At 62.3% G+C, this 111,797-nt stretch carries 110 protein-coding genes (2 of these 110 cut by a window edge); 49 read left to right on the forward strand and 61 right to left on the reverse strand.

The features are described from left to right. Positions 1–303, reverse strand: the beginning of a protein-coding gene (gene map / locus LQ232_RS13180) for a type I methionyl aminopeptidase (RefSeq protein WP_230180809.1). 507 nt of this gene lie to the left of the window's left edge; 303 of the gene's 810 nt are visible here — the first part of the coding sequence; its start codon is at positions 301–303; its stop codon lies off the left edge, out of view. A gap of 163 nt (positions 304–466) precedes the next feature. Between map and purL the strand changes: the two genes are divergently transcribed. After that, positions 467–4,486 (forward strand): phosphoribosylformylglycinamidine synthase, encoded by a 4,020-nt coding sequence (gene purL / locus LQ232_RS13185; protein ID WP_230181593.1) that lies wholly within the window; start codon positions 467–469, stop codon positions 4,484–4,486. A 14-nt stretch (positions 4,487–4,500) separates the two neighbouring features. Here the strand turns inward: purL and LQ232_RS13190 are convergent, their stop codons facing one another. Next, positions 4,501–4,815, reverse strand: a complete 315-nt coding sequence (locus LQ232_RS13190; protein WP_230180810.1) for a DUF2322 family protein — start codon at positions 4,813–4,815, stop codon at positions 4,501–4,503. A gap of 156 nt (positions 4,816–4,971) precedes the next feature. Here LQ232_RS13190 and LQ232_RS13195 point away from each other — a divergent pair, with 156 nt between their 5' ends. From LQ232_RS13195 to LQ232_RS13225, 7 genes are all read left to right on the forward strand, one after another. Next, a complete protein-coding gene (locus LQ232_RS13195; RefSeq protein WP_230180811.1) occupies positions 4,972–6,630 on the forward strand; it encodes a CTP synthase in 1,659 nt (552 codons plus the stop codon). After that, entirely contained in the window at positions 6,627–7,481 is an 855-nt protein-coding gene (gene kdsA, locus LQ232_RS13200) for a 3-deoxy-8-phosphooctulonate synthase (RefSeq protein ID WP_230180812.1), read from the forward strand. Before LQ232_RS13195 ends, kdsA begins: the two co-directional genes overlap by 4 nt. A 51-nt stretch (positions 7,482–7,532) precedes the next feature. Continuing rightward, entirely contained in the window at positions 7,533–8,816 is a 1,284-nt protein-coding gene (gene eno / locus LQ232_RS13205; protein ID WP_230180813.1) for a phosphopyruvate hydratase, read from the forward strand. Positions 8,817–8,975: 159 nt separating this feature from the next. Beyond that, positions 8,976–10,103 carry an acyltransferase gene (locus LQ232_RS13210; RefSeq protein ID WP_230180814.1) on the forward strand — a complete coding sequence of 376 codons (1,128 nt, stop codon included), beginning with the start codon at positions 8,976–8,978 and terminating at the stop codon, positions 10,101–10,103. 34 nt (positions 10,104–10,137) lie between these two features. Then, positions 10,138–10,467: a cell division protein FtsB gene (gene ftsB, locus LQ232_RS13215; protein WP_230180815.1), complete on the forward strand. Its 330-nt coding sequence runs from the start codon at positions 10,138–10,140 to the stop codon at positions 10,465–10,467. Beyond that, a complete protein-coding gene (gene pnuC / locus LQ232_RS13220) occupies positions 10,467–11,126 on the forward strand; it encodes a nicotinamide riboside transporter PnuC (RefSeq protein WP_230180816.1) in 660 nt (219 codons plus the stop codon). The genes ftsB and pnuC overlap by 1 nt, the downstream gene beginning before the upstream one ends. Continuing rightward, positions 11,119–11,760: an AAA family ATPase gene (locus LQ232_RS13225; protein ID WP_230180817.1), complete on the forward strand. Its 642-nt coding sequence runs from the start codon at positions 11,119–11,121 to the stop codon at positions 11,758–11,760. The genes pnuC and LQ232_RS13225 overlap by 8 nt, the downstream gene beginning before the upstream one ends. A 9-nt stretch (positions 11,761–11,769) precedes the next feature. On the opposite strand, the gene LQ232_RS13230 is transcribed toward LQ232_RS13225, so the two are convergent. Further along, a complete protein-coding gene (locus tag LQ232_RS13230) occupies positions 11,770–12,759 on the reverse strand; it encodes an Hsp33 family molecular chaperone HslO (RefSeq protein ID WP_230180818.1) in 990 nt (329 codons plus the stop codon). Positions 12,760–12,764: 5 nt separating this feature from the next. Next, positions 12,765–13,304: a gamma carbonic anhydrase family protein gene (locus LQ232_RS13235; RefSeq protein ID WP_230180819.1), complete on the reverse strand. Its 540-nt coding sequence runs from the start codon at positions 13,302–13,304 to the stop codon at positions 12,765–12,767. A gap of 104 nt (positions 13,305–13,408) precedes the next feature. On the opposite strand from LQ232_RS13235, the gene yaaA reads away from it, so the two are divergent. From yaaA to LQ232_RS13250, 3 genes are all read left to right on the forward strand, one after another. Next, positions 13,409–14,185 (forward strand): peroxide stress protein YaaA, encoded by a 777-nt coding sequence (gene yaaA / locus LQ232_RS13240; RefSeq protein WP_230181594.1) that lies wholly within the window; start codon positions 13,409–13,411, stop codon positions 14,183–14,185. Positions 14,186–14,208: 23 nt separating this feature from the next. Further along, complete coding sequence (locus LQ232_RS13245) at positions 14,209–15,045, forward strand: 2OG-Fe(II) oxygenase (protein WP_230180820.1); 837 nt, start codon at positions 14,209–14,211, stop codon at positions 15,043–15,045. A 135-nt stretch (positions 15,046–15,180) separates the two neighbouring features. Further along, a complete protein-coding gene (locus tag LQ232_RS13250; protein WP_230180821.1) occupies positions 15,181–15,378 on the forward strand; it encodes a hypothetical protein in 198 nt (65 codons plus the stop codon). A gap of 68 nt (positions 15,379–15,446) precedes the next feature. Here the strand turns inward: LQ232_RS13250 and LQ232_RS13255 are convergent, their stop codons facing one another. After that, positions 15,447–16,820 carry a DEAD/DEAH box helicase gene (locus tag LQ232_RS13255; protein WP_230180822.1) on the reverse strand — a complete coding sequence of 458 codons (1,374 nt, stop codon included), beginning with the start codon at positions 16,818–16,820 and terminating at the stop codon, positions 15,447–15,449. 285 nt (positions 16,821–17,105) lie between these two features. Here LQ232_RS13255 and dnaX point away from each other — a divergent pair, with 285 nt between their 5' ends. The 4 genes from dnaX to LQ232_RS13275 all read left to right on the forward strand — a co-directional run bounded on the left by dnaX (position 17,106) and on the right by LQ232_RS13275 (position 20,323). Beyond that, positions 17,106–18,881, forward strand: coding sequence for a DNA polymerase III subunit gamma/tau (dnaX, locus tag LQ232_RS13260; protein ID WP_230180823.1), 1,776 nt, complete (start codon positions 17,106–17,108; stop codon positions 18,879–18,881). 61 nt (positions 18,882–18,942) lie between these two features. Further along, on the forward strand, positions 18,943–19,269 hold the full coding sequence (locus tag LQ232_RS13265) for a YbaB/EbfC family nucleoid-associated protein (protein ID WP_230180824.1): 327 nt from the start codon (positions 18,943–18,945) through the stop codon (positions 19,267–19,269). Between the two features lie 10 nt (positions 19,270–19,279). After that, positions 19,280–19,867: a recombination mediator RecR gene (gene recR, locus LQ232_RS13270; RefSeq protein WP_230180825.1), complete on the forward strand. Its 588-nt coding sequence runs from the start codon at positions 19,280–19,282 to the stop codon at positions 19,865–19,867. A gap of 60 nt (positions 19,868–19,927) precedes the next feature. Beyond that, entirely contained in the window at positions 19,928–20,323 is a 396-nt protein-coding gene (locus LQ232_RS13275; RefSeq protein ID WP_230180826.1) for an MAPEG family protein, read from the forward strand. Positions 20,324–20,347: 24 nt separating this feature from the next. Here the strand turns inward: LQ232_RS13275 and LQ232_RS13280 are convergent, their stop codons facing one another. Genes LQ232_RS13280 through gloB form a run of 3 tightly spaced genes read right to left on the reverse strand, consistent with a single transcriptional unit; the run spans position 20,348 to position 22,785 of the window. Continuing rightward, a complete protein-coding gene (locus tag LQ232_RS13280) occupies positions 20,348–21,586 on the reverse strand; it encodes a transglycosylase SLT domain-containing protein (RefSeq protein ID WP_371820237.1) in 1,239 nt (412 codons plus the stop codon). Positions 21,587–21,616: 30 nt separating this feature from the next. Then, a complete protein-coding gene (locus tag LQ232_RS23650; RefSeq protein WP_371820238.1) occupies positions 21,617–22,003 on the reverse strand; it encodes a hypothetical protein in 387 nt (128 codons plus the stop codon). Then, positions 22,000–22,785 carry a hydroxyacylglutathione hydrolase gene (gloB, locus tag LQ232_RS13285; protein ID WP_230180827.1) on the reverse strand — a complete coding sequence of 262 codons (786 nt, stop codon included), beginning with the start codon at positions 22,783–22,785 and terminating at the stop codon, positions 22,000–22,002. The genes LQ232_RS23650 and gloB overlap by 4 nt, the downstream gene beginning before the upstream one ends. Here gloB and LQ232_RS13290 point away from each other — a divergent pair. Next, complete coding sequence (locus LQ232_RS13290; RefSeq protein ID WP_230180828.1) at positions 22,784–23,608, forward strand: class I SAM-dependent methyltransferase; 825 nt, start codon at positions 22,784–22,786, stop codon at positions 23,606–23,608. The genes gloB and LQ232_RS13290 overlap by 2 nt on opposite strands. Then, a complete protein-coding gene (rnhA, locus tag LQ232_RS13295; RefSeq protein WP_230180829.1) occupies positions 23,601–24,050 on the forward strand; it encodes a ribonuclease HI in 450 nt (149 codons plus the stop codon). Before LQ232_RS13290 ends, rnhA begins: the two co-directional genes overlap by 8 nt. A gap of 7 nt (positions 24,051–24,057) precedes the next feature. Here the strand turns inward: rnhA and LQ232_RS13300 are convergent, their stop codons facing one another. The 6 genes from LQ232_RS13300 to LQ232_RS13325 form a co-directional block, all read right to left on the reverse strand. Then, entirely contained in the window at positions 24,058–24,606 is a 549-nt protein-coding gene (locus tag LQ232_RS13300) for a GNAT family N-acetyltransferase (protein ID WP_230180830.1), read from the reverse strand. Next, entirely contained in the window at positions 24,593–25,219 is a 627-nt protein-coding gene (mobA, locus tag LQ232_RS13305; RefSeq protein ID WP_230180831.1) for a molybdenum cofactor guanylyltransferase MobA, read from the reverse strand. The genes LQ232_RS13300 and mobA overlap by 14 nt, the downstream gene beginning before the upstream one ends. Next, complete coding sequence (gene moaA, locus LQ232_RS13310; protein WP_230180832.1) at positions 25,212–26,339, reverse strand: GTP 3',8-cyclase MoaA; 1,128 nt, start codon at positions 26,337–26,339, stop codon at positions 25,212–25,214. The genes mobA and moaA overlap by 8 nt, the downstream gene beginning before the upstream one ends. 82 nt (positions 26,340–26,421) lie before the next feature. Further along, positions 26,422–27,141, reverse strand: a complete 720-nt coding sequence (locus tag LQ232_RS13315) for a C40 family peptidase (protein WP_371820239.1) — start codon at positions 27,139–27,141, stop codon at positions 26,422–26,424. Positions 27,142–27,262: 121 nt separating this feature from the next. Further along, positions 27,263–27,685: an organic hydroperoxide resistance protein gene (locus LQ232_RS13320; RefSeq protein WP_230180833.1), complete on the reverse strand. Its 423-nt coding sequence runs from the start codon at positions 27,683–27,685 to the stop codon at positions 27,263–27,265. A 107-nt stretch (positions 27,686–27,792) separates the two neighbouring features. Beyond that, positions 27,793–28,581 (reverse strand): tetratricopeptide repeat protein, encoded by a 789-nt coding sequence (locus tag LQ232_RS13325; protein WP_371820240.1) that lies wholly within the window; start codon positions 28,579–28,581, stop codon positions 27,793–27,795. Positions 28,582–28,685: 104 nt separating this feature from the next. Between LQ232_RS13325 and LQ232_RS13330 the strand changes: the two genes are divergently transcribed. Then, the gene (locus tag LQ232_RS13330) at positions 28,686–29,000 is read left to right on the forward strand and encodes a hypothetical protein (protein WP_230180834.1); all 315 of its coding nucleotides are present in this window, start codon (positions 28,686–28,688) and stop codon (positions 28,998–29,000) included. On the opposite strand, the gene LQ232_RS13335 is transcribed toward LQ232_RS13330, so the two are convergent. From LQ232_RS13335 to LQ232_RS13355, 5 genes are all read right to left on the reverse strand, one after another. Further along, entirely contained in the window at positions 28,997–29,863 is an 867-nt protein-coding gene (locus LQ232_RS13335; protein ID WP_230180835.1) for a metal-dependent hydrolase, read from the reverse strand. The two genes, LQ232_RS13330 and LQ232_RS13335, sit on opposite strands and share 4 nt — an antisense overlap. A gap of 105 nt (positions 29,864–29,968) precedes the next feature. Further along, entirely contained in the window at positions 29,969–31,036 is a 1,068-nt protein-coding gene (locus LQ232_RS13340; protein ID WP_230180836.1) for an AraC family transcriptional regulator, read from the reverse strand. 46 nt (positions 31,037–31,082) lie between these two features. Further along, positions 31,083–31,904, reverse strand: coding sequence for a crotonase/enoyl-CoA hydratase family protein (locus LQ232_RS13345; protein ID WP_230180837.1), 822 nt, complete (start codon positions 31,902–31,904; stop codon positions 31,083–31,085). After that, positions 31,901–32,344 (reverse strand): nuclear transport factor 2 family protein, encoded by a 444-nt coding sequence (locus tag LQ232_RS13350; RefSeq protein ID WP_230180838.1) that lies wholly within the window; start codon positions 32,342–32,344, stop codon positions 31,901–31,903. Before LQ232_RS13350 ends, LQ232_RS13345 begins: the two co-directional genes overlap by 4 nt. A 31-nt stretch (positions 32,345–32,375) precedes the next feature. Next, a complete protein-coding gene (locus tag LQ232_RS13355; RefSeq protein ID WP_230180839.1) occupies positions 32,376–34,400 on the reverse strand; it encodes an FAD-dependent oxidoreductase in 2,025 nt (674 codons plus the stop codon). 812 nt (positions 34,401–35,212) lie between these two features. Here LQ232_RS13355 and LQ232_RS13360 point away from each other — a divergent pair. The 4 genes from LQ232_RS13360 (at position 35,213) to LQ232_RS13375 (ending at position 38,574) form a co-directional block, all read left to right on the forward strand. Next, entirely contained in the window at positions 35,213–36,025 is an 813-nt protein-coding gene (locus LQ232_RS13360) for a hypothetical protein (protein WP_230180840.1), read from the forward strand. A 165-nt stretch (positions 36,026–36,190) separates the two neighbouring features. Next, a complete protein-coding gene (locus LQ232_RS13365) occupies positions 36,191–37,255 on the forward strand; it encodes an AAA family ATPase (RefSeq protein WP_230180841.1) in 1,065 nt (354 codons plus the stop codon). A 1-nt stretch (position 37,256) separates the two neighbouring features. Then, positions 37,257–37,970, forward strand: coding sequence for a hypothetical protein (locus LQ232_RS13370; protein ID WP_230180842.1), 714 nt, complete (start codon positions 37,257–37,259; stop codon positions 37,968–37,970). 58 nt (positions 37,971–38,028) lie between these two features. Beyond that, complete coding sequence (locus LQ232_RS13375) at positions 38,029–38,574, forward strand: DUF4256 domain-containing protein (RefSeq protein WP_230180843.1); 546 nt, start codon at positions 38,029–38,031, stop codon at positions 38,572–38,574. Positions 38,575–38,593: 19 nt separating this feature from the next. Here the strand turns inward: LQ232_RS13375 and LQ232_RS13380 are convergent, their stop codons facing one another. Next, positions 38,594–39,868 carry a hypothetical protein gene (locus LQ232_RS13380; protein ID WP_230180844.1) on the reverse strand — a complete coding sequence of 425 codons (1,275 nt, stop codon included), beginning with the start codon at positions 39,866–39,868 and terminating at the stop codon, positions 38,594–38,596. Positions 39,869–40,047: 179 nt separating this feature from the next. Here LQ232_RS13380 and LQ232_RS13385 point away from each other — a divergent pair, with 179 nt between their 5' ends. Beyond that, on the forward strand, positions 40,048–40,986 hold the full coding sequence (locus tag LQ232_RS13385) for an MBL fold metallo-hydrolase (protein WP_230180845.1): 939 nt from the start codon (positions 40,048–40,050) through the stop codon (positions 40,984–40,986). Positions 40,987–41,013: 27 nt separating this feature from the next. On the opposite strand, the gene LQ232_RS13390 is transcribed toward LQ232_RS13385, so the two are convergent. After that, the gene (locus LQ232_RS13390) at positions 41,014–41,487 is read right to left on the reverse strand and encodes a YbaK/EbsC family protein (RefSeq protein ID WP_230180846.1); all 474 of its coding nucleotides are present in this window, start codon (positions 41,485–41,487) and stop codon (positions 41,014–41,016) included. 117 nt (positions 41,488–41,604) lie between these two features. On the opposite strand from LQ232_RS13390, the gene LQ232_RS13395 reads away from it, so the two are divergent. Further along, positions 41,605–42,402, forward strand: a complete 798-nt coding sequence (locus LQ232_RS13395; RefSeq protein ID WP_230180847.1) for a hypothetical protein — start codon at positions 41,605–41,607, stop codon at positions 42,400–42,402. A 13-nt stretch (positions 42,403–42,415) separates the two neighbouring features. Continuing rightward, positions 42,416–43,357, forward strand: coding sequence for a PEP-CTERM sorting domain-containing protein (locus LQ232_RS13400; RefSeq protein WP_230180848.1), 942 nt, complete (start codon positions 42,416–42,418; stop codon positions 43,355–43,357). Here LQ232_RS13400 and LQ232_RS13405 read toward each other — a convergent pair. Continuing rightward, on the reverse strand, positions 43,302–43,730 hold the full coding sequence (locus LQ232_RS13405) for a PACE efflux transporter (protein WP_230180849.1): 429 nt from the start codon (positions 43,728–43,730) through the stop codon (positions 43,302–43,304). The genes LQ232_RS13400 and LQ232_RS13405 overlap by 56 nt on opposite strands. Positions 43,731–43,803: 73 nt before the next feature. Between LQ232_RS13405 and LQ232_RS13410 the strand changes: the two genes are divergently transcribed. Then, positions 43,804–44,703 carry a LysR family transcriptional regulator gene (locus LQ232_RS13410; protein ID WP_230180850.1) on the forward strand — a complete coding sequence of 300 codons (900 nt, stop codon included), beginning with the start codon at positions 43,804–43,806 and terminating at the stop codon, positions 44,701–44,703. A 16-nt stretch (positions 44,704–44,719) separates the two neighbouring features. On the opposite strand, the gene LQ232_RS13415 is transcribed toward LQ232_RS13410, so the two are convergent. Next, a complete protein-coding gene (locus LQ232_RS13415; RefSeq protein ID WP_230180851.1) occupies positions 44,720–45,100 on the reverse strand; it encodes a YbaN family protein in 381 nt (126 codons plus the stop codon). Positions 45,101–45,240: 140 nt separating this feature from the next. On the opposite strand from LQ232_RS13415, the gene LQ232_RS13420 reads away from it, so the two are divergent. From LQ232_RS13420 to LQ232_RS13430, 3 genes are all read left to right on the forward strand, one after another. Then, entirely contained in the window at positions 45,241–45,780 is a 540-nt protein-coding gene (locus tag LQ232_RS13420; RefSeq protein WP_230180852.1) for a PadR family transcriptional regulator, read from the forward strand. Between the two features lie 121 nt (positions 45,781–45,901). Continuing rightward, a complete protein-coding gene (locus LQ232_RS13425; protein ID WP_230180853.1) occupies positions 45,902–47,365 on the forward strand; it encodes an NAD(P)/FAD-dependent oxidoreductase in 1,464 nt (487 codons plus the stop codon). Beyond that, positions 47,362–48,000, forward strand: a complete 639-nt coding sequence (locus LQ232_RS13430) for a sugar transferase (protein ID WP_230180854.1) — start codon at positions 47,362–47,364, stop codon at positions 47,998–48,000. The genes LQ232_RS13425 and LQ232_RS13430 overlap by 4 nt, the downstream gene beginning before the upstream one ends. Here LQ232_RS13430 and LQ232_RS13435 read toward each other — a convergent pair. From LQ232_RS13435 to LQ232_RS13455, 5 genes are all read right to left on the reverse strand, one after another. Beyond that, on the reverse strand, positions 47,991–49,217 hold the full coding sequence (locus LQ232_RS13435; protein ID WP_230180855.1) for a glycosyltransferase: 1,227 nt from the start codon (positions 49,215–49,217) through the stop codon (positions 47,991–47,993). The two genes, LQ232_RS13430 and LQ232_RS13435, sit on opposite strands and share 10 nt — an antisense overlap. 4 nt (positions 49,218–49,221) lie before the next feature. Further along, complete coding sequence (locus LQ232_RS13440; protein WP_230180856.1) at positions 49,222–49,863, reverse strand: PIG-L deacetylase family protein; 642 nt, start codon at positions 49,861–49,863, stop codon at positions 49,222–49,224. After that, a complete protein-coding gene (locus LQ232_RS13445; protein ID WP_230180857.1) occupies positions 49,860–50,807 on the reverse strand; it encodes an NAD(P)-dependent oxidoreductase in 948 nt (315 codons plus the stop codon). The genes LQ232_RS13440 and LQ232_RS13445 overlap by 4 nt, the downstream gene beginning before the upstream one ends. Before the next feature lie 161 nt (positions 50,808–50,968). Then, entirely contained in the window at positions 50,969–52,219 is a 1,251-nt protein-coding gene (locus tag LQ232_RS13450) for an MFS transporter (protein WP_230180858.1), read from the reverse strand. Between the two features lie 80 nt (positions 52,220–52,299). Continuing rightward, positions 52,300–52,920 (reverse strand): EF-hand domain-containing protein, encoded by a 621-nt coding sequence (locus LQ232_RS13455; protein WP_230180859.1) that lies wholly within the window; start codon positions 52,918–52,920, stop codon positions 52,300–52,302. Positions 52,921–53,110: 190 nt separating this feature from the next. Between LQ232_RS13455 and LQ232_RS13460 the strand changes: the two genes are divergently transcribed. The 6 genes from LQ232_RS13460 (at position 53,111) to LQ232_RS13485 (ending at position 58,387) form a co-directional block, all read left to right on the forward strand. Then, positions 53,111–53,854, forward strand: a complete 744-nt coding sequence (locus tag LQ232_RS13460) for a response regulator (protein WP_230180860.1) — start codon at positions 53,111–53,113, stop codon at positions 53,852–53,854. After that, positions 53,839–54,879: an ATP-binding protein gene (locus tag LQ232_RS13465; protein WP_230180861.1), complete on the forward strand. Its 1,041-nt coding sequence runs from the start codon at positions 53,839–53,841 to the stop codon at positions 54,877–54,879. The genes LQ232_RS13460 and LQ232_RS13465 overlap by 16 nt, the downstream gene beginning before the upstream one ends. A gap of 79 nt (positions 54,880–54,958) precedes the next feature. Next, positions 54,959–55,699, forward strand: coding sequence for a 1-acyl-sn-glycerol-3-phosphate acyltransferase (locus LQ232_RS13470; RefSeq protein WP_230180862.1), 741 nt, complete (start codon positions 54,959–54,961; stop codon positions 55,697–55,699). A gap of 42 nt (positions 55,700–55,741) precedes the next feature. After that, positions 55,742–56,785 carry a bifunctional DNA-binding transcriptional regulator/O6-methylguanine-DNA methyltransferase Ada gene (gene ada / locus LQ232_RS13475; RefSeq protein ID WP_230180863.1) on the forward strand — a complete coding sequence of 348 codons (1,044 nt, stop codon included), beginning with the start codon at positions 55,742–55,744 and terminating at the stop codon, positions 56,783–56,785. Further along, on the forward strand, positions 56,785–57,498 hold the full coding sequence (locus LQ232_RS13480) for a 2OG-Fe(II) oxygenase (protein ID WP_230180864.1): 714 nt from the start codon (positions 56,785–56,787) through the stop codon (positions 57,496–57,498). The genes ada and LQ232_RS13480 overlap by 1 nt, the downstream gene beginning before the upstream one ends. Before the next feature lie 4 nt (positions 57,499–57,502). Next, positions 57,503–58,387 carry a DNA-3-methyladenine glycosylase gene (locus LQ232_RS13485; protein WP_230180865.1) on the forward strand — a complete coding sequence of 295 codons (885 nt, stop codon included), beginning with the start codon at positions 57,503–57,505 and terminating at the stop codon, positions 58,385–58,387. On the opposite strand, the gene alkB is transcribed toward LQ232_RS13485, so the two are convergent. The 8 genes from alkB to LQ232_RS13525 form a co-directional block, all read right to left on the reverse strand. After that, complete coding sequence (gene alkB / locus LQ232_RS13490) at positions 58,364–59,002, reverse strand: DNA oxidative demethylase AlkB (protein ID WP_230180866.1); 639 nt, start codon at positions 59,000–59,002, stop codon at positions 58,364–58,366. The genes LQ232_RS13485 and alkB overlap by 24 nt on opposite strands. A 30-nt stretch (positions 59,003–59,032) precedes the next feature. Further along, positions 59,033–59,305 carry a hypothetical protein gene (locus LQ232_RS13495; protein WP_230180867.1) on the reverse strand — a complete coding sequence of 91 codons (273 nt, stop codon included), beginning with the start codon at positions 59,303–59,305 and terminating at the stop codon, positions 59,033–59,035. A 116-nt stretch (positions 59,306–59,421) separates the two neighbouring features. Beyond that, a complete protein-coding gene (locus tag LQ232_RS13500) occupies positions 59,422–59,886 on the reverse strand; it encodes a MarR family winged helix-turn-helix transcriptional regulator (RefSeq protein WP_230180868.1) in 465 nt (154 codons plus the stop codon). A gap of 22 nt (positions 59,887–59,908) precedes the next feature. After that, positions 59,909–61,888, reverse strand: coding sequence for an ATP-binding cassette domain-containing protein (locus LQ232_RS13505; RefSeq protein ID WP_230180869.1), 1,980 nt, complete (start codon positions 61,886–61,888; stop codon positions 59,909–59,911). 616 nt (positions 61,889–62,504) lie between these two features. After that, the gene (locus tag LQ232_RS13510) at positions 62,505–63,977 is read right to left on the reverse strand and encodes an efflux transporter outer membrane subunit (RefSeq protein ID WP_230180870.1); all 1,473 of its coding nucleotides are present in this window, start codon (positions 63,975–63,977) and stop codon (positions 62,505–62,507) included. Between the two features lie 26 nt (positions 63,978–64,003). After that, positions 64,004–67,180: an efflux RND transporter permease subunit gene (locus tag LQ232_RS13515; protein ID WP_230180871.1), complete on the reverse strand. Its 3,177-nt coding sequence runs from the start codon at positions 67,178–67,180 to the stop codon at positions 64,004–64,006. Positions 67,181–67,192: 12 nt separating this feature from the next. After that, positions 67,193–68,398: an efflux RND transporter periplasmic adaptor subunit gene (locus LQ232_RS13520; RefSeq protein ID WP_230180872.1), complete on the reverse strand. Its 1,206-nt coding sequence runs from the start codon at positions 68,396–68,398 to the stop codon at positions 67,193–67,195. After that, positions 68,395–69,267, reverse strand: coding sequence for an alpha/beta hydrolase (locus LQ232_RS13525; RefSeq protein WP_230180873.1), 873 nt, complete (start codon positions 69,265–69,267; stop codon positions 68,395–68,397). Before LQ232_RS13525 ends, LQ232_RS13520 begins: the two co-directional genes overlap by 4 nt. 100 nt (positions 69,268–69,367) lie before the next feature. Between LQ232_RS13525 and LQ232_RS13530 the strand changes: the two genes are divergently transcribed. After that, on the forward strand, positions 69,368–70,285 hold the full coding sequence (locus LQ232_RS13530; protein WP_230180874.1) for a LysR family transcriptional regulator: 918 nt from the start codon (positions 69,368–69,370) through the stop codon (positions 70,283–70,285). Positions 70,286–70,307: 22 nt separating this feature from the next. On the opposite strand, the gene ahpF is transcribed toward LQ232_RS13530, so the two are convergent. The 14 genes from ahpF to queF form a co-directional block, all read right to left on the reverse strand. Continuing rightward, on the reverse strand, positions 70,308–71,870 hold the full coding sequence (ahpF, locus tag LQ232_RS13535) for an alkyl hydroperoxide reductase subunit F (RefSeq protein WP_230180875.1): 1,563 nt from the start codon (positions 71,868–71,870) through the stop codon (positions 70,308–70,310). Between the two features lie 85 nt (positions 71,871–71,955). Beyond that, positions 71,956–72,531 (reverse strand): alkyl hydroperoxide reductase subunit C, encoded by a 576-nt coding sequence (gene ahpC / locus LQ232_RS13540; protein ID WP_230180876.1) that lies wholly within the window; start codon positions 72,529–72,531, stop codon positions 71,956–71,958. A gap of 123 nt (positions 72,532–72,654) precedes the next feature. Further along, positions 72,655–73,014, reverse strand: a complete 360-nt coding sequence (locus LQ232_RS13545; RefSeq protein ID WP_230180877.1) for a DUF2784 domain-containing protein — start codon at positions 73,012–73,014, stop codon at positions 72,655–72,657. Then, entirely contained in the window at positions 73,015–74,151 is a 1,137-nt protein-coding gene (locus tag LQ232_RS13550) for an MFS transporter (protein WP_230180878.1), read from the reverse strand. It abuts the gene before it with no gap. Beyond that, entirely contained in the window at positions 74,141–74,782 is a 642-nt protein-coding gene (locus LQ232_RS13555) for a DUF2238 domain-containing protein (protein ID WP_230180879.1), read from the reverse strand. Before LQ232_RS13555 ends, LQ232_RS13550 begins: the two co-directional genes overlap by 11 nt. A gap of 85 nt (positions 74,783–74,867) precedes the next feature. After that, a complete protein-coding gene (locus tag LQ232_RS13560; RefSeq protein WP_230180880.1) occupies positions 74,868–75,431 on the reverse strand; it encodes a PEP-CTERM sorting domain-containing protein in 564 nt (187 codons plus the stop codon). 65 nt (positions 75,432–75,496) lie between these two features. Then, complete coding sequence (gene prmB / locus LQ232_RS13565; protein WP_230180881.1) at positions 75,497–76,378, reverse strand: 50S ribosomal protein L3 N(5)-glutamine methyltransferase; 882 nt, start codon at positions 76,376–76,378, stop codon at positions 75,497–75,499. Continuing rightward, the gene (gene dapE, locus LQ232_RS13570; protein ID WP_230180882.1) at positions 76,375–77,529 is read right to left on the reverse strand and encodes a succinyl-diaminopimelate desuccinylase; all 1,155 of its coding nucleotides are present in this window, start codon (positions 77,527–77,529) and stop codon (positions 76,375–76,377) included. Before dapE ends, prmB begins: the two co-directional genes overlap by 4 nt. A 25-nt stretch (positions 77,530–77,554) precedes the next feature. Further along, positions 77,555–78,742, reverse strand: coding sequence for a PilT/PilU family type 4a pilus ATPase (locus LQ232_RS13575; protein ID WP_230180883.1), 1,188 nt, complete (start codon positions 78,740–78,742; stop codon positions 77,555–77,557). A 29-nt stretch (positions 78,743–78,771) separates the two neighbouring features. After that, complete coding sequence (dapD, locus tag LQ232_RS13580; protein WP_230180884.1) at positions 78,772–79,596, reverse strand: 2,3,4,5-tetrahydropyridine-2,6-dicarboxylate N-succinyltransferase; 825 nt, start codon at positions 79,594–79,596, stop codon at positions 78,772–78,774. Positions 79,597–79,622: 26 nt separating this feature from the next. Next, the gene (gene dapC / locus LQ232_RS13585; protein ID WP_230180885.1) at positions 79,623–80,846 is read right to left on the reverse strand and encodes a succinyldiaminopimelate transaminase; all 1,224 of its coding nucleotides are present in this window, start codon (positions 80,844–80,846) and stop codon (positions 79,623–79,625) included. A 58-nt stretch (positions 80,847–80,904) separates the two neighbouring features. Continuing rightward, a complete protein-coding gene (locus tag LQ232_RS13590) occupies positions 80,905–82,071 on the reverse strand; it encodes a GGDEF domain-containing protein (RefSeq protein WP_230180886.1) in 1,167 nt (388 codons plus the stop codon). Further along, positions 82,068–83,222, reverse strand: coding sequence for a diguanylate cyclase (locus tag LQ232_RS13595; protein ID WP_230180887.1), 1,155 nt, complete (start codon positions 83,220–83,222; stop codon positions 82,068–82,070). The genes LQ232_RS13590 and LQ232_RS13595 overlap by 4 nt, the downstream gene beginning before the upstream one ends. Before the next feature lie 99 nt (positions 83,223–83,321). Next, positions 83,322–83,828: a preQ(1) synthase gene (queF, locus tag LQ232_RS13600; RefSeq protein WP_230180888.1), complete on the reverse strand. Its 507-nt coding sequence runs from the start codon at positions 83,826–83,828 to the stop codon at positions 83,322–83,324. Between the two features lie 120 nt (positions 83,829–83,948). Between queF and smc the strand changes: the two genes are divergently transcribed. The 6 genes from smc (at position 83,949) to LQ232_RS13630 (ending at position 93,949) form a co-directional block, all read left to right on the forward strand. Beyond that, positions 83,949–87,464, forward strand: a complete 3,516-nt coding sequence (gene smc / locus LQ232_RS13605; RefSeq protein WP_230180889.1) for a chromosome segregation protein SMC — start codon at positions 83,949–83,951, stop codon at positions 87,462–87,464. Positions 87,465–87,495: 31 nt separating this feature from the next. Then, positions 87,496–88,581 carry a cell division protein FtsZ gene (locus tag LQ232_RS13610; RefSeq protein ID WP_230180890.1) on the forward strand — a complete coding sequence of 362 codons (1,086 nt, stop codon included), beginning with the start codon at positions 87,496–87,498 and terminating at the stop codon, positions 88,579–88,581. 24 nt (positions 88,582–88,605) lie between these two features. Next, a complete protein-coding gene (gene ligA, locus LQ232_RS13615; protein ID WP_230180891.1) occupies positions 88,606–90,684 on the forward strand; it encodes an NAD-dependent DNA ligase LigA in 2,079 nt (692 codons plus the stop codon). Continuing rightward, on the forward strand, positions 90,671–91,207 hold the full coding sequence (def, locus tag LQ232_RS13620; RefSeq protein WP_230180892.1) for a peptide deformylase: 537 nt from the start codon (positions 90,671–90,673) through the stop codon (positions 91,205–91,207). The genes ligA and def overlap by 14 nt, the downstream gene beginning before the upstream one ends. Positions 91,208–91,227: 20 nt before the next feature. After that, complete coding sequence (locus LQ232_RS13625) at positions 91,228–91,845, forward strand: MarC family protein (RefSeq protein ID WP_230180893.1); 618 nt, start codon at positions 91,228–91,230, stop codon at positions 91,843–91,845. A gap of 82 nt (positions 91,846–91,927) precedes the next feature. After that, positions 91,928–93,949 (forward strand): diguanylate cyclase, encoded by a 2,022-nt coding sequence (locus LQ232_RS13630; RefSeq protein ID WP_230180894.1) that lies wholly within the window; start codon positions 91,928–91,930, stop codon positions 93,947–93,949. A 16-nt stretch (positions 93,950–93,965) separates the two neighbouring features. On the opposite strand, the gene LQ232_RS13635 is transcribed toward LQ232_RS13630, so the two are convergent. The 3 genes from LQ232_RS13635 to LQ232_RS13645 are packed head-to-tail and all read right to left on the reverse strand — an operon-like array spanning position 93,966 to position 95,732. After that, the gene (locus LQ232_RS13635) at positions 93,966–94,364 is read right to left on the reverse strand and encodes a DUF2237 family protein (RefSeq protein WP_230180895.1); all 399 of its coding nucleotides are present in this window, start codon (positions 94,362–94,364) and stop codon (positions 93,966–93,968) included. A gap of 9 nt (positions 94,365–94,373) precedes the next feature. Further along, positions 94,374–95,279, reverse strand: coding sequence for an SPFH domain-containing protein (locus LQ232_RS13640; RefSeq protein ID WP_230180896.1), 906 nt, complete (start codon positions 95,277–95,279; stop codon positions 94,374–94,376). A 21-nt stretch (positions 95,280–95,300) separates the two neighbouring features. Continuing rightward, positions 95,301–95,732: an NfeD family protein gene (locus LQ232_RS13645; RefSeq protein ID WP_230180897.1), complete on the reverse strand. Its 432-nt coding sequence runs from the start codon at positions 95,730–95,732 to the stop codon at positions 95,301–95,303. Positions 95,733–95,861: 129 nt separating this feature from the next. Here LQ232_RS13645 and LQ232_RS13650 point away from each other — a divergent pair, with 129 nt between their 5' ends. After that, positions 95,862–98,132 carry an arginine/lysine/ornithine decarboxylase gene (locus tag LQ232_RS13650; RefSeq protein WP_230180898.1) on the forward strand — a complete coding sequence of 757 codons (2,271 nt, stop codon included), beginning with the start codon at positions 95,862–95,864 and terminating at the stop codon, positions 98,130–98,132. A gap of 3 nt (positions 98,133–98,135) precedes the next feature. Here the strand turns inward: LQ232_RS13650 and LQ232_RS13655 are convergent, their stop codons facing one another. Continuing rightward, positions 98,136–98,756: a sensor histidine kinase KdpD gene (locus tag LQ232_RS13655; protein ID WP_230180899.1), complete on the reverse strand. Its 621-nt coding sequence runs from the start codon at positions 98,754–98,756 to the stop codon at positions 98,136–98,138. A gap of 17 nt (positions 98,757–98,773) precedes the next feature. Then, complete coding sequence (locus LQ232_RS13660; protein WP_230180900.1) at positions 98,774–100,414, reverse strand: tetratricopeptide repeat protein; 1,641 nt, start codon at positions 100,412–100,414, stop codon at positions 98,774–98,776. Positions 100,415–100,559: 145 nt separating this feature from the next. On the opposite strand from LQ232_RS13660, the gene LQ232_RS13665 reads away from it, so the two are divergent. The 3 genes from LQ232_RS13665 to LQ232_RS13675 are packed head-to-tail and all read left to right on the forward strand — an operon-like array spanning position 100,560 to position 103,206. Continuing rightward, on the forward strand, positions 100,560–101,585 hold the full coding sequence (locus LQ232_RS13665) for an ABC transporter substrate-binding protein (RefSeq protein WP_230180901.1): 1,026 nt from the start codon (positions 100,560–100,562) through the stop codon (positions 101,583–101,585). 14 nt (positions 101,586–101,599) lie between these two features. Further along, positions 101,600–102,427 (forward strand): ABC transporter ATP-binding protein, encoded by an 828-nt coding sequence (locus LQ232_RS13670; protein WP_230180902.1) that lies wholly within the window; start codon positions 101,600–101,602, stop codon positions 102,425–102,427. A 5-nt stretch (positions 102,428–102,432) separates the two neighbouring features. Next, complete coding sequence (locus LQ232_RS13675) at positions 102,433–103,206, forward strand: ABC transporter permease (RefSeq protein ID WP_230181597.1); 774 nt, start codon at positions 102,433–102,435, stop codon at positions 103,204–103,206. 48 nt (positions 103,207–103,254) lie between these two features. On the opposite strand, the gene dnaJ is transcribed toward LQ232_RS13675, so the two are convergent. The 4 genes from dnaJ to LQ232_RS13695 all read right to left on the reverse strand — a co-directional run bounded on the left by dnaJ (position 103,255) and on the right by LQ232_RS13695 (position 107,610). Beyond that, the gene (gene dnaJ, locus LQ232_RS13680; protein ID WP_230180903.1) at positions 103,255–104,406 is read right to left on the reverse strand and encodes a molecular chaperone DnaJ; all 1,152 of its coding nucleotides are present in this window, start codon (positions 104,404–104,406) and stop codon (positions 103,255–103,257) included. 93 nt (positions 104,407–104,499) lie between these two features. Continuing rightward, positions 104,500–106,443, reverse strand: a complete 1,944-nt coding sequence (gene dnaK / locus LQ232_RS13685) for a molecular chaperone DnaK (protein WP_230180904.1) — start codon at positions 106,441–106,443, stop codon at positions 104,500–104,502. A 129-nt stretch (positions 106,444–106,572) separates the two neighbouring features. Continuing rightward, positions 106,573–107,118, reverse strand: a complete 546-nt coding sequence (grpE, locus tag LQ232_RS13690; protein WP_230180905.1) for a nucleotide exchange factor GrpE — start codon at positions 107,116–107,118, stop codon at positions 106,573–106,575. A gap of 90 nt (positions 107,119–107,208) precedes the next feature. Further along, on the reverse strand, positions 107,209–107,610 hold the full coding sequence (locus LQ232_RS13695; protein ID WP_230180906.1) for an RNA-binding S4 domain-containing protein: 402 nt from the start codon (positions 107,608–107,610) through the stop codon (positions 107,209–107,211). A gap of 106 nt (positions 107,611–107,716) precedes the next feature. Here LQ232_RS13695 and LQ232_RS13700 point away from each other — a divergent pair, with 106 nt between their 5' ends. After that, the gene (locus tag LQ232_RS13700; protein ID WP_230180907.1) at positions 107,717–107,929 is read left to right on the forward strand and encodes a hypothetical protein; all 213 of its coding nucleotides are present in this window, start codon (positions 107,717–107,719) and stop codon (positions 107,927–107,929) included. Here LQ232_RS13700 and mnmC read toward each other — a convergent pair. Both mnmC and LQ232_RS13710 read right to left on the reverse strand, forming a co-directional pair. Further along, positions 107,921–109,816 carry an FAD-dependent 5-carboxymethylaminomethyl-2-thiouridine(34) oxidoreductase MnmC gene (mnmC, locus tag LQ232_RS13705; protein WP_230180908.1) on the reverse strand — a complete coding sequence of 632 codons (1,896 nt, stop codon included), beginning with the start codon at positions 109,814–109,816 and terminating at the stop codon, positions 107,921–107,923. The two genes, LQ232_RS13700 and mnmC, sit on opposite strands and share 9 nt — an antisense overlap. A gap of 5 nt (positions 109,817–109,821) precedes the next feature. After that, entirely contained in the window at positions 109,822–110,604 is a 783-nt protein-coding gene (locus LQ232_RS13710; protein WP_230180909.1) for a 3-hydroxybutyrate dehydrogenase, read from the reverse strand. A 67-nt stretch (positions 110,605–110,671) separates the two neighbouring features. Between LQ232_RS13710 and LQ232_RS13715 the strand changes: the two genes are divergently transcribed. After that, positions 110,672–111,610 carry an alpha/beta fold hydrolase gene (locus LQ232_RS13715; protein ID WP_230180910.1) on the forward strand — a complete coding sequence of 313 codons (939 nt, stop codon included), beginning with the start codon at positions 110,672–110,674 and terminating at the stop codon, positions 111,608–111,610. After that, positions 111,607–111,797: the 5' portion of a bifunctional (p)ppGpp synthetase/guanosine-3',5'-bis(diphosphate) 3'-pyrophosphohydrolase gene (locus LQ232_RS13720; RefSeq protein WP_230180911.1), read on the forward strand. The gene runs 2,068 nt beyond the window's last position; 191 of the gene's 2,259 nt are visible here — the first part of the coding sequence; its start codon is at positions 111,607–111,609; the stop codon falls past the right edge of the window. The genes LQ232_RS13715 and LQ232_RS13720 overlap by 4 nt, the downstream gene beginning before the upstream one ends.

Here is a 111,797-nt window from a genome sequence, read left to right on the forward strand (position 1 = left end):
GTCGAGGTTGACGATGTCGCCATTCTTCAGCGCTCGGTCGTTGGGGATGCCGTGGCAGATCGTGTGGTTGACCGAGGTGCAGATCGACTTGGGGTAGGGCGAGTGGCCGCCGGGCGCGTAGTTCAGGGGCGCCGGGATGGTGCCTTGCACCTCGACCATGTAGTCATGCGCCAGTTTGTCCAACTGGTCCGTGGTCACGCCCGGTTTGACGAAGGGGGTGAGGTAGTCCAGCACCTCGGAGGCGAGGCGGCCAGCGAGGCGCATGGCGTCAATCTCGGCGCCTGTTTTGATGGTGATGCTCATGGGCCGGATTATCCCGATTTCAGGGCTCACTAGAAACGACAAGGGCATCAGAAAGCGGTTGCACATGCTCATAGCCGCTTAAAATGCCGGGTTTCCTCGCACGCCTGCCCAACGAAAGCCCTGAAAGGGGCCCCACGCCGTGACCGATCGCACCCACCACCTGATGCATTTCGAGGGCGGAAACGCCCTGGCCCCTCACCAAGTTCAGGCTTTGCTGCCCAAACTGCAGGCCATCAACCCCAAGATCATCGGCGTGCATGCCCGCCATGTGCATTGGGTGTCGGCCGATCACGGCCTGTCATCGAACGAGTCGGACACGCTGATTGGCCTGCTGACCTACGGCGATCCTTACCAAGGCTCGACCGAGGGCGACCTGATCGTGGTCATGCCCCGCCTGGGCACGGTCTCGCCTTGGGCGTCCAAGGCCACGGACATCGCGCACAACTGTGGCTTGAAGATCCGCCGGGTCGAGCGTGTCACCGAGTACCGCCTGACCTTGAAGTCTGGGTTGCTGGGAGCCATCACCGGGGGCGGCAAGCCCCTGACGCCGACCGAGTTGAGCACCGCCGCGGCGCTGCTGCACGACCGCATGACCGAAAGCGTGGCCCTGTCGCGCGACGAGGCACGACACCTGTTCGACGAAAAGCCTGGCCAGCCCATGGAGCACGTGGACGTGCTGGGCCAAGGCCGCAGCGCGCTGGAATCTGCCAACAAGACCTTCGGCCTGGCTTTGTCGGATGATGAAATCGACTACCTGGTCAACGCCTTTACCGGATTGAAGCGCAACCCGACCGACGTTGAGCTGATGATGTTCGCGCAGGCCAACAGCGAGCACTGCCGCCACAAGATTTTCAACGCCCAGTTCACCATCGATGGCCAAGCGCAAGACCTGTCGATGTTCGGCATGATCCGCAACACCGAAAAGCTCAACCCGCAACACACGGTGGTGGCCTATTCCGACAACGCCTCGGTGATGGAGGGCCACGAGATCGAGCGCTGGATGCCGGCGGGCTACACCAACGCGCCCCAGTACCAGGCCAGGCCTGAATTGGCCCACGTGCTGATGAAGGTCGAGACGCACAACCACCCCACGGCGATTTCGCCTTATCCCGGTGCATCAACGGGCGCGGGTGGCGAGATCCGTGATGAAGGCGCTACGGGCCGCGGTTCGCGTCCCAAGGCTGGCCTGACAGGCTTCTCGGTGTCCAACCTGCACCTGCCCGGCACCAACGAGCCTTGGGAGCAGAACCCGGTCGGCAAGCCCGAGCACATCGCCAGTCCGCTGCAGATCATGATCGACGGCCCCCTGGGGGGCGCCGCCTTCAACAACGAATTCGGCCGGCCCAACCTGGCGGGCTATTTCCGCGTGTACGAGCAAACCGTGGGCGAGGGTGCCGACGCCATCCGCCGTGGTTACCACAAGCCCATCATGATCGCGGGCGGCCTGGGCACGATCGCGTCCACGCAGACGCACAAAGTCCAGTTCCCGGCCGGCACCTTGCTGATCCAGCTGAGCGGCCCCGGCATGCGCATTGGCATGGGCGGCAGCGCGGCCAGTTCCATGGCCGCTGGCACCAACGCGGCCGATCTGGACTTTGACTCCGTGCAGCGTGGCAACCCCGAGATCCAGCGCCGTGCGCAAGAGGTCATCAACCACTGCTGGAACCTCGGCGCCAGCAACCCCATCCTGGCCATCCACGACGTGGGCGCGGGCGGCATCTCCAATGCCTTCCCTGAACTGGTTGATGGCGCGGGCAAGGGCGCCCGTTTCGACCTGAGCAAAGTGCCGCTGGAAGAGTCCGGCCTGGCCCCGAAAGAAATCTGGTGCAACGAAAGCCAGGAGCGTTACGTCCTGGCGATCGCGCCTGAAAGCCTGCCCATCTTCACCGCCATGTGCGAGCGCGAGCGCTGCCCCTTCGGCGTCGTGGGCGTGACCACCGAAGAATGCCAACTGGTGCTGGAAGACACGGCCCTGGCCAACCCCGATGCCGACCGCCCGATCGACATGCCGATGGACGTGCTGCTGGGCAAGCCGCCCAAGATGCACCGCGACGTCAAAAGTGTTCAACGTGACGGCGGTAAGATCGAGCTGACCAGCGTCTCGCTCGACAAGGTGGCGCTCGACGTGCTGCGCCACCCCACTGTGGCCAGCAAGCGCTTTTTGATCACCATCGGCGACCGCACCGTGGGTGGCCTGAACCACCGTGACCAGATGGTCGGCCCATGGCAAGTGCCCGTGGCCGATTGCGCCGTCACCTTGGCCGACTTCAAAGGCTTCGCAGGCGAAGCCATGAGCATGGGCGAGCGCACGCCGCTGGCCGCCGTCAACGCACCCGCGTCGGGCCGCATGGCCGTGGCTGAGGCCATCACCAACCTGCTGGCTGCGCCCATCGAACTGAACCGCGTCAAGCTGTCCGCCAACTGGATGGCCGCTTGCGGTGAGGCGGGTGAAGACGCCGCCTTGTACGAAACCGTGCGCGCGGTGGGCATGGCGCTGTGCCCGGCTTTGGGCGTCTCCATCCCGGTTGGCAAGGATTCGCTGTCGATGCGCACGCGCTGGTCTTCTGAACAAGGCGAAACGAAGCAGGTGACCGCACCTGTGTCCTTGATCGTGACCGCTTTCGCGTCCATCCCTGATGTGCGCCCCACGCTCACGCCGCAATTGATCGTTCAAGAGGCTGGCCAGTCGCTGGACACGACCCTGATCCTGGTCGACCTGGGCCAAGGGCAGGGCCGTTTAGGCGGCTCGATCCTGTCGCAAGTGTTGAACCAGTTCGGCAACGCCGTGCCCGATCTGGACAACCCAGAGTTGCTCAAGCAACTGGTGAGCGCCGTCAACGCTCTGCGCTCGCAAGGCAAGCTGCTGGCCTACCACGATCGTGCCGACGGCGGCCTGTGGGCCACGGCCTGCGAGATGGCTTTTGCCGGCCACACCGGCATCAGCCTGAACGTGGACATGCTCGTCACCGAAGGCGATGGCATCAGCGACAGCCGAGCCGACATGGGCGATTCGAAGAACTGGGCCGGCCAGGTGGGCGAACGCCGCAACGAGCTGACCTTGAAAGCGCTGTTCAACGAAGAACTGGGCGTGGTGCTGCAAGTGCGCACCGCTGAGCGCGATGCCGTGTTGCAGACCCTGCGCGAGCATGGCCTGTCCAAGCACAGCCACGTCATCGGCAAGCCCAACGCCAAGGGCATGGTCGAAGTCTGGCGCGATGCCAAGGCCGTGTTCAGCGCACCGCTGGAGCAATTGCACAAGACGTGGGACGAAGTCAGCTGGCGCATCGCGCAACTGCGCGACAACCCCGCCTGCGCCGACAGCGAGCACGCCGCCGTGGGCCTGGCCAGCGACCCTGGCCTGCACGTGCAGCTGAGCTTTGACCCCTCGGACAACGTGGCCGCGCCCTTCATCAACCAGTCGCGACCCAAGGTCGCGATCCTGCGTGAGCAGGGCGTCAACAGCCACCTGGAAATGGCCTACGCCATGCACCTGGGCGGCTTCGACACCTTCGACGTGCACATGAGCGACCTGCAGGCCGGCCGCGCCCGCCTGGACCAGTTCAAGGGCTTCATTGCCTGCGGTGGTTTCAGCTACGGCGATACCTTGGGTGCTGGCGAAGGCTGGGCCCGCTCGATCATGTTCAACGCCTTGCTGGCCGAGCAGTTCGCCGCCTTCTTTGGCCGCACGGACACCTTCGCATTGGGCATCTGCAATGGTTGCCAGATGCTGGCGGCACTCAGCCCCATCATCCCTGGCGCGCAAGACTGGCCCAAGTTCACGCACAACCAGAGCACGCGCTTCGAGGCTCGCCTGAGCCAGGTCGAGGTGTTGGAAAGCCCCTCGTTGTTCTTCGCCGGCATGGCCGGTAGCCGGATGCCCATCGCCGTGGCCCATGGCGAAGGCTTCGCCGATTTCTCGCAGCGCGGCAATGCCCAGCAGGTCAAGCAGGCGCTGCGCTTCGTGGATCACACCGGCGCGGCCACCGAGGCCTATCCCTTCAACCCGAACGGAAGCCCCGGTGGCCTGACTGCCGTGACCACGGCCGATGGCCGCTTCACGGCCATGATGCCGCACCCCGAGCGCGTGTTCCGCAATGTGCAGTTGAGCTGGACCAGTGGTGACAAAGCCGCGCACAGCCCCTGGCTGCGCCTCTTCCAGAACGCCCGCCGCTGGGTGGGCTGAGCGTTCTGATCAGGTCAGGCTGGCAACAGCTTGACCTGCCATTGACCACCCTCGGCGATCAAGTTGATCAGGCGGTCGATGTTGGGGTGTTTGCCAGGGTTGGCGCGGGCGTCCACCGTGTGTTCGGCGTAGAGGTCCAGACCGCGTGAGGCGGCTTCGGCGTTGATGATGCCAGCCGCATCAGCCAAGGCCGCGTAGACGGCCAGCGAACCAGCCTGCCCCGGCTTGTTTTCAATCGTGGCCACCACGGCGCCCGAGGCGTCGGTCAATTGCAGACCTGCCAGGTGTGAAACGGCCGGGAGTTGTTGGAGGTTGTCGCTGAAAGCCATGTTGCTCGTGGGTTAAAAGTCAGGGCGCCATTGTCTTCGACGCGGCCCGCATTCTGGTGGGCAAGGGGGGTTTTGTCGCAGGCGGCATACCGCATGCGCCTATAATGCCGCTTTACCACCGCAGCGTTTGGCGTAATGAGCCAACGCTAACGCGCAATGACCAAGTTCGTCTTCGTCACGGGCGGTGTGGTGTCCTCGCTTGGCAAGGGCATCTCAGCCGCTTCTTTGGCCGCCATTCTCGAATCGCGTGGCCTGTCCGTGACCCTCATCAAGCTCGACCCGTACATCAACGTGGACCCGGGCACCATGTCGCCGTTCCAGCATGGCGAGGTGTTCGTGACCGACGACGGGGCCGAGACCGACCTCGACCTCGGGCACTACGAGCGTTTCATCACCACCCGGATGAAGCGCAGCAACAACTTCACGACCGGCCAGATCTACAAGAGCGTCCTTGAAAAAGAACGCCGTGGCGATTACCTGGGCAAGACCGTCCAGGTCATCCCCCACATCACCAACGAGATCCAGGATTTCATCCGCCGTGGCGCCGGCTTCGGCCTGCCTGACGCGGTCGACGTGGCCATCGTTGAAATCGGTGGCACCGTGGGTGACATCGAATCGTTGCCCTTCCTGGAAGCCGTGCGCCAGATGAGCCTGAAGATGGGCCCCGGCAACACCGCTTTCGTGCACCTGACCTACGTGCCCTTCATCGCCGCTGCCGGCGAGTTGAAGACCAAGCCCACGCAGCACACCGTGCAGAAGATGCGAGAAATCGGCATCCAGCCCGATGCGCTGCTGTGCCGCGCTGACCGCGCCATCCCGCACGACGAAGCCGAGAAAATCTCGCTCTTCACCAACGTGCCCGAGTCCGGCGTGATATCGGTCTGGGATGCCGACAGCATCTACAAGGTGCCGCGCATGCTGCACGAGCAGGGTCTGGACGACCTGATCTGCGCCAAGCTGCAACTGACCACCAAGCCCGCCGACCTGTCGCGCTGGGACACACTGGTCAACGAAGTCGAGCACCCCAAGAGCGACGTCACCATCGCCATGTGCGGCAAGTACACCGACCTGTCGGACTCGTACAAGTCGCTCAACGAGGCGCTGCGCCACGCCGGCATCCACAACCATGCCCGCGTCAACATCGAATACGTTGATTCCGAAACGCTCACGCCTGAAACCGCTGGCACCCTGGCCAAATACGACGCCATACTCGTGCCTGGCGGCTTCGGCAAACGCGGCGTCGAGGGCAAGATCATCGCGGCGCAGTACGCCCGTGAGCACGGCATCCCCTACCTGGGCATCTGCCTGGGCATGCAAGTGGCCACGATCGAATACGCACGCCACAAGGCCGGCCTGGCCAACGCCAACAGCACCGAGTTCGACCCAGAAACGGCCAACCCCGTCATCGCCCTGATTGACGAGTGGCTGGACGCCGATGGCAGCATTCAAAAGCGCGACGTCAACTCCAACCTGGGCGGCACCATGCGCCTGGGCGCGCAAAGCTCGGACGTCAAGCCCGGCACCATCGCGCATGAGATCTATGGCCCTGTGGTGACCGAGCGCCACCGCCACCGCTACGAGGCCAACGAGCGTTACCTTGATCGCTTGCGCGAGGCCGGTCTGGTCATTTCTGCCATCACCCAGCGCGAGAAGCTGACCGAGATGGTCGAGCTGCCCAAGTCGGTCCACCCCTGGTACGTCGGCGTGCAGTTCCACCCCGAGTTCAAGTCGACGCCTTGGGATGGCCACCCGCTGTTCATCAGCTACATCAAAGCTGCCTTGGACCACCATCAAGCCCAGAAAGGCACAGCATGAAGCTTTGCGGATTCGACGTTGGCCTTGACAAGCCCTTCTTCCTGATTGCCGGCCCGTGCGTGGTCGAGTCCGAGCAGCTCCAGATGGACACCGCCGGCACGCTGAAAGAAGTGTGCGCCGAGTTGGGCATCCCCTTCATCTTCAAATCCAGCTACGACAAGGCCAACCGTTCATCGGGCACCTCTTTCCGTGGCCCGGGCATGGAAAAGGGCCTTGAGATCCTGGCCAAGGTCAAGCGCGAGTTGAACGTGCCCATCCTGACCGATGTGCACACCGAGGCCGAAGTGCCTTTGGTCGCTTCTGTCGTCGATGTGCTGCAGACGCCTGCGTTTTTGAGCCGCCAGACGGACTTCATCCGCGCCGTGGCCCAGAGCGGCAAGCCCGCCAACATCAAGAAGGGCCAGTTTCTGGCTCCGGGTGACATGAAGAACGTCATCGACAAAGCCCGTGCCGCTGCGCGCGAAAAAGGCTTGCCCGACGACGTCTTCATGGCCTGCGAGCGCGGTGTCAGCTTTGGCTACAACAACCTCGTGTCCGACATGCGTTCGCTGGCCATCATGCGCGAGACGAATGCACCCGTCGTGTTCGACGCGACCCACTCGGTGCAGTTGCCGGGCGGGCAGGGCACCAGCTCTGGCGGCCAACGCGAATTCGTCCCCGTGCTGGCGCGCGCGGCCGTGGCGGTGGGCATCTCCGGCCTGTTCATGGAGACCCACCCCGATCCAGCCTGTGCCCTGAGCGATGGCCCCAACGCCGTGCCGCTCAAGCACATGAAGGCGCTGCTCGCCACCCTGGTCGAGCTGGACCGCATCACCAAGAAAAACGGCTTCCTGGAAACCAATTTCAATTGACCGGGTCAGTCTCTTAAATTTTCAACATCAAACCGCTTTGAGGATCACTGGATGAGTGCCATCGTTGACATCATCGGCCGCGAAATCATCGACAGCCGAGGAAACCCCACCGTCGAATGCGACGTGCTGCTGGAAAGCGGCGTCATGGGCCGCGCCGCCGTGCCTTCGGGCGCCTCCACCGGCTCGCGCGAAGCCATCGAGCTGCGCGATGGGGACAAGTCCCGCTACCTGGGCAAGGGCGTGCTCAAGGCCGTTGAGCACATCAACACCGAGATCGCCGAAGCCGTGCTGGGCCTTGATGCCTCCGAACAAGCCTTCCTGGACCAGACCCTGATCGAGCTCGACGGCACCGACAACAAGGGCCGCCTGGGCGCCAACGCCATGCTGGCCGTCTCGATGGCCGTGGCCCGTGCCGCGGCTGAAGAATCCGGCCTGCCCCTGTACCGCTACTTCGGCGGCATGGGCGCCGTGCAACTGCCCGTGCCGATGATGAACGTCATCAACGGCGGCGCGCACGCCAACAACAACCTGGACATCCAGGAATTCATGATCCTGCCGGTGGGTGCGCCCACCTTCAAGGAAGCCATCCGCTATGGCGCTGAAGTCTTCCACGCGCTGAAGAAGATCATCCACGACAAGGGCATGAGCACGGCCGTGGGCGACGAGGGTGGTTTCGCCCCCAACGTGGCCAGCCATGAAGCCGCCATCCAGTTGATCCTGGAAGCCATCGACAAGGCCGGTTTCATCGCTGGTGAACAGATCGCCCTGGGCCTGGATTGCGCCGGCAGCGAGTTCTACAAGGACGGCAAGTACCACCTCGAAGGCGAAGGTCTGAGCCTGACCGCCGAAGAGTGGACCAGCATCCTGGCCACCTGGTGCGACAAGTACCCCATCATCAGCATTGAAGATGCCATGGCCGAAGGTGACTGGGCCGGCTGGAAGCACCTGACCGAAGTGCTGGGCAAGAAGGTGCAGCTGGTGGGCGACGACCTGTTCGTCACCAACACCAAGATCCTGAAAGAAGGCATCGACAAGCACATCGCCAACTCGATCCTGATCAAGATCAACCAGATCGGCACGCTGACCGAAACGTTCGCCGCCATCGAGATGGCCAAGCGCGCCGGCTACACCGCCGTCATCAGCCACCGCTCGGGCGAAACCGAAGACAACACCATCGCCGACATCGCCGTGGGTTTGAACGCGGGCCAGATCAAGACCGGCTCAATGAGCCGCTCCGACCGCATCAGCAAGTACAACCAGTTGCTGCGCATCGAAGAAGACCTGGGTGGCGTGGCCGTGTATCCCGGCCGCAGCGCGTTCTACAACTTGCGCTGATCGCGTCCGCCAAGTTGGCGTGATTCCAAACAAAGGGGGCTCAGGCCCCCTTTCTCATGGGCGGTCGCCATTGGCGCTCATTCGCGGGGGGCCCGGGGATTCATCTTTGGACGAGAATTCTGGCCAAACCTGTTAAATAAAACGAATTGGGGAGGCCGAGTGAAATCGTCTTCAGGGCAGTACTACATTGGGCTGGATCACTTGCGGGCATTGGCTGTGCTCATGGTCTTTTCATGGCATTTCATCCACTCGCACGACATCCTTCCTCTGGATGGTTCGGCCGCCCCCTGGTTCGCACCCCTGTCCTTGTTGACGCAGGGTTACACGGGCGTCTCCCTGTTCATGGTCTTGAGCGGCTATATTTTTGCGCGGCTGACAGATGGGCAGCAACTCCTGTACGGGCGTTTTCTGGTCAATCGGGCCCTGAGACTGCTGCCACTGTTGACGGTGGTGATGGCCTTGGCCTATGTGAAGAGCGTCGTCACGCACGACGGGCTTGACGTGCCTCATCGACTGTTATGGGGTTGGTTGGCCCCGGTATTGCCGCAGGGCGGTTGGTCGGTCACGATTGAGGTGCATTTTTATGTGATGCTTCCCGTCATCTTGTGGATTGCCGCCAAAAGCCGCGCGGGGCTTTTGACCGTTGTGTTGGCGGCCATGGCGTTTCGCTCCGTGGTGTATGCACTAGATGGCCCCTTGGAGTACTTGTCGTACTACACAATGGTTGGCCGGCTTGACCAGTTCTTGTTAGGGTGCCTGGCTTACCAGTGGCGTCACTGGATTCAAGGGCGCCACGCTTGGTGGTCATTGGCTGCCATCGTTTTTTGCGGTTTGATGTCCTATGTGGACCACCAAGGCAGCATGCTTTCCAACAACCGTGGCATGTCTTCTTGGTGGATATTCTTCAGCACCATCGAGGGCGTTTTTTATGGCCTCAGCGTGGCCTGGTACGACACCTCGTTCAAGCATTCAAAGCCCGGCCGAGCCTCTAAAATGGTGGCGATGGTGGGGCGCTATTCCTATTCGATCTACCTGCTCCATGCCTTTGTGGTTTTCAAATTGGCAGACATCATCAATCGCAAGTTGATTGACATTGAAAACACGTATCTGGCCTTGATGGCATCTGCAGTTTGCTTGGTGTTGTTTTTGCCCGTGGCCGCGCTCAGTTACCGCCTCATCGAGGCACCGTTTCTGAAATTGCGGGTCATCTACACCAAGTCCAATCCGGCAGCGCCCGCGTCCCCGGTTGCTGCGCCCGAAGATCTGCAGGTTCGCCAGGCGGCTTGATCCTGGCCATGGCCAGTCTGGTAAAGTTGAAACAATGCGCATCGCCACCATCGTCCTCCTGGCCCTTTTGGCCGTGGTGCATGCCGAGCTCTGGTTCGGCAAAGGCGGTGTGCCGCGCGTCATGTCTTTGCGCGCCCAGTTGCAGCACCAGCAAAAGCTCAACGACCAGGCCCAGGCCGTCAATGAGCAACTGGTGGCCGAGGTCCGCGACCTGCAGGAAGGCCTCGAAATGGTCGAGGAAAAAGCCCGCACTGAACTGGGCATGATCAAGCCCGATGAGATCTACGTGCAACTGACCACCACCAAGCAGCCGCCAGCATCCGCATCGGCCAATGCTGGCGAGGCCTCCGCTGCCGCGCCTTGATGCTCAACAACAAGCCCTTGTCCGATCTGTTTTCCTGGGCTGACCCGTGGCTGGCGCCGCTGTTCACCGCTTGGGGCGTGCCTGTGTCGCAGTTGGAGGTCTGGGCTTTTGCGCTGTCCGTGGCCATGGTTTTGTTCAACCTGCGCATCAATCCCTGGGGCTGGCCCCTGGCCATCATCAGCTCGCTGCTTTATGGCGTGCTGTTCGCGCGCAGCAAGCTGTATGGCGAGGCCACCTTGCAGCTGGTTTTTGTGGCCTTGTCATGCTGGGGCTGGTGGCAATGGCTGTGGGGCCGTGATGAATCCAACGCGTCCCTGAAGCCCCAAGCCTTGGGCCGCCGTGGTCGCCAATGGGCCTTGTGCGCCACCTTGTTGATGTGGCCCCTGTTGGGTTTGCTGCTGGACCACACCACCGATTCCGATGTGCCCTACCTGGACGCCTTGCCCACGGCTGCCAGCCTGTTGGGGCAGTGGTTGCTGGGCCGCAAGTACATTGAAAACTGGTCAACCTGGCTGGTCGTCAATCTGGTGAGCATGGTCCTGTTCGGCCAAAAGGGCTTGTGGCTCACGGTCATTCTCTATGGCCTGTTCGCGTTGCTGTCGGTGGCCGGATGGCAGCAATGGCGGCGCCAAGTCACGCCCCTGCCTCACCGTGGCTGATCGAGGCACGGTCATTGCCATCGTGGGCGCCGAAAGCACGGGCAAAACCACCCTGGCGGCTGGCTTGACCCAAACCTTGCTGGCCGAGGGCGTCAGCGCGGTCATGGTGCCAGAGTTCTTGCGCGAGTTTTGTGATGAGCATGGCCGCACGCCGTCCCCTCGCGAGCAGGCGGGCATAGCCCAGGAACAGACTCGGCGCATTGTTCAGTCAGCACAGGAGCACGCAGTGGTGGTAGCCGACACCACCGCCTTGATGACGGCGGTCTACAGCGACCACTTGTTCGATGATGTCAGTCTGTATGCCCAAGCCTTGAGCGACCATGCCCTGACCCAGCTGACCTTGCTGACCGCCCTGGATCTGCCTTGGCAAGCCGATGGGTTGCAGCGCGACGGTGCCCATGTCCGTGAACCCGTTGACAGCCTGATCCGCCAGCATCTGGCGAGCGCCCGGCTGCCTTTCTCGGTGGTGGCAGGGCAGGGCGCTCACCGTCTGGATCAGGCCTTGCTGACGGTCAGGCAGGCTTTGAGCGCCACGCAGCGGGCCCAAGACAACGCCTGCCGTCCTCGGTGGCGCTGGGTCTGTGAGAAATGCGATGACGGCGAGTGCGAGCAGCACTGGCTGCCCCGCGCCTGACCCTTCCCCTCATTGCAGGCTTTTGGAGCCCGGTGGGTGGTCGGTGGTTTCGGTGAACAACTCGGCGGCGTCCACAGCATCGAATCGGTAGTGCTCTCCGCAGAACTCGCAGCCCACGTCGATCTGGGCTTGCTCGGTCAGGATGCTTTCAACCTCTTCGCGGCCCAGGTTGCGCAACATGGTCCCCACGCGTTCGCGTGAGCAAGTGCAGGCAAAGTGCGGTCCTTCCAGGCCCTTCATTGGGTCGAAGCGGATGATGTCCTCTTCCCAGAACAGCCGGCGCAAGATGGTGTCGGCGTCCAGCGTCAAAAGTTCTTCGCGCGTCAAGGTGGCGGCCAGGTAGGCGATGCGGTTGTAGGCCTCGTTCAGGCCGATTTCGTCTTCGTCCGAGCGTTGTCCTCCGGCCAGATTGCCGGTGCCCTCCATGGGCAGACGTTGGATCAGCAGGCCGGCCGCGATGCTGTCATTCGCGGCAAGAATCAGCTTGGTGTCCAGTTGCTCGGATTGCAGCATGTAGTGCTCCAGCACCTCGCTCAGCTGCAGCAAAGGTTCGCGCTTGTCGCCATGCAGAGGCACCACACCCTGGTAGGGTTGTTGGCCTGGCATGCGGTTCTGCGGGTCCAGCGTGATGGCGCAGCGGCCTTCGCCGCCCACGTTGACCATCACATCCAAAGGCAGGTGCCCTGAATCGGTGGAGGGCAGCTCGCCCACCACCTTGGCCGTGGCGCGAAAGCCCAGGTCGGGCTGCACTTCGGCCACGGCCACCTTCACAGGGCCATCACCAAAGATCTGCAAGACCACCGCCCCATTGAACTGGATGTTGGATTGCATGAGCACGCCTGCTGCAGCCATTTCGCCGAGCAACTGACGCACGGGCTCTTCAAAAGTCTCGCTGGCATCGCGGCGGCGCAGCACTTCCTGCCAGGAGTCGGTCAAGCGAACCAGCATCCCTCGCACAGGCAAGCCATCGAATAAAAATTTATGCAATTCCGTCGTCATCTCATTCATTCTTTGGGGGCGTCAATGCGCACCAGATCTGTTTTGAACTCGCCCGCTTTTTGCGCATACATGGCGGTGCCGATGCTCATGCGGGCCAGTTCCACCTCAGTCAGGGGGCGCACAACCTTGGCGGGGCTGCCCAGGATGAGCATGCCTTCCGCGTCAAAAACCTTGCCTTCGGTGACCAGGGCGCCCGCGCCCACCAGGCAGTTCTTGCCAATGACCGCGCCATTGAGCACCACCGCCTGGATGCCGATCAGGGCGCCGTCGCCAATGGTGCAGCCGTGCAGCATCACCTGATGCCCAATCGTCACGTCGGTGCCAACGGTCAGCGCAAAACCGATGTCGGTGTGCAGCACCGAGGATTCCTGAACGTTCGAGCGAGCACCGATGCGGATGGGCTCATTGTCGCCCCGCAATGTGGCTTGGGACCAAACGCTGCTGCCTTCGGCCAGGTGCACCTCTCCGATCACGTCGGCTGATTCGGCCACATAAGCGGATGGGTGGGTTTGCGGACGCTTGTCCTTGATGCTGTAAAGGGCCATGGACTCAATGTGGGGACGGGGTGCCCTTATTCTAGGGCGCCCGTGCCAGCAGTCGCTTTATCATGCCCTGAGTCATGGGTTTCACGCCCGCCAACCACACCGCCATGCTGATTCTGCTGTCTCCCGCCAAAAGCCTCGATTTCGAGAGTGCACCCACCACCGACCAACACACCTTGCCGGTGTTCGCCAAAGAGGCCTCGCAGTTGATTGATGTGCTGCGCCCCTACACGCCCGCCCAAATCGCCTCCTTGATGGATTTGAGCGATGCCCTGGCCACGCTCAATGTGGCGCGCTATGGCGCCTGGCGCCCCAAATTCACCGCCAAGAACAGCAAGCAGGCGATGTTGGCATTCAACGGCGACGTCTATGGCGGGTTGGATGCTGCCAGCCTTAAGCAGGCGGACCTGGACTGGGCCCAAGAACACGTGGCCATGCTCAGTGGCCTCTACGGCGTGCTGCGGCCCCTGGATTGGATGCAGCCTTACCGCCTGGAAATGGGCACCAAACTGGCCAACCCCAGGGGCAAGGATCTGTACGCTTGGTGGGGCGACACCCTGGCCCTGCATTTGAATGAGCGCTTGGCACAGCAGCCGGACAAGCTCATCATCAACTTGGCATCGCAAGAGTATTTCAAGGCCGTCAAACGCAAGGCGCTCACGGGCCGCGTGGTGGAGTGCGTGTTCGAGGACTGGAAGTCTGGCCACTGGAAGGTCATCAGCTTTCACGCCAAGCGCGCCCGAGGGCTGATGGCCCGCCATGCCATTGTTCGGAGGGCCAAAACCCTGAAGGATTTGCGCGGTTTTGCCTCTGAAGGCTACGCTTACGCCGAAGACGCCTCCGAGCCTGACCGCCTGGTTTTCAGGCGTCGCCTGGAGTCTTGATTGGATTGATCAGAGAGGACGACATGCCAGAGCAGGTCATCACCCCCGAGTTGCAGAAATGGATCATTGACCAGGCGGCGGCCGGGCACAGCGCGGAGTCCGTGCTTGATGCCATGAAGGCCAGTGGCTGGAGCGAAGACACCGCATTAGCTGCCCTGGAAAACACGCTCAAGAACCAGGCCTTGCCCTTGATCGAGGCCAGCCGGCCCTTGCCCGAGGTGGTGGCGAGTGAGGGTGGGGCGACTGTTTGGGCGCATGACCGCGAGGTGAGCGTGTTGGCGAGCATGGCGCGCCCGCGTGTGGTGGTGCTGGGTGGCCTGCTGTCGGCCCACGAGTGCCAGGAAATGATCGAGCTGGCGCAACCAAGGCTGGCCCGCTCAGAAACCGTGATCAACGCCACCGGGGGGAGTGAGGTCAATGTGGCACGGACCAGCCAGGGCATGTTTTTCGCCAGGGCAGAGAGCGAGTTGTGCCAGCGCATTGAAGCGCGCATCGCGGCTTTGTTGAACTGGCCTGTCGAGCGCGGTGAGGGCTTGCAGATCTTGCGTTACGGCCCCGGCGCCGAGTACAAGCCGCACTATGACTACTTCGACCCTACCCAACCCGGGACCCCGGCTGTTTTGCGCCGTGGAGGGCAGCGTGTGGCCACCTTGGTGACCTACCTGAATACCCCGGCCTCGGGCGGTGCCACCATATTCCCGGATGTGGGTTTTCAGGTCAACGCGGTGGCAGGCAACGCGGTGTTTTTCAGTTACGCCTTGCCTCACCCGATGACGCAAACCCTGCATGGCGGTGCCCCGGTGCTGGCCGGCGAGAAATGGGTGGCCACCAAATGGCTGCGAGAACAGCGTTTTGAATGAGGCCCTTTCAGAAACTTTTTTAAAAATTGATGAAGCGGTTGTCAACCGGGGTATTTCAGCCCGCGTTGAGCACATACAGATTCGGGCCTCTTGAATCTGAAGACCAACCTTATTCAAATCCTTTTGGAGTTTTTCATGAAGAAACTGATCGCCGCTTTGATCGCTTCGATGTTCGCTATGGGCGCTTTCGCCGCTGATGCTGCTCCTGCTGCTTCGGCCGCTGCTCCAGAAGCTTCGGCTGCTGCTTCCAAGCCTGCCAAGAAGGTCAAGCACCACGCCAAGAAGAAGGCTGCTCACAAGGCTGAAGCCGCTTCCGCTGCTGCCTCGAAGTAAATCGCGTCGAGCCCAACAAAAAACCCGGCATTGCCGGGTTTTTTGTCGTTCAAGCCTGTGCGTTGGAGTCAGCGTGTGCGATCGCGCGCCACCGGAGCAGCGCCACGATTGCCGCCACCACCACCGCGTTTGTCGCCATTGCCGCGCGTGTCACCGCCACGTGATGCGCCGTTGCGAGGTGTCGCAGCACGGCCACCCCCGCCACCACCAGGACGGCCTCCGCCGCTGGAGCCACCACGGCCACCACCGGGTGCACCATGCAAGGTGCGACGACCCAGCTGAATGGGCTCGGCCTTGGCGGTGGGGTCGGGTTCAAAACCGGCGACCACTTCGCGCTGGATCGGCCGTTTGATCAGCTTCTCGATGTCGGCCAGGAAGCCTTCTTCATCCACACACACCAGCGAGATCGCCTCGCCTTCGGCGCCAGCACGACCGGTGCGGCCAATGCGGTGCACATAGTCTTCGGCGACGTTGGGCAGTTCGTAATTGATGACGTGGGGCAACTGGTCGATGTCGATGCCACGGGCTGCGATGTCCGTGGCCACCAGCACCTGCAAATCGCCGGATTTGAACTCGGCCAAGGCGCGTGTGCGGGCGCTCTGGCTCTTGTTGCCATGGATGGCCATGGCGGTGATGCCCTGCTTTTCCAGGTATTCAACCAGACGGTTGGCGCCGTGTTTCATGCGCGTGAACACCAGCACCTGGTGCCAGTTCTGCGACTTGATCAAGTGCGTCAGCAGCTCTTTCTTTTGATCGCGGTCGACCGGGTGGATCTTTTGCGAGATGGTCTCGGCGGTGGCATTGCGGCGCGCCACCTCAATCACCTGCGGGGCGTTGAGCAGCTTGTCCGCCAGGGTCTTGATTTCGTCAGAGAAGGTAGCCGAGAACAGCAGGCTTTGCTTCTTGGCTGGCACAATGGCCAGCACGCGGCGGATGTCATGGATGAAACCCATGTCCAGCATGCGGTCAGCCTCGTCCAGCACGAAGTATTCAACGTGGCTGAGGTCCAGCGTGCCTTGCTGATGGTGGTCGAGCAAGCGGCCAGGGGTGGCCACCAGCACGTCGATGCCACGGCGCAAGGCGTCGATCTGTGGATTCATGCCGACCCCGCCAAACATGACCATGGAGCGCAGCGGCAGATATTTGCCATAAACGCGCACGCTTTCTTCAACCTGGGCCGCCAGTTCGCGGGTGGGGGTCAGGATCAGTGCACGGATATGGCGGCGGGCGCCGGGAGGTGCCGGGTTGGCAGCCAACTTGTGCAGCAAGGGCAAAGTGAAACCGGCGGTTTTGCCCGTTCCTGTTTGCGCGCCTGCCAGCAAGTCACCACCACTGAGCACGGCGGGGATGGCCTGTGCCTGGATGGGTGTGGGGACGGTGTAACCGGCCTCGGCGATTGCTTTCAGCAACGGCTCAGCCAACCCCAATGATTCAAACAACATAAAACAGGCCCATGAAAGGTTATACGGCGACTGCACTCGCTTTTTCCGGGCCTGGAATAGACGAGTCAACCGGTGGTGCGTGGGCAACCTGACATGATGACATGTAACTAAAGGTTGCTCGAATTCACCAACGTTAAATTGTAGGGCGAAGCGTGAATATTGCATAGCCTGTCCCAAATCTTAGGGGTGCCGTCATGAGCTATTGGCATCAATTTGTATCGGGGTGGCTGCAAACTGAGTGAGTCACTTGGGAATAAGCCGGCCACCGCCCGGTAAAATCGGGCGATGAGTTCAATGGTTCTTGCCCGCAAATACCGTCCCCACAGTTTCGAGGCCATGGTTGGCCAGGGGCATGTGGTCCAGGCTTTGAGCAACGCGCTCACGCAGCAGCGCTTGCACCATGCTTATTTGTTCACCGGAACGCGGGGCGTGGGTAAGACCACGGTCTCGCGCATTTTGGCCAAATCGCTCAATTGCGTGGGCTTGGATGGCACAGGCGGCATCACGGCGCACCCTTGTGGGCAGTGCCAGCCTTGTCGCGACATCGACTCAGGCCGCTTCGTGGACTACGTCGAGCTGGACGCTGCCTCAAACCGCGGGGTGGAAGAGATCTCGCAACTGCTGGACCAGTCGGTGTACAAGCCGGTGGTCGGGCGCTTCAAGGTCTACATGATCGACGAAGTGCACATGCTGACCAACCACGCCTTCAACGCCATGTTGAAAACGCTGGAGGAGCCGCCTGACTACCTGAAGTTCGTGTTGGCCACGACCGATCCGCAAAAGGTGCCGGTGACCGTGCTGTCCCGTTGTCTGCAATTCAATTTGCGCCCGATGGCCATGCAGACCGTGCAAGACCACTTGCAGCAGGTGATGGCCTCTGAGGCGATCAGCGCTGAACCCGGTGCCTTGAGCCTGCTGGCCCGGGCTGCCCGTGGATCGATGCGTGATGCCTTGTCCCTGACCGACCAGGCCATCGCCTTTGGCGGTGGAAGCCTGCTGGAAGCCAACGTTCGGCAAATGCTGGGCGCGGTGGACCGGCAGCACATCCAGAAGATCATTGAATCGGTGTCCGCCGCAGATGGAGCTGGCCTGGTGGCGACGGTTGATGCCTTGCGCGAGCTGGGTCTGTCAGCCTCGGGCACGTTGGAAGAGCTGGCCACAGCCCTGCAGCGCATGGCCGTGATCCAGGCGGTACCGCAAGCGGCCGATGCCTCGGATCCCGACGCGGCTTTGTGGCAGTCCCTGGCGGGCATGTTGGCGCCGGATGAAACCCAGTTGTTTTACAGCCTGGCTTTGCAAGGGCGGGCGGAATTGGCCTTGGCACCCGACGAGTACAGCGGCCTGTTGATGCTGCTGTTGCGCTTGCTGGCTTTCAAACCCGCGCAGGCCGGACAACACACAGGAGACCGGGCCGCTCCCAGCCCAAAAGCTGAAAGCTCGGGTGCCGCCAGGCCGGCCCCCGAGCCAGTGCAGAGGGGGCCGGCCAAGCCAGCGCCCGAGGTGCCCCAGGGCGTTCCCCCGTGGGAGGTCTTGCCCGACCAGGCTTACGAGGCGGGCAATGCCGAGCCAGACTCGCCACCCGTTGAAGCGCCGGCCTTGGTTGGTGAATCGCCTGCGCCAGCACCTGCACCACAGCCAGTGGCTGCTGCCCTGCCAGACGATCCCTTGTCGGATCGTTGGGCGCAGCTGGTTGCCCAAATGGCGGCCCGCAACAGCATCACCGCACTGGTCCGCGAACTGGCCATGCAGGCCCAGTGCGTGGCCAGCATGGAAGAGGGCGGTGGCAGCCGTTGGCGCCTGCGCGTCGAGCGTGAAAGCCTGCGGGGCGACATGCACCGCGAGCGCCTGGCCCAGGCTTTGTCGCAGTTGTTGGAACACACAGCCGTGATCGAACTGGAAGGCGGTGCGGCGGTCAACACCCCGGCACAGCGCGACCAGGCCGCCCGGGAGCGCCGGCAGCGCGCCGCCGAAGATTTGATCCAGCGAGACCCGCTGGTGGTCTCCGCCTTGGCCCAGTATCCTGGTGCCCGCATCGTCGCGGGTTCGATCCGCCCGGTGTGAGGGCAAGCCCGTGTTCCGGGCGACAATCATGGTTTGCATTAGCGTTAGATAAGGAATCGTCATGCTCAAAGGACAACTCGCCGGCTTGATGAAGCAAGCCCAGCAAATGCAGGACAACCTGAAGAAGGCCCAGGACGAACTGGGCTTGATCGAGGTGGAAGGCCAGTCTGGCGCTGGCCTGGTCAAGGTGCTGATGACCTGCAAGAACGACGTCAAGCGCGTCACCATTGACCCCAGCCTGCTGGCCGACGACAAGGACATGCTGGAAGACCTGGTCGCTGCCGCCTTCAACGACGCGGTCCGCCGCGCTGAAGCCACGTCGCAGGAAAAGATGGGCAAGTTGACGGCCGGTATGCCCATGCCTCCTGGCATGAAGCTGCCGTTCTGATCGAACCGACATGGCCGATCCGGCTTTAGAGGTCTTGATCGACGCTCTGCGCTGCCTGCCTGGCGTTGGGCAGAAGTCGGCGCAGCGCATGGCGTTTCACCTTTTGCAGCATGACCGTGTCGGGGCCATGAAGCTGTCGCAGGCGCTGGCCGCGTCCATCGATGAGATCGGGCATTGCGAGCGTTGCCACACCTTCAGCCGCGCCCCCGTGTGCGATGTCTGCCAGGACGAGTCGCGCGACCAGAGCCTGCTGTGCGTGGTCGAAAGCCCGGCCGATCAGGCCGCTTTCGAGCGCACGGGCAGCTACCACGGCCTGTACTTCGTGCTGCTGGGGCGGCTCAGCCCGCTGGATGGCATCGGGGTGCACGACATCGGCCTGACGGCTTTGCTGCAGCGGGCGGTCGATGGGCTGGTCGCAGAGGTGATCCTGGCCACGAATTTCAATGCCGAAGGCGAGGCCACCGCCCACGTCATTGGCGAGGCACTGCGCCAGCGTGGTATGAAAGTAACGCGCCTGGCGCGAGGTGTGCCCGTTGGCAGTGAGTTGGAGTACGTGGACCTGGGTACCATTGCGCACGCGTTCATGGATCGTCGCTGATTGATCCCTGCGCGTTCGTTCTAAAACAGACATGGGTCCGAGAGACCGAGGAGATTTTTGATGACGATTGCCAAATGGACCGTCCTGGCCGCTTTCATGCTGCCTGTCCTGACCGTGGGCATGGCCAAGGCCGCCACGATCAAGCTGGGCCGCCGCAACGGTGGCTATGACAACAACAACCCGCGCGAATGGGCCGGCAAGCTGACGGGGTGGCACCAACGTGCCCATGCCGCGCAGATCAACGGCTTCGAGGCGCTGCCCTTGTTCGCCGCAGCGGTGATCTTTGCGCAAATGGCGCAGGCCGATCAGGCCCGCATCGACATGCTGGCCCTGGCCTTCATCGGCATCCGCGTGGTCTACGTGGCCATGTACCTGGCCAACCTGGGCACGCTGCGTACCTTGGTCTGGACGGCCGGCCTGGCCACCAATATCGCGCTGCTGGCGATGGCTGCCTGAACCAGGCCCTGAGGTGCGGGGAGGTCAGCGAGCGCTGGCCACCCGCACTCGGCTGGCACGACCAGGAGTTGCTCGGCCTTTGACGGCACGGTTGCCAGTGCGGGATGCGCTGGCCACCTTGATCGTGGCCTTGCTGGGCGAGCGCGCGGCGGTGCGGGTGTTTGTCTGCACGGCCTTTTTGCCTGCCGGCACATAGACCACCACGCTTTGCCCACGCTTGAACTTGGCCGAGGCCGACACGCGATTCCATTGCGCAACCTGGGCGGCTGACACGCGGTAGCGGCGTGCCAGACTGGCCACCGAGTCGTTCTTGCCTGCGCGCAAGTTCATGCGGCGCAGCGGGGGCAAATCAGGGGCCAGGGCCATCATGGCGTTGTCGGCCACGCTTTCAGACACGTCTTGCTCGCGGTGCTGGCTGCGAGGCACCAACAGGGTCGAGCCGGCCTTGACCAGCATCTTGGGCGGAATTCGGTTGATCTCGCGCAGCGTGGCTTCGCTCATGCCCACCTGCTTGGCGGCGTCTGCCGGGCGCATGGTGCGTGGCACGGTCCAGGCTGTCCAGGTGGCCAACAGGCCTTTGTGCTGGCTGAGGTTGTGCACAAACTGGCTGGCGTTGTCGTAGGGCAAGAGCACCTGGGGCGTGCCGGCCGCCAGGATCACCGGTTTGTTCATCGAGGGGTTGAGGTCTTTGAACTCATCGGTGGACAAGCCCGCCAGCTTGGCGGCCAGAGACACGTCCATGTCGCGCTGGATGGGCACGCTCACAAAGTAGGGGTGGTTCTCGATGGGCGTCAGGATCAGGCCGAAGCTGTCCGGGCGCAGCACGATGTTGCGCACGGCGTGCAGCTTGGGCACGTAGTTGCGCGTCTCGACGGGCATGTTCAGGCTGAGATAGTCGGTCGGCAGGCCGGCCTTGATGTTGCGGTTGATGGCCTTCTGCACATTGCCTTCGCCCCAGTTGTAGGCGGCCAGGGCCAGGTGCCAGTCGCCGAACTGGCGCTGCAGGCGTTGAAGGTAATCGAGTGCGGCCCGGGTGGAGGCCAGCACATCGCGGCGGTCGTCGCGGAACACGTTTTGCTTGAGCGCGAAGTCCTTGCCCGTGGCCGGCATGAACTGCCAGATCCCCGAGGCGCGGGCTGATGACATGGCCGTCGGGTTGAATGCGCTTTCGATGAAAGGCAGCAGGGCCAGTTCCGTGGGCATCTGGCGGCGCTCGATCTCTTCCAGGACGTGGAAGAGGTAACGGCTGGAGCGCTCGGTCATGCGCTGCACATAGTCGGGGCGGCTGCTGTACTAACGCTCGTGGTCACCGACCAGGGGGATGTCCAGTTCAGGCAGGCCAAAGCCACGGCGCACGCGCACCCACAGATCTTGGTTGGCGCTCACGTCGTCCAGGTTCAGGGTGGTGTCGGGGCGCAGGGGGTCGGTGGGGATGCCAACGGCTTCGCGGGTGTCGTCTTCCTGCTGGGCATCCGCGGGCGCTTGCAGGGGCTTGGCGGTGGGCGCAGCCACGGTGGCCATGGCGGAGGCCGTGGTGGCCTTGGCCAGTTTGCTGGCGCCGTCTTGATCGGCTTGGCCACCTGTGGCTTGGGTGTCCAGGCTGGAGCAGCCGGTGAACAGCAAGGCGCTGAGCAAGGCTGCGCACAGGGCGATGGGACGAAGGGTGGGCTTGGTGCTCATGCTTTGAAATTGTTCTTCCATTGGCGCAGGGCGGTGAAAACCGCCGAGCCGGAGCTGTCCTGCGCGCCATGTTGCTGGGCGCTGGCGATCACCTGAGGCTGGGCGCAGCGCATGAATGGGTTGATCGCCATCTCGGTGGCAATCGTGGTCGGCAAAGTCGGCTTGCCAAGCTGTCTCAGGTGCAGGCAGTCGAGTTCGTAGGCCACAGTGTCGGTGTTTTGCGGTTCCACAGCGCGGGCAAAACGCAGGTTATCCAGGGTGTATTCGTGGGTGCAGCACACGGTGGTGTTGCCGGGAAGGGTGCTGAATCGACTCAAGGCCTGGAACAGTTGTTCGGCCGTGCCGTCGTAAAGACGGCCGCATCCAGCGCTGAAAAGGGTGTCGCCGCAAAACAGCAAGGGCGGCTGGCCGGGTTGAGAAAGGTCGAAACGCACCACATAGGTGATGTGGTCCGCAGTGTGGCCGGGGGTGTCCCACACGTCAACCCTTGTGCCCAGAAAATCTATGTAAACGCCTTCGCCTACCTTGATGTCAACCCCAATGATGTCCGAGTTGGCGGGTCCGTAGACAGGGCCCTCCAAGTGAGGCCGCAGGGCCGCCAGGCCGCCGACATGGTCCGGGTGCCGATGGGTCACTAGAATGAGCGCCAGTTCAAGGCCCAGGCTTTGCAAGGCCTGCAGCACGGGCGCGGAGTCTCCCGGATCCACGACGAGCGCTTTTTGGCCATCGTGAAGCATCCAGATGTAGTTGTCAGTGAAGGCGGGTAGGGCAAGCAGATTCATGACTAAAGTCGCGCCAATTATAGAGTTGCACCCTTGGCTGGCCCTGCCGCCAGGCCAGGCTTTGCTGGAGTGGGAGCAATGCCAGATCGACCGTCTGGTGGCCGATGTGTTTGGTTTTCATGCCATGCAATTGGGCTTGCCCGAACTGGATGGTTTGCGCACGAACCGCATGCCTCACCGCTGGCTGGCACTGGACACAGCCTACCAGGGCTGGACGCCACCGACCGAGAAGGGGCCTGTGTCCCTGGACCAGGGTGCGCCTTTGAGTTTGCGTTGCGATTTCGAGGCCCTGCCGTTTCCAAGCAATAGCCTGGACCTGGTGGTGTTGCCGCACGCGCTGGAGCTGGCACGCGACCCGCACCACACGCTGCGCGAGGTCGAGCGTGTGCTGGTGCCCGAGGGCCGCGTGGTGATCGCCGGGTTCAATCCCGCCAGCTTCTGGGGTTTGCGGCAACGAATGGGCAGTTGGGGTGTTGACCAAGCCACTGTTCTGCCGCAAGGCGAGTTCATCGCCTACTGGCGTTTGCGGGATTGGTTGCGCCTGCTGGATCTGGAAGTGGAGGCCGGCAGTTTTGGCTGCTACCGCCCCATGATCAGCAGCGAAACATGGTGGAATCGGCTGGAGTGGATGGACCGTGCGGGCGACCGTTGGTGGCCGGTGTTGGGCGCTGTTTATTTCGTGGTGGCCGTCAAGAGGGCCAGGGGCATGCGCTTGGTGGGCAAGGTGCGCAAGGCGCGCATGCCTCACCCGGCCGCTGCGCCGGCCGCCGTGACCAGTCGGCAACAGCGACAAGCAGTTTTCAAGAAGGACAGGAATGAGTGAGACGGAACAGCCCGTGGTGGTCTACACCGATGGTGCTTGCAAGGGCAACCCGGGGCCGGGCGGTTGGGGCGTTTGGATGGTGAGCGGGCCCCATCAAAAGGAAATGTGGGGCGGCGAAAGCCTGACGACCAACAACCGCATGGAACTCATGGCCGTGATCCAGGCGCTGACGGCGCTCAAGCGGCGCTGCTCGGTCATCATCTACACCGACAGCCAATACGTGCGCAAAGGCATCACCGAGTGGATCACCGGTTGGAAGCGCAAGGGCTGGAAAACGGCCGACAACAAGCCTGTCAAGAACGCCGACCTGTGGCAACGCCTGGAACAGGCTGCGGCCGAGCACAATGTGGATTGGCGCTGGGTGAAGGGTCACGCGGGCGACCCGGGTAATGAACGCGCTGATGGCCTGGCCAACCGGGGCGCGGCTGAGGCCGTGATGTGAGCTTGGCTTACAGGATCATGACCATGGTCAGCTTGTCGAAATAGCGAACCTGTCCCGGGCCATCAATCAGCTTGATCACGTGGGGCACGACGCCGCAGGCCTGGAAGCCGGCACGTTCGTAAAGCCGGATGGCGGCTGTGCTGGAGGTGCTGACACGCAAGGTGATCTGCTCCAGGCCGATGGCCTTGCGGGCCTCGGCCAGGCAGGCGGTCATGAGCAGGTCGCCCAGGCCTTCACCCATGTGCGACGGGCTGACCATCATGCTGTTCAGTTCGGCGCTGTGCCGCAGCTTCTGCAGGGATTGGCGCTCCAGCCCAATCGTGCCCACCAGCTTGGGTCCAACCCAGGCGCCCAGCAAGAACGTACCACCCAGGGTGTCGTTCAGGCCCAGCCTGCCGATGTAGCTCTCAGGAGGGCGTGCATGTTCGCTTTCGATGTCGTTGTCGAAGGCGTCGATGTGCAGTCTCAAGCCTTCGTCCCGCAAGGATTTGTAGGCGCTCAGATCAGCCGGGCCAATGCGGGCTATTCGGACGCTGGATGGTTCAGGCTGGTCCATGCAGTGTCTCCGGGGTGTTGATGTTGATGAAAGCTGCAGGATCGTTGAAGGATACGCCGATCCAGGTGCAAGACTTGATCCATTGGCCAACACGGCGCTCGCCCTGGGCCAGCGCGGATTCCAGCGATGGACGGGTGCGGGCGTGGATCAAGGCGCAAGTCCAATGGTGGCGGGTTTCGCCGTCGGCGTCCTGGGTCACGGGCACGGCGATGTCAGCATGGTGGCTCAAGGCCTGTTGATGCAATTGGGTGACCAGCGTAGACGGCAAGGCCGGCGTGTCGCAAGCGGCCACCATCAACCATGGTGTCGCAGCTTGGCGCAGGCCGGTGAGGATGCCGGCCAGGGGCCCCAGCGATGCGTTGATGTCCACCGCATCAGGCCAGACCTGGCCCTGGGCCGAGGCCGCTTGCAGCAACTGGCCATAGCGCTCCAGGTCACGGTTGGCGTTGATGTGCAAGGTGCCGACCTGGGCTTGCAAGGCGCGGATCACCCAGCTGGCCAAAGCCTGGCCTTGGTAGAGCTGCAAGCCCTTGTTGACGCCGCCCACGCGCCGGCCTTCACCGCCTGCCAGCAGCCACCCGGTGATCTCGGACTGCGGCAGATGGTCAGCCACCGATGTAGCTCATCTCGATGCGCTGCTCGGGCGCCACGCCCTGGGCACGCAGTTGCGAATATTGGTCTTCGCGCTGGGCCCACAGCTGGCGCAGGCCAGCGGCGATGTCGCTGTCTGAATGGGCCCGGTCGGCGCGCAGCAGGGTGCGCAGATCGTGGCCGCGGCTGGCGAACAGGCAAGTGAACAGCTGGCCATCGGTGGACAGGCGCAGGCGGTTGCAATCGCCGCAAAAAGCCTGCGTGACGCTGGAGATGAAGCCCACCGAGCCTTGGCCATCGGCATAAGACCAGCGCTGGGCGGTTTCGCCCGGGCGTGGGCTGGTGGCGGGCTGCAGCGGAAACTCCGCCTGGATGCGCTGGCGCACCTGGCTTGACGGCAGCACCTGGTCCATCTGCCAGGCATTGGTGTTGCCCACGTCCATGAACTCGATGAAGCGCAACTCGATGCCGGTGCCCCGGAAGTGACGGGCCATGGGCAGGATCTGATCGTCGTTGACGCCGCGCTGAACCACCATGTTGACCTTGATGGGCCCCAGTCCGGCTGCCTGCGCAGCCTCAATGCCGCTCAGCACATCGCCCACAGGGAAGTCGGCATCGTTCATGCGCTTGAACACCGCGTCGTCCAGGGCGTCCAGGCTCACGGTGATGCGGTGCAGCCCCGCGTTTTTCAGCGCCTGTGCCTTGCGGGCCAGGATCGAGCCGTTGGTGGTCAGGGTCAGCTCGGGGGGCTGGCCATCCAGCGTGCGCAACTGCGCCAGTTGTTCCACCAGGCGCTCAAGGTGACGGCGCAACAAAGGTTCGCCGCCAGTCAGGCGCAGCTTGCGAACACCCAGACCCAGGAAGATGCGCGCCGTTCGCGTGATTTCTTCAAAGGACAGCAACTGTGGCTGCGGCAGGAACGGGTGGTCGCTGCCAAACACATCGCGCGGCATGCAATAGCCGCAGCGGAAGTTGCAGCGATCGGTCACGGAGATGCGCAGGTCGCGCAAGGGGCGGCCCAGCCTGTCGATCGGCTCGCCGTGGGCCGCGCGGGGCCCTGTCAGGGGAAGGATGGGGCTGGTTCGGGGCGACCGCAGTTGCTCGCGCAAACGTTGCAGGGGGACCAGCGTTGACTCACTCATGGCCGCCATTGTGCGGCAGCGAGGACGCCGTGCGTGCGGCCTTCACCACGTATCCCGGGGGGATGTCGGGCTTATCGGGCGGTCAAGGTGTGGCCGGGGCCGCAGCCTCGACCTTGGGCGCGCGGCGGGCGCCGTCAAAGCGCTTTTGCCAGTAGGACAAGCGCATGTCTTCTACGCGCACCTCGCCGCCAGCGCGGGGTGAGTGGATGAACTTGTTGTCGCCGATGTAGATGCCAACGTGCGAGAAGGTGTGGCGCAAGGTGTTGAAGAACACCAGGTCGCCGGGCTTGAGCTCTGCCTGCTTGACCGACACCAGATCGGGCGAATTGGCTTGTTCCGAGGCGCGGCGCGGCAGGATCAGGCCCACGCTGTTTTCAAACACATGGCGGGTGAAGCCGCTGCAGTCAAAACCGCTTTCAGACGATTGGCCGCCCCGCTTGTAGGGCACGCCCAAAAAATTCATGGCCGACAGCACCAGTTCAGACGCCACATTGGTGGCTTTGTCGCGAACCTGTTGCGCGAGGTCGGTGACCGGCTTGGTGTTGATCAGTTTTTTGTCCAGCAAAAAACGGCTGATCGGGTCGCCGCTGGTTTCGGCGGCAACAGGGGGCGTGGCGTTGGTGGTGGCCGCAGGGGCTTGGCCGGTCAGCGCCGTGATGGCGGCTACCGCATCAGGGCTGAGGGCTTGTGCCTGGTTGGCCGTTTGGGCGCTGGCCACCGAAGCCGACAAGGCCAGGCCAATGGCCCAAGCGCTGGCGGCTTTGGAAAAAGCAGAACTGCTACGGCAAAACGCAAAAGGCATGGGGCGCAAGCTTAAGTTGACTTCGCGATCGACGTCAACCCGAAAAACACGGTCAAAACATCACGTTATCACCGATTCCTCAAGAAACTTGCGCCCTTTGGTTGCCGGGTGTACCCGTTGGTTACAGCACGTTCAACGTCACGGTGATGTTGTTGCGTGTGGCGTTGGAGTAGGGGCAGACGATGTGGGCGGCGTCCACCAAAGCCTTGGCTTCGTCAGCGGGCATGCCGGGCAAGGTGATGTTCAGGGTGGCCTGGATGCCGAAACCGGTGGGGATGGGACCGATGGACACATCGCCTTGCACGGTGGTGCCGGCAGGCAGGGGCTTCTTCTGCTGGCTGGCCACGAAACCCATGGCGCCCAGGAAGCAAGCCGAATAGCCCGCGGCAAACAACTGCTCGGGGTTGGTGCCCTTGCCGTTGCCGCCCATTTCTTTGGGTAAGGCCAGCGAGACGTCAAGCAGGTTGTCGGACGACACGGCGCGGCCTTCGCGGCCCCCGGTGGCGGTGGCGTGGGCGGTGTAGACGATTTTTTCAAGCGACATGGTGAGCTCCAGGCAGTTGGTAGTGTTAAATTAAATTGTGCGCAATTGAATTTTAGGGCGCTTTGGATGGCCCCGACGCTCATGGGGGCAATGCCCGCAAGCCTTGGTCAGGCCGGCGTGGCGCGGCTCAGCATTTGCAGGCCCATGGCACGGAATGCGGGAAGGGGTGATTGCGACAGCGCCTCGCCCGCTTGGCGCAAATACCGAGGAGTAGCGGTTTCAGGCACCTTGGCCAGCCATTCCAGGGCCTCGGCCTCACGGCCTTGGGCGGCCAGCATGCCGGCGTAGCAAAATTGGCCGCGAAAATCCCCGCCCTCGGCACCTCGTTGGTAGCAAAGAAAGGCCATGGCCAAGTCTTTTTCTACCAGCAAACCGTCTTCGTGATAGCGGCCCAGCTTGGCAAACGCTTTGGCGTAGCCTTGCTCTGCGGCTTGGCGATAAAGTGCCAAAGCCTGCGCGTGGTCTTGCGTTACACCTTGGCCGCTGGCCAGCAGATTGGCCAGGTTGTAGCGCGCTTCTGGCAGCGATGTGGCTGCAGCCTTGCGGTACCAATGCGCCGCTTTGTCCGCGTCAACCGCGGTGCCCCAGCCTTGTTCGTGGCACCGGCCCGCCATGTTCATCCCCATGGGGTGGTTTTGCTGGGCGGCGTGCAAAAACCAATGCAGGGCCTGCACCGGATCGCGCTCCAGGCCACGCCCATCCAGCAGCCATTGGCCCAGCACGGCCTGCGCGCCGGCGTGCCCGAGGCGGGCGGTGGCCAGCATCCAGCGGGCGGCGTCTTGAGGGGGCACCAGCATCACCGCTTCCCACGTGGTGGGAAGGATGTGGTTCAACTCCTCGGCGGAGCTGGGTAAAGTGGGCAGGGGCGGTGAATGGGCGAAGGCAGGGGTCGACATTTATCAATTATCGATGGGCAAATGACCTTGGACACACGTTTGGAGGGGAGGACGGCGGCGGCCTAATTCGATAGGATGGAGGCCAGGATGGATGGAAACGAGCAATGTCTCTGATCGAAAAGACGATAGCCCTGTCGATTGCCGCCGCTTGCCTGGTCATGTTGGTGCGGCTGATGATTGGCAGCCGACGCCGTGATCGGCTGGACCATGCTGTGGTGGGCCGCTGGCGGCGCTACAGCACCTGGGTTGTCAAAACCTGGCGCTGGCGTGTGTCCAAGAAAAAGGCCGCCAAAGAGGCGCAGGCCGTCATCAACCGGGCCCGCACCCGGGGTGATTGGGATGGCAACGTGTTCCGCCCCAAGTCCTTTCAAAAACCGGACAACAAGCCCCGCAAGCCTGTTGACCGGGACAGCCACTAAGCCGCATACAGCTCGTTGCTGGCGGCAATCGGGTCGCCAGCCCGTGCGTAGGCCGTGCTCCAGCGCTCATAGCTGGGTGACAAAGCCACTTTGTTGGGGTGAAAGCCCGGCTTGAAATAGCTGAAAAAATGTCCGGCCAAGGCGGTGAACACGCCCTTGGGGCCATACAGCCAGGCCATCCCCTTGCCCATGATCCTGAGGCGCTGCCAGAAGCCAAAACCATCCGCCTTGAGCAGGAAGTTCACGGCCAGGTAGCTGTAGATGCTGAAGTGCAAGGTGCACTGCAGCATGGCCAGGCAGCGCACGATGTAACCCACGCGGGCGCCTTGCTGCATCACATCAAAGGCCACAGATTTGTGCTCCAGCTCCTCGATGGCATGCCAGGCGTACATGGCCCGCACGCGCGGGTCAGCGTCCTGCATCACCGGCCCGTGGTCGAAGAAGCCGTAGACCATGGTCGCGGTCAGGTGTTCCAGTGCGGCCGTGGCGGCCAGGTTGTAGGCCTTGGGAAAGTATTTCCAGTAGATGTTGAACTGGATGTAGTTCTGCACGCGCAGCACTTTGTCAATGTCGATGCCCTGGCGGCGCAGCACCTCGTTGAACTGGTTGTGGATGATGCCGTGTTGCCCTTCCTGTCGATTGAAATCCTTGATGTCTTCCTGCAGGGCCAGGTCGGTGATGGTGTGCTTGAAGGCGCGCACGGCCATCATGAACAAGCGCTCGCCATCGGGGAAGGACAAGGACATGGCGTCGAAGTAGCGCGTTTTAAAAGGGTCGCCGCCAAACCAGTGGCGGGGCAGGTCCTGGTCGTCGAGCTTGAAGTCAAGCTCGCTGCGGGGCGTGATGGTCAGGTGGTGGCTCATAAATGACTCTCGGGTCAGTAATCCGATGAGTCGTAATTTAAGAGTCACCTTCTTCGAGGGCTATGCCGCCAGATGCCAGGAGGGCAGTCCAGGTGACAAGACGAGTTAGGGGAAACCCGAAATCCTGCGGAAATGGCTGGGCGACACCTTGGCCCACCGCACAAAGGCTTGGGTGAAGCTGCGCCGGTCGGCAAAACCCAGGCGCTCGCTGATCAACTCGACCGACAGCGCGCCTTCCTTCAGCCACTCGCTGGCCAGGTGAAAGCGCACCCGGGCTTGCAGGTCGGAGTAGTTCTGGCCTGCGTCGCGCAAGCGCCGTTGCAAGGTGCGCGGATGCAGGTTCAAGGTGTCTGCCACGTCTTCCAGGCGCTGGCTTAGCAAGGTGGGGTTGGCCACCAGCGAGCGTTCGAGCAGCGCGGCCACGCTGTCTTCAGGCAAGGCCATGTCCGTGAGCTGGCGTTCCACGCGCTCGGCGGCACGCTGGTGAAGCGCGGGCAGGGCATTTTTCAAGGGGGCATCGAGCCAATGGTGGTCAAACCACACAGCGTCTTCCGCCTGGCCAAAGTGCACTGGGGCCTGGAAGTGCGCTTCGTAAACGCGTGCATCGACCAGCGGTCGCGAGCGTCGCAAGGACACCGAGCGCAAGGTGAAGTCGTTGCCCGCCAGCAGGCGCGCGGTTTTGAGCGAAGCCGACATGGTCATGTCGACGCAGTCGTGGAAGAGGCCGCTCAGCTCGGGCGGCAGGTCTTGCCATGACAAAGTGACGCCGGCCTGCCCATCGCGTTCCACGATTTTTTGGTGCAGGTGCGGGTTGATCAGCACGCGTACCCAGTCGAACACGCGCTCGGCATGGCGCAGGCTGGCACAGGTGGCCAGGAAGGTCTCGATGTCCGGCACGTACTGGAAGACGAAGTGCGTGCCCAGCACAAAGGGAAAGTGCAGATCTTTGTGGCGCTGGTGGGTCTCGACCGCACAGATGGTCATGGCGCGGGCGATGGTTTCGCAAGACACCCTGGTGGTTTGTGGCTCGATCGTGGCCAGGTCCACCCCTACCTCGGTCAGGATGGCGCCCAGGTCGATGCCGCAATGGGCCGCTGCGCTCAGCCAGTTGGGCAGCGAGAAGAATGGGATCGACGTGGAGGCCGCCGGGGGCGGTGTGTTGGTGGTCGGCATGCCCCGCAGTTTATGCCGCCCGTCCGGTTTCCGTCGCCCAGGTTTTTCAGTCCAGAAACTGCGGCGTCTGCTTGCTCATCTGCGCCATCATGGCCGCCTGCAGGTCGGTTGACATCAGCATGGCGGCGTTCCAGGTGGCGATGTAGTTCAGGCCATCGGCCACGCTGTGGTCGCGGGCGTACATGATCATCTCTTTGGTGCCCCGGATCGACAGTGGTGATTTGGCCGCAATCGTTGCCGCAATCTCGCGCACGCCACTGCGCAGGGCTTCGGGCGTGTCGAACACGCGGTTGACCAGGCCGATCTCCTTGGCCTCAGCCGCCAGCACCTTGCGGCCGGTGTAGGCCAGCTCGCGCGCCATGCCATCGCTGATCAGCTTGGGCAGGCGCTGCAAGGTGCCCACGTCGGCCGTCATGCCGATGTCGATTTCCTTGATGGTGAAGTAGGCCTCGGCACTGCAGTAGCGCATGTCGGTGCAGGTGACCAGGTCGACGCCCCCGCCCACGCAGGCGCCGTGGATGGCGGCCAGCACGGGCTTGCGGCAGCGCTCCATGCTGCTCAAGGTGTCTTGCAGGTCGAGGATCATGCGGCGCAGGTTCTCGCGGGTGCGGCCATCGCAATCGCTTTTGATCTGCGCTTGCAGGCCCATCATCATGGTCAGGTCGATGCCCGAGGTGAAGTGCTTGCCTTCGCCTTCGATGATGGCCACGCGCGCCTCGGGCGTGGTGTCGATCCACTGGAAGGCTTGGCGGATCTCGTGCCACATGGCCAGGTTCATGGCGTTGGCTTTGTCGGGCCTGTTCAAGCGCACGGTGGCGATGTGATCGGCCAGCGTGAGGGTCAGGGTTTCAAACGTGGGGGTGCTCATGATGCTTTGCTTTCTTTGTAAGCGGGCAGGTAGGCCGCCAGGCGCGCGCCCATCTCGGCGCCCAGTGCTTGCAGGCCGTTGAGGGGGCGCACCATCACCTCGAAATCGACGATCAGGCCCGCCTCGTCGAAGCGGATCATGTCGATGCCCTTGAGCGACTTGTCGCCCACCATGGCGCTGAACTCCAGCACCACGTTCAGGCCATCTTCGGCCACCAGGGTGCGGTGGTATTCAAACTGCGTGAACACCTTCATCACGGTGTTGAGGATGAGGTTGACGGCCGCCGCACTCACGTAGGGCTTGAAGGCCATGGGTGAGCGGAACACGGCGGTGTCGTTCAGGATCGTGGGCAGCCGGCCCATGTCTTGAAGGGACACCATCTCGTGCCACAAGGCGAGGGACGCGGCCGCGGCGGGCTTCAATGCGGTGCTGGTGGTCATGGTCTCAGGCTCCGATGGATGAGATCGACGGTCAGATGGCGGCGGCCAGTTCGGCACCTTGCTTGATGGCACGCTTGGCGTCCAGCTCGGCGGCCACGTCGGCGCCACCGATCAGGTGCACGGGGCGGCCAGCGGCTTGCAGCTCGGCCTGCAGTTCACGCAGCGGCTCCTGGCCTGCGCACAGGATCACTGTGTCGGCGGGGATGAGCTTGGGCTCGCCACCCACGGTGATGTGCAGGCCGGCGTCGTCCACCTTGTCATACGTGACGCCTGCGATCATGTGCACGGCGCGGTTCTTCAAACCCGTGCGGTGGATCCAGCCCGTGGTCTTGCCCAGGCCATCGCCCACCTTGCTGGTCTTGCGCTGCAACAGGTAGACCTGCCTGGGCGACTTTTCCAAGTCGGCCGGCTTGATGCCGCCACGGTCGGCGTAGGTGGTGTCGATGCCCCACTCGGCGTAGAACTTGGTGGGGTTTAGGCTGGCGCTTTCGCCAGCGTGCGTGAGGTACTCGGCCACGTCGAAGCCGATACCGCCCGCGCCGATGATGGCGACCACATTGCCCACGGGCTTGCCGTCGCGCAGCACGTCGAGGTAGCTGATGACCTTGGGGTGGTTCACGCCCTCGATGGGCGGCGTGCGCGGTGTGACGCCGGTGGCCAACACCACTTCATCGAAGCCGCCCGCGATCAGGTCTTGCGCGGTCACGCGCTGGTTGAACTGCGTCTTCACGCCCGTCAGCGCCAGTTGCTTGCGGAAATAGCGCAGGGTTTCGTAGAACTCTTCCTTGCCCGGCACCTTCTTGGCGACGTTGAACTGGCCGCCCACATCGGGGCCGGCTTCGAACAGGGTGACGTCGTGGCCGCGCTCGGCCGAATAGGTGGCGAAGCTCAAGCCCGCCGGGCCGGCGCCGACCACGGCGATGCGCTTGACTTGCGTGGTGCGCGGGAAGTTGAGCAGCGTCTCGTGGCATGCGCGCGGGTTGACCAGGCAGGAGGTGATCTTGCCGCCGAAGGTGTGGTCCAGGCAGGCCTGGTTGCAGCCGATGCAGGTGTTGATCTCATCCGCGCGGCCTTCCTTGGCCTTTTGCACGAAGAAGGCATCGGCCAGAAGCGGGCGCGCCATCGAGACCATGTCGCAGAAGCCATCGGCCAGCAGGGCCTCGGCCACTTCGGGCGTGTTGATGCGGTTGGTGGCGACCAGGGGGATGCCCACGTGGCCCTTCATCTTCTGCGTGACCCAGGCGAAGGCCGCGCGCGGCACCTTGGTGGCGATGGTGGGGATGCGCGCCTCGTGCCAGCCGATGCCGGTGTTGAGGATGGTGGCGCCGGCCGCCTCGATGGCCTGGGCCAGTTGCACCACCTCTTCAAAGGTGGAACCGCCTTCGACCAGGTCGAGCATGGACAGGCGGTAAATGATGATGAAGTTGGGGCCGACGCGTTCGCGCACGCGCTTGACGATCTCGATGGGGAAGCGGATGCGGTTGGCGTAGCTGCCGCCCCATTCGTCGTCGCGCTGGTTGGTGCGGGCGGCGATGAACTCGTTGATCAGGTAGCCCTCGGAGCCCATCACCTCGACGCCGTCGTAGCCGGCCGATTGGGCCAGGGCAGCGCAGCGGGCGTAGTCGTCGATCGTTTTGGCGACTTCATCGGACGTGAGTGCGCGCGGGGTGGCGGGGCTGATGGGCGCCTTGATGGCGCTGGGGCCGACCAGGCCGGGGTGGTAGGCGTAGCGGCCGAAGTGCAGGATCTGCAGGGCGATCTTGCCGCCTTCGCGGTGCACGGCTTCGGTCACCACCTTGTGGTGGTCGGCTTCTTCTGGCGTGGTGAGGCGCGAGCCGCCGGGGAAGGGCGCGCCTTCGTCATTGGGGGCGATGCCGCCGGTGACGATCAGGCCCACACCGCCGCGCGCCCGCTCGGCGTAGAAGGCGGCCATGCGGTTGAAGCCGTCCTTGGCTTCTTCCAGGCCCACGTGCATGGAACCCATGATGACGCGGTTGGGGAGGGTGGTGAAGCCGAGGTCGAGGGGTTGCAGGAGGTGGGGGTAGGGGGTGGGCATGTGTGGGGGCCTTGCAAGCGGAGGGGTTATGCAATCAGTTGCAGGACTGTAGGGGATGGAGGGTTTTTATGCAACTGGTTGCATAAGAGGGTGGGGAGTGAAGCTATTTGGGCGGAGCGCGAGGCTTTTTGGGGCGAGCGCAAGGATGTGGAGCCTTGCGCGCAAGGGTTTGAGGGAGGTGCGCGGGTGTTTTAGAGCGGAGCGCGGGGCTTTTGGGCTTGCGGGTTGGGGGTTTGAGGCTTGCGCGCAAGGCACCAGAGCCTTGCACGCAAGGGTTTGAGGGCGGCGCGCCGGGATTGGAGGGTTGCGCGCAAGGCTGTTGAGGCTGAACGGATGAGTCGTTTTGGGGCGTGCGCAAGGTTCAGAGTCTTGCGTGCAAGGGCATTAGGGTTGCACGCCCAGTGTTGGATGCTTGCGCGCAAGGTGTTTGAGGCTTGCGGGCGGGGCTTTTAGGGCGGTGCGCCGGGTTATTTGGGTGGTGAACGAGGATTGGAGTGCCGCGTGTGGGTGTTTTAGGGTAGCGCGCCACGGTTGCAGTGGCGCGTGCGAGGTTCGGTGCTTGGTGAATTGACCTGTAACAGGGTGTGGTCTATGCTGAACGCGCTTCGTTTGCGGCGAATTGCTCGCGGCGGTGAATAGGGAGGCCGTTGAGATGTTTTGGATCACTACGCTTGCCGGGAGGCAGGGATTGGCGTATCGAGGTCAATTTCACATATTTTATTCATCAAAGTTGATGCATATCTCCATGGTCGAAATTAACGTATACATTTTCGACGTCTAAATTATATTTAGGCATCGCAAAATAGCAGCTGTTGGACAAACGAGAGGCAATTAATGATATGGGAAACAATGCATCGACCCGAATTAAGCGGTACCAGGAATTCAAAAAGTATCTTGGCGAATCATCGCAATTATTTGAATCCCTAAAGAATAAAAACGAAAAGGCGATAAGGCTTGCAAACCTCTACCATCTATGCATCACCCCCGGAGGAAGCTTAGGAGGCTCCGACGACAGAGTATTTGAGATTTTTTATGGGCAACGCCCATTTGATACCCAGCGACCAGACCCATTTAATCGACAGAAAATAACAGTACTATCCGAATATGGAGCTAGGCTGCATTACCATCTACTAGACAATGGGCTAGTGCTGGCAGTACTGCACCCGGCAAAAACGGAGAACTTCTCGCCCACCGAAACCTCAATATTGATTTCAGGATTTATTCCCCCGGAGAAATTAATAAAAATAGTACACAGCCATTTCAAGCTACTAAACTCTTATATGCAATGCACTAGCCTTGATGGAGAGCCAAACCTGATTGATAAGAGCAGGATATTTTGGTTAAGGTTCACCAACCACCTCATCATCGACAGCAAGAAACAACCAATCAAAGCAATATCCTACGCTTCAGAGGTGCTGAAGTATGCGCTAACAGTAGGGCTTAGCGGTTTTCTGCTTGCAGCAATAACCGCACATTACACGGATACAGTCGATTACACGACCCAGGCGGATGCAATAAGCCGAAAAATATCATCAATTGATGCGCAAATTAGTAGCGAGTCAAAAAATATTGTCGACATAAAAAATGCGCTGGAAAACCTAAGCAAAAAGAAGACAAAGAAATAATTTAATGTTCTTATGCAATTGAAGCGTATTCAATATCGTGTCCTCGCTCGGATGCCTAACTTGGCGTTCAACTCGGAGAATAGTGCTTTGCAATATTTCCGGCGCTGATGATCTCTCGAAGAGGCCTGCTTTTTTGCAGCTAACATCTAACATAGGTTACTTATAATGAAGATTATTACTTTGTACAATCACAAAGGTGGAGTGTCAAAAACAACCACCACATTTAACTTGGCATCCTATTTGGCATCTACTGGCAAAAAAGTGCTAATGGTTGACGCTGATCCCCAATGCAATCTAACGGAAATTGCTTTGTCGCGCACGATTACGGCGCTGGATGAAAAGGCGTTGGCTACTACTACTACTGCAAAAATAGAGGACCTTCCCGGAACAAGCATTCTTGATGCATTAAATCAGCGTATCAAAGGTGATGCAGCATTCATTGATTTGTCAAAAGTAAAAACAAATGAAGTGGGGGAAAATTTATACTTGCTTCGCGGCTCTGTCGATCTTAGCTCCATTGAGGATGACCTCGCTGAGGCATATATACAGCGTGCTAGCATGCGAACAAACCTTATGCGAACGTACGTTTCTATCGGCGACTTTCTTGTCAGATTGGCGGAGCAGCAAAAGCTTGATTATATTTTTGTCGATGTTGGCCCCAGTTCAGGAGCACTAACTAGAGCATTCTTTTTAACCTGCGATGCATTTTTTCTTCCTGCAGCTCCAGATCGATTTAATGTTCAGGCGATAGGAACGTTATCTACAATTCTGGACCGTTGGATGTCCGAGCATTCGCAGGTGATAAAGCAGTACTCAGATTTGGGTTTGCCTATACGCCCCGGAAAGCCGGTATTCTTAGGGGCAGTTATTCAAGCATTTAAAATATATGCAGGCAAGGCCAAGCCGGGATATAAACTTTGGATGACAAGGCTGCCCAAAGAAATAGCAGCGTCCTTGAAGCCTGTTATGAAAAAACATGGATCACTTGATCAGATGTATTTGCCAACGTCCACAAAGCCAATTGCAATTGAAATTCCGGATTTTAATCAATTGGCGCCTTTGATGCAGGAGGTTGGGAAGGCCGTATTTGATATATCAAGAGCCGATACTGCACGAATCACAGATAGTGGCCTGCCGTGGACTGGCAATAATTGGACTCAAGCAGCTGATCGAATGAAGGCGTATAAAGCGCTTTTTTGCACTTTGGCCGAAAAGCTGGAGGGTATCTGAAATGCCGCAAAATGCCGACGGACTTAACCTAAAGCAGCATTTTGTTGCATTTTTAGACCTGCTGGGTTTTACCGAAATGGTGGAGGCAGATCTGCGCGGAGCGCATCAAAATAATTTGGCTAAATTATTTCGATGTCACCAAAGCGCAGGCGTGGTATTTCGAGATGATGTAAATTGTTCTATTATTCAGTTTTCCGATTCAATCGTTATATCGATGCCTTATAGTGCTGAAAAATTCGAATGGTTTGTGAGTCGTGTTGCAGACTATCAAAGACTGCTTTTGGATGAGCACCTTTTATGTCGAGGTGGCATAGCTGTTAATAAGCATTTTTCGAATGGATCATTTACATTTAGTGCAGGTCTCATTGAGGCATACAAAGTAGAGAGCAGGATTGCTAGATATCCTCGTGTGGTAGTTTCGCCTGATGTTTTGGATCTTATTTTTCCAGATAGAACAGACATTCCAAAGCATCTTGTAAAGGAAGATGATGGATTATTTTTTGTTGACTACATTGGTTTAACGAAGCGTCGAAAACCCGTGCTGTTAACGCGCACACTTGGAGCGGTGGTCTCCAATCTATCTTTGAACACGAGTCCTTCCGTGCGCGAGAAGGGATTATGGTTGGCCTCTTATTCTGATTCTGTTTTGGCGACAAACCTTAGTTCGCCTCGTTTTACCCAAGCCGGTCGCGCTGCGCCAAGACGGGCGCCCTGAGTCGTTGCGTCATGTGTAACGTGGAGGCGCAGCACGATTCGCTGTAATCATGCAATTCATGAAATCACCAGAACGCAAACAACTTCTCCAAGCCCTGAAAACCCGCTTCGATCAAAACATGCCCCGGCATGTCGGCATCGATTGGGCCGACGTGGCCGCAAAGCTCGAAGCCAACCCCGCCGCCCTCGAATCGCTGCAAGCCATGGAATCCACAGGCGGGGAACCCGACGTCATCGGCCACGACCCCAAGTCCGGCCAATTCACCTTCTGCGACTGCGCCCCAGAAAGCCCCACCGGCCGCAGAAGCACCTGCTATGACGGCGAAGCCCGAGCCGCCCGAAAAGAGAACAAGCCCGACCACAGCGCCGTCGAAATGGCCGCCGCCATGGGCATCGACCTGCTGACCGAAGCGCAATACCGCGCCCTGCAAAAGCTCGGCGACTTCGACTTGAAGACCTCCAGCTGGATCAAAACGCCACCCGAGGTCAGGGCCCTCGGCGGCGCCCTGTTCTGTGACCGGCGCTATGGCCAAGTCTTCGTTTATCACAATGGCGTGCAGTCGTACTACGCCGCCAGAGGCTTCCGGGGTTTGCTACGGGTCTAATTAAGCAAGCGCGGACTGATCAAAACCCGCCACGTGCACGCAAGGACTGCAGCTCCTTTTGCACGGCCGCCAATCCGCCGTTGGCGTACAGCACCACCAGGCGCTCTTGGCTCAAGTTGGCGAACACGGGGTTGCGGAACTTGGTGTTGTAGCGGGCGGTGTCGGCGGGGTCAAAGCCAAAGCGCGGCGCCAGTTGCGCGATCAGCAGCGCGGCATCGCCCGCAGCGGGGATCGAATAGGTGAAGTCGCCGTCCGAGAGGTTGTGCAGGGTGTATTCAGGCAGCAGGTTGGTTTGGCCGGCCCCCGCCAAGTCCACGCCATCGCCCAGCTTGCGCAGCGCTGGCAGGCGCCAGTGGCCGGCGGCATCTTTGGCCAGATAACCAGCGGCCAGCGGATCGACCTGGGCCAGGATGCTCGCGGCGCGGAGCCAGTTCACCACCTTGCCCTCATTGCCCAAGGTGGGGTTGGAATGCGCCGAGGCCTGGGCAATGACGAAGGCCGCAGGAAGCCCCCGCTTGATGGACTCTGAAATGCTGATGATGTGGTGGCCGCCGGTGGCCGTGCCGTTGGCGGCATTGCCACCGAAGTTCAGCTCTTTGAAGGTCTGCCCGTCCGCGCCCCACTGGAAGACGATGGTCTTGGCCCAGTCGTGCCAGATCGGCGCGGCGATGACCACGTCTTGGTCGATGAAGAACGGCGACTTGAACCAGGCGCGCTCATCTTGCCCATCTTCATGCCCGTGCCCGGCGTGTTCGTCGCCATAGTTGGCACGGTAACCGCTGGCCAGGCCCAGGGCCGCGCGTTCATTGTTGGCCTCGTGGATGGGCAAGCCACCGGGGTAGCCGTGGTGGCTGGTGAAGCTACTGCCGGGCGCAGCATCGAAGCTCATGGGCAAGTTGGGGCAGTCCGAGCTGTCATTCAGCACGGGGGGAAACACGCCAGTCTTGAGCCCACCGGGGAAGGTGGCATCGTCCGCCGGCTCGATCAGGCCTGCGGCCGTGAGTTCAGACAGGATCCGGGCTTTGTCCGCGCCACTGAGCCTGGCACGCGCGGTGACACAAAAGCGGCGGTTTTCAAGCAAGTCGAGTGTCGCGCGTCGCAGCGAAGCGTTCTTGATTTGCCTGGCTTGCTGCACGAGGAACTGATGCGCCTCGACCACGCGCGGTGAGCGGGCCACCAAGCGGTCCGCCTCTGTATTGCCTGCGCCAGGCAAGGTCTGGTCGGCGGCTTGCGATGCCGTTGAGAAGAGCAGTGTGCAAATTCCGGTAAGCAAGACGATGCGGCGCAAGTTCATGGTGTCGACCTCGGTGTGTTCATGGCATGAATGAATGGCCAATGTCGAGAATGACTGTGACAAAGCAATGGCAACCCTGGCTGTCTATCGGATTGGCTTGACGCCGAAGCAGGCTTGGCATCACCGGTAGATACTGGCGCACCTTGATCCCACGTGGCGCGAGCCATTGACGCAACACCATGACCACCCAGTGGCAAGCCTTTGGATGCGCACCGATCTTCTCCAGCATGGCGTCGCTGGCTGCTGCAGCACAGGCCATCAACACCCGCGCGGGCGTGGCGCCTCTGCCTGTGCGCCTGCCTGAAGCGCGGTCGCCTGAGGGCATGTCCATCAGCGCCATCCCCACCGGGTTCATTGAATCGCGTGCGGCCATGGCCTTCAGCGGTGGGCGCTTTGACGATGTGCGGCGGTTTGCGCTGAATGCCGTCCTCGTGAGGCACCCGGCGGGCGACCTGCTGTTCGACGCGGGCATTGGCCGCCAGTGGGCAACACATCGTCAGGCCTTGCCTTGGGTGATGCGCAAAACCACCAGGGTCGTTGCAGGCCGGCCAGCCGCTGAGCAGCTCTTGGCTCAGGGTTACCAGCTGGACCAGCTCTCAGGCATCGTCCTCACGCACGCCCACTGGGACCACATCAGCGGGGTTCAGGATTTTCCGGGTGCGGCGGTGTGGATCTCTGAGGCCGAGGTGCAGTTCATCGAGGGTGGGCATCGCTCCACCAAAGTGGCTCGCGGCATTGGCCCCTTGAACCTGCGGCCCTTTGGGTTTCAAGCGCGGCCCTACCTTGGCTTCTCACAATCGTGGGACGTTTGGTCAGATGGCTCGGTGGTGTTGGTGCCCGCGCCTGGGCACACCCCAGGCTCGATCATCGTGTTCATCACTTTGGCCAGCGGACGCCGGTTTGCCTTGATCGGTGACATCGTCTGGCAGATGGAGGGGCTGGAGCGGGAGGTCGAGAAGCCTTGGCTCAGCCGGATGGTGGCCGATCACAGCCCGCGTGATGTGCAGCAACTCATCACCACGCTGGCTCATTTGCAGCAGACGCATCCGAGTATCACGATGATCCCGTCGCATGACGAGCGGGGCATGGGGGCTTTGCCCGCGTGGTCGGCCGCCTAAAGGGCTGTACCAAGGCGCTTGGTGGGCTCAGTCGGCGGGCGCCTCTTGTGCCACATCCACCCATTGCGCCTCGACCAACTGCGCCAGGCGTTCAGGTGAAATCCGCACCGCCGCATTGACGGCCCCGGCGGCGGGCAGCACCACGTCAAAGCGCCGCAGCGAAACATCAGTGAACACGCGCAGCGGATGCGGCAGGCCGAAAGGGCACACGCCGCCGACAGGGTGGCTGGTCCACTGCACCACCTCTTCGGCGTTCAGCATCTTGGCTTTGCCGCCAAAGTGCTCCTTGAAGCGCCGGTTGTCCAGGCGGCAATCACCGCCCATCACCAGCAGGATCACTTCGTCCTTTAGCCACAGCGACAAGGTCTTGGCGATTTGCGCGGGCGCCACGCCATGCACCCGGGCCGCATCCAGCACGGTGGCGGTGGGCTCTGGCGTTTGCAGGATGGCGATGTCGGGCGCCTGTTGGGCGAGGAAGGCTTGGACGGATTGCAGGCTCATCCCCGCATTTTGGCAGCGGCCCATGCCGAGCTCATCGCTGTGAGGTATTGACGGAAATAAAGCTTTGCCACAGACTGCATCGCGAAATTCATTTTCATGACCATCAGGGGGACCGCAATGAATAAATCATTCGGCTTAGGCATCGTCATTGCCCTTGCAGCTTGCTCGGCCAATGCTGCTCAAATCGTGGGCGGCACGCCTTCCTTCACCGCCGTTCGGGCGCAGATCGAGACCGCTGGCTGCCCCATTGAGCTTGATCCCTCCTGCCTGGTGCAAGCCACCTTGGGCGGCTCGCTTCAAGAGGCGGGTTCCGAGCCCCGCGCCTACAGCCAAGTGCGCGCAGGCTTTGGCGTCAATGGGGCCTACGCATCGGTCAACCAGGCGCAAGACCGCGAGGCCTATGCAGAATCAATCTGGAGCGATGCGTTTGTGGTGCATGGCGGCAGTGGCCAAGCCACTGCGCAAATAACTGTTCGCCTGGAGGGCACCCTGGATGGCCTGGGGCAACCAGGCGGGCCAGGCTCCAACTCGTTTTACACCCTGTTCGTGAGTGACAAGCCGATCTCGTGTGATTTTGATGAATTGGACTGCACCGGGAATGCCGCCATCCCCTTGACCGAATCACTCTCAGGGGTTCAGTACTTGAGTGCAAGCATTGAGTTCACCTACGACAAGCCGTTCTACCTGGCCAGTTACTTGGGCGCAGAGGTGGTTGGTGGCCAAACGGGCGTGGCTGATTTTTTCCACTCGGCCCACTTTGGAATCAGCGCACCCATTGATGCGACTTTAACCACAGACTCGGGCACGCGGTATCAGGCGGCCTCATCTGTTCCCGAGCCCCAATCGGTGGTGATGTTCGCCATGGGGATGCTGGTTGCCTGGCGCACAGGCTCCAAGCGCGCACGTCACCCTTGATTGGAGAACAGCCATGAAGATCCCTTTCCTGATTGCCGCCGTCGCGGCCATGCACTGCCTGCCCTCATGGGCCGACACATACTCTTTTGCCGCGGTCAAGGACGCTGGGGTCAGTGCCTCTGACGTGCTCCAGGCCCAATACAACTACACGGACGCCGCCTTTCTGAGCAACACCGGCTTGGCGTCGGCAAGTGGCAATGGCAATGCAGCCAAGGCACAAGCGTTGCCTGGCGTGAACCGGATCGAGGTGGCCAACACCGTCCCGGTCACGGATGAATTCATCCGCCAAACCGGCATTGGCGGGCCTTTCGCCATCGCCTTGTCGGCCTGGACCGACAACTTTCTCATCACGGGCGGAACAGGTTCGGGAACCGTGAAAATCAGCGCCAACGTCACAGGCCGTTTTGGCCAGGGCTATGGCTCAGGCGGCGGCTACGGATTGTGGTTGTCAACGCCTGACGAGTTGCGGACCGAGGTGACGGAGTTCCTGAGCACCGATCCCACGGCCTGGTTGTTGGAGACCATTGATGAGCCGGAGGATGGTGGCGAAACGCTGATGTTGTCTTACCTGGCCAACGTGCTGAAACCTGGGCACACCGACCCCGGCCTGTTAGTGGCGCCCGGCAGCCAGTTCGGCGGGGTGTTCACCACCGAGGTCCCGTTCACCTACGGAGAATCGTTTTCAATCGCGAGCGTTTTGTTTGGCTTTGCCAACGACACCGGCTCCTTGTCGGCGATGAACTCGGCCCACTTCGGCATCTCAGTGCTGAACAACGCTGGTGCAATCGTGACAACGGGTTCCGGCATGGTGTATACGGCGGCGGTGCCTGAGCCGCAAACGCAAGCCATGTTGCTGGCTGGCCTGGCGGTGCTGGCATTTACCGCCCTGCGCAGGTCTTCTAGCTGGCCAGTGCCGATGCCGGCAACCCAAAAACATGGTCAAACCCCAGATTGAACAAGAAGGTGTAGACCATGAAGAACACCATCAGGCCCAGGTCATAAATAAAGGCTTGCCACAGGCTGAGCCCCAGCAGGTGGGCAAACAGCGGCACCAGCAGCACCACCAAGCCCAACTCAAAACCCAAGGCGTGCGCGGCACGGCGCAGCAGCCCGCGGCCTTTCGTGGCTTGCCGCGCCTCCCAGTACTCAAAGGCGGAGGTATAGACCAGGTTCCACACCAAGGCGATGGCGGATGACGCCAATGCGGCCATGCCGGCATACACGAATGAGTCGCGCGTGGAAATGAGCCACAGCAGCGTGCTGCTCATGCACACGGCAATCAACTCGAAGAGGGAAACGTAAATCAGCTTGCGCTTGAGACCTTGCATGCCGTGAATGTATATCTATATTTCTGAACATAAAAGTTAGAATGTGTCAGATAAATTGACAGGTCAGGCGCGCATGAAAACTGGTTTTGACAGTGACAACGTGAAGGTGTTCCTGGCCGTGTTGGACCAGGGCTCGTTCTCGGCCGCAGCCCGCACGCTCGGCCGCGTGCCTTCGGCGGTGAGCATGGCCATCGCCCAGTTGGAGGCCGAGCTGGACTTGATCTTGTTTGACCGCACGGGCCGCGAGCCTTCGGCCACCGCGGCGGCAAAAGCGCTGGAGCCGGGGGCGCGGCAACTGGCCCACCAACTGCGCATGCTCCAGGGCCAAGCCTTGTCTTTGCACCAAGGCCTGGAGCGGCGCCTGAGCATGGCCATCGCGCCCGAGCTGCTGACCGCCGCATGGCAAGCGCCATTGACCGTGCTGGCGCGCGAGTTCCCGGCCCTGGAGGTTGAGATCCTGACCGCGCCGCAAGCCGACGCCTTGCAGATGTTGCACAGCGGCTGCGTGCAACTGGCGCTGGTTTTCGAGCGCACGGCCATTGACGAGAAGGAAGGCTTTCAAGAGTTCAGCAGCGAAACCCTCACCGCCGTGATCGCGCCGTCTTTGCTGGCCACGCTGGGGGCCAACAAGCGCCTGCGGCCAGCCGATCTGTTGAACCTGCGCCAGGTGGTGGTGGTGGGGCGCGATGAGGAGCAGGTGGACCCGCGGCTGCTGCTGTCCCGCCAGGTCTGGCGCACCGACAACCCGCAGACTGCCTTGAGCCTGGTGCAGTCGGGCCTGGGCTGGGCTTACCTGCCGCGCTCGCTCACCACGCCGCACATGGGGCCCGGCTCATTGGTGGACATCGGCTTTGCCAACATGTCGAACGAGGTGCGGCTGTGGGCCGATGTGGTGTGGATCAAGGAGCGGCCGCTGGGCCTGGGTGCGCAGCGCTACATTGAGCTGATGCGCCAAGCCCATCCACGGCCTTGATGACCGCAAAATCTGGCTAGACGTGGCTGGGCGGTGCAGGCCGCATGCACAACCACAGGCCCACCACCACAAAAGTGCCGTACACGCCCCACCGCAGCCAATCTGGGATGGGCAGAAACCACAGCATGACGGCGCTGCACGACATCATGAAACAGGCCAGCCACTTGGCTTTGCGCGGCACGGCGCCATGCTCACGCCAATGGCGGATGGGCTGGCCAAATGTGGGGTGGCTCAGCAAATGTGCTTCAAGTGCCGGCCAACCTTTGCCGGCTGCCCAGGCTGCTGCCAGCACAAATGGCACGGTGGGCATCACCGGCAGCACTGCGCCAATCACACCCAGTGCCAGGAACAGCACCGCCAGCCCTCGCCATAGCCACCGGCGCGTGTCAGCGAGCAAAGATATCTCCAGAAATGGGATGCATGGTCAAAGTCTAACCTCGTGTGCCTGGGCAGGGATTCAAAAGGGGAAATCCGCTGGTACCGCGGTATCAGCAATAGCTATACCCGCGTCGGGTGTGAGAAAGCTAAACTCAAGGCATGTCCCTGTCCCATGCCTTGTTGACCTCGCTGCTTGAAAAATCTTCGTCGGGCTATGACCTGGCCCGGCGATTTGACAAGTCGATCGGATTTTTCTGGCACGCCACGCATCAGCAGATCTACCGTGAGCTGGCCCGCATGGAAAAGGCGGGCTGGATTGCGTCAGAAGCCGCGCCGGATGGCGGCAAGACCCGCAAACGCATCTACCAGGTGCTGAGCGATGGCCAGCAGGAGCTGCAACGCTGGGCGCGCGAGCCCGCTCCGCCCATGGACATGCGCGACGAGTTGATGGTGCGCCTGCGCGCCGATGCGGCCGTGGGCCCCTTGGGTCTGGATGTTGAGCTGGAGCGTCGCTTGGCCCTGCACCAGGCCAAGTTGCAGGCCTACCGGGCCATTGAGCAGCGCGACTTTGGCGCGCACAAGCAGCCCTTGTCGCGCGAGGCGCAGATCCAGCATTTGATCCTGAAGACGGGGATCATGTACGAGCAAAGCTGGATCAATTGGTCTCGTGAGGCGATCGAGGTACTGCGGCAGGCCTGATAAACGGTTACTCATTTCCTGGGCCAAACATTGGCCAAACACGGTCCATGCCTATAAATTATCTCCATGACCATTTGAATGGCTTGGGGGGAGAAAAATGGACCGAGGGATTGATCGGGCAGTGGATGTGCTCATCGTGGGGGCGGGCCCCACGGGCATGGGCGCGAGTTGGCGCATTCAAGAGCTGCATGAACTGGGCTTGAATGCCGTGCACGACTGGTTGCTGGTGGAGCAGTGCAGTGCGCCTGGCGGCATGGCCGCATCGTTCCGCGATGCCCAAGGTTTTACCTGGGATATCGGGGTGCACGTCATCTATTCTCACTACCCGTATTTCAATGAGTTTTTGAAAGACGTGCTGGGGGAGGGCATCCTGGAGCACCCCCGCAAAGGCTGGGTCTGGCTCAAGGGAAACTACATTCCTTTCCCGCTTCAAAACAACTTGCAGCGATTGCCTGTCGATGATTTGCTGGCGTGTGTGGCCAGCTTTCCGAACGCGGCCACGGCCAACCCCATGCCTGCCAATTTCTCGCAATGGATCAACCAGCACTTTGGCACGGCCTTGGCTGAGCTGTTCTTTCTGCCTTATGCCTACAAGATGTGGGCTTACCCGGCCGAGAACCTGGCCACCACCTGGACCGAACGCAAAAGCAGCTCGAAATACCAGAACGTGCAGCGGACCAGTTTGCTGCCCTTGGTTGAAAACCTCATCCGCCGGCAAGACACCCCGGGCTGGGATGGGGCCGTTCCTTTTCCTTACCCGGCCAAAGGTGGTGCTGGGGCCTTGTGGAGCGAGGCCTTTTCGCGCCTGCCCAGGGAGCATGCCCAACTGGGCAAGGGCGTGGTGTCCATCGACACCGCCTCGCGAGTGGCCACCTTGTCCAGCGGCGAGCGGGTGCGCTATGCCAGCCTGTTGAGCAGCATGCCGCTTGATGCCTTCCTGGAGCGTCTGGATGAAGGCTTTCGCGCCCAGTTGCCCGCGCCCGTGTTGAAGCACAGCAGCAGCCACGTCATCGGCGTGGGGGTTCATGGTGAGGTGCCAGAGCATCTGCGCGATAAATTCTGGATCCAGTTTGCGCAACTCGATCTGCCTTTTTTCCGCATCTCGATCACGTCCAATTACTCGCCCGACAACGTGCCCTCGTCCGGGGCTTTCTGGTCATTGATGTGCGAGGTCAGTGAATCACCGCTCAAGCCTGTGAACCATGACACCGTGGTGCCCGATGTGATCGCAGCACTGAGGCGCGTGGGTCTGTTGAGCCCCGAGCATGAAATCGCCTCGGTTTGGCATCGGCCTATCGCTTATGGGTATCCGGTACCTTGTCTTGAGCGCGATGCTTACCTGGAAGAAGTCCAGGCGCTGCTCAAAGAGAACGGCATCTACAGCCGCGGGCGCTTCGGGGGCTGGAAATACGAGGTGTCCAACCAGGACAATGCGTTCATGCAGGGCGTAGAGGCCATTGACAACATGGTGTTGGGCACTGAAGAGTTGACCTACATGCACCCCGAGCTGGTTTGCCGAACCATCGTTGACCGACTGGCTGGCCGCTCCTTTCTGAATCGGCACAAGATGGTTCGGCCAGCATGAAACATGAGGTGCTCTACGAGGTGGCCAAGCGCATTTTTGACGTGGCCATTGTCTTGGCCTTGCTCCCGCTCGTGTTGCTCTTGGTGTTGGTTTGCGGGCTTTTGATTCGCTTGCAAAGCCCGGGGCCCTTGCTGCTGTTCCAGATCAGGGAAGGGCGCCACGGGCGGTGTTTTGAGTTGCTCAAGCTCAGAACCATGCACATGGACTCGGAAGCGCGCTTGAAGCAGCACCTTGACGCGGATCCGAGCGCCCGAGAGCAGTGGGAGCGGTATTTCTGCTTACCCCGTGACCCCCGGGTAGCGGGATCGGTTGCAGACTTTTGCCGCCGGTATTCGATCGACGAGGTGCCCCAGCTTTGGAATGTGTTGTTGGGGCACATGAGCCTGGTGGGGCCGCGCCCCATGATCCCCGCCGATGCGCGGCGGTTTTTCAGCGACGAGGTGCGTCAGTTGCGGCTGCAGGTCAAACCAGGCCTGACGGGCTTGTGGCAGGCCACGCGCGTCAGCAAGAAAGACATGCTGGACAGCATGGCGCTAAGAGACCTTGATTACCTGAAAAGACGATCGTTGGTGCTGGACCTGTGGATCTGTTTGCGCACTTTCAAATCCGTTCTATCAGGCGGTGGTCAATATTGACCAGAGGTGGTGCCGGCCATTTTGGCCGTGAGGGCCGGCAGGGTGATGCCGGGCTCGCCTTGCAAGGCCTGCTGCCATGCTTGCCAGGCTTGATCGACCAGGGCGGTGTAGCTTTGTTTGAACTGCTGCTTTGAAAAGCGCAGTGCATTTTCACGGCAGGCCTGGGGCGTGATGCTGGCCTCGTGCTGCTCAAAATCGGCAAGGGCCTGGCGGATGGCTTCAGGCGTGGCTTCTTTGAACAGCACGCCGGTGGGCGCCTGGTGCTGGCCAATGGGCCTGACGATCTCGGCCGTGCCGCCCCGCGCCAGGCCGATGACCGGTGCACCGGCGGCCTGCGCCTCTGCCACGATGATGCCGAAGTCTTCTTCGGCCGCGAACACAAACGCCCGGGCTCGACCCATGTGGTCGGCCATGACCTCGTCGCTGACCCAACCCAGGAATTCGATGTTGGCACCGGCCCTGGCTCGAAGCCGCTGCTCTTGAGGCCCATGGCCAGCCACGACCAGCCTGCGGTGGGGTGTTGTCGCAAAGGCGTCGATGACGGCATCCATGCGCTTGAACGGGTTCATGAACGACGCGCAGAAATAGAAATCTTCGCGCGTGGCCGCGGGCTGAAAGCGGTCGATGTCAACCGGCGGGTAGATCTTGAGCGCATCGCGGCGGTAGGTTTTCCAGATGCGCCGCCTGATGTAGTCCGAGTTGGCAATCATCAGGTCAACGCCATTCGCGGCACGAGCATCCCACCCACGGATGCGGTGAAACAACCAGGATGCCAGCATGCGTTTGGGGCCGGTGTTGTACCCAAAGTTGTCCAGGTAATCCAGCAGCTTGTCCCAGGCAAAGCGGGGCGGCGAATGGATGTAGGAGATGTGCAGTTGGTCGGGGCCCACCGTCACGCCTTTGGCGAAAGCATGGCTTCCGGATAAAACCAGGTCGTAGCCCCGAAGGTCATGCAGTTCAACCGCCAAGGGCATGAACGGGGCGAGCTTCCAGTAATGTTTTTTGGCCCCAGGAATGTGCTGCACAAAACTGGTGTTGATTTTTCTGCCCGCGCCCAATTGCTGGCGCTGGGTCTCTGAAAAGAAATCAACCGTGACGAACAGATCGGCCTGTGGGTAGCACTCGAGCATGTCGATCAACACCCGCTCGCCACCTCCCAGCGTGACCAACCAGTCGTAAACAATGGCGATGCGAGGCCCCGTTGAGTTGAACGCCATGGGCTTACATGAAATGCCGTGCAAGCATGAAGGCCTCGGCGTAGGGGGCGCCAATTTGCAGCCCACGCGATTTCAAGCGCACAAGCAGGTCATCGGCTTGGCGCCCAAACGCTTGCTCGGTGGGGTAGGCGTTCATGGCCGCCACTTTGCGTTGGGCGTCTTCTTCTTCCAACAGCACGAACATATTGGGGCTGAAGGAGGTGTCGTAGGCCTGATCGGTGGAGGTTGCTGTTTCAAAAAAAGCCACCGAGCGCCGGCGCCTGAAAGGCCGGGTGCCAATCTCGACGGCCCGGCTGACCGCACGGTGCGCCTGATGAACGTCGTGCGGCCAATGCGTCAAGACCATGTCGCTCCACTCGATGTGCGGTAGCAGCGCGGCGTGAATTTGTTCGACATGCTGGTCGGCCGTCAGGTCAACCAAGCCGGTGTCGAGCATGAGCGCCTCTGCGTTCAGGATCTCGCAAGCGTGCGCAAAATGCTCTGCCAATTCGGCTTGGTGGGCGAGACCCCGGACGTCACCCCTTTGCAAAGGCAGAACCACTTTGCACGTGGCGCCTTCGCGCACCCAGCGGCTGATGGTGCCTCCACAGCCAAGCGTTTCATCGTCGGGGTGAGCGATCACGACCAGGATTTTGCGGCCTTTCATTTCCATGAAGTGCCATACCGGTGGTGGATGCCATACAGGGACAGCGCCGAATCAATTTGATGAGCCGGCAAAGCTTCATACCATTTCAAGGATTCAGCCAGACCCGTGTCCCAGGGGGTGAATGACACCTCAGGCAATAGTTTTTGAAGTGGTTTGATGTCGGCCACCAACCGGGTGTTGGGGGTTTCGCCTCGGCGCATGTCGATGTGGGCAATGCCGGCACGGTTATCGAAATACTGGTTGACCGCCTCGGCCACGGCATTGACCGTGATTTCTTGCCCCGTGCCGCAGTCAAATGGCTCTGGTGTGAATGGTGCGCGCATCACATCGACCGTGATGCGGGCGGTGTCACGAGAGTAAATCATGTCGACGGTTTGCTCGCCATTGCCGTAAATTTGAATGGGCAGCCCCCTCAAAGCCTGTGCCGCAAACACGGGCAGGATTTTACGGACGGGTGCCAATTTTTGGCCCGGGCCATAAACATTCAAAAACCGCATGATCGATACCTGAACCGGATTGCGCCGGGTAAAAAGGCGCGCCATTTGTTCAGCGGCATGCTTGGTCACCGTGTAGGTATTGAGCCAGACGCTGGGTTTTGACGACAAGAATACCCGTGGCACCATGCATTTGACGGCGGCCTCCAGGACATTCAGCGCCCCCATGACGTTGACCTCCATGGAGCCGCGCAAATCGCACTCCAGCTCGGAAGTGCCCAGGCGCGCCGCAAAATGGTAAACCTCGTCAACACCCTCCAGGCAAGGAATCAACTCACCCATTTGCATGATATCGGCCTGCAAATAAGTGACCTTATTGCGCCGGTGTTGATCGAGGTAGTTTTCGGGCCAATAAATATCTATGGCCACAACCTCACACCCGCGTGTCAGTAATTCTTCTATGACCGCCTGGCCCAGAAAACCCTTAGCCCCGATGATTGCTGCACGCATGAGTGCCTCCCAATTGAATAATGAAGCGCAAATTAAAATGCGCTGGTGACTAAGATAGCACCGCCATTCAATGAAAGGCCACCCCCCGATTCAGGGGGTAATAATTTTAAATGTAATATTTATTAAAATACGTTATCTGATCTGGGAAAACGCACGCGGTTTTAAGCGAGCGCTGGCCGACGGGTGGCGCCGCGTGCAATGCGCAGGCCAACCAGGCTGGCTGAGGCGATGCCCAGCACCAGCACAAACGAGGCACCATAGAAGATGCCGTTGGGATGGCCGTGGTCCAGCAGGGCGCCGAAGATGGGCGCGGCGACGGCAAAGCCCAGGTCCAGTCCCGAATAAACCGTGCCGTAGACGCGGCCTGTTGCGCCTGGGGGCGATGCCCGCTTGATGAGCATGTCTCGCGAAGGGCCCGCCAGGCCGGTGCCAAAACCCGCCAGCGCAGCCGCGCCAGCTGCGATGTAGGGCGGCAACCACCCTGTGGCCGTAAACAACAACAGCAGCGCCGCGCCGGTCATGGCGGCGGCAATGGTGCGTTCGAGCCGCTCCACCTTGGCCACCAAAAAGCCGCCCAGCACCATGCCCGCGGCGCCACACAGCATGTAGCCGGTGACCACAAAGGCGGTGATCGACACGGGCAGGCCATACATGCGCCCAAGGGCGGGGCTGGCAAAGCTTTGGATGGCGCTGAGCGCGGCGGTGGTCCAGAAGAAAAACGAGAAGCACAGCCACACCGACGGCAGTTTCAGAAAAGCCATGGGGTGTTCGCTGGCGGCATGCTGGGCGGAGCTGGCCTTATGCTCATGGCCCCAACTGCCCTGGCGGTCGTCGATGGCGTCTCGGTTGAGCAACAGCAAGGCGAGCACGCCCAGGCCGATCAACGCCGTGCCAAGGTAGGCGGTGCGCCAATCGCCCGCCCAAGTGCTGACGCCAATCAGGAACACCGGCGCCAAGGCCCAACCCAGGTTGCCTGAAATGCCATGGATGGAAAAGGCATGGCCCAGCCGAGGTGCCGACACGCGCTTGTTCAAGATGGTGAAATCGGCCGGGTGGAAAGGCGCATTACCCAAGCCGGCCAAGGCTGACGCCAACATCAGGCCGTGGTAACTGTGGGCCGTGGCTGCGGCCAGCGAGGCCGCCACGAAGCAGCCCAAGGCCGACAGCAACACAGGGCGCGCGCCCACGCGGTCCACCAGGAAACCGGCCAAAGCCTGACCCACGCCCGAGATGACAAAAAACAGGGTGACCAGCAAGCCAAGCTGGGAGTAGTTCAGGCCAAAGTCGCGGATGAACAGGGGGAACAGTGGCGGCAGCAGCATGTGGTGGAAATGTGAGGTGCCGTGGGCCAGGCCGATGAGGCCAATGGTCCGAAAATCCTGGGTGGGGCTGGTGGTTGTCGCGCTGCTCATGCGCAATTTTACGGGCGCGGACAAAACCGGTGCACGCGCGAGGCTGCCCTGCGGCACCGGTTCCGTGAAGCATCACCCCATCAAGCGGCCACGCTCAGGTTGCCGCCTGTGTTCTGCATCGAGGCGGCATTGCTGGCCGTTTTGGCGTACTCGCCGAGCATCTCCTTGAACTGGTCGAACTCGCCGGCGCTGATCTTCTGGTCGCCATCGGTGTCGACTGCCTTCAGCAGATCCTTGATCGCGTTCTTCATCTCACCGGCAGCGCGCTCTTGTTCAGACACGGTGCCATCTTCATTGGTGTCCAGGGGGTCAATGTCGCTGCTGGATGACGAGGTGCTGCCCGATGGCGGTGGTCCGCCAGCGCCTTGCGGCCCACCCTCGGCATTGCGGGCCTGGGCGAAGGCCATGGTGGAGGAGGGCTCGGGCAGGAGGCTTTTCATGCCGGCCTCCATTTCGGACGAATCCAGGCTGCCGTCGCCGTTGCTGTCCATCTTGGTCAGCGCATCGGCCGCCGTGGTGGTGCTGCTGGTGCCGGTGTGCTTGGCGATGTCGTCGAGCATGCTTTGCAACTCGGTGGCATCCACGCCTCCGCTGCCGTCGCTGTCGACTTTGTTGAACATCTCTTGCTGCCGCGAGGCGCGAGAGGTGCTCATGGCGGACCAGGCGCTTGCGCTGCTGCTGATCCCGCTGATGCTGCTCATGGTGAATCCTTTACTGGAAGGTTGAGGTGATTGGATTCTTGGGGGCCCATGTCGTTGCAGCATTGCTGCTGTGTACCAAGCTTGGTACAAAACCCGCCCCAAGCCGATGAACAGTGGGGTATTTGCACGCTTGTTGAAATGCTTTGACAGAGGCGTTGGCCCCTAAAGTGCTTTTTGGGATCCTGCCGCCATGAACCAAACTCAACACATCCTGGTCGTTGACGACGACGAGGGCATCACCTCACTGCTGTGCGACTACCTGGCCAACTTTGGCTTCGTGGCGCATTCGGCGGGCGATGGCACGGCCATGCGGCGCCAACTGGACGCCCACCACATCGATTTGATCGTGCTGGATTTGCAGTTGCCTGGCGCGGATGGCCTCACCCTGGCCAATGAACTGCGCAGCAAGTCACGGATCCCCATCGTGATGTTGACAGCGCGCGGCAATCCCATCGACCGGGTGATCGGCCTGGAAATGGGCGCCGACGACTACATGAGCAAGCCATTCGAGCCGCGTGAACTGGTGGCCCGCATCCACACCGTGCTGCGCCGCGTGAAGGGCGGGCAAGATGAACGTGCCGCCAGCTCTAACGGTGACTTCATCCGCTTTGATGGTTGGGAGTTGCACCGCAGTGAACGGCGCTTGACCTCGCCCAAGGGTCTGGTGGTGCCGCTGTCGAATGCCGAGTTCCAGTTGCTGTCCACCTTCTTGAAGACACCCCGGCGCTTGTTCACGCGTGACCAGTTGATGGCGCAGGCGCGTGGTCGGTCGATGGATTCGGTGGAGCGCAGCATCGATTTGCTGGTCTCGCGCTTGCGGCAAAAGCTGGACGACAACCCGCGCGATCCGACCATGATCAAGACCGTGCGTGGCGAGGGCTATGTGTTCAATGTGCAGACGGTGCAGGGGCCGATGTCATGGGCCGCGCACTGAGCGCGGCCAGGCGCCTGATGCCCGCCACCCTGTTTGGCCGGCTGGCCTTGCTGTTGCTGGTGACCGCGCTGATCAGCCATGTGCTGGCCCTGACGATGATGTTTGAGCTGCGGCCCATGCCGCCCCGTCACCACCCCGGCGACATGGGCGGTCCGCCGCCGATGATGCACCTGGGCTTGCTGCTGGACATCGGTATCCGGCTGACCGCTGTGGCCCTGGCAGCCTGGGTGGGCGCCCGCTGGTTGTCACAACCCATCAAGCGTCTGGCCCATGCCGCGCTGGAGCTGGGCCACGACATTGGGCGGCCACCCTTGCAGATGCAGGGGCCCAAGGAGTGTCGCGATGCCACCTTGGTGTTCAACCAGATGCAGGCGCAGATCCAGCAACAGCTGAGCGACCGCGACCGTTTCGTGGCTGCGGTTTCGCATGATCTGCGCACGCCGTTGACCCGTTTGCGTTTGCGCGCCGAGGGCATCGACCACCCCGAGCAGCGGCGCAAATTTCAGCAAGACATTGTCGAGATGGACGAGATGATCCGCGCCACGCTGGATTACTTGCGCGGCTGCGCCGACCCGGAAGCCCGGGTGTTGCTGGACATCAACGCCCTGGTGGACAGCATCCGCGAAGACCACGCGGATTGCGGCCATGCAGTGACCGTGGTGGGCACGGCGCTGCCTTTGATGGCCCAGGCTTCCGCCTTGCGCCGCTGCGTGGTCAACCTCGTGGAAAACGCCATCCGCTATGGCGAAAGTGCCCAGATCAGGCTGATCGATGCCCCCGACAGCTTGCGCATTGAGGTGCACGACCGGGGGGCCGGTTTGCCAGAGGCCGAGCTGAACAAGGTGATGGCCCCGTTCTACCGGGTTGAAGGCTCGCGCAACCGCCAGCATGGGGGCGTGGGCCTGGGCTTGTCGACCGCGCACGACATCGCGCGGCACCACCAAGGCCAGTTGCAGCTCATCAATGCCGCGGCGGGCGGGCTGGTGGCCCGTTTGAGCTTGCCTCGGCTCCCCTTGCCCCGCTGAGCGGCCTCGCCAGGCGCGTACACTTCGCGCCTGCGACTTGATAGGCGACCAGATGCTTTATTCCGTGCGAATGTTGTTGATGTTTGTGCACTTTTTGGTGTCGGGCGTTTTGGGCATGCTGATCGGACTGTGTCGACCGTTCAACCCCGACAACAGCCGCCTCTGCGCGCGCATCTACTCTGTGCCGGCATTGCGGATCCTGGGCTTGAAGCTCGAAATGGACGCGCAAGGGTTGATGCAGCACCAGCGCTCATGCGTGATCGTGGCCAACCACCAGTCCAACTACGACCTGTTCGTGCTGGGCAGCCTGGTGCCTGAGCGCACCGTGACCATCGGCAAGAAGAGCCTGAAGTGGGTGCCGCTCTTTGGCCAGATCTACTGGCTGGCGGGCAATGTGTTGATCAACCGTGCCAATGCCGAGCAGGCCAAGCAGGCCATGCTGACCACCACGGACACCCTGCAACACAAAGACACTTCGATCTGGGTGTTTGCCGAGGGCACGCGCAACCTGGGCAAGGGCTTGTTGCCGTTCAAGAAGGGCGCGTTTCAAATGGCCATCAACGCGGGCGTGCCGATCATCCCCCTGTGCACCAGCAACTACAAGAACCACATGCACCTGAACCGTTGGCGCAGTGGCACGGTGAAGGTGCGCTCGCTGGCGCCCATTCCCACCGCCGGGCTGAGTCTGGACGACATGCCTGCACTGATTGAACGGTGCCGGCTGCAGATGCAAGAATGCATTCAGAGCATGGACCGCGAGATCGCGGCCGCTGATGATGAGAATTTGAAAGCAAGAGGCGGAGTGCGCGGCCAACATTGAGCGCGAATACTGAGGCCTTCTGACCAACGATGGAGTGTTGTCATGGAGGATGAAGCGCGTTGGGCCGCGGTGCTGGCCAAAAACAAGCAACTGGATGGCGAGTTCGTGTTCGCGGTCAAGACGACCGGCATTTACTGCCGGCCCTCGTGTCCCGCCAAGCCCGCCAAGCGGCAGAACGTCGAGTTTTTTGACACCACGGTGCTGGCTGCTGGCGCCGGCTATCGGGCCTGCAAACGCTGCAAGCCCGATGGGCCGTCGCAAGAGTGCACACGGCACGATCTGGTGCTGCAGGCATGCCAAGCCATCGAGCAAAGCGAGTCTGGCTTGTTGCTCGACGACCTTGCCGCCATGGTGGGCCTGAGCCCGCACCATTTTCACCGCATCTTCAAGGCTGGCACCGGGCTGACGCCCAAGCAGTACCACAAGGCGGTGCAGGCCAGGCGCGTCACCTTGGCCTTGCAGGGCGCCTCTTCGGTGACCGAGGCCCTGTACGACGCTGGCTTCAGCTCGTCCGGGCGGTTTTACGAAGATGCCAGCTCAAACCTGGGCATGTCACCCAGCAGCTTTCGGCAAGGCGGTGCGGGCGAGCAGATTCGCCACACGATCGAGCCTTGCTCGCTGGGGATGCTGCTGGTGGCCGCAACGCCGCGTGGCGTCTGCGCAATCGAGTTTGCTGATAGCCGGGACGTGTTGCTGGCGCGTTTGCAGGCCCGTTTTTCAAAGGCCGTGCTGCAAGCAGGGGACGATCAGTTCAAGCAATGGGTCGCCCAGATACTGCGCTACCTTGACCAGCCTACCGGCGCGCTGGATTTGCCGCTGGATGTGCAGGGCACGGTGTTTCAGCGGCGTGTGTGGAAGGCGCTGCAAGAGATTCCCACCGGGCAGACCTTGAGCTACACCGAACTGGCGCAACGGTTGGGCCAGCCAACGGCAGTGCGGGCGGTGGCCTCGGCCTGTGCCAACAACCAGATCGCCGTGGCCATCCCTTGCCACCGTGTCGTGCGAGCGGGAGGCGCCCTGGCGGGCTTTCGCTGGGGCCTGGAGCGCAAGGCCGAGTTGTTGCGCCGTGAAGGTGGCGACTCCTGATGAGTGCCGAGCTGCATGAACGCGTGGCCGCGCTGGACTGGGAGTGCATCCACATGGCGCTTGACCAGCGCGGCTTTGCCATCACGGGCCCGCTGCTGACTGCCGCCGAGTGTGGTGCGTTGGCGGGCTGCTATGACGACGAAGCCTTGTTCCGCAGCCGCGTGGTCATGGGCCGCCATGGATTTGGTCGTGGTGAGTACAAGTACTTTGATTACCCTCTGCCCGAGGTGATCGCCACCCTGCGAGAAGGCTTCTACCCGCGCTTGGTGCACGTGGCCAATCATTGGAATGAGCTGATGGGCGTGCCCGCTCGGTATCCCAAGGATTTGCCATCCATGCTGGCGCGTTGTCATGCCGCAGGCCAAATCCGGCCCACGCCTTTGTTGTTGAAGTACGAAGCCGGCGACTACAACTGCCTGCACCAGGATCTGTATGGCGAGCATGTGTTCCCATTGCAAGTGGCCTTGTTGCTGTCGCGGCCCGGCCATGACTTCGCGGGGGGCGAGTTTGTGCTGGTGGAGCAGCGCCCCCGGATGCAAAGCCGGCCGCAGGTGGTGCCGCTGGCGCAGGGCGAGGGTGTCATCTTTGCCGTGCACCACCGACCGGTGCAAGGCACGCGTGGCAGCTACCGTGTCAACCTGCGGCATGGTGTGAGTGAGCTGACGTGGGGCCGGCGCTTCACCACCGGGGTGATCTTCCATGACGCGGCTTGAGTGCATGGTCCCTTTGCCGGCCAACTACCGGCATGCCGATGTGCTGGCTTTTCATGGGCGCGATGCGCAGTCCACAGCTGAGCTCGTGCAGGGCCAGTGTTTGCGCAAAGGCCTCATGCTGCGGGGCTGCCCCGCCGTGGTCGAGATCGTGCTGGAGCAAGCCGAGGCCCGATGCACCTTGTGGGTGGACGGCCCCGCGTCTGCCGCAGCAATGGCCGAGTTTGAAGGCCTGTCCAGACGGCTGCTGGGACTTCACATGGACGTGGATGCTTTCGAGGCCCTGCATGGTGAACACCCTGAGCTGGGCGCACTGGTTTTGGCGCAAAGCGGTTTGCGCGTGCCCATGGCCGCCACGCCATTTGAGGCCTTGACCTGGGCCGTGACCGGGCAGCAGATCAATGTGGGCGTGGCCTCTCAGCTGCGTCGCCGCCTGATCTTGCTGGGTGGCCGGCAGCATTCAAGCGGCTTGTGGTGCCATCCGGATGCGGCGGGCGTGGCCGCCCTCGCCGAGACGGCATTGCGCGAGGCCAAGTTCTCGATCGCCAAGACGCAGACCATTTTGACGATCAGCCGGATGGTCAGCGAGGGGCGGCTGACCTTGGATGACTGGATGGCCATGCCGCTGGCCGTGCCCGCCATGGAGGCAGCGCTCTTGTCCATCAGGGGCGTGGGCCCCTGGACAGTCAATTACACCTTGCTGCGGGGCTTTGGCCATGCGGACGGATCACTGCATGGTGACGTGGCGGTGCGCAACGCCTTGCAGCGCGTATTGGGGCAGAGCGACAAATTGACTGCCGCGCAGACCGAGGCTTGGCTCAAGCCATTCGCGCCTTGGCGCTCTTTGGTGGCGGCGCACTTGTGGGCGTCACTTCGCTTTGCGGAAGGTTAGGTTGTGGCGGATGTCAGGCCCGCCGGATGTGGGCTTGAGCGCCTTCACGCCATGAAAGCGCAGGCGTGAGGGGCCGCCCCACACCAGAACGTCGCCATCATGAAGAGGCAGGGTGCGCAAAGGCTCCGAGCGCTTGAGACCGCCCAACTGGAAGTTCGCCGTGGCGCCAATGGACACCGACACGATCGGCTGATCCATGTCTTGCTCGTCCCTGTCCTGGTGGGCACCCAATGCGGCACCGCTGCCGTAGCGGTTGATGAGGCAGGCATCGGGCTCGAAGTGGTCAAACCCGGCGGCAGTGGCGGCTTTTTGGGCCAGGGCCATGAAGCTGTCTGGCATGGCGGGCCAAGGGCGCTGGGTCAGCGGGTCGGTCGGGCTGTACTGGTAGCCGGCGCTGGAGGAGGTCCAGCCCCAAGGGCCGCAGTTGGTCATGGCCACCGACATGCGCTTGCCGCCACCCACTTGCATGTGCCTGAAAGCCGCCTGCGCCGCGACCAGCTCGATTTGCGCCAACAGGGGTGCGGTGTCGTCGATGAACGCGGTCAGCAGGAAGAACCCCTCAACCAGCTGGATGCAGGGAGACTGGGGTTCAAACAGGGATGATGGCGGCCTCATGACCGCCCAGTTTACGGCGGGCTTGGCCTGTCACTGAAAGCCGTCAAGCGGCATGTTTTCAGTGCGGCGCTCTTTGCGCTTTTCCCACTCGTCTCGAACGCTGGGGGCCGATGGTGCGGGCGTGTCGTCCTGAGACCGGTAGCGCCACAAGGTGGTCAGTACCGACGCCGCCAACAGCAAAACCGCACTGCACATGCTGGGGCCGCTGAACCCGAAAATGGGAATCAAAGCCGCGCCGGTCAAGGCGTAGATGAAGGGCAGGAGTTTGTAAAGCGACTCAGGGATCCACATGTTCGTTGCCACGACTGGCTCATTGGTAACAATGTGTTGAGTCTCTCAGAATCGCTTGCCCACGGGTGTTGCGGGACCCCCTCATGCAAAGGGCTGGCGGCGATTTCCCAGAAATTAACGTGGGAAAGTCACGCTCCAGCAGGGTTCAGGCGCCGGCGCAAATCGCTCAAGGTGGTGCGCAAGGACATCAACTCCTGATTCGTCATGTCCACTTGGCAGCCCACGGCTTGCGGGATTGATTGAGCCTGGTTTTTCAAAGCAAGGCCTGAGGCGGTCAAGGTCACGCGAACGCGGCGCTCGTCTTGCTGATCGCGCTGGCGTTGCACCAGGCCCGCGGCTTCCAGGCGTTTGAGCAACGGTGTCAGGGTGCCTGAATCCAGCTGCAGGCGTTTGCCCAAGTCATTGACGGTGAGGTCGGCGTGCTCCCACAACACCATCATCACCAGGTACTGCGGGTAGGTCAGGCCCAGGGGTGCCAGCAGTGGTTTGTAGAGCTTGGTCATGGCCAGCGATGCCGAGTACAAGGCGAAGCAAAGCTGGCGATCCAGGCTCAACAGGTCGTCGGACGGGTTGGTGGGAAGGGCATCAGGCATGACGCTATGTTAGCGAGCCCGCCTAAGCCGCGTCGGGATTGAGCTTTTCGATGGATTCGCTCAGTTCCAGCCAACGGTGCTCCAAGACTTCAACCTGGTCACTGACGATTTTGAGGCGCTTGCCCTGGTCAGCGCGCGCGGCAGCGGACAGTTTGGCATCGCCCAGCGCCGTGGTGAGGTCATCCCGCTCGGTGGTCAGCGTGGCCATCTGTTGCTCGACCTTTTTGAGGTCGTTCTTCAAGGGTTTGGCCTGTTCCAGCAGTTTCTGGCGGGCAGCTTGGTGGGCCTTGCGTTCATCGCCCGACGACTCTTTGGCCGCAGCCTTGATCTGCTGTTGCTTGGCAGCCTGCTTGCCTTGGTCGCGCGCCTTTTTGGCGGCTTGGGCCACCTGCTTGCTCTGCTCCTGCAGCCACTTCTGGTAGTCGTCCAGGTCGCCATCAAAGGGCTGGACGCCGCCGTGGGTGACCAGCCAGAACTCGTCGCACACCTCACGCAGCAGGGCGCGGTCGTGGCTGACGAGCATGACAGTGCCTTCAAAGCCGTTGAGCGCCATGCTCAGGGCTTCACGCGTGGTCAGGTCCAAATGGTTGGTGGGTTCGTCCAGCAGCAGCAGGTTGGGGCGCTGCCACACAACCAGCGCCAGCACCAGGCGGGCTTTTTCGCCGCCGCTCATCAGGCCCACTGCCTGGTTGACCATGTCGCCAGTGAAGCGGAAGCTGCCCAGGAAGTCGCGCAGCTCTTGCTCGCGGCCTTGGGGGCCCAGGGTGCGGGCCAGGCGCACCATGTGTTCCAGCGGGCCTTCGTCCAGGCGCAGCACGTCCAGTTCTTGCTGGGCGAAGTAGCCGATGCTCAGGCCCTTGCCTTCGGTGACGGTGCCTGAGATAGGTGGCTGCATGTGCGCCAGCGTCTTGACCAGCGTTGACTTGCCCTGGCCGTTGGCACCCAGGATGCCGATGCGCTGGCCGGGCATGACCGAGCGGTTGATGTCGTGCACGATGACCGTGTCCTGGCCTTCTTCCGAGCGGTAGCCGCAGACCAGGTCAGACATGGCCAGCATGGGGTTGGGCAGGCTTTGCGGCTCGCGGAACTCGAAGTCGAAATCAGCGGCGCTGAGCACCGGTGCGATCTTTTCCATGCGCTCCAGGGCCTTGACGCGGCTTTGCGCCTGCTTGGCCTTGGAGGCCTTGGCCTTGAAGCGCGCGATGAACTTGCTCAAATGCGCAATGCGGTCCTGCTGCTTGGAGAATGCCGCGGTTTGCTGGCTCATGCGTTCGGCACGCATGAATTCGAAAGCCGTGTAGCCGCCCGTGTAGCGGGTCAGCTTGGCTTCGTCCAGGTGCAAGGTGACCTTGGTGATGGCATCGAGGAACTCGCGGTCGTGGCTGATGACGATCATCGTGCCTTCGTACTTTTGCAGCCAAGCCTCCAGCCAGACGAGGGCGTCCAAGTCCAAGTGGTTGGTGGGTTCGTCGAGCAGAAGCAGTTGCGAGGGGCACATCAGTGCGCGCGCGAGTTGCAGTCGCATGCGCCAGCCGCCCGAGAAGCTGTTGACGGGTGCTTCGAGCTGTTCGACGGCAAAACCCAGGCCCAGCAGCAGGGCTTGGGCGCGGGCGGGCGCGTCGAAGTGGCCCACTTCGGCCAGCAGCGCGTGCGCTTCGGCCATGGCGTTGCCGTCTTCGGCTTGTTCGGCACGGTCGAGTTCTTCTCGAGCCTGCATCAGGCGGGCATCGCCTTGGAGCACGTATTCGGTGGCCGGGTCGTCGGTTTCCGGCATGTTCTGGGCCACTTCGGCCAGACCGCCTGGTTTCAGCCACGACGCGGGGATTTCTACATCGCCGGCATCGGGCTGCAAGCGCCCCGCCAGCAGCGAGAACAGGGAGGATTTGCCCGCGCCGTTGCGGCCGATGAGGCCCACTTTTTCGCCTGGGTGCAAGGTGGCATTGGCCTGCTGTAAAACGACCTTGGTGCCACGCAGCAGGGTAATGTTCTTGATGACGATCATGGGAAGCGGAGACTCGGGATTCGGCCAGGGACGGCGCGGCAGTGTATCAAGGGCCGTTTTTTGGGGCTTTTGACGAGGCGTTTTTGGTGGGGTGCGCGAGGTGGGGATGAGGCGGTGGCTGGCAGGGCTCCTATGGTGGCGGTCCTCCGCTTTGCGAAGGACTGCTCTGCGGTGCTCACCCGGGGCGGGGATCGTCCGAAACTCGCCTTCGGCTCAAACAACGGACGATCCTTTTTCCGCCCCGGGCTCCGCTCCTCGACGACCCCGAAGTCGCCCTGCCAGCCACCGCCTCATCCCTGATCACCTCGCTGGTGGCGTGGCACGAAAAGAACCGTGCTGTGCCGCCAGCGGGGCGGAAAAGGGGCTGGTGCGGCCTCCGGCGGGGCGCCTGGGTGGGTGCTGAGAAGCACAGCGGCGAGGTGGGCGCGCGAAGCGCGCTTCGTCAACTGACTTGTCGCCGATGTTTGAACGCAGCGCCTGAAAGGCGCGAAGTGAGTTTCGGCGACACCACCTCGGCGCGAGCATCGCAAGACAGTCCCGCATCGCGGGACCACCCACCTGAAGCCCCGCTGGAGGCCGCACCAGCCCCCCGCCTCGCGTTACCAATAAAAGCGCATCAGTCTTTGCTGGCCACCGCAACAGCAGGCGCCCAAGACCCACCCAAGGCACGGATCAGCCCGACAGTCGAAGTAGCCCAAGCCCCCCGCAACTGCACCGCCTGCCGCTCAATGGCCAACAAGCTGCGCTGCGTGTCGATCAGCGTCAGGTAACTGTCTTCACCAGCGCGATAACGCTTGTCGGCCAGGTCGGCCGAGCGGCGAGCCGAGACCACGGCCTCGTCCAGGGCTTCGGTCTGGCTGCGCACCGCCGACAGGCTGGACAGCTTGTCTTCCACATCGCCAAAGGCCGACAGCACGGTCTGGCGGTAGCTGGCCACCGACTCTTCCAACGAGGCCTCGGCGCGCGCGATGTTGGCCTTGTTGCGGCCACCATCGAAGAGCGGCATCGACAGCACGGCGTTCACCAGCCAGGTGCGGGCGTCCCACTTGAACAAATCTGACAGCTCGTAAGAGGCATAGCCGCCATTGGCCGTCAGGCTCAGGGCCGGGAAGATGGCCGAGCGGGCCAAGCCGACACGTGAGTTGAAGGCCATCATCTGCGCTTGGGCGGCAGCCACGTCAGGACGGCGCTCCAGCAAGGCGGAGGGCAGGCCCGCTGGCACGGCTGGCACGGCAGCAGCCGCAGTCAGCGGTGCCGATGGCGCCGTGAATGCGGCGGGCGCCTTGCCCAACAACAACGCCAGCGCATGCTCAACCTGCGCGCGGTTGCCCTTCAGGCCGCGTGCTTCGGCCAGGGTGGTGTTGTACTCGGTGCGGGCTCGCGCCGTGTCGAACTCGGAGATGTCGCCGGACTTGTAGCGCTTTTCGGTCAGCTGAAGGTTCTCGTTGCGCAAGCCCAGGGTGCGGTCCAGCAATTCGACTTCGGCATCCAGTGTGCGCAGTTGGAAATACGTTTGCGCCACATCGGCCTGCAAGGCCAGCAGCACCGATTGGTAGGCCGCCTCGGTGGCCGCCGCATCAAAGGTGGCGGCGTTGATGCTGTTGGCCACGCGCTGGAACAAGTCCACTTCGTAGCTCGCCGTCAGGCCGGAACGCCAGGCCGTGGCTGGACCTGTGTTGGTGTTGGCGGGCAGGCCCAGATCGACTGCGCTGGATTTCTGGCGGCCGACGCCAAAGTTGACGCCGATCTGGGGCAAGCGGTCGGCCTGGCTGCTGTTCAGCGCAGCCCGTGCGGCCTTCACCCGAGCGGCGGCGGCCGCCAGGTTCGGGTTGGCCGCCAGGGCTTGCTCTTGCAGTTGGTTCAGGGCGGGATCGTTGAAGGCCAGCCACCATTGGCCACGCGTTTGGCCTTCAGCGGGCTCGGCGGCCTTCCACTGGCCTGCTGGGGCTGCGATGGCGGTGTCGGGCGTGCCTTCCTTGAAGCTGGCGGGCACCTCGAGCTTGGCCTGTGGTGGCGTGGGCGCGGTGGCGCATCCGGCCAACACCAGGGCGGCCAGCAAGGGCGCCAGGGCCAGGCTTCTTCGGTTCATGGTGTTTGTGTTTGGGCGATTCATGGTCAATGGGCCTCCAGGGGCAGTGCTGCCGCTGGCGCGGTCTTTGGCTTTTCAAAGCGCTGCGCGAATTTGCGCAGCAGCACGTAGAACACAGGGGTCAGGAACAGGCCGAACAGGGTCACGCCCAGCATGCCGGCGAACACGGCCACACCCATGGCATGGCGCATTTCCGAGCCCGCGCCGGTCGAGAAGACCAGGGGCACCACCCCCATGATGAAGGCGATGGACGTCATCAAAATGGGGCGAAGGCGCAGGTGGCAGGCCTCCAGCGCGGCTTCAACGATGCCCTTGCCCTGGTGTTCCAGTTCGCGTGCGAACTCGACGATCAGGATGGCGTTTTTGGACGCCAGCCCCACCAGCACAAACAGCGCGATCTGCGTGAACACATTGTTGTCTCCATGCGTGATGTAGACACCCGCCAGTGCGCACAGGATGGACATGGGCACGATCAGGATCACCGCCAGCGGCAGCGTCCAGCTTTCGTATTGCGCGGCCAGCACCAGGAAGACCAACAGCACGCACAAGGGGAACACATAGACCATGGTGTTGCCGGCCAGGATCTCCTGGTAGGTCAGGTCGGTCCATTCGATGCTCACGCCCTTGGGCAAGGTCTCCTTGGCGATCTGCTCCATGATGGCCTGCGCCTGGCCGGACGACACGCCGGGGGCGGGGCCACCGTTGATGTCGGCCGCCACGTAGGCGTTGTAGCGTTGAACGCGGTCGGGGCCGTAGGAGTCGGTCACGGTCATCAGGCTGCCCAGGGGCACCATCTGGCCGGTGTTGCTGCGCGTCTTGAGCTGCGAGATGCCTTCGGCGTTGGCCCGGAAAGGCGCGTCGGCCTGCACGACCACCTGGAAGGTGCGCCCGAACTTGTTGAAGTCGTTGACGTACAGCGAGCCCAGGTTGATCTGCATCGTGTCGAAGATGCTGCCCAGCGGCACGCCCAACTGCTTGGCCTTGGTGCGGTCCACGTCGGCGAACAATTGCGGCACGTTGATCTGGTAGCTGCTGAACACGCCGGCCAGTTGTGGCGTCTGCCAGGCCTTCATCTGCAGGGCCATCACGCCTTTGTACAGCTCGTCGTAGCCCACGTTGCCGCGGTCTTCCACGAACAGCTTGAAGCCGCCGATGGTGCCCAGGCCGTTCACCGATGGCGGCGGGAAGACCATGATGAAAGCATCTTGAATGGCACCCAGGCGCTTGTTCACTTCAGCAGCGATCTCGTTGCCCGACAGACCAGGGCCTTTGCGCTTGGCGAAGTCGTCCAGCGTGTAGAACACGATGCCGGCGTTGGGGGCGTTGGTGAAGCCATTGATCGACAGGCCTGGGAAGGCCACCGAATCGCTCACACCGGGCACGCTCTTGGCGATGTCCGACATGCGTCGGATCACGGCGTCGGTGCGGTCCAGCGAGGCGGCGTCAGGCAACTGCGCGAAGCCGACCAGGTACTGCTTGTCTTGCGCCGGCACGAAGCCCGAAGGCACGGCTTTGAAGACGAAGAAGGTGGCCACGCACAGCAGGGCGTAGACGAGCATCGTCACGGCCTTGCGATTCAGCACACCACCCACGCCTTTTGAGTAGCGGTGCGAGGCGCGGTCGAAGCCCCTGTTGAACACGCGGAAGAATCCACCCAGGGCCCAGTCCATGCCTTTGGCGAGCTTGTCCTTGGGCGCGTCGTGCGGCTTGAGCAGCGCGGCGGCCAGGGCAGGCGACAGGGTCAGCGAGTTGAAAGCCGAGATCACCGTCGAGATGGCGATGGTCAGCGCGAATTGCTTGTAGAACTGCCCCGTCAGGCCGGCCACGTAAGCGATGGGCACGAACACGGCGCACAGCACCAGCGCGATCGCGATGATGGGCCCGGACACTTCCTTCATCGCTTGGATGGTGGCGTCGTGCGGGCTCAGGCCATTGGCGATGTTGCGCTCGACGTTCTCCACAACCACGATGGAATCGTCCACCACGATGCCGATGGCCAGCACCAGGCCGAACAGCGACAGCGTGTTGATCGAGAAGCCGAAGCCCAGCAGCACCGCGAAGGTGCCCACGATGGAGACGGGCACGGCCAGCAAGGGGATCAGCGAAGCGCGCCAGGTTTGAAGGAAGACGATGACGACGATCACCACCAGCGCCACGGCTTCGATCAGGGTCTTGATCACGGCCTCGATCGAGGCGCTGACGAACTGCGTTGGGTCGTAGACGATGGTGTATTCAACGTCGGCCGGAAAGTCGCCTTTCAGCTCGTCCATGACCTTGCGCACGTCGGCCGACAACTGCAATGCATTAGCGTTGGGCGCCTCGAAAATGCCCATGCCGATGGCTGGCTTGTTGTTCAGCAGCGAGCGCAACGCGTATTGCTGCGCGCCCAGTTCGATGCGGGCCACGTCGCGCAGCTTGGTCACGCCGCCTTCACCGCCCGTCTTGACGATGATGTCGCCGAACTGCTCTTCGGTCGACAAACGGCCCGAGGCATTGACCGACAACTGGAAGGGCGAGCCGGTGTTGGGCGGTGCGCCCACCACACCCGCGGCCACCTGCACGTTCTGTTCGCGGATGGCGGCTACCACGTCGGCGGCGGTCAGGCCGCGCTGCGACACCTTTTGCGGATCAAGCCAGACGCGCATGGCGTAGTCGCCTGCACCGAAGACCTGCACATCGCCCATGCCTGGCAAGCGAGCCAGCTGGTCCTTGATGTTGAGTGTGGCGTAGTTGCGCAGGTAGACGTCGTCGTACGTGCCCTTGGGGGACAGCAAGTGCACCACCATGGTCAGGTTGGGGGAGCTCTTGACCGTGGTCACGCCGATCTGGCGCACCTCTTCGGGCAAGCGGGGCAGGGCGCGCTGCACGCGGCTCTGCACCTGGGTTTCGGCCTGCTCGACGTTGGTGCCGATCTTGAACGTGACGGTGAGCGTGAGCGCACCGTCCGTTGTGGCCTGCGAGGACATGTAGAGCATGTTCTCGACGCCGTTGATCTGCTCCTCCAGAGGCGCGGCCACCGTTTCGGCGATCACCTTGGGGTTGGCGCCGGGGAACTGCGCACGCACCACCACCGAGGGCGGCACGACTTCAGGGTATTCGGAGATCGGCAGGCGGAAGATCGCGATGACCCCCGCGATGAAGATCAGGATGGACAGCACCGCCGCGAAGATGGGGCGGTTCACGAAGAATCTTGAGAAGTTCATGGCGTGGTGTCCTTACTTCTGGGCGCCAGCCGCCGCGCCGGATGCGCCACCCGCTGGGCCATCCATCGGCACGACTTGAGGGGCCACAGGCGCGCCGGGGCGCACGCGTTGCAAGCCATCAACCACGATGCGCTCGCCCGCTTTCAGGCCAGAGCTGACCACGCGCAGGGTGCCCACTTGCGTGCCCAACTGGATGGGCCGGTACTCGGCCATGTTCTTGTCGTTGAGCACATAGACAAACTTGCGGTTCTGGTCCGTGCCAATGGCGCGTTCGGCCACCAGGGCCGATTCGGCGCCGGTGGGCGACGAGGTGCCCACCTGGACCCGTGCGAAGAGGCCAGGCGTCAACAGGCCGTCTTTGTTGTCGACCAGGCCGCGCATGCGCACGCTGCCGGCGACCGGGTCCACGCGGTTGTCCACGAACTCCAGCTTGCCCTCGTGTGGAAAGCCTTTTTCATTGGCCAAGCCGATGTGCAGTTTCATGGCCGCCGGGTTGGCGCGGGCCTGTTTGCCCAACTGCAGGTAGGTCGATTCGTCGCCATTGAAGCTCACGTACATCGGGTTGGCCGACACCACGGATGTCAGCACCGTGTTGCCATCGACCAGGTTGCCCACGGTGACTTCGGCCTTGCCGACGCGGCCATCGAAGGGCGCGCGGATGGTGGTCCATTCCACGTTCAGGCGGGCGGTTTGCAAAGCGGCCTGGTCGGCGCGCGCGGCGGCATCCAACTGGCGCACATTGGCGGTGCGTTCGTCATAGTCGCGCTGCGCAATGGCGTTGTCAGCCAACAGTTTTTTAGAGCGCTCTTGCTCGGTCTTGGCCAGTTCGGCCCTGGCTTGCGAGCCAGCCACGGCGGCTTCAGCCTGGGCCAGTGCGGCGCGGTAAGGGCGTGGGTCGATCACGAAGAGCACATCGCCCTTTTTGACCAGCATGCCGGGCTTGAGGTTGACGCTGTCGATGTAGCCTGACACGCGGGGACGCAGCTCGGCACGGTCGATGGCCTCGATCAAGCCCGAGAACTCGCGCTGCTCGGCCACGGGGCGCGACAGCACCTCGGCCACGCTCACGGGCATGGCTGGGGGGGCGCCGGCAGGGGTCGCGTGGGCATCTTGTTCCTTGCCGCAACCGCTAAGCAGCATGGTCAAAGCCGCCAGCATGGCCAGCGCGAAACCGGCTTGTGCCGGCCGTTTCAGGGAGGAGTCAAAAGTGGTCTTCATGATTGGCTCGGTTTCTTGGAAGGGTTGGAACTGGAAGAGGATGGGGTTGCACGGTGTGCTGCAAGAAATGCGCTCAGCGCTGTCACGCAGGGGTCGTCGGCCGTGATCTCGCAGCGCTCGCTGACGTTGTTCACATCGGCAGGGGGCAAGGTGACCTGGTCGACCGAAATGCCGGCGTGCACCAGCTTGTTGGCATAGGCGCGCGCCTCGTCAGACAGCGGATCGCCTTCGGTGTGCATGATCAAAGCGGGGGGCAGCCCGGTCAGGCGGCTGGCCTGCAAGGGGCTGGCATAGGGGTGCAGCCGGTCAGAAGGGTGGGGCAGGTACGTGCGGTAGCTGCGCTCCAGGGCCTGGGCGACTTCGGCGGTGTCGGGCTGGTCGGCGGCGTGGCGCATGGAGTCGCAGCGCATGCTGGCATCGAGCATGGGCATCACCAGCACCTGGCCGGCCAGCTTGGGCCCTTGGCGATCGCGGCAGACCAGGGCCGACACGGCGGCCAGATTGCCGCCAGCCTCGACGCCGCCGACAAACAGGTGCGTGCCTTTCCAGAACAGTTTGTTGCGGTGGCTGTGCGTGAGTGTCAACACGGCGTGCGCGTCTTCCACGGCGGCGGGAAAAGGGCGGTCGGGCGCGAGTGCGTAGCAGGGCGCCAGCATGTTGATGCCGCAGTTGTCGGCCAGCACTCGGAAGCAAGAATCGGTGGATTCGACATCAGAGACGACAAAACCGCCTGGGTGGAAGAACACCAGGAGCGCGTCGCTGGCCTTGCCGGGCGCACCGCGGTACAGCCGCAAATGCAGCGGCCCGCTGCTGCCTGGCCACTCGAAGATGGCGTCTGGCGCGTCTGGTTTGACGGCGGATTGGGGCATGCGGAGTCACTGCGGATGGTGAAAGAGGATGCAACTGTATTTGTTTGTGGCTTGCCGATAAACTGCCTGAATTTGAATTGACTGTTCAGGAATATGAACAATGGACAAGTTCAAGGCCATGGAAGCCTTTGTGAAGGTGGTGGATTCGGGTGGCTTCACCCGCGCGGCCGAGTTGATGCGGGCCCCCAAGGCCACGGTGTCGACACTGATTCAAGACCTTGAGACGCAATTAGGTACCCGATTGCTGCACCGCACAACGCGAAGGGTGACTGTGACGGCCGATGGGGCCTCGTACTACGAACGTTGCATTCGGATCCTGGACGATTTGCGTGAAGCGGACGAGTCACTGTCCGCGCGCCAGGGTGATCCGAATGGCCGATTGCGGGTGGACGTGTTCAGCGCCATGGCCAGCTACCTGATGAGCTCAGGCCTGCCTGATTTTTTGGCCAAGCACCCCAGGATTCGCTTGGAAATGGGTTGCAGCGACCGGCCGGTCAACATGGTCAGTGAAGGCGTGGACTGCGTGATTCGCGCGGGCGAGGTCACCGATCCTTCGCTCATCGCGCGGCGCATCGGATCGATGTGGTTCGTGCCCTGTGCCACACCCGCTTATCTGGCGCGGCATGGAGAACCGACTCATCCCCAAGACTTGTATCAGCACACGCTGATCAATTACTTCCTGCACGGTTCAGGCAAAGTCACGCCCTGGGATTTTTCAAAGGACGGCGAGCGCATCGAGTGGACGCCCGACGCGCCTTTGTCGGTGAATGACTCAAAGGTTTATGAGGACGCCTGCCTGGCGGGGCTGGGCATCGGGACGGTGCCCAGCTTTGTGTACCAGCGCTACCAGCAGCAGGGGTTGCTGCAGGGCGTTCTGACGGATTGGGTGAGCGATCCGGTGCCGGTCTATGTGGTGTATGCCTCGAAACGGCACTTGTCCACCAAGGTGCAGGCCTTTGTGGAATGGGTGGCCGAGTTTTTCGAGAACGCCCCAGGTTTGAGGCGCTCGGTCAATTGAACCAATCTGTCCGTGGTGGATGTCAGCCCGCCGCGCGGATCAAGTGATCGAAAGCGCTCAAAGCCGCCTTCGCACCATCACCCGCCGCGATCACGATCTGCTTGAACGGCACCGTGGTCGCATCACCTGCCGCGAACACGCCGGGCACCGAGGTGGCGCCGCGGTTGTCGACCACGATCTCGCCATGGCGTGACAGCTCCAGCGTGCCCTTGAGCCATTCGGTGTTGGGCACCAGGCCGATCTGCACGAATACGCCTTCCAGTGGTACCAAGTGTTCTTCGCCCGTGCTGCGGTCCTTGTAGCGCAGACCATTGACCTTACCGTCGGCCCCGGTGATCTCGGTGGTCTGCGCGTTGGTGTGCACCGTCACGTTGGGCAGGCTTTGGAGTTTGCGCACGAGCACGGCGTCGGCCTTGAGCTGGTCGGCGAACTCGATCACCGTGACGTGGGCCACGATGCCTGCCAGGTCAATGGCGGCCTCGATGCCCGAGTTGCCACCGCCGATCACCGCCGTGCGCTTGCCCTTGAACAAGGGACCGTCGCAGTGCGGGCAATAGGCCACGCCCTTGTTCTTGTACTCCTGCTCGCCGGGTACGTTCACGTTGCGCCAGCGCGCGCCGGTCGACAGGATCACCGTCTTGCCCTTGAGCGAGCCGCCATTGGCCAGCTTGACTTCGATCAGGCCACCGGGCTGAGCTGCGGGGATCAACTGCTCGGCACGCTGCAGGTTCATGATGTCGACATCGTAGGTGCGGGCATGCGCTTCCAGGCCCATGGCGAACTTGGGGCCGTCGGTCTCGAGCACCGAGATGTAGTTCTCGATCGCCAGGGTGTCGTTCACTTGGCCACCGAAGCGCTCGGCCGCCACACCAGTGCGGATGCCCTTGCGCGCGGCGTACACGGCCGCGGCAGCACCGGCAGGGCCACCCCCGATGATCAACACATCGTAGGGTTCCTTGGCGCTGAGCTTGGTTGCTTCCTTGGCGGCCGCGCCCGTGTCCAGCTTGGCCACGATCTCTTCCACGGTCATGCGGCCAGAACCAAACACCTGGCCGTTCATGTAAACCATGGGCACGGCCATGATCTCGCGAGCGTTCACTTCATCCTGGAAGGCGCCGCCTTCGATGACCGTGGTCTTGACCTTGGGATTGAGCACCGCCATCAGGCTGAGGGCCTGGACCACATCGGGGCAGTTGTGGCAGGTCAAGGACATGTAGACCTCGAAATTGAAGTCACCGTCCAGGCCCTTGATCTGGTCGATGATGTCTTGCTCGACCTTGGGCGAGTGGCCACCGGTCCAGAGCAGGGCCAGCACCAGTGAGGTGAATTCATGGCCCAGCGGCAGGCCCGCGAAACGCAATTGGGTTTCGCTGCCATCACGCCGCAACGTGAAGGAGGGCCGACGGGCATCCTGGCCGTCGGTCTTCAAGGTGATCTTGTCGCTGCGCAAACCGACGATGGTCTGCAGCAGTTCGAGCGTCTCGCGAGACGTCTCGGAGTCGTTCAGCGATGCCACGATCTCGAGCGGCTGGGTGACACGCTCCAGGTAAGCGTGAAGTTGGGCCTTGAGGGTGTCGTCGAGCATGGTGTGCATCCTTTAATCTTTAGTGCCCCCATCAGGCCTCGTGAGTCCGACAGGGGCGGTACAACAAATCAAACCGTCAAATCAATCAGATCTTGCCAACCAGGTCCAGTGAAGGCGTCAGGGTCTTGGCGCCTTCCTTCCACTTGGCGGGGCAGACCTGGCCAGGGTTGGCGGCGGTGAACTGGGCAGCCTTCAGCTTGCGCACGGTTTCGGACACGTCACGGGCGATTTCGTTGCTGTGGATTTCAGCGGTCTTGATCACCAGATCGGGGTTGATGATGAAGGTGCCGCGCAACGCCAGGCCTTCTTCTTCGATGTGGACGCCAAAGGCGCGGGTCAGTTTGTGGGTTGGATCGCCGACCAGGGGGAACTTGGCCTTGCCGACGGCGTCGGAGGTTTCGTGCCACACCTTGTGCGAGAAGTGGGTGTCGGTGGTGACGATGTAAACCTCGGCACCGGCCTTCTTGAACTCTTCGTAGCTGTTGGCGGCGTCTTCAATCTCGGTCGGGCAGTTGAAGGTGAAGGCAGCCGGCATGAAGATCAGGACGGACCACTTGCCCTTCAGGCTTTCGTCAGAGACGGTGATGAATTCACCCTTGCCGCCACGGTTCACGAAGGCTTCGGTCTTGAAGGGTTGGACTTGCGTATTGATCAGGCTCATGGCTTGTTTCCTAGTTGGTTGGTGGTTGTTGAAAAGAACATGAAGAATAGTAGGCCAGCTTGCGCATTGGCAAGATTGATTGATCAAATTTGAGTGATTGGCAGGGGCTATGCCCGGGGGTCCTCAAAGCCGCGAGCGGATCCACAGCCCGTAGACAACCAGGTTGAACACCACCATCAAGATGCCCAGCACCAATTGCACGGTGGGGGTGAGGCCCTCGGGGTAGAGCAGCGACACGATGTAGTGGTCGATGAATCCGCCGTCGTAGCCTTGCTGGCCAGCTTTCAGGCGGAGGCGGTTTTCAAGAGGGGTGAGCGGACAAATGCTGCTGGTGAACTCGACGTAGATGCCCCAGATCAGGGCCGGGACATGCAACCACACCAGCGCTGGCCAGCGGAACAGCAAACCTGCCCCGAAAATCACGAAGAACACGAAAGCCAGGTGAAAGACCACCAGGGAACTGGCAAGGACGGCGTAGGGCATTCAGCGATCATGCCCGAGGGCGCGCCGCGCTGCCAGGCTCAGCGTGGCAGCAAACAACATCACCAATGCCATGCCGGACGACAAGGTGTGCCATTCGGCCACCACGCCGATCAGGGGCGGGCCCGCCATCATGCCCAGATAGCCCAGGGCCGCCACCGCAGCGATGCCGTCGGCGGGCGCGACGCCTGGCACCCGAGCCGCTGCACTGAACAGCACTGGCACCACATTGGCCAAGCCCAGTCCGATCAGGGCAAACCCCAGAAGCGCCACCATCGGCTTATCGGTCATCAAGGTGAGCGCCATGCCCAAGGCCGCCAGTGCACCGCAGATCTGAACCAGCCGGACCGACGACAACTGGGCCCGCACCCAATCACCCGCAAAACGGGTGGCCGCCATGGCACCCGAAAAACTGGCATAAGCCAGGGCGGCGGTGGAGGGCGTGGCCTGCAATGACTCGTGCATGTAGAGCACGCTCCAATCGTAGATGGCGCCTTCGCACAGCAGGCCCAGCGCCGCGAGCACGCCGATCAGGCCCAGCACGCCGCGCGGCAACACCATGCCGCCGCCAGATTGCACGTCGCGCCCAGCATGCATGTGCAGGCAACCCCAGATGGTGAGCAAGCCGCACGCCACGCCAGCCGTCAACAGGTGCATGGTCGGGCTCACGCCAAGGCCTTGCATGGCGCTGCCCAGCCCGGCGCCGGCCATGCCACCCAAGCTGAACAGGCCATGAAAACCGCTCATCAATGGGCGGTTGGCCTGGCGCTCGATTTCGCTGGCGGCCACGTTAACGGCCACGTCAAACAGGCTGGCGGTGATCCCGAAGGTGAACATCAGCAGCAGCAACGCCGCGTACTGGGTGGTGGCCAAAAGCAGCGTGATGGCCAGGGCCGCAACCAGCCCTGTCATGAGGGCCACGTTGCGGGGCCCCAGGCGGCCGACGATCCGGCCTGCTTGGGTCAGGCCGGTGATCGAACCAAGGCCTGCCGCCAGCATGGCCAAGGCGAGGGTTTGCTCGCTCAAACCATGGTGCGCCTTGACCATGGGCACCTGCACGCCCCAGGTGGCGAACAGGGCGCCCGCCGCAAAGAATTGACCCCGGATGGCCCAGGCGGAATGCGTGGCGTCAGCCGGCATCGTTGTCGGTCAGCCGCTGGATCTGGCGGTCTTGAAGGCCAGAGAACAGCGCCAGGGCCGTGATCGCGCCAATGAGCGCAAAGAACATGTCCGACTGGGTGTCCCACTGATCGCCCTGGGTGCCCAGGAACTCGTCGGCCCCTTGGCCCATGGCCAGTGCCGCACCCCATTCGATGAACTCGTAAGTGGCGCTGATGGCCAGCACGATGCAGACCACGATGAACGCGAGCATCTTGCGTCCGTTCACGTGCTGGCCACGGATCAGGATTTCACGCGCCACCAGGGCAGGGACCAGGCCCTGGAAGAAGTGGCCGATCTTGTCGTAAGGGTTGCGGTGCAAGCCAAGCCAGTCTTGAATTTGAAAGCCCAGCGGCACGCGCGCGTAGGTGTAAGCCCCGCCCAGCATGAGCACCAGCGCATGCGCGAAGATGAAGGCGTAAAGCAGCGTGGTCAGCGGAAAACGCTTGTAGCTGGCCCACATGATGGGCAAGGCGATGAGCACGGGGGTGACTTCCAGCACCCAGGTGGCGAAGTCGTAGGGCCGCAGGCCCGATAGCGCGAGCAGCCCAATGAGCAGGGCCGAGGCGATCAGCAGTGGTTTGGTGCGTTGTGGTGTGGCGTGGTCAGACAATGTTGCTGCCTCCAGGTTCATGCGGCAGCAACATTGTCGTTGACTTGAGGCAGAAGCAGCGTGCCGCTGCTGGCCGTGTGGCGCTTTACGCTTGAGAGACGTTGCGTCGGCGGGCGAAGGCCGCGATGCAGACCAGGCCCATCGCCGTCAATGCAAAGCTGCCGGTTTCTGGCACGCTGGTGACCATGCCTTGGGTATGGAGGCCAAGGGCGATGGAGCCGGCGCCAGAAGGGACTTCGTTCTTGACGACCAGTGCCAGCGAATTGAACTCGCCCGCAATGGCGTCGAAGGTGAAGGTCAGGTGGGTCAGCCCCGTGCCATCGGTGCTCGACCAGGACCAGTCTCCGACATCCACGCCGTTGACCAGCACATCCCAATTCACAGGGGTGTCGGACAGGCTGTTGTAAGAGACGTTCAAGTCCAGCTCCAGAGCGGACGCATTGAACAGACCTGTCGAGGCGTAGGTGTGGCTGATTTTGTCACCACGCTCGACCGACCAGAACCAGCCCGTTTGATCACCGGAGGTGCCAACAGAAGCGACAACGGTAGAGGTGGCTGAGGGGAAGATGAAGCCGTAGCTGGCGGCTTGAGCCGCACCAGTCGTGGCCAGTGCGGTGGCGAGTAACGCCGTTCGCAGAATTGCGCTCATTGAATCTCCCTTGACACTTATATGAAAGTTAAATCATAGATGTCCGGCCTTGTTTGATAAATCCCTCAGGCAAGGGTGATTGCAGCCGGGGAGATCACGCACACCGATGAGTCACCACCACTGGTTTCCAGCCAGACCACCTCCAACTCGGGAAATGCGCGCTCGAAGTTCTCGCGCTCGTTGCCGATCTCAAGCACCAGGATCGCCTCGGGCGAGAGATACCGGCCGGGATTGGCCTTCAAGGTGGCCAGCAGGGCGCGTGTGAAATCCATCCCGTCATCGCCGGAGGCCAGGGCGAGCTCGGGCTCGGCCAGGTACTCGGCGGGCAAGGCGCGCATGGACTGCGCGTTCACATACGGCGGGTTGCACAGGATCAGATCGTAGGGGCCGCGCGCCTGGGCCAGGCCGTCGCTTTGGATCAAGGTGATGCGGTCGGCCAGGTCGTGCTTGTCCACGTTGATGCGGGCCACGGCCAAGGCATCGGTGCTGATGTCCAGACCGTCCACTGTCACATCGGGGTAGGCCAGGGCTGCGATCACGGCCAGGCTGCCATTGCCCGTGCACAGATCGAGCACGCGCAGGGTGCGCTCGCTCAGCCAATGGTCGATGCTGCCATCGGCGATCAGCTCGGCGATGAAAGAGCGCGGCACGATGGTGCGTTCGTCCACGTAGAACGGCACGCCTTGCAGCCAGGCTTCCTGGGTGAGGTAAGCCGCGGGCTTGCGGGTTTCGATGCGCTGGGTGACGAGGGCATTGACCTCGGTGTGTTGAGCCGCTTCAACGGGTTGGTCGGCCACCCCATCCAGGTCGTCCAAAGGCAAGCCCAGCTTCCACAGCACCAGCCAGGCGGCTTCGTCAAAGGCGTTGATGGTGCCGTGCCCAAACGAAACACCCGCCTGGGTGAGGCGGGCGCTGGCGGTTTCGATCAGCTCAATGACAGTGCTCACGACAGCAGTCTTTCCAGGGTTTGGCGGTAGATATTTTTCAAGGGTTCGATGGCGGACACGGCCACGTGCTCGTCAATCTTGTGGATGCTGGCGTTGACGGGCCCGAACTCCACCACTTGCGGGCAAATCTGCGCAATGAAACGGCCATCGGAGGTGCCACCCGTGGTGGACAGTTCGGTGGTCAGACCGGTGACGTCTTTGATGGCGCCAGCGATGGCTTCGATCAGGCTGCCTGAACGCGTCAGGAATGGGCGGCCGCCCAAAGTCCAATCGATCTCGAAGCTCAAGCCGTGCTTGGCCAACACGGCTTGCAGGCGTTCCTTCAAGCCATCGGGCGTGGACTCGGTGGAGAAGCGGAAGTTGAAGTCCACCACCAACTCACCCGGGATGACGTTGTTGGCGCCCGTGCCGGCGTGGATGTTGGACATCTGCCAGCTGGTGGGCGGGAAGTGGTCGTTGCCCTGGTCCCAGGTGATGCTGGCCAGTTCGGCCAAGGCGGGGGCCGCCAGGTGGATGGGGTTTTGCGCCAGGTGTGGGTAAGCGATGTGGCCCTGCACGCCCTTGACGCGCAACTTGCCCGACAGCGAGCCACGTCGGCCGTTCTTGATCATGTCGCCCACGGACTTGACTGAGGTGGGCTCGCCCACGATGCAGCAGTCCAGGCGTTCGCCGCGTTGCGTCAGCCACTCGCAAACCTTGACCGTGCCATCGACCGAGGGGCCTTCTTCATCACTGGTCAGCAAAAAGGCGATGCTGCCTTGGTGCTGTGCATGGCTGGCGACGAATTCTTCGGTGGCCACCAGCATGGCGGCCAGCGAGGTTTTCATGTCGGCGGCGCCTCGGCCATAGAGCATGCCGTCGCGGTGGGTGGGCACGAAGGGCGGGCTGGTCCATTGGTCCAGTGGGCCGGTGGGGACCACGTCCGTGTGCCCGGCAAACACCAGGGTGGGCGCGCCGTTGGCATGCCCCTGGCCGCGCTTGATGGCCCACAGGTTGGTGACTGGCGCATCGGTCGGCCCAAAGGTCAGCGTGTGGCATTCAAAGCCCAAGGCTTGCAGGCGTTCAATGAACAAGGCCTGGCAAGCGCCATCGTGAGGGGTGACGGAGGAGCGGGCAATCAGCGCCTCGGTCAGGCGCAAGGTGGCGGTCATGGCAAGGCCTGGGTATAAAGAAAGCTTAGAAGCGGGTGGTCCCGAAACCGCTGTGGCGGTCGTCGTTGTTCACATCCAGCGTGATCTCGGTGAAGGAGGGGCCTTCTTCGGAGTCTTCCACCTTGGCCGTGAGTTTGGACGAGGCCCCTTGGTCGTTCTGCAGGCGCCACATCAGGTTGGTGGGTGAGTCGGCATTGGCCAGACCTTCTTCGCGCGTGATCAGGCCTTCGCCAATCAGGCGGGCGATGTCGTGCTCAAACGCTTGCGAGCCTTCGGCCATGGACTTTTCCATGGCTTCTTTCACGCCGGTGAAGTCGCCGCGCTCGATCAACTCTGACACCAGCTTGGTGTTGAGCAAGACTTCGACTGCGGGGATGCGGCCGCCCGCTGTGGCGCGCAACAAGCGTTGCGACACGATGGCCTTCAGGCCCGAGGCCAGGTCGCTCAGTAAAGCCGGGCGCGACTCTGGTGTGTAGAACGACAGGATGCGGCCCAGCGCGTGATAGCTGTTGTTGCCGTGCAGCGTGGACAGCACCAAGTGGCCCGACAGCGCATACGAGATGGCCGCCGTCATGGTTTCACGGTCGCGGATTTCGCCGATCAGGATGCAATCCGGCGCCTGGCGCAGGGCGTTGCGCAAACCCACTTGCAGCGAGGCCGTGTCACGGCCCACTTCACGCTGGTTGACCACCGACTTCTTGTTCGAGAACAAGAATTCCATCGGGTCTTCGATCGTCAGAATGTGACCCGTCATGCGCTGGTTGCGCAACTCCAGCATCGACGCCAAGGTGGTGCTCTTGCCCGAGCCGGTGGCACCGGCCAGGATGATCAGGCCGCGCTTTTCCATCACCAACGACGACAAAATGTCGGGCAGGTTCAGGGTCTCAAGCGGTGGGATCTCGGAGGGAATGTGCCGGAATACCGCCGCGATCGAGCCACGTTGCTTGAACGCACTGAGCCGGAAAATCGCCACGCCCGGGATCGTCAAACCGACGTTCAACTCGCCCGTGTCGTCCAGCTCTTCCATCTGCGTGGGCGAGAGCATCTCGGCCAGCAACTGGCGTGGCTGCGATGGCTTGAGCGGCTGGTCGGTCAGTTGCAGGATCTGTCCGTGGAGCTTGATGAGGATGGGCGTGGCGGCCGAGAGGAAGACGTCCGAGGCCTTCTTTTCAGCCATCAAACGCAGGACTCGTTCCAGATTGCCTTCACTCATCAAGTGTCTCCTTGGGGATCGGTTTTTTATCAGGCGCGCAGCAGATCGTTGATGCTGGTCTTGGAGCGTGTTTGCGCATCAACCCGCTTGACGATGACGGCGCAGTACAGGGAGTACTTGCCATCGGCGCTGGGCAGGTTGCCGCTGACCACGACCGAACCGGCGGGGATGCGGCCGTAGGTCACTTCACCCGTGGCGCGGTCATAGATCTTGGTGCTTTGGCCAATGTACACGCCCATGGAGATCACCGAGTTCTCTTCCACGATCACGCCTTCGACCACTTCCGAGCGCGCGCCGATGAAGCAGTTGTCTTCGATGATGGTGGGGTTGGCTTGCAGGGGTTCGAGCACGCCGCCAATGCCGACGCCACCGGACAGGTGCACGTTCTTGCCGATCTGGGCGCAGGAGCCGACCGTGGCCCAGGTGTCGACCATGGCGCCTTCATCGACATAGGCGCCGATGTTGACGTAAGAGGGCATCAGGATCACGTTCTTGGCCTGGAAGCTGCCGCGGCGGGCCACGGCGGGCGGGACCACGCGCACGCCGCTGGCTCGCAGCTGTTCGTCGGTCCAGCCGGCGTACTTGGTGGGCACCTTGTCGAAGAACTGCAGGGGGCCGTCGCCCATGGGCACGTTGTCGTTCAGGCGGAAGCTCAGCAGCACGGCCTTCTTGATCCACTGGTGGGTCACCCAGTCGCCATCGATCTTCTCGGCCACGCGCAGTTTGCCGCCGTCCAGCTGGTCGATGATGTGGTTGACGGCATCGCGCACTTCGGCGGGGGCCGCGGTCGCGGACAGCGTGGTGCGCTGTTCCCAGGCGTTGTCGATGGTGGTTTGGAGTGCTTGGGTAGTCATGCTTGGAACAATCAAGAAAGTAAAAATCAGAAAGACTGGATGAAGGCGCGGATGCGTTGCGCGGCTTCAAGGCATTCGTCCACGCCAGCGACCAGGGCCATGCGGACACGGCCTGCGCCGGGGTTGATGCCATTCGATTCGCGGGCCAGGTAACTGCCTGGCAGAACGGCCACATTGTATTGAGCCAGCAGTTCTTTCGCGAACCACTCGTCGCTGCCGCCACCAATGTGCGACGGGATGCCGGCCCAGAGGTAGAAGCTGGCGTCGGGCAGGGCCACGTCCATCACCTCGGCCAGGATGGGGGTCACCTGCTCGAACTTCTGCCTGTACAGGGCGCGGTTTTCCACGACATGGGCTTCGTCGTCCCAGGCGGCCGCGCTGGCACGTTGCACGGAAGGGCTCATGGCGCTGCCGTGGTAGGTGCGGTAGAGCAAGAATGCCTTGATCAGCTCGGCGTCCCCGGCCACGAAACCCGAGCGCAGGCCGGGCACGTTGGAGCGCTTGGACAGGCTGGTCAGCGCGATCAGGTTCTTGAAATCGCCGCGGCCCAGTTTGGCGGCGGCTTCCAGCCCACCCAACGGTGCGGCGCCTGGCCCTTCGCGGAAGTAGATTTCTGAATAGCATTCGTCGGAGGCGATGACGAAGCCGAACCGGTCGCTCAGTTCAAACAGCTTGGCCCATTCGTCCAGCGGCATGACCGCGCCCGTGGGGTTGCCCGGCGAGCAAACATACAGCAGCTGGGTAGTCGCCCAAGTCGATTCGGGGATGCTGGACCAGTCGGCTGCGAAATTGCGCGCTGGATCGGAATTGGCGAACACGACACGGGCGCCGGCCAGCAGCGCCGCACCTTCGTAGATTTGGTAGAAGGGGTTGGGGCAGACCACCGTGGGGCCGCCTTCAGTGGCATGTTGACCCGGGTCGATCACGGTCTGGGCGAGCGCAAACAGCGCCTCTCGCGAGCCATTGACCGGCAGGATTTGCGTGGCTGGATCGATCGAAAGCCCATACCTACGTTGCATCCAGCGCGCGCAGGATTCGCGCAGCGCGGGCTCGCCGGCCGTGGCGGGGTAGCTGGCCAGTCCATCCAGCGCATCGGTCAGTGCCTGCTTGATGAAGGCCGGCGTGGGGTGCTTGGGCTCGCCAATGCCCAGGCTGATGGCACGCAAGGCAGGGTTGGGCTGCACGCCCGAAGTGAGTTGTCGCAGCCGCTCGAAAGGGTAGGGCTGCAGTTTGGACAGCAAAGGGTTCATGCGGGGGATTATCCCAGCCCCTGGGCCTGCCGGTGGCACGGGTTAGCGCGGAAAGGGGTCAACGCTTGGGCGGTGGTGCGATGACAACCCGGTCTCGGCCGGTCTTCTTGGCTTCGTACAGGGCTTGATCAGCACGCTCAATGGTCTGGCTCAAGGCCGTGATGCTGTCGTGAACGGCCACACCCGCTGAAAAAGTGATGCGCAGGGTTGGCACGGAGGCCGATAGGGTGCAACTGGCCATGGCGGTGCGCAGCCTTTCCAAGGCAACCAGGGTTTTTTCCTGGCTGGTATTGGGCATCAGGATCAAGAATTCTTCGCCACCCCAGCGGGCGATGGTGTCGGTGTCGCGCAGCACGGCCAATGAAGCTTTGGCAAACGAGCTCAAACTGTCGTCGCCCACCCGGTGCCCGTGGCGGTCGTTGACCTGCTTGAAGTGGTCCAGGTCGATCAACACCACGGTGAAGCGCTCGCCATAGCGGTCAAAGCGCATCACGGCATTTTCAAGCTTTTCTTGCATGTGGCGCCGGTTGTACAGGCCGGTCAGCGAATCGTGGGTAGCCAATTGCTGAACCTGTTCCAAGGCGGCTTTGAGTTCAGTGCGCTGCTTGAAGAGCCGATTGCGCCAGCTTGAAATCTTGTACGCCGTGAAGATCAAGGGTGGCATGGTGCCCAGCAACAGCTCAAAGCGGATCAACTCGAGCTTGGGTGGGTAGTAGTTGGGGTCCACATGCGACAGCACGCCCATGCAGGCGCCCAACATCAACATGGCGGCCAGGCCGACCACCACGGATTGCTTGGGGGTGTGGGTGTACATGCCAAAGACCATGACCAGGGCGATCAGCACCATGACCAGGCCCCGATCGAACGGGCCCAGTGCGGTGTAGGCGAAACCAATGGCCAGCAGCGCGAAGACATTCTGCGGGATCATCAGCGCAGGGTCTTTGAGCTGACGAGTTTTACCGCTGCGCACCAGCCCGAAAAACACGGCATAGGCCGGAAAGGTGGTGGCCATCAACAAACCCGGCGCGAAGGCCTTGATCAGGCCGATGTCCGCCACATACGAGGCCGCCCAGCAGCAAATCACATACATCAGGGCGCACAGCAAGATGGCCACCGTGCGTGAGCGCGTGACGCGGTCCGGTCCGAAGATGAAGGCCACCAGCCGGCTGACCCCATCCAGCAGCGGGTCGTCTTCCGGCAAGTGGGCTGAGCGTGGTTCGCTCATGCCAAGGTCTCGGCAGTGGGTTCGGCGCGGGCGGGGGGCGATGCGGCCAGTACACAGCGGTTGCGGCCCTGCCGTTTGGCCTCGTAGACCGCCTGATCGGCCCGGTCCACCAAGTGCTCCAGACTTTCACCAGGCTGCGCCTGGGCGATACCGACCGAGAAAGTCAGCTGCATCAGGGCATGGTCTTTGAAAACAAGGGTCTCGACCGTTTGGCGCAGGCGCTCCAGCGCGGTCAGGGCTTCGTTTTGGGTCAACTGGGGCAGCAGGAGCAGGAACTCTTCACCGCCCCAGCGCGCCAGCTTGTCGACCTGCCGCAATTGCGGGGTGGTGCATTGGGCAAAGCCCCTGAGCGCCGTGTCGCCGGCGTGGTGGCCAAACCGGTCGTTGATGTCCTTGAAATGGTCCAGGTCGATCAGGGCCACGCACATGGGTGCGCCGGTGCGTTCCATCAGTTTCAACTCGGCCTCGGCCAGATCGGTCACCACGCGGCGGTTCAGCAGGCCGGTGAGCATGTCGGTGGTGGCCATTTGCTCCACGGTGCGCACTGCGTCGCCCAGCTCCTTGGTTTGCCGCCCCAGCTTCACGCCGATGTCGGAGATCCATTTGCCCACCAGCGACAGCATGAGAAGGGCGGATCCGCCCACCGCCAGGATGGCCCAGCTCTTGGTGACGGGGTAGCGAGCCGGGTCGTACAAGGTCAAGATGATGGTGGCCATGGCCAGCATGCCGACGGTCAAGGCGCCCAGCAAGAGCACGCGAGCGGGTTTGAGCCGGAACATCGCCGCCACGATGGTCTGGCTGATGATGATGAGCACGTTGCTACGGTGGTCACCCAATTGCATGAAGGCCAGCACGCAGATGCCGTTGCTGGCCAAGGCATGTGGGAAGGCCATTACCGGGTCTTTGAGCCGCAGGCTCCAGCCTGAACGCACCAGTGTGAAAACTGCCACGAAGGTGATGGCGCCGCACAGGATCAGCCTGTTGGCCATGCGTTGATCCAGCAGGCCAAGGTGAACCGAATGCAGCAGGATGCCAATCGTGACGGCATACAACTGCAAGGTGGCCAGCACCAGCAGCACATAGCGCCGCGTGGGCTGTTGCCGCCCAAGTGCCCAGTCAAGCCATGGTGTCTGCCAAGAAGGTGGTTTCATCAAGTGGAGGGGTTGCCTCTGGGCTATCGGCAGATGACAGCCATTCTTGACATTGTGTTACACCGACGGCCCCGCAATCGGGCCATCAACGTGACTAAATCAACCCAGCATGCCGGATTCAGCCGAGTGTTGGGGCAGTTCCACCTTGGGCAAAGGCTTCCAGCCTTTTTTGCGGTGCTCAACCACCACATTGGTGTAGATGCCGCCGCGCACGTACCACTTGGCGGTGATGCGCAGGTAGCGTGGCTGGATGGCCTTGACGAAGTCGTCCAGGATGGCGTTGGTGACTTTTTCATGGAAGGCGCCGTCGTTGCGGTAGCTCCACATGTACATCTTCAGGCTCTTCAGCTCGATGCACAGCTTGTCGGCGATGCACTCAATGGTGAAGTGGGCGAAATCAGGCTGGCCCGTCAGCGGGCAAAAGCACGTGAATTCCGGGATCTGGAACTGGATGACGTAATCGCGCTGGGGGGCGGGATTGGGGAAGACATCCAGCTTGCGGGTGGCGGCCGAAGGCGGGGTGGCGGGCTTGGCGCGTTCACCCACGGTGATGGTGTCGGCGGTGGCGCTCTTGGCGGCGCGGACGGAAGGGGCTTTCTTGGCCATGGTGAGCTGCGGTAGGAGGGAAATCTGGGGAAGCGCCGATGCTATCATCCCAGACCCGAATGAATGCGCTGTTTTGCGTGTTTTTTCTTATAAATCAATGACTTAGTCGACTCAACACGCATGCGCCTGAATTCGATCAAGCTGTCTGGCTTCAAGTCATTCGCCGAGCCGACCACCTTCCAGCTGCCCGGGCAGTTGGTGGGGGTGGTGGGGCCCAATGGCTGCGGCAAGTCCAACATCATGGACGCGGTGCGCTGGGTGCTGGGCGAATCGAAAGCATCCGAGCTGCGTGGCGAGTCCATGCAGGATGTGATCTTCAATGGTTCGGGCAACCGCAAGCCGGCGAGCCGATCCAGTGTCGAACTCGTGTTCAGCAATGAAGACGCTCGGGCCGGCGGGCAGTGGAACCAGTTCACCGAGATCGCCGTCAAGCGCGTGCTGACCCGCGACGGCACCTCCAGCTACTTCATCAACAACCAGCCGGTGCGCCGCCGCGATGTGCAGGACGTGTTCCTGGGCACAGGCCTGGGGCCACGCGCCTACGCCATCATCGGGCAGGGCACCATCAGCCGGATCATCGAATCCAAGCCTGAAGAGCTCCGCCTGTTCCTGGAAGAAGCGGCTGGCGTGTCCAAGTACAAGGAACGCCGCCGCGAGACCGAGCACCGCCTGAAGGACACGCGCGAGAACCTGACCCGCGTGGACGACATCCTGCGCGAGCTGAACAACAACCTTGAGAAACTGGAACGCCAGGCCGAGGTCGCCACCCGCTACAACGGGCTGCAAGAGCAGGGCACCTTGAAGCTGCACCAGCTCTGGTTCCTCAAGCACCGCGATGCGTCAACCGAAGAGTCGCGCATCAAGCAGGACATCCTGGGTGCGACCAATGCGCTGGAAGGCCGCATGGCCGAGTTGCGCCAGGTCGAGGCCGAGCTGGAACATGTGCGCCAGGCGCACTACGAATCCAGCGACGAGCTGCACACGGCGCAAGGCGCCTTGGCCGAGGCCAACCTCGAAGTCAGCCGGCTGGAAGAGCGCATCCGCTACGTTGTAGAGGGTCGTCAAAAAGTTGAGCAACGTCTGGCCGAGTTGAAAGGCCAGAACGACCAATGGGCCGACCGCAAGGTGTCGGCCGAGGAAGAGCTGGAAACCCTGGCCGAGCGCATGGCCGCTGCCGAAGAGCAGGCCGAGATCCTGGCCGCGCAGGCTGAAGAGCTGACGGCCAATGTGCCGACCTTTGAAGACACCGTGCGCACTGCTTCGCAAAAAGCGAATGAGCAACGAGGCGTGGCTGGGCAGGTGCAGCAGCAGATCCAGTTGCTGGCCGCCGAATCACGCAACATCGACGATCAAGCGCGCCAGCTCAACCTGCGGCGCGAGCGCCTGGTTGCTGAAAAGCAGACCCTGGCCGCGCCCGACGAGTTGCGGCTGACCGAACTGACCCGCCAGTTGGAAGCGGGCCAGGAAGACCTGGCTGTGGCCGAGGCCCAACTGGGCGAGCTGACCGATTCGGTGCCCGCACTGGACGAGGCCCGCAAGGAGCGCCAGAGCGACGCCAATGCCCAGGCCAGCAAGCAATCTGAGCTGACCGCTCGCCTGGAGGCCCTGCGTGCCCTGCAAGAGAAGGTGCAGACCGAAGGCAAGCTCAAACCCTGGCTGGCCAAACATGGCCTGGATGGCTTGCCCGGCCTGTGGACCAAGATCCACATCGAACCCGGTTGGGAAAACGCGCTGGAATCGGCCCTGCGTGAGCGCCTGTCCGCGCTGGAGGTGGGCCGCGTCGAAACCGTCCGTGCCTTCGAGAACGATGCACCGCCCGCCAAGCTGGCCTTCTACAGCCCGCCCTCGGGCCAGATCGCCAACACGCACCAGACGCTGCCGCGCCTGTCCGACCTGCTGCGTTTGTCAGACGACGGCCTGAAGGCCTTGCTGAACGACTGGCTGGAAGGCGTCTACACCGCCGGCAGCCTGGAAGAAGCCCTGGCCGCGCGCGGCAAGCTGACGCACGGCGAGGTCATCATGACCAAGGCTGGCCACACGGTCAGCCAGTTCGCTGTCAGCTTCTATGCGCCCGATTCGGAACAGGCCGGCATGCTGGCCCGCGCGCAAGAGATCGAGAGCCTGGAGAAGCAGGTGCGCGCCCAGGCCATCCTGGTCGACGAATCTCGCGCCGCCTTGATCCGTGCCGAAGCGGCTTACACGGATGCCTCGCAGCGCCTGGTCAGCGCGCGCCGCGACACCAGCGAGCTGCAGCAACGCACGCACCAACTGCAGGTGGAAGTGCTGCGCCTGACGCAGCAAGCGCAACAAAGCAATGCCCGCCGCGAACAGATCGCCTCCGAAGTGGCCGAGATCGATGGCCAATTGGAAGACTTGAACGAGCGCCGCGCCACCGGCGAAGCCCGCTTCGAAGAGCTGGACCTGTCGCTGGCCGATGCGCAGGAGCGCCACGCGCAACTGGAAGAGGCCGTGATCGAGGCCGAGCGCAAGCTGAACCAGGCCCGTGAGCAATCACGCGCCTTGGAACGCCAGGCGCAAGAGGCCCAGTTCAGCGCCCGCAGCATGTCGGCCCGTCGGGGAGAGCTGCAGCGCGGGATTGAAACGGCTGTGCAGCAGATCCAGGCCAACGAGGCCAGCGCCGTCACGCTGCACGAAGAACACGCCAAATTGAGCGAAGCGGCCGCCGGCACCGGCCTGGACGAGGCCCTGGCCGTCAAGCTGGAAAAGGAAGCCGCCCTGGGCCAGACCCGCAGCCGTTACGACGAATTGTCCATCCAACTGCGCCGTGCCGACGAGCAACGCCTGGAGTTCGAACGCAGCCTGCAACCGCTGCGCGACCAGATCACCAAGCTGCAGTTGGAAGAGCAGGCCGCATCGCTGGGCGGTGCCCAGTACATGGAGCAGCTCACCGCCGCCGAGGTCGATCTGGAAGCCCTGGCCCAGAAAATCCAGGAAGGCAACGTCAAGCTGCACGGCCTGCAATCTGAGATCGACCGCATCCAGCGCGAGATCAACGCCCTGGGCGCCGTCAACCTGGCCGCGCTGGATGAATTGACCGCGGCCCGCGAGCGCAAGGGCTTCCTGGACTCGCAAATGGCCGACCTGCTCGATGCCATCAACACCCTCGAAGACGCGATCCACAAGATCGACATTGAAACCCGCGACCTGCTGGCGGGCACTTTCAACACCGTCAACGAGCACTTCGGCCGCATGTTCCCCGAGTTGTTTGGTGGTGGCACGGCCAAGCTGGTCATGACCGGCGATGAAATCCTTGACGCGGGCGTGCAGGTCATGGCCCACCCGCCCGGCAAGAAAAACAGCACCATCCATCTTTTGTCGGGTGGCGAGAAAGCACTCACGGCGATTGCCCTGGTGTTCGCCATCTTCCAGCTCAATCCCGCGCCTTTCTGCCTGCTCGACGAAGTCGATGCGCCGCTGGACGACGCCAACACCGAGCGCTACGCCAAGCTGGTCAAACAAATGTCCAGTGGCACGCAGTTCCTGTTCATCTCGCACAACAAGATCGCCATGGAAATGGCCGAGCAGTTGATCGGGGTGACGATGCAGGAGCAGGGCGTATCCCGCATCGTCGCCGTCGACATGGAGGCCGCCTTCTCGATGGCCCAGGCCGCCTGAGCGAAGCGACGCAGAACCCAACACATTCCCCATGAACAACTCACTCACCTTGTATCTGGCCCTGTTGGGCGGCCTGGTCCTCGCGGCATTCGTGGCCCATGGCGCCTGGACCGCCCGCAAGAACGCCGCGCGCCAGCCCCGGCGTGCCGCGCTCGAGCCCTTGGGCACCGGCACCATTGATCGCTCCGAGGCCGACACCATCCCCACCGAGATGGGCGACACCCTGCCTGGCGAACCCACGCTCGATGAGCGCGACGCTGGCGCGATCAACCTGCCGCCACCCGTCAAGCGCAATCAGCCCAAGCTGGACGCCCTGATCGACGCCATCGCCACCTTGACCATCGACACGCCGGTGAGCGGTGACAACGTGCTGCTGCACCTGCCGACCACGCGCCGCGCTGGCAGCAAGCCCTTCATGATCGAAGGCCTGCGCGTTGATTGCAGCGAATGGGAAGCGCCCCAGCTTGGCGTGGTCTACAGCGAGCTGCAGGCCGGCGTGCTGCTGGCCAACCGCACTGGTGGTCTCAACGAGATCGAATACTCCGAGTTCGTGCAGAAGGTGCAGGCTTGTGCCGATGCCATGGGCGCCTCGGTCGAGTTCCCCGACATGCTGGACGTGGTCGCGCGGGCCAAAGAGCTGGACAGTTTCGCCAGCGCCCACGATGCCCAACTGGCTTTGCGCCTGTATGCCCAGGGCAGCGCTTGGTCGATCGGCTATGTGCAACAACAGGCTGCGCGCCATGGCTTCATGCCGGGCGCCTTGCCGGGCCGCTTCGTGATGCCATCGGCGGAAGAGGGTGCGCCGCCCGTGCTGACCTTGCAGTTCGACGCCCAGGCCGCTTTCGCCGAAGACCAGGACCAGGCCACCTTGCGTGAGCTGATCTTGTCGTTTGACGTGCCTCAGACGGCCGCGGAGGGCGCGCCTTTCAACGCCTGGTGTGCGGCGGGGCAAGCCTTGTCGCTCGGCCTGGACGCCATGATGGCCGATGACCAGGGCCAGCCGTTTTCGCCGGCGGCGTTCGCGTCCATCGAGGGCGAGTTGCAACGCCTGTACGAGGCCCTGGCCACGCGCGATCTGGCGGCCGGCTCGGCAGCAGCGCGGCGCTTGTTCAGCTGATCGATGGGTGTGGAGAACTCGGCCATGCCGAACGATGAATCCGTGGCCGAACGCATCGCGCAGCTGCGAGAGCAACTTCGGCACCACGCGCACCAGTACTACACCCTGGATGCCCCGCAGATCCCCGATGCGGAATACGACCGTCTGTTCCAGGCGCTTGAGGCCCTGGAAGAAGCTCACCCCGAGTTGCGCACCCCTGATTCGCCCACGCAACGCGTGCTGGGTCAGGTGCTGGAGGGCTTCACGCCGGTGCGCCACGCCGTGCCCATGCTGTCCATCCGCACCGAGACCGACACCGAAGCCACGGGTGCCCTGGCCTTTGACGCGCGCGTTCGCCGCGAGCTGGGCCTGACCGAATCAGACCCGCCGGTGGAATACGGCGCCGAGTTGAAGTTCGATGGCCTGGCCATCAACCTGCGCTATGAAAATGGCTTGCTGGTGCAGGCGGCCACACGCGGCGATGGCGAGGTGGGGGAAGACGTCACCCAGAACATCCGCACGATCCGCCAGATTCCGCACCGGCTGAAAGGCACGAGAGCCGAGGTGCTGGAGGTGCGCGGCGAGGTCTACATGCGCCGCGATGACTTTGACAAGCTCAATGAGCGCCAGCGCGAGTCGGGCGGCAAGACCTTCGTGAACCCACGCAATGCGGCCGCAGGCGCGGTTCGCCAGCTGGACCCGAACATCACGGTTCAGCGGCCATTGAGTTTCTTTGCCTATGGCCTGGGGGATGTGAAGGGTTGGGCCGTGCCGCCCACGCACAGCGCCATGCTGGATGCCTTGCAGGCCATGGGCTTGCCGGTGAGCGATGAACGCATGGTGGCCCAGGGTGCCGATGGCCCAAATGGCTTGGTGGTTTTTCACCAGACCATCGGTGCCAAGCGCGACCAACTGCCTTTCGACATCGATGGCATCGTCTACAAAGTGAACCGCCGCGATCTGCAAGAGCGCCTGGGCTTTGTGAGCCGGGAGCCGCGCTGGGCCGTGGCCCACAAATACCCCGCGCAAGAGCAACTCACGCAGGTCGAAGCCATCGACATCCAGGTGGGCCGCACCGGCAAGCTCACGCCCGTGGCCCGGCTCAAGCCGGTGTTCGTGGGCGGCGTCACCGTCACCAACGCCACCTTGCACAACCTGTTCGAGTTGCGCCGCAAGCGCGTGCGGGTGGGCGACACAGTGATCGTGCGCCGCGCTGGCGATGTCATCCCCGAGGTGGTCAGTGTGGTCTCGGCCGTGCCCCGCGCCAGCTACGTGCCCAACTTCCGCATGCCAAGGCATTGCCCCATTTGCCAGAGCACGGTGGAGCGTGAGCCGGGCGAGATGAACCACCGCTGCTCGGGCGGCCTGTTCTGTGCCGCTCAGCGCAAGCAGGCACTGTTGCACTTTGCCCAACGGCGCGCCGTCGAGATCGAAGGCCTGGGTGAAAAGCTGGTCGACCAGCTGGTGGATGGCGGCCTGGTGCGCACCTTGCCTGAGCTCTACAAGATGGGCGTGGCCAAACTGGCCGCCTTGGACCGCATGGCCGACAAAAGCGCGCAGAACATCGTGAGCGCGCTGGAGAAAAGCAAGCACACCACTTTGCCGCGCTTCTTGTTCGGCCTGGGCATCCGCCATGTGGGCGAGGCCACGGCCAAGGACCTGGCCAAGCACTTCGGCAAGATCGACGCGCTGATGGACGCCACCGAAGAGCAACTCTTGGCCGTCAACGATGTCGGCCCGATCGTGGCGCACAGCATCCGCACTTTCTTTGATCAGCCTCACAACCGCGAGGTGGTCGAGCAACTGCGCGCCGTGGGCATCACCTGGCCCGAGCACGAACCCGCCCAGACGGCGCAGGAGGCCTTGCCCCAAGCCGGCCGCACCTTCGTGCTCACCGGCACCTTGCCCAGCCTGGGCCGCGAAGAGGCCAAGGCGCTGATCGAAGCCCAGGGCGGCAAAGTGGCCGGTTCCGTGTCCAAGAAAACCACCTATGTGGTGGCCGGGGCCGAAGCCGGCAGCAAGCTGGACAAGGCCCAGGAACTGGGCTTGACCATCCTTGACCAGGACGGGCTGCTGGCTTTGTTGAACATCGACCCAGGAAGCATCCAAGATGGCCGTGCGTGAGATCCTCAAGATGGGCGACCCGCGTCTTTTGCGCGTGGCCCAGCCGGTCGAGCATTTCGACACCCCCGAACTGCACGCTCTGATCGCCGACATGTTCGACACCATGGCGGCCGCCCAGGGCGCGGGCCTGGCCGCTCCCCAGATCGGGGTTGACCTGGCGGTGGTGATCTTCGGGGTGACGCGCTCCGAGCGCTACCCGGATGCACCGCCCGTGCCCCAAACCGTGCTCATCAACCCCCAGATCATCCCCTTGTCCACCAACGAGGAAGAGGGCTGGGAGGGGTGCCTGTCGGTGCCTGGCCTGCGCGGTGTCGTGCCCCGCCTGGCGCACATCCGCTACACCGGCTTCGACCAGTTCGGCCAGCCCATCGACCGAGAAGCCGAAGGCTTCCACGCGCGGGTGGTTCAGCATGAGTGCGATCACCTGATCGGCAAGCTGTATCCCATGCGCATCCGCGACTTTTCCCGTTTTGGCTACACCTCGGTGCTCTTCCCCGGCCTGGACCCCAACACGGACGACTGAGCCGGCGCACAATCGTTGGCATGAGCCACACGATCACGTCGGCGTTCATCTTGCTGCTCCTGGTGCTTGATCCCTTTGGCACTTTGCCGATCTTCATCTCGGTGATGCGCGGGGTGGCCCCGCAAAGGCGGGTCTGGGTGGCCTTGCGCGAGGCCTGCATGGCCTTTGGCGTGTTGCTGGCCTTCATGCTGGGCGGCCGCACCTTCCTGGCGCTGATGCGCCTGTCCGAGCGCTCGCTGGAAGTGGCCGGGGGCGTGATCTTGCTGCTGCTGTCCATCCGCATCATCTTTGCCTCGGGCCGCCGGTTGTTCGATGAAGAAGCCGCGCCGTCATCCACGGAGTCAGGTCGCGAGCCTTTTTTGTTCCCGATCGCCGTGCCCTTGTTGGCCGGCCCTTCGGCCATGGCCACGGTGCTGCTGCTCGCCTCGCGCCAACCCGCCCAGTTGGCCGAGTGGATCGCAGCCCTGGCCGCAGCCGTCGGCGTGTGTGCGGTCGTGCTGTTGGCCAGCCAACCCTTGCACCGCTGGCTGGGCGAGTCGGTCGTCACCGCGATTGAAAAGCTCATGGGCCTGGTGCTGTGCGCTATTGCGGTCGAGATGATCCTGGCCGGCATCAAGCACTATTTCTCTGCAGCGTGAGAAATTCCACAGTTTGCGATAAGGGTTTGCGCTAGGAAAGGGCCGAAGACGTCGATACTGGCCGGGCACTGGGAGAGTGGGCTTGTTGGGATCTGAATCGTTCATCTGGACATTGGCGGCTTTGCTTCTGCTGGTTTTGGGGGGTGCGCTCGGTCACGGACTGGCCTGGTTTGGCGTTCGCCGCCATCGCCAGCGCGGGGATGAGCAGTCAGCGGGGGTTCATGCCTTGCTGGCCCAGAGCGAGGCCAAACGGCAGTTCATATTCGAAACCGCCGATGTGAGCTTCTTCGAGGTGGATGTGCCGTCAGGCAAGGTGAGGGTGGATGGCCGCTTGCCGCAGACCTCACCGGACGCAGGCGTCGAGTCGCGCCTGTTCAGCCAACAGCAGTGGCGCGATTTGATCCACCCCGACGAGGTGGAGCAGGCTTGTGCACAGTTGAAGGACTACCTGAGTGGCACTTCGCCGCGCTACGAGTTGCGCTTTCGCTTCAAGGTGTCGGGTGATGACTGGCGCTGGGTGTTGTGCAAAGCCCGCATCGTTGCGCGTGACGCCCAGGGCCAGCCTGCCAAAGTGCATGGCAGCCTGATCGACGTTCACCAAAGCTGGCTGATGCGCCTGGCCCTGCACGAGGAGCGTGAGATGTTCGCCACGGGGCCCGTGGTCATGATCCGCGCGCAATATGCCCATGGCACCTCCAAATTCGTTTACGTGTCCACCAATGTGCGCAAGCTGTGGGGTTACGAGCCAGCGGCCTTGACCAGCCTGTCCAACACCATGTCCATCGTTCACCCGGACGACTCGCGGTTGCTGAAAGACCGCTTCGTCGAGGCCATGAACAGTGCGGATGAAATGCAGGTCGAGTTCGAAGCCCGGTTGCGCATGGCCGATGGCAGTTACCGCTGGCATCTGTACAACAGCACCATCGACCGTTCGCATTCCGAGCGACGTGGTTATTTCATCGACATCGACGCGCGCAAGCAAGCCGAGCTGGAAGCCGCCGTGCAGCGTCGGCGCCTTCATGAAATGGTGCAAGAACTGCGTGCTGCGCAGGACGAAGGCGTGGTGGTGCAAGAGGCCAGCGACATGTTGCACGCTGCCGACAACCTCGATGAGGCCTTCAGCATCATCCGCCAGGCTTGTGAGCGGCTGTTTCCGGGCTGGTCTGGGTGGCTGGCGGCCACTCAGCCTGGTGGCAACCAGTTGCAAATCGGTGCCTCTTGGGGGCGGGCGCCCTCACAGGCGGAGCAGCATTTCCTGGCCCGCGACTGCTGGGGCATGCGCCGTGGCAAGCCCCACGCCTTCAATGGGCATGACCACGGCGTGTGCTGCGTCCACCTGAAGAGCATCCCCCGTGAAGATCTTCGCCCCTATCTGTGCGTGCCCATGGTGGCCCATGGTGAAACGGTGGGCACGCTGCACCTGTTCAGCCAGCAGACCCGGGTGGCCGATGACCGCATGGCCGATGTCCAGGCTCGCGCTGTGCGGTTCGCCGAAACCCTGAAGCTGGCGCTGAGCAACCTGATGTTGCGCAATTCCTTGCACGACCAGGCCATGACCGACTCCCTGACCGGCCTGCACAACCGTCGCTTCATGGACGAATGCCTGGGCAACGAGCTGCAACGCGTGCGGCGTGACCATGGCGTGGTGTCATTGGCCATGATCGACATTGACCACTTCAAGCAGTTCAACGACAGCCGTGGCCATGATGCGGGCGATGTGGTCTTGAAGGCCGTCGCGGGTGTCCTGCTGGAATGCATCCGGGGCTATGACATTGCCTGCCGTTATGGCGGCGAGGAAATGGCCCTGGTGCTGCCAGGTTGCGAACAGGCCGATGCGGTGTTGCGCATGGAGCAAATCCGGCGGGCGATTGAGAACCTGGAAGTCCACCACGACGGGGTGCTGATGCCCAAGGTGACCATTTCGGCTGGCGTGGCGCAGGCCATTGGCGGCAACTCCGAAACGCTGATCCGTTGGGCCGACGAGGCCTTGTACCAAGCCAAACGCATGGGACGCAACCAGGTGCGGGTGTCCACCAAGACCGGGCTGGCGGTGGTGACCGACCTGGGCGAGCTGGATCCGCTGGAACAAGCCAACCGCGGCTGAATCAAAAAAAAGCGGGCTATTCGTCCAAAGGCCGGGCGGAGGCCAGGGCATGGGCGGTGAGGGCCTCCATGGGGATCACCTCCAGGGCCTGTTCATGCGTTGCCTCCAGCACCACAGGCGGCGCCATGCCGGCTTGCCAGGCCTCCAGCCAGCGGCTGGCGCACAGGCACCAACGATCGCCCGGCTTCAAGCCCGGAAAGCGCGCCTCGGGGATGGCCGTGCTCAGGTCATTGCCCTGGGCGGCCGAGAAGGCCAGGAACTCCGCCGTCACCTTGACGCAGACCACGTGCAGACCGACATCATCGCGTCGCGTGCGGCAGCAACCGTCCCGGAAAAAACCGGTCACGGGCGCGTATGAGCAGCCCCGCAGGGGGCCACCCAGAACATTGCGGGCGCTGGCGATGTCAATGGCCATGATCGATGGTCAGTTGCTGCGTTTCATCAGAGTCATCGCGGTACCGATCAAGGCGGAGACCTCGCTCATGTTGCCGGGCACGATCATCGTGTTGTTCTTCTGGGCCAACTGAGCATAAGCCTCAACGGCTTTCTCGGCCACCTTCAGGTTCACGGCGTCTTGCCCACCAGGTTGCTGGATGGCCGCAGCGATCTTGCGGATGGCGTCGGCGGTGGCATCGGCCACGGCGGTGATGGCGGCTGCTTCACCTTGCGCCTTGTTGATCTCGGCCTGCTTTTCGCCTTCAGATCTGGCAATGAAAGCTTCGCGCTCGCCTGTGGCGATGTTGATCTGCTCTTGACGGCGCCCCTCGGAGGCAGCGATCAAGGCACGCTTTTCACGCTCGGCCGTGATCTGGGCCTGCATGCTGCGCAGGATCTCGACCGGTGGTGTCAGGTCCTTGATTTCGTAGCGCAAGACCTTCACGCCCCAGTTCAAGGCGGCTTCGTCCAGCGCATTGACCACGGCGGTATTGATCACGGCGCGCTCTTCAAAGGTCTTGTCCAGCTCCATGCGGCCCACCACCGAACGCAAGGTGGTTTGCGCTAATTGGGTGATGGCCACCACGTAGTTCGAGGCGCCATAACTGGCCCGCATCGGGTCGGTCACCTGGAAGTACAAGATGCCGTCCACCTGCAACTGCGTGTTGTCCTTGGTGATGCAAACCTGGCTGGGCACGTCCAGCGCGATTTCCTTGAGCGAGTGCTTGTAGCCCACCACGTCGACGAAGGGCAGCACCACGTTCAGGCCGGGTGTGAGGGTGGCGTGGTATTTGCCCAGTCGCTCCAGCACCCAGGCATTTTGCTGGGGCACCACCTTGACCGACTTGGCCACAAAGATCACGGCCAGAACCAGGATGACGAGGGCGAATTCCATGTGCAGGGGCTTTCGGTTGGTTCAAATCTTGGCAAGGACCAGGGTGTTGCCTTCAACAGCCTGAATGCGGTGCGCGCCAGGCTGGGCGGGTGGGGTGCCCAGGTAGCGGGCGTCCCACTCGGCGCCGCGGTAGTGAACGCGGGCACGGCCGTCAGGAGACCACTGCGCCACTTCCACCGTCTGGCCCAGATCCAGGTGCAAGTCGGGGTTGGCGCGGCCTTCGCTTTGGGCTTGGTCGCGGCTGCGTTGCCGCTTGAGGTGCCAGCCCAGCGCGGCCACGCCGCCCACCGCGCCGGCCATCAGCATCTGGGTGGACAGGGGATGGCCCAGTTGGGCACTGATCGCCGCCGCCGCTGCGCCCAGGGCGAGCATCAGCAGGTAAAACGTGCCAGTCAACAACTCCAGCCCGACGATCACGCCGGCCGCAATCCACCACAGTGTTGTCTCACTCATGGGCGCAGTGTACGGCGCCTGTGGCGGTTTTCATGCGACTGTCATCCACAGTGCCCGCAGAAGTCCTACACTTCGCGCTTTCGCGTTTTTCCGGGCGCCCGCCCGACTTTGCCCACAGGGGTCTTGGCTATGCTGCGTTTCCGTTTTCCCATCGTCATCATCGACGAAGACTTCCGCTCCGAGAACACCTCGGGACTGGGCATCCGCGCCCTGGCCGACGCCATCGTGAAAGAGGGCTTCGAAGTGCTGGGCGTGACCAACTACGGTGACCTGTCGCAGTTCGCGCAGCAGCAAAGTCGGGCCAGCGCCTTCATCTTGTCGATCGACGACGAAGAGTTTGGCGCAGGCTCCAAAGGCGAGGTCGATTCGGCCCTCAAGGTTTTGCGCGCATTCGTGAGCGAGATCCGCTTCAAGAACGCCGACATCCCCATCTACCTGTATGGCGAAACGCGCACCTCGCAGCACATCCCCAACGACATCCTGCGCGAGTTGCACGGCTTCATCCACATGTTCGAGGAGACGCCCGAGTTCCTCGCGCGCCACGTGATCCGCGAGGCCAAGAGCTACCTGGACTCCCTGGCGCCGCCTTTCTTCAAGGCGCTGATGGACTATGCGCAAGATGGCTCCTACTCCTGGCACTGCCCCGGGCATTCCGGCGGCGTGGCCTTCTTGAAGAGCCCCGTGGGGCAGATGTTCCACCAGTTCTATGGCGAGAACATGCTGCGTGCCGACGTGTGCAACGCAGTCGAAGAACTTGGCCAACTGCTGGACCACACTGGCCCCGTGGCTGCGTCCGAGCGCAACGCCGCACGCATCTTCAACGCCGACCACTGCTATTTCGTCACCAACGGCACGTCCACCTCCAACAAGATGGTGTGGCACCACACGGTGGCGCCGGGCGATGTGGTGCTGGTTGACCGCAACTGCCACAAGTCCATCCTCCACGCGATCATCATGACCGGGGCCATCCCTGTGTTCCTGACGCCCACGCGCAACCACTTCGGCCTGATCGGTCCGATCCCGCAGAGCGAGTTCACCAAGGCTTCGATTGAGAAGAAGATCAAGGCCCACCCGCTGCTCAAGGGCGTGGACCCGAAGAAGGTCAAGCCGCGCATCCTGACGATCACGCAGAGCACCTACGACGGCGTGCTCTACAACACCGAGACCATCAAGGGCATGCTTGACGGCTGGATCGACAACATCCACTTCGACGAAGCCTGGTTGCCACACGCCGCCTTCCACAGCTTTTATGGCGAGTTCCATGCCATGGGCAAGGACCGCGTGCGCCCCAAGCAGGCCGTGGTCTACGCCACCCAATCCACGCACAAGCTGCTGGCCGGCATCAGCCAGGCCTCGCAAGTGCTGGTGCAGGACGCGCAGAACACCAAGCTGGACACGCACCTCTTCAATGAGGCCTACCTGATGCACACCTCCACCAGCCCGCAATACGCCATCATCGCCTCGTGCGATGTGGCCGCGGCCATGATGGAGCCGCCCGGCGGCACGGCCCTGGTCGAAGAAAGCCTGAAAGAAGCGCTGGATTTCCGCCGCGCCATGCGCAAGGTGGACAAGGAGTTCGGCAAGGACTGGTGGTTCAAGGTTTGGGGCCCCGACAAGCTCACCAAGGACGACGTGGGCTCACCCGACGACTGGATGCTCAAGGGCAATGCCAAGTGGCACGGCTTTGGCGACCTGGCCGATGGCTTCAACATGCTCGACCCCATCAAGTCGACCATCGTGAACCCGGGCCTGGACTTGTCGGGCAAATTCGCCGACACCGGCATTCCCGCCAGCATCGTCACCAAGTACCTGGCCGAGCACGGCGTGGTGGTCGAGAAGACCGGCTTGTATTCGTTCTTCATCATGTTCACCATCGGCATCACCAAGGGCCGTTGGAACACACTGTTGACTGCTTTGCAGCAGTTCAAGGACGACTACGACAAGAACCAGCCCATGTGGCGTGTGCTGCCCGAGTTCTGCGCCAAGTTCCCGATCTATGAACGCATGGGCCTGCGTGATCTTTGCCAGCGCATCCACGAGATGTACGCCAAGAGCGACATCGCGCGCCTGACCACCGAGATGTACCTGTCGGACCTGCAGCCTGCGATGAAGCCCAGCGAGGCCTTTGCCTACATCGCGCACCGCAAGACCGAGCGCGTTGAAATCGAGCAGTTGGAAGGCCGTGTCACGACCGCCTTGCTGACGCCTTACCCGCCCGGCATCCCCTTGCTGATCCCGGGTGAGCGCTTCAACAAGAAGATCGTGGACTACCTGCGCTTTGCCCGCGACTTCAACAGCATGTTCCCCGGCTTCACCACCGATGTGCATGGCCTTGTGGCGCAGGTGAACGAGTTTGGCGAGCTGTGCTACTACGTTGACTGCGTCAAGGGCGAGGCCTGAGCCTCAAGGTAGCCAAAGCTCGAAACTGGCGCCGCCTTGCGGGCGGTTGACCAGCGCGACCCGGCCTTCGCGGCCGTTGCAGCGGTGGGCTTTGGCCACGGCCTCGCACAGGGCGGTGCCCAGGCCGGTGGACTGGTCGGAGGGATCGATGGCGCCCAGGCCGGGGCCATCGTCCTCGATGCTCAGCACCAGGTAATCGTCTTGCTGGCGCGCGCTCAGCACCACATGCTGCTTGCTGAAGCGCATGGCGTTGTGCAAGGCCGCTTCCAGGGCCATGTAGACCAAGCGCCGGTCGAGGTACCAAAATGAAGGCATGGCCTGCGCATCGCCCAAGCTCACCTTGGGGGTGCCCGGCGTGATGAGGCGCTTCAGCGCGGCGATGTGTTGCAACGATTTGAGCATGTCCAGCGGTGACTCGTCTTCGCTGTGCACCTTCAGGCCATCGCCCGCGCCATACACGGTCAGGAACTGCACGAACTGCCGGCGCAGCTCGGTGCAATGCACGTAGGCACTTTGTGCCAGGCCGGGGTCCGGCTGGTCGATCAAGGCTTCCAGCTCGCTCTCGAGGGCGCCCAGCGCATTCTTCAAATCATGCGCGATGAGGGCAAAAGAAGCGGTTTCCATCGTGTTCTTGTTCAGGCTCAGTGGGCAGCCGAGGCAGGTTCCATGCTGGCCAAGGTCTCTCGGAAATAGCGTTTCATCATGGTCACGCGGTCATTGGCGGGCAGCAGCTGTTCCAGGCGGTTGAGGTACAAGCGGACACGCTCCACCATGGCCTGGTTGTATTCCTTCTTCAGCCGCAGGGCCATGCAATTGATCTGGGCCGCCTGCAGCAACACGCCAGTGTTCTCGGGGTAGTCGCGCACCGCGGTTTCAATCGCCGTCACGGCCTCGTCGATCTGGCTGTCGCGCAGCAATTTGCGGGCGTCTTGCACGCGGGTCTGCATGGCAGCCGATGCGGTGTTGATGATGCGGTCGACCTTGTCTTCGTGCCCTGTCTCGCGCAGTGCATTGCCGATCATCTGCTTGGTTTTGGGGTTCTCGTGGTCCGAGCTGACGGCGGTGGCCAGCAAGGCCAGGCCTTCTTCCTCGTGCCCGGCCATCAGCTCGGCCTTGGCCAGGGCAATGGTGGCAAAGTCGGCCTTGCCCTTGCGCAGGGTTTCGCGGGCGCGCTTGAGGGTTTTTTCAGCCTCGTCTGGCGTGCCCGCCTTGACCTGGGCCTGAACCTGGATGGCCAGGGCCACGCTGCCAAAGGCCGGCAGGTTGCGGTACAGGGTGTTGCCTTCAGCCAGCAGTTTCAAAGCTTCGGCTGATTCACCCAGATCGACCATGGCCTGGGCCAGCAACAAGGTGTCCTGAGGCTGGGCGATCACCGATCCGCGGGTGGCTTTGGCCACTTTTTGCATGCATTCCTTGGCGGTGTCCAGGTCGCCATTGCGGTAGGCGCTTTCGCCCAGCAGTCGTTGACGGCGGGCTGAGGGCACCACGGTGGCGGCATCGCGCAATACCCACATGGCGCCTTGCGCGTCGCCCTGGGCGTCCATCGATTCGGCCACCACGTCATAGGCGGCCACGTTCTTTTCCCCTTCGGGGGTCTGGATGATGTCTTGCGCCAATTGCCTGGCCTGGTCGAATTGCCCAGCCGCCTTGTGCGCCCGCGCCAGGCCCAATTGCGCCCAGGCCAGGTTGGCGCGCTTGTCCAGCGCCTGGCGGTAGGTTTGCTTGGCTTCTTCGTGCTTGCCCAGTTGCAGCAGGGTTTTGCCCTTGATCTGCAGGGCGGCCATGGTCCAGCGGTTCTCGGCCTTCAGGATCTGATCGCAAGCCTGCACCGCGCCGAGAAGGTCCTCTTTGGCAAGTTTCTGGGTGATGGGCAGCAGGGCATCGCGCTTTTCAAGCAAGGCCTTCAAGCGGTCTTCGATGTGGCTGGCGGTGATCGGCTTGAGCAGGTAGGCGTCCGGGTGGTGCTCCGTGGCGGCGGCCACCGAGGCATAGGCGCTTTCTGCGGTCACCATGAAGAACAGGCAGTCCACGGGCAGCAGGTTGCTGTCGCGCAGGTGCTCGAACAGTTGCTGGCCGTCGGTTTTCTGGTTCAGGTTGTAGTCACACAGGATGAGGTTGTAGCGGCGGCTCTTGATCAGGCGCGCGGCGTCTTCCGCGTTGGCCGCCACATCGACCCGGGTGATGCCCAGCTGGCCCAACTGACCACGCAAGGTGGTCTGTTGCACCGACATGTCATCAATGACAAGGGCCTGGAGGTTTGAAAACTGAGTTTGAGTTGCCATGAAAAATCACCCGCATCCTGTGGCTGAACCACGCTGTATTTCGCATTTCGGCATTTGAGTGGCATTACTTGAGGCTTGCGCACGCGCTGTGCACAGTTCTTGCGTAGCCAGGGCATGCCCTTTTGCCATCGTGGAGTTCTGTGAAATGACTTTGTCCAAGCTGTTCCGTCGTGTCCTCCTGCTCCAGATCGCTGGCGTGAGCCTGTGCCATGCCGCCACCCCCATCAAATTCCAACTCGATTGGCGCTTCGAGGGGCCTGCTGCCTTGTTCTTGCAGCCAGTGGCCAAGGGGTACTTCAAACAAGCAGGCCTGGACGTGAGCGTGGATGCCGGCAACGGGTCGGGCGGAACGGTCACCCGGGTGGCATCAGGCTCTTATGACCTGGGCTTTGCCGACATGGCCGCGCTGATGGAGTTCCACGCCAACAACCCGGATGCGCCGAACAAACCAGTGGCCATCATGATGGTTTACAACAACACGCCAGCCGCCGCGTTTGCCCTCAAGACATCGGGCATCAAAGCGCCGGCCGACTTGGCAGGCAAGAAACTGGGCGCCCCGGTGTTCGACGCTGGCCGCAAGGCCTGGCCCATCTTTGCCAAAGCCAACAAGGTGGGGGCGGTGACCTGGACCAGCATGGACCCGGCCTTGCGCGAAACCATGCTGGTGCGTGGCGATGTCGATGCCATCACCGGTTTTTCATTCACGTCCATGCTGAACCTGGAAGCGCGGGGCGTCAAGCCTCAGGACATCGTGGTGCTGCCCTATTCGCAATATGGGGTGAAGTTGTACGGCAACGCCATCATCGCCTCGCCGCGCATCCTGAAAGAGAACCCCGAGGCGGTGAAGGCGTTTTTGCTGGCGTTCACCAAAGGCATCAAGGACGTGCTGGCCAACCCCGACGCCAGCATCGAGGCGGTCAAGGCCCGCGACGGCATCATCAATGTCGAGGTTGAAAAGCGCCGGCTCAAGATGGCCATCGACCAGGTGGTGAACAGCCCGGATGCGCGTGCCGAGGGCTTTGGCCAGGTGAAGTTGCCGCGCCTGTCCTTGATGGCCTCTCAGGTGGCCGACGCCTACAGCACCAAATCACGTGTGAACCCCGACGCCGTCTGGACCTCCGCCTACTTGCCATCCAGCGCCGAGCTGAATGTGCTGCCTGCCAAGAAGTGAGCGAGCCATCCACGATGAGCGCCTTTGTCGATTTCAAAAACGTCTGGCTGGCTTACAACGAAGCGCTTCTGGCGCAGCAGCAATTCGCGGTGGAAGACGTCAGCCTGCGCATCCGCGAAGGCGAGTTCGTGGCCATCGTGGGCCCCTCGGGCTGTGGCAAATCCACTTTCATGAAATTGACCACTGGCCTGAAGATGCCCTCGCGCGGCAGCATCACCATCGGTGGCCAGCCCGTGACCGGCCCCTTAAAGATCACTGGCATGGCGTTTCAAGCGCCATCGCTGCTGCCTTGGCGGACCACCGTGGACAACGTGCTGTTGCCGCTGGAGATCGTCGAACCCTACCGCTCCAGCTTCCGCGCCAAGCGGACCGAGTACGAAGCCAAGGCCCGGGCCTTGCTGCAAAGCGTGGGTTTGGGCGGCTACGAAGACAAATTTCCCTGGCAGTTGTCGGGAGGCATGCAGCAGCGCGCCAGCATCTGCAGGGCCCTCATCCACGAGCCCAAGATGCTGCTGCTGGATGAGCCCTTTGGCGCCCTGGATGCGTTCACGCGCGAAGAGCTGTGGTGTGCCTTGCGCGACCTGCAAGCACAGCGTGGCTTCAATGTCATCCTGGTGACCCACGACTTGCGTGAAGCCGTGTTCCTGGCCGACACGGTGTACGTGATGAGCCGCAGCCCCGGCCGCATCCTGGCCAAGCGCGAGATCGAGTTGCCTCGCCCACGCGACCTGGAGGTGACCTACACGCCGGAGTTCACCAACACAGTGCACGAGTTGCGCGCGCACATTGGTGCCATGCGCAAGCCTGCCTCCATGGCAGCCTCACCGGAGGTTGCGCCATGACGGCCATGGTCTTGACCTCATCGCAGCGTGAGCGCTGGGCGCCCTGGGGCCTGTTGCTGATCATTTTTCTGCTGTGGCAGGCGGTCTGCTCGGCCTTCTCGGTGTCCGAGTACATTTTCCCCAGCCCCGTGCGCATTGCCCAGCAGTTGCTCGAGTTCCACGCCGAGATCCTGAAACATGCCTGGCGCACCTTCTGGGTGACGATGGTGGGGTTTGGCATCGCCATCGTGGTGGGCGTGCTGCTGGGCTTCCTGGTGGGCAGCTCGCGCCTGGCTTATTCGGCGATCTACCCGCTGATGACGGCTTTCAATGCGCTGCCCAAGGCGGCCTTCATCCCAATCCTGGTAGTGTGGTTCGGCATTGGCGTGGGGCCCGCGGTGTTGACGGCGTTCCTGATCAGTTTTTTCCCGATCATGGTCAACATCGCGACGGGCCTGGCCACGTTGGAGCCGGAGCTGGAAGACGTGTTGCGGGTGCTGGGCGCGCGCCGTTGGGATGTCCTGGTCAAGGTGGGCCTGCCACGCTCCATGCCGTACTTCTATGGCTCGCTGAAGGTGGCCATCACCTTGGCTTTCGTGGGCACCACCGTGTCCGAGATGACGGCCTCGAACGAAGGCATCGGCTACCTGTTGATCTCGGCCGGATCGTCCATGCAGATGGGTCTTGCGTTTGGCGGGCTGATGGTGGTGGGGGCGATGGCCATGGCCATGTACGAGCTATTTTCGGTGATAGAAAAGCGCACCACGGCGTGGGCGCACCGCAGCAGCCAGAACCACTGAGCCATTGAAAAAGGCACCCGAGGGTGCCTTGGTTTGCTTTGCTTCACGTCACTTGAAGATGTTCTTCACCCGATCGGTCCAGCTTTTGCTGTTGGGTGAGTGCTTCTCGCCGCCTTTTTTGAAGGACTCGTCCAGCTCCTTCAGCAGCTTGCGCTGGTGCTCGGTCAGCTTGACGGGTGTCTCGACCGCGATGTGGCAGTACAGGTCGCCCGGGTAGCTGGCCCGGATGCCCTTGATGCCCTTGCCGCGCAGGCGGAAGGTCTTGCCGTGCTGCGTGCCTTCGGGGATGTCGATCTCGGCCTTGCCGCCCAGCGTGGGCACCTCGATCGAACCGCCCAGGGCTGCAGAGGTCAGCGGGATCGGCACATTGCAGTGCAGGTCGTCGCCATCGCGCTCGAAGATCTCGTGCTGCTTGATACGGATCTCGATGTACAGGTCACCAGCCGGGCCGCCATTGGTGCCAGGCTCGCCATTGCCGGCCGAGCGGATGCGCATGCCTTCGTTGATGCCCGCCGGGATCTTGACTTCCAGCGTCTTGGTCTTCTTGACACGGCCTTGGCCGTTGCAAGTGACGCAAGGCTCGGGGATGACCTTGCCGGTGCCCTGGCAGTGCGGGCAGGTTTGCTGCACGCTGAAAAAGCCCTGGCGCATGTGCACATTGCCCGCGCCATTGCAGGTGGGGCAGGTCTTGGCGCTGGTGCCGGGTTTGGCGCCGGTGCCGCTGCAGGTGACGCAGTCTTCCCAACTGGGGATGCGGATCTGTGTGTCCTTGCCACTGGCGGCTTCCTCCAGCGTGATCTCCATCGCGTAGGACAGGTCGCTGCCGCGATAGACCTGAGGTCCGCCGCCGCGCCGTCCGCCACCTTGGCCACCCTGGCCGAAGATGTCGCCAAAGATGTCGCCGAAGGCATCGGCGAAGCCGCCAAAGCCTTCCGCGCCCGGTCCGCCACGTCCGCCACCCATGTTGGGGTCCACGCCCGCATGGCCAAACTGGTCGTAGGCCGCGCGCTTCTTGGCGTCCGAGAGCATCTCGTAGGCCTCCTTGGCCTCCTTGAACTTGTTCTCGGCGTCCTTGGTCTTGTCCCCCTGATTGCGGTCAGGGTGATATTTCATGGCCAGCTTGCGGTAGGCCTTCTTGATGTCTTCCTCGGAGGCGCCTTTGGCGAGTCCCAGAACTTCGTAGTAATCGCGTTTCGCCATGATGCTTTCAGGCTGCTGCTGTGAGTGACAAGGGGCACAGGGGTGCGAGATTGTCTCTCACACGACTGTGCCCCGGTATCGCGACGAGCGGCGTCAGTCTTTCTTGACTTCCTTGAACTCGGCGTCCACGACATTGTCGTCGGCAGGCTGGGCTTCGGAACCACCACCTTCGGCCGCGCCACCTGGCGCTGCGCCTGCGGCACCCTGGGCGGCCTGCATGTCGGCATACATCTTCTCGCCCAGCTTCTGGCTGGCGGTCATCAGGGCGTTGGTCTTGGCCTCGATGTCGTCCTTGTCGTCGCCCTTGATGGCTTCGTCAACTTCCTTGATCGCGGCTTCGATCTTTTCCTTTTCAGCGGCGTCCAGCTTGTCGCCGTACTCCGTCAGCGACTTGCGCACGCTGTGAACCATGGCATCGCCTTGGTTCTTGGCCTGCACCAGTTCGACCTTCTTCTTGTCGTCAACGGCGTTCAGCTCGGCATCCTTCACCATCTTCTGGATTTCGTCCTCGGTCAGGCCCGAGTTCGCCTTGATGGTGATCTTGTTTTCCTTGCCGGTGCCCTTGTCCTTGGCGCCCACGTGCAGGATGCCGTTGGCGTCAATGTCGAAGGACACTTCAATTTGCGGCGTGCCACGCGGTGCGGGCGGGATGCCTTCGAGGTTGAACTCGCCCAGCATCTTGTTGCCCGAAGCCAGCTCGCGCTCGCCCTGGAACACCTTGATGGTCACGGCAGGCTGGCTGTCTTCGGCGGTCGAGAAGGTTTGAGCAAACTTGGTCGGGATGGTCGTGTTCTTGGCGATCATCTTGGTCATCACGCCGCCCATGGTCTCGATGCCCAGCGACAGCGGAGTCACGTCCAGCAGCAGCACGTCGGTGCGATCACCGGCCAGCACCTGGCCTTGGATGGCAGCGCCCACGGCCACCGCTTCGTCGGGGTTCACGTCCTTGCGTGGATCCTTGCCGAAGAACTCCTTGACCTTCTCTTGCACCTTGGGCATGCGGGTCATGCCGCCGACCAGGATCACGTCATGGATGTCGGCCACGTTCACACCGGCGTCCTTGATGGCGGTGCGGCAAGGCGCGATCGTGCGTTCGATCAGCTCATCGACCAGCGACTCCAGCTTTGCGCGGGTCAGCTTGATGTTCAGGTGCTTGGGGCCGGAGGCATCTGCCGTGATGTAGGGCAGGTTGACGTCGGTCTGCGAGCTGTTCGACAACTCGATCTTGGCCTTTTCAGCGGCTTCCTTCAGGCGTTGCAGGGCCAGCACGTCCTTGGTCAGGTCGACGCCTTGTTCCTTCTTGAACTCGGCCACGATGAAGTCGATGATGCGCTGGTCGAAGTCTTCACCGCCCAGGAAGGTGTCGCCGTTGGTCGACAGCACTTCGAACTGCTTTTCGCCGTCCACGTCGGCGATTTCGATGATGGACACGTCAAACGTGCCGCCGCCCAAGTCGTACACGGCAATCTTGCGGTCACCGGTGCTGGTCTTGTCCAGGCCGAAGGCCAGGGCAGCCGCCGTGGGTTCATTGATGATGCGCTTGACGTCCAGGCCGGCGATGCGGCCGGCGTCCTTCGTGGCTTGGCGCTGTGCGTCGTTGAAATACGCGGGCACCGTGATGACGGCCTCGGTCACTTCTTCGCCGAGGTAATCTTCGGCGGTCTTCTTCATCTTGCGCAGGATGTCAGCGCTGATCTGGGGCGGGGCCATCTTCTTGCCGCGCACTTCCACCCAGGCGTCGCCGTTGTCGGCGGCCGTGATGGTGTAGGGCATCAGTTCGATGTCCTTCTGGACTTCTTTTTCAGTGAACTTGCGACCAATCAGGCGCTTGACGGCGTACAGCGTGTTGCGCGGATTGGTGACGGCCTGGCGCTTGGCGGATGCGCCAACCAGCACTTCGCCGTCTTCTTGATAAGCGATGATCGACGGCGTGGTGCGGGCACCTTCGCTGTTCTCGATCACTTTAGGGGTGTTGCCTTCCATGATGGACACGCACGAGTTCGTGGTGCCCAAGTCAATACCGATGATCTTGCCCATGTTCTAGCTCCTTGGAAACTTCAAAATTCAGTTGTTCGTCATTTGCGTCTGTTGCGGGGAATTTCAAGGCCTTTGGGCGGTTTTTTAAGCGTTTTTTCGCTTTTTCGGCCGCCAGGCACCCAGACGTTTTTACTTTGGCGCGGCCACGGTGACCAAGGCCGGGCGCAGGACGCGGTCGTTGATCAGGTAACCCTTTTGCAGCACGCCCACCACGGTATTGGCTTCCTGGTCGGCGGGCACCATGCTGATGGCTTGATGCTGATGCGGATCAAACTTGGCGCCGTTGGCGGGGTTGATCTCGATCACCTTGTTGCGCTCCAGGGCCGCACCCAACTGGCGCAAGGTGGCCTGAACGCCCTCCATCACAGTTTCGATGGGCGTGTCGGGCTTGGACAGTTGCGTGGCGATGGCGGCTTCCAGGCTGTCCTTGACGGGCAACAGGCTATCGGCGAAGGATTCCACCGCGAACTTGCGCGCCTTGGAGATCTCTTCATCAGCACGACGGCGGGTGTTCTCGGCCTCGGCCTTGGCGCGCAGGTAAGCGTCCGACACTTCGGTGTGCTTGGCGTGCAGTTCGGCCAGTTGTTGCTCGATGCTGGACTCAAGCGGCTCGGCGGTGCCGGGGGCGGCATCGACCGGATCAAGGTTTTCGGCGTTCGCAGGCGTGTCGCTCATGGTGTTTATTGGAATTAATGAGGTGAGTCAATCAAAGCCCAGCAGATCTCGGGGCGGCGGACGGGGTTTCAAGACCCTTGCAAGAAATTTTTAATCGTCGACGCCAGCGCTCCAGCGGTTCCAGTCGGCCAATTGCCGCCGGTCGCGCTTGGTGGGGCGGCCTTGGTCAATGGCCAGGGCGGGGTCGGGTTGGGTGCGGCGCTCCTCGGCGTGGCGTTCGCGCCGGGCAATGCTGTCGGGCGTTTCTTCGTACATTGTCTGGGCCACGGGCGCACCGCCGCGAACGCTGCTGAGGGTTTTGACGATGACGGTGCGCACCAATGTGCCCTGGCGCAGGTCGATCCGGTCGCCGATCTTCAGCTCGCGCGAAGGCTTGGCCACGATCTCGTTGACCTGCACCCGGCCTTTGTCAATGTCGTCAGCGGCCAGGCTGCGCGTCTTGTAAAAGCGCGCGGCCCACAGCCATTTGTCCAGACGTAATTTGTCGCTCATGTCTCAAGTATTTTTCCAGCCTGCCAGTGTACCCACCTCGGCGCGCCAGGTTTTGCGACGACAATGTTGCCCAGCGGTGCCCACAGCGGGTGCCAGAGGACCAAAATTGGCAAAACCCAACTATCAGTTTGAAAAGCGTCAGCGCGAGCTGGCCAAGAAGAAGAAAAAAGAAGAAAAGATCCAGCAACGCCGCAGTGGCACGGGTGAGGCTGGTGCCCCCGACGCCGATCAAGACGCGGCCGAAGGCGAAGCCACGCCCGACAACGCCGAATCTGGCGACGACAACGGCGCGGCGCCTCAAGCCGAAGCCTCAGCCTGAGGTTTGCGCCCTGGCTTTGGCCCGCGTCACGATGCGGGCAGGGTCGAGCGCGTCGCGCAAAGCCGCCTCGACCGGGCACGGACTGCCCGTGACCCACGAGGCCAGCAATTCACCGGCCAGAGCCGCCCAGGTGATGCCTCTGGAGCCAAATCCTGTGATGACGTAAACCCCGCCGTGCTCATTGCACAGCCGGGGTATCAGCCGTGGTTGATCCAATCGGGGTGATTTTTGCCCGGGGATTGGCTGGGCGCTGTCTGCCAGGTTCAAGGGCAGCGCGCCCACATACGGCAGGCGATCGGGCGTGACGGCACGCCAGGCCACCCGACCTTGCAGGTCAGTTGACAGGGCCTTCTTGTCCAGCATCGACAAGCAGCCCAATTGCGTGGCTTGTTCCAGGTTGTGCGCGTGGTCGGCGGCACGCAAGCTTGGGTCCAGGTCATCAAGATCGCTGGTGGCGCCAAACAGCAAACGGCCGCCATGTGAAGGCAGGACATAGCCGGCGCCCGCCACCGGAATGGCCGGTGCCAAGACACCATCCTGCAAAGGCAGGCTGCTGATCTGGCCCCGCACGGGTGACACAGGCAGGGGTGCCGCCTGGGGCAAGGCCTTCAGCAAAGTGAGCGTGTCCACGGCGCTGGCCAGCACCACCACAGGGGCCTCGGCGATGATTTCCCCTCGGGTATCCAGCGCCTGCCAGGGCTTTTGGCCATGCGTGGCTGCTTGCAGTTGGTGCACGGCCTGCCCTGCCAGAAAAACCACATTGGCATGGGCTTGGGCATCGGCCAGCAGTGCTTGTGCGTAGCCAGCAGGCTCCAACCAGCCGCCCTGGCGAAACAGCCAGCCACCACTGGGCGCTGGAATGTGGGCCGTGGTACGGGCCTGTGCCTGGTCAAGCCATTGCACGTGCTCGACTGGCAGGCCCAGCCGATGGGCCTGCGACTTCGCCTGCGCCGCATCGGTCTGGGCGTCCAGCCTGAGCAGCCCTTGGCATGCGCCCGCAAATCGGCTCTGCGCCAACATGGGCGCAGCGACGGCCACTGTGCGCATGGCGGCGGCGCGGTGGGCTCGGGCGTGGGTGCCGTCCTCACCATGGATGATGCTGTGGAACAAGCCGCCCGGGTTGCCCGAGGCCCCTCGTGCCGGGGCCGCGTGGGCATCGATCAAGGTGATGCGCCAGCCTTGCCGTGCCAAGGCCCAAGCGGCGGCACAACCTGCCAGGCCTGCGCCGATGACCATGGCGTGCCTCTGCTTTGGCCCGATTGCCGTGGGCCGAAGACCACCGGGCAAAGGTGGTGGGGTGTGACGAGGCTCGAAGCGGAAGTTCATCCGATCCGTGGCAGGCGCCGCATGGATGCCCCCGGCTTTGAAGCCAGACTGGCGCAAGCCTTCAATCACCTGCGCGGATTCGCCGCAAGCAACGGCGGTGCATCCTGGGGCGGCCAGGCGTGCCAAACGCGACAGCCAGCCCTCATCGCCGTTGGGTGCCAAGGGGGCAGGGGGCACATCCTCCAACAAGAAGGCATCCACCCGTGCCACCATTTGAGGCACCAGATCGGCGGCTTCTCCCGCGGCCAGCAGCAAAGTGACCTGGCTGGCGGGGCCTTCATCGAACACCAGCGTGTGCATGCCGGGCGTCAACACGGGCCAGCTTTGGGCCAATCTGTCGGCCAAGGATGGCGTTTCAGAGAATTTGCTCAAGGGCAACTGCCGGGGCAGTTGAGCGGCCACGGCAATGTAGAACAGGCGCTGGCACCGGTTCGGATCGGCCCGCCAGGCGGCCCAGGTGTTCAAAAAACGCTGGCCCTGGCCAAAGCCGGCTTCCAGAATGACAAAGTTGTCCCGGTGTGCCCATTGGGCGGGCAGGGCGGCGCCTGCCAGAGCGGCCATCGGGCTTATTGCGCCAACCAGCCGCCGTCCATGTTCCAGGCCACGCCGCGCACATTGTCGCCAGCCGATGAGCACAAGAACACCGCCAAATCACCCAGCTGGGCGGGCGTCACGAACTGCAGGGAGGGCTGTTTTTCACCCAGCAGGCCGCGTTGGGCGTCTTCAACACTGACACCTTCGCGCTCGGCCTTGGCCTCGATCTGTTTTTGCACCAACGGTGTCAACACCCAGCCGGGGCAAATGGCGTTGACTGTGACGCCGGTGGTGGCGGTCTCAAGCGCGACCGACTTGGTCAGACCGACCAGGCCGTGCTTGGCCGCCACGTAGGCCGATTTGCCTGCCGAGGCCACCAGGCCATGGGCCGAAGCGACGTTGATGATGCGCCCCCAGTTTTTGGCCCGCATGGCCGGCACCGCCAGGCGCATGGTGTGGAACGCCGAACTGAGGTTGATGGCGATGATGGCGTCCCATTTCTCGACCGGAAAGTCCTCGACATTGGCCACGTGCTGGATGCCGGCGTTGTTGACCAGGATGTCCACGCCACCAAACTCTGCGGTGGCGTAAGCCATCATGGCCTCGATCTCGGCTGGCTTGCTCATGTCGGCCCCGTGGTAACCCACCCGGATGCCGTGTGCTTTGCCAGCGGCCAACACTTCGGCCTTGGGCGCATCAACATCGCCAAAGCCGTTCAGAATGACGTTGGCGCCTTGGGCGGCCAGTTGATTCGCCATGCCCAAACCTATGCCGCTGGTCGATCCAGTGACGAGGGCGGTTTTTCCATTCAACATTCAGGCCTCCTGTGGCAAGAACAAACACAATGTCGTACCGAATCCAATTATCTGCCGAGGCACTGCCATGACCACCCCGGATCACAACAATCTCACCAGCCCCACTTTGAACCACGTGGTGTGCCCAGGCGCAAGCAAGACCGATGCTCAAACCCACCGCATGGCTTACTGGTCGTGGGGTGACGAAGCCAATCCCCGGATTTTGATCTGCGTGCATGGTTTAAGCCGCCAGGGCCGTGACTTCGACGCCTTGGCCCGGTCGTTGAGCGGCCACTACCGCGTGATTTGCCCCGATGTGGTCGGGCGTGGGCATTCCGACTGGTTGGCCACACCTTCCGGGTACCAGGTCTTTTCCTATGTGTCCGACATGGTGGCGTTGGTGCAGCAGTTGCGCACTTCGCTCAAGGCCCCCAGCCCCATGGACATCGACTGGGTGGGCACCTCCATGGGCGGCTTGATCGGCCTGGGCTTTTCCAGCTTGCCGCCCGAAGTGACCGGCGTGCGTGTTCGCAAGATGGTGCTCAATGACGTGGGGCCAAGGTTGCGCCACGATGCCCTGGTGCGCATTGGCGAGTACCTGGGGCAGCCCAAGCGCTTTGCCACGGAGCAAGAGGCGGCCGACTATTTGTGGACCATCTCCACCGGCTTTGGCCCGCACACGCCCGAGCAGTGGCTGGCTTTGTCGCTGCCTTTGCTTCGCCCTGCTGCCGATGGCCAGGGCTGGCAGTTGCATTACGACCCGGCCATTGCCGAGCCCTTCAAGACCATGTCGGCCGATGCCGCCACCAGTGGCGAAGCCGCCCTGTGGAGTGTCTACGATGGCCTGAAATGCGAGGTGCTGTTGCTGCGCGGCAAAAACTCCGACTTGTTGGACCATGAGACTGCCCTGAGCATGACCCAGCGCGGCCCCAAGGCACGTTTGGTTGAGTTCGAAGGCGTGGGCCACGCGCCCACCCTGATCGCCGCTGACCAGATCGCCACCATCAAGGACTTCTTGTTGGCATGAAGACAGGGATTCTTGACGCGCCTCACGCGGCCATTGTTGATTTGGTCGACCTGAGCCTGCCAGAGCAGGATGGCAGCGCCGCCCACGCCTTGGCCCGCGCCAGGGCGTTTGCCGAGCCCTTGCTGGCCGGGCAATTGTTCGACACGGGCGAGAACGCCCTGGCACATGCCGATGGCGTCTCGCAAAT

This window comes from Aquabacterium sp. CECT 9606 (genome assembly GCF_918741295.1).
In the GTDB taxonomy this organism is placed as follows: domain Bacteria; phylum Pseudomonadota; class Gammaproteobacteria; order Burkholderiales; family Burkholderiaceae_C; genus Aquabacterium.

What these genes read in the sequence shown, in the direction of transcription:
- purL (WP_230181593.1), top strand. Translation starts at nt 467, where the DNA reads ATGCATTTCGAGGGCGGAAACGCCCTGGCCCCTCACCAAGTTCAGGCT.
- LQ232_RS13190 (WP_230180810.1), bottom strand. Translation starts at nt 4,815, where the DNA reads ATGGCTTTCAGCGACAACCTCCAACAACTCCCGGCCGTTTCACACCTG.
- LQ232_RS13195 (WP_230180811.1), top strand. Translation starts at nt 4,972, where the DNA reads ATGACCAAGTTCGTCTTCGTCACGGGCGGTGTGGTGTCCTCGCTTGGC.
- kdsA (WP_230180812.1), top strand. Translation starts at nt 6,627, where the DNA reads ATGAAGCTTTGCGGATTCGACGTTGGCCTTGACAAGCCCTTCTTCCTG.
- eno (WP_230180813.1), top strand. Translation starts at nt 7,533, where the DNA reads ATGAGTGCCATCGTTGACATCATCGGCCGCGAAATCATCGACAGCCGA.
- ftsB (WP_230180815.1), top strand. Translation starts at nt 10,138, where the DNA reads ATGCGCATCGCCACCATCGTCCTCCTGGCCCTTTTGGCCGTGGTGCAT.
- pnuC (WP_230180816.1), top strand. Translation starts at nt 10,467, where the DNA reads ATGCTCAACAACAAGCCCTTGTCCGATCTGTTTTCCTGGGCTGACCCG.
- LQ232_RS13230 (WP_230180818.1), bottom strand. Translation starts at nt 12,759, where the DNA reads ATGACGACGGAATTGCATAAATTTTTATTCGATGGCTTGCCTGTGCGA.
- LQ232_RS13235 (WP_230180819.1), bottom strand. Translation starts at nt 13,304, where the DNA reads ATGGCCCTTTACAGCATCAAGGACAAGCGTCCGCAAACCCACCCATCC.
- yaaA (WP_230181594.1), top strand. Translation starts at nt 13,409, where the DNA reads ATGCTGATTCTGCTGTCTCCCGCCAAAAGCCTCGATTTCGAGAGTGCA.
- LQ232_RS13245 (WP_230180820.1), top strand. Translation starts at nt 14,209, where the DNA reads ATGCCAGAGCAGGTCATCACCCCCGAGTTGCAGAAATGGATCATTGAC.
- LQ232_RS13250 (WP_230180821.1), top strand. Translation starts at nt 15,181, where the DNA reads ATGAAGAAACTGATCGCCGCTTTGATCGCTTCGATGTTCGCTATGGGC.
- LQ232_RS13255 (WP_230180822.1), bottom strand. Translation starts at nt 16,820, where the DNA reads ATGTTGTTTGAATCATTGGGGTTGGCTGAGCCGTTGCTGAAAGCAATC.
- dnaX (WP_230180823.1), top strand. Translation starts at nt 17,106, where the DNA reads ATGAGTTCAATGGTTCTTGCCCGCAAATACCGTCCCCACAGTTTCGAG.
- LQ232_RS13265 (WP_230180824.1), top strand. Translation starts at nt 18,943, where the DNA reads ATGCTCAAAGGACAACTCGCCGGCTTGATGAAGCAAGCCCAGCAAATG.
- recR (WP_230180825.1), top strand. Translation starts at nt 19,280, where the DNA reads ATGGCCGATCCGGCTTTAGAGGTCTTGATCGACGCTCTGCGCTGCCTG.
- LQ232_RS13275 (WP_230180826.1), top strand. Translation starts at nt 19,928, where the DNA reads ATGACGATTGCCAAATGGACCGTCCTGGCCGCTTTCATGCTGCCTGTC.
- LQ232_RS13280 (WP_371820237.1), bottom strand. Translation starts at nt 21,586, where the DNA reads ATGACCGAGCGCTCCAGCCGTTACCTCTTCCACGTCCTGGAAGAGATC.
- LQ232_RS23650 (WP_371820238.1), bottom strand. Translation starts at nt 22,003, where the DNA reads ATGAGCACCAAGCCCACCCTTCGTCCCATCGCCCTGTGCGCAGCCTTG.
- LQ232_RS13290 (WP_230180828.1), top strand. Translation starts at nt 22,784, where the DNA reads ATGACTAAAGTCGCGCCAATTATAGAGTTGCACCCTTGGCTGGCCCTG.
- gloB (WP_230180827.1), bottom strand. Translation starts at nt 22,785, where the DNA reads ATGAATCTGCTTGCCCTACCCGCCTTCACTGACAACTACATCTGGATG.
- rnhA (WP_230180829.1), top strand. Translation starts at nt 23,601, where the DNA reads ATGAGTGAGACGGAACAGCCCGTGGTGGTCTACACCGATGGTGCTTGC.
- LQ232_RS13300 (WP_230180830.1), bottom strand. Translation starts at nt 24,606, where the DNA reads ATGGACCAGCCTGAACCATCCAGCGTCCGAATAGCCCGCATTGGCCCG.
- moaA (WP_230180832.1), bottom strand. Translation starts at nt 26,339, where the DNA reads ATGAGTGAGTCAACGCTGGTCCCCCTGCAACGTTTGCGCGAGCAACTG.
- LQ232_RS13315 (WP_371820239.1), bottom strand. Translation starts at nt 27,141, where the DNA reads ATGCCTTTTGCGTTTTGCCGTAGCAGTTCTGCTTTTTCCAAAGCCGCC.
- LQ232_RS13320 (WP_230180833.1), bottom strand. Translation starts at nt 27,685, where the DNA reads ATGTCGCTTGAAAAAATCGTCTACACCGCCCACGCCACCGCCACCGGG.
- LQ232_RS13325 (WP_371820240.1), bottom strand. Translation starts at nt 28,581, where the DNA reads ATGTCGACCCCTGCCTTCGCCCATTCACCGCCCCTGCCCACTTTACCC.
- LQ232_RS13330 (WP_230180834.1), top strand. Translation starts at nt 28,686, where the DNA reads ATGTCTCTGATCGAAAAGACGATAGCCCTGTCGATTGCCGCCGCTTGC.
- LQ232_RS13335 (WP_230180835.1), bottom strand. Translation starts at nt 29,863, where the DNA reads ATGAGCCACCACCTGACCATCACGCCCCGCAGCGAGCTTGACTTCAAG.
- LQ232_RS13340 (WP_230180836.1), bottom strand. Translation starts at nt 31,036, where the DNA reads ATGCCGACCACCAACACACCGCCCCCGGCGGCCTCCACGTCGATCCCA.
- LQ232_RS13345 (WP_230180837.1), bottom strand. Translation starts at nt 31,904, where the DNA reads ATGAGCACCCCCACGTTTGAAACCCTGACCCTCACGCTGGCCGATCAC.
- LQ232_RS13350 (WP_230180838.1), bottom strand. Translation starts at nt 32,344, where the DNA reads ATGACCACCAGCACCGCATTGAAGCCCGCCGCGGCCGCGTCCCTCGCC.
- LQ232_RS13355 (WP_230180839.1), bottom strand. Translation starts at nt 34,400, where the DNA reads ATGCCCACCCCCTACCCCCACCTCCTGCAACCCCTCGACCTCGGCTTC.
- LQ232_RS13365 (WP_230180841.1), top strand. Translation starts at nt 36,191, where the DNA reads ATGAAGATTATTACTTTGTACAATCACAAAGGTGGAGTGTCAAAAACA.
- LQ232_RS13370 (WP_230180842.1), top strand. Translation starts at nt 37,257, where the DNA reads ATGCCGCAAAATGCCGACGGACTTAACCTAAAGCAGCATTTTGTTGCA.
- LQ232_RS13375 (WP_230180843.1), top strand. Translation starts at nt 38,029, where the DNA reads ATGAAATCACCAGAACGCAAACAACTTCTCCAAGCCCTGAAAACCCGC.
- LQ232_RS13380 (WP_230180844.1), bottom strand. Translation starts at nt 39,868, where the DNA reads ATGAACTTGCGCCGCATCGTCTTGCTTACCGGAATTTGCACACTGCTC.
- LQ232_RS13385 (WP_230180845.1), top strand. Translation starts at nt 40,048, where the DNA reads ATGACCACCCAGTGGCAAGCCTTTGGATGCGCACCGATCTTCTCCAGC.
- LQ232_RS13390 (WP_230180846.1), bottom strand. Translation starts at nt 41,487, where the DNA reads ATGAGCCTGCAATCCGTCCAAGCCTTCCTCGCCCAACAGGCGCCCGAC.
- LQ232_RS13395 (WP_230180847.1), top strand. Translation starts at nt 41,605, where the DNA reads ATGAATAAATCATTCGGCTTAGGCATCGTCATTGCCCTTGCAGCTTGC.
- LQ232_RS13400 (WP_230180848.1), top strand. Translation starts at nt 42,416, where the DNA reads ATGAAGATCCCTTTCCTGATTGCCGCCGTCGCGGCCATGCACTGCCTG.
- LQ232_RS13405 (WP_230180849.1), bottom strand. Translation starts at nt 43,730, where the DNA reads ATGCAAGGTCTCAAGCGCAAGCTGATTTACGTTTCCCTCTTCGAGTTG.
- LQ232_RS13410 (WP_230180850.1), top strand. Translation starts at nt 43,804, where the DNA reads ATGAAAACTGGTTTTGACAGTGACAACGTGAAGGTGTTCCTGGCCGTG.
- LQ232_RS13420 (WP_230180852.1), top strand. Translation starts at nt 45,241, where the DNA reads ATGTCCCTGTCCCATGCCTTGTTGACCTCGCTGCTTGAAAAATCTTCG.
- LQ232_RS13430 (WP_230180854.1), top strand. Translation starts at nt 47,362, where the DNA reads ATGAAACATGAGGTGCTCTACGAGGTGGCCAAGCGCATTTTTGACGTG.
- LQ232_RS13435 (WP_230180855.1), bottom strand. Translation starts at nt 49,217, where the DNA reads ATGGCGTTCAACTCAACGGGGCCTCGCATCGCCATTGTTTACGACTGG.
- LQ232_RS13440 (WP_230180856.1), bottom strand. Translation starts at nt 49,863, where the DNA reads ATGAAAGGCCGCAAAATCCTGGTCGTGATCGCTCACCCCGACGATGAA.
- LQ232_RS13445 (WP_230180857.1), bottom strand. Translation starts at nt 50,807, where the DNA reads ATGCGTGCAGCAATCATCGGGGCTAAGGGTTTTCTGGGCCAGGCGGTC.
- LQ232_RS13450 (WP_230180858.1), bottom strand. Translation starts at nt 52,219, where the DNA reads ATGAGCAGCGCGACAACCACCAGCCCCACCCAGGATTTTCGGACCATT.
- LQ232_RS13455 (WP_230180859.1), bottom strand. Translation starts at nt 52,920, where the DNA reads ATGAGCAGCATCAGCGGGATCAGCAGCAGCGCAAGCGCCTGGTCCGCC.
- LQ232_RS13460 (WP_230180860.1), top strand. Translation starts at nt 53,111, where the DNA reads ATGAACCAAACTCAACACATCCTGGTCGTTGACGACGACGAGGGCATC.
- LQ232_RS13465 (WP_230180861.1), top strand. Translation starts at nt 53,839, where the DNA reads ATGGGCCGCGCACTGAGCGCGGCCAGGCGCCTGATGCCCGCCACCCTG.
- LQ232_RS13470 (WP_230180862.1), top strand. Translation starts at nt 54,959, where the DNA reads ATGTTTGTGCACTTTTTGGTGTCGGGCGTTTTGGGCATGCTGATCGGA.
- ada (WP_230180863.1), top strand. Translation starts at nt 55,742, where the DNA reads ATGGAGGATGAAGCGCGTTGGGCCGCGGTGCTGGCCAAAAACAAGCAA.
- LQ232_RS13480 (WP_230180864.1), top strand. Translation starts at nt 56,785, where the DNA reads ATGAGTGCCGAGCTGCATGAACGCGTGGCCGCGCTGGACTGGGAGTGC.
- LQ232_RS13485 (WP_230180865.1), top strand. Translation starts at nt 57,503, where the DNA reads ATGGTCCCTTTGCCGGCCAACTACCGGCATGCCGATGTGCTGGCTTTT.
- alkB (WP_230180866.1), bottom strand. Translation starts at nt 59,002, where the DNA reads ATGAGGCCGCCATCATCCCTGTTTGAACCCCAGTCTCCCTGCATCCAG.
- LQ232_RS13500 (WP_230180868.1), bottom strand. Translation starts at nt 59,886, where the DNA reads ATGCCTGATGCCCTTCCCACCAACCCGTCCGACGACCTGTTGAGCCTG.
- LQ232_RS13505 (WP_230180869.1), bottom strand. Translation starts at nt 61,888, where the DNA reads ATGATCGTCATCAAGAACATTACCCTGCTGCGTGGCACCAAGGTCGTT.
- LQ232_RS13510 (WP_230180870.1), bottom strand. Translation starts at nt 63,977, where the DNA reads ATGAACCGAAGAAGCCTGGCCCTGGCGCCCTTGCTGGCCGCCCTGGTG.
- LQ232_RS13515 (WP_230180871.1), bottom strand. Translation starts at nt 67,180, where the DNA reads ATGAACTTCTCAAGATTCTTCGTGAACCGCCCCATCTTCGCGGCGGTG.
- LQ232_RS13520 (WP_230180872.1), bottom strand. Translation starts at nt 68,398, where the DNA reads ATGAAGACCACTTTTGACTCCTCCCTGAAACGGCCGGCACAAGCCGGT.
- LQ232_RS13525 (WP_230180873.1), bottom strand. Translation starts at nt 69,267, where the DNA reads ATGCCCCAATCCGCCGTCAAACCAGACGCGCCAGACGCCATCTTCGAG.
- LQ232_RS13530 (WP_230180874.1), top strand. Translation starts at nt 69,368, where the DNA reads ATGGACAAGTTCAAGGCCATGGAAGCCTTTGTGAAGGTGGTGGATTCG.
- ahpF (WP_230180875.1), bottom strand. Translation starts at nt 71,870, where the DNA reads ATGCTCGACGACACCCTCAAGGCCCAACTTCACGCTTACCTGGAGCGT.
- ahpC (WP_230180876.1), bottom strand. Translation starts at nt 72,531, where the DNA reads ATGAGCCTGATCAATACGCAAGTCCAACCCTTCAAGACCGAAGCCTTC.
- LQ232_RS13545 (WP_230180877.1), bottom strand. Translation starts at nt 73,014, where the DNA reads ATGCCCTACGCCGTCCTTGCCAGTTCCCTGGTGGTCTTTCACCTGGCT.
- LQ232_RS13550 (WP_230180878.1), bottom strand. Translation starts at nt 74,151, where the DNA reads ATGCCGGCTGACGCCACGCATTCCGCCTGGGCCATCCGGGGTCAATTC.
- LQ232_RS13560 (WP_230180880.1), bottom strand. Translation starts at nt 75,431, where the DNA reads ATGAGCGCAATTCTGCGAACGGCGTTACTCGCCACCGCACTGGCCACG.
- dapE (WP_230180882.1), bottom strand. Translation starts at nt 77,529, where the DNA reads ATGACCGCCACCTTGCGCCTGACCGAGGCGCTGATTGCCCGCTCCTCC.
- LQ232_RS13575 (WP_230180883.1), bottom strand. Translation starts at nt 78,742, where the DNA reads ATGAGTGAAGGCAATCTGGAACGAGTCCTGCGTTTGATGGCTGAAAAG.
- dapD (WP_230180884.1), bottom strand. Translation starts at nt 79,596, where the DNA reads ATGACTACCCAAGCACTCCAAACCACCATCGACAACGCCTGGGAACAG.
- dapC (WP_230180885.1), bottom strand. Translation starts at nt 80,846, where the DNA reads ATGAACCCTTTGCTGTCCAAACTGCAGCCCTACCCTTTCGAGCGGCTG.
- LQ232_RS13590 (WP_230180886.1), bottom strand. Translation starts at nt 82,071, where the DNA reads ATGAGCGAACCACGCTCAGCCCACTTGCCGGAAGACGACCCGCTGCTG.
- LQ232_RS13595 (WP_230180887.1), bottom strand. Translation starts at nt 83,222, where the DNA reads ATGAAACCACCTTCTTGGCAGACACCATGGCTTGACTGGGCACTTGGG.
- queF (WP_230180888.1), bottom strand. Translation starts at nt 83,828, where the DNA reads ATGGCCAAGAAAGCCCCTTCCGTCCGCGCCGCCAAGAGCGCCACCGCC.
- smc (WP_230180889.1), top strand. Translation starts at nt 83,949, where the DNA reads ATGCGCCTGAATTCGATCAAGCTGTCTGGCTTCAAGTCATTCGCCGAG.
- LQ232_RS13610 (WP_230180890.1), top strand. Translation starts at nt 87,496, where the DNA reads ATGAACAACTCACTCACCTTGTATCTGGCCCTGTTGGGCGGCCTGGTC.
- ligA (WP_230180891.1), top strand. Translation starts at nt 88,606, where the DNA reads ATGCCGAACGATGAATCCGTGGCCGAACGCATCGCGCAGCTGCGAGAG.
- def (WP_230180892.1), top strand. Translation starts at nt 90,671, where the DNA reads ATGGCCGTGCGTGAGATCCTCAAGATGGGCGACCCGCGTCTTTTGCGC.
- LQ232_RS13625 (WP_230180893.1), top strand. Translation starts at nt 91,228, where the DNA reads ATGAGCCACACGATCACGTCGGCGTTCATCTTGCTGCTCCTGGTGCTT.
- LQ232_RS13635 (WP_230180895.1), bottom strand. Translation starts at nt 94,364, where the DNA reads ATGGCCATTGACATCGCCAGCGCCCGCAATGTTCTGGGTGGCCCCCTG.
- LQ232_RS13640 (WP_230180896.1), bottom strand. Translation starts at nt 95,279, where the DNA reads ATGGAATTCGCCCTCGTCATCCTGGTTCTGGCCGTGATCTTTGTGGCC.
- LQ232_RS13645 (WP_230180897.1), bottom strand. Translation starts at nt 95,732, where the DNA reads ATGAGTGAGACAACACTGTGGTGGATTGCGGCCGGCGTGATCGTCGGG.
- LQ232_RS13650 (WP_230180898.1), top strand. Translation starts at nt 95,862, where the DNA reads ATGCTGCGTTTCCGTTTTCCCATCGTCATCATCGACGAAGACTTCCGC.
- LQ232_RS13655 (WP_230180899.1), bottom strand. Translation starts at nt 98,756, where the DNA reads ATGGAAACCGCTTCTTTTGCCCTCATCGCGCATGATTTGAAGAATGCG.
- LQ232_RS13660 (WP_230180900.1), bottom strand. Translation starts at nt 100,414, where the DNA reads ATGGCAACTCAAACTCAGTTTTCAAACCTCCAGGCCCTTGTCATTGAT.
- LQ232_RS13665 (WP_230180901.1), top strand. Translation starts at nt 100,560, where the DNA reads ATGACTTTGTCCAAGCTGTTCCGTCGTGTCCTCCTGCTCCAGATCGCT.
- LQ232_RS13670 (WP_230180902.1), top strand. Translation starts at nt 101,600, where the DNA reads ATGAGCGCCTTTGTCGATTTCAAAAACGTCTGGCTGGCTTACAACGAA.
- LQ232_RS13675 (WP_230181597.1), top strand. Translation starts at nt 102,433, where the DNA reads ATGGTCTTGACCTCATCGCAGCGTGAGCGCTGGGCGCCCTGGGGCCTG.
- dnaJ (WP_230180903.1), bottom strand. Translation starts at nt 104,406, where the DNA reads ATGGCGAAACGCGATTACTACGAAGTTCTGGGACTCGCCAAAGGCGCC.
- dnaK (WP_230180904.1), bottom strand. Translation starts at nt 106,443, where the DNA reads ATGGGCAAGATCATCGGTATTGACTTGGGCACCACGAACTCGTGCGTG.
- grpE (WP_230180905.1), bottom strand. Translation starts at nt 107,118, where the DNA reads ATGAGCGACACGCCTGCGAACGCCGAAAACCTTGATCCGGTCGATGCC.
- LQ232_RS13695 (WP_230180906.1), bottom strand. Translation starts at nt 107,610, where the DNA reads ATGAGCGACAAATTACGTCTGGACAAATGGCTGTGGGCCGCGCGCTTT.
- mnmC (WP_230180908.1), bottom strand. Translation starts at nt 109,816, where the DNA reads ATGGCCGCTCTGGCAGGCGCCGCCCTGCCCGCCCAATGGGCACACCGG.
- LQ232_RS13710 (WP_230180909.1), bottom strand. Translation starts at nt 110,604, where the DNA reads ATGTTGAATGGAAAAACCGCCCTCGTCACTGGATCGACCAGCGGCATA.
- LQ232_RS13715 (WP_230180910.1), top strand. Translation starts at nt 110,672, where the DNA reads ATGACCACCCCGGATCACAACAATCTCACCAGCCCCACTTTGAACCAC.